The sequence below is a fragment of the Methylomicrobium agile genome, from assembly GCF_000733855.1.
Taxonomy (GTDB): Bacteria; Pseudomonadota; Gammaproteobacteria; order Methylococcales; family Methylomonadaceae; genus Methylomicrobium; species Methylomicrobium agile.
The window spans coordinates 1,944,171-2,059,513 of the sequence record NZ_JPOJ01000001.1 but is presented as its reverse complement, the minus strand read 5'-3'; the positions used below and the strand labels follow the sequence as shown (position 1 = coordinate 2,059,513).

The 115,343-nt window shown below is 58.6% G+C and carries 80 protein-coding genes and 2 pseudogenes (1 of these 82 only partly in view); 27 read left to right on the top strand and 55 right to left on the bottom strand.

Annotation, left to right across the window (positions count from 1 at the left end):
• The first annotated feature begins 7 nt into the window (after positions 1–7).
• From CC94_RS0109680 to CC94_RS0109645, 8 genes are all read left to right on the top strand, one after another.
• Positions 8–661 carry a cytochrome c oxidase assembly protein gene (locus CC94_RS0109680; RefSeq protein WP_031430649.1) on the top strand — a complete coding sequence of 218 codons (654 nt, stop codon included), beginning with the start codon at positions 8–10 and terminating at the stop codon, positions 659–661.
• Positions 658–1,815, top strand: coding sequence for a c-type cytochrome (locus CC94_RS0109675; RefSeq protein ID WP_031430648.1), 1,158 nt, complete (start codon positions 658–660; stop codon positions 1,813–1,815). Before CC94_RS0109680 ends, CC94_RS0109675 begins: the two co-directional genes overlap by 4 nt.
• Positions 1,812–2,804, top strand: a complete 993-nt coding sequence (locus CC94_RS0109670; protein ID WP_031430646.1) for a cytochrome c oxidase subunit II — start codon at positions 1,812–1,814, stop codon at positions 2,802–2,804. The genes CC94_RS0109675 and CC94_RS0109670 overlap by 4 nt, the downstream gene beginning before the upstream one ends.
• A 4-nt stretch (positions 2,805–2,808) precedes the next feature.
• Entirely contained in the window at positions 2,809–3,882 is a 1,074-nt protein-coding gene (locus CC94_RS0109665; protein ID WP_031430644.1) for a sodium:calcium antiporter, read from the top strand.
• The gene (gene ctaD / locus CC94_RS0109660) at positions 3,872–6,415 is read left to right on the top strand and encodes a cytochrome c oxidase subunit I (protein ID WP_031430642.1); all 2,544 of its coding nucleotides are present in this window, start codon (positions 3,872–3,874) and stop codon (positions 6,413–6,415) included. Before CC94_RS0109665 ends, ctaD begins: the two co-directional genes overlap by 11 nt.
• Positions 6,412–6,786 (top strand): hypothetical protein, encoded by a 375-nt coding sequence (locus tag CC94_RS0109655; RefSeq protein ID WP_005369335.1) that lies wholly within the window; start codon positions 6,412–6,414, stop codon positions 6,784–6,786. Before ctaD ends, CC94_RS0109655 begins: the two co-directional genes overlap by 4 nt.
• A 309-nt stretch (positions 6,787–7,095) precedes the next feature.
• Positions 7,096–7,314, top strand: coding sequence for a TraR/DksA C4-type zinc finger protein (locus CC94_RS0109650; RefSeq protein WP_005369332.1), 219 nt, complete (start codon positions 7,096–7,098; stop codon positions 7,312–7,314).
• A gap of 221 nt (positions 7,315–7,535) precedes the next feature.
• Positions 7,536–8,102, top strand: a complete 567-nt coding sequence (locus tag CC94_RS0109645) for a YbhB/YbcL family Raf kinase inhibitor-like protein (RefSeq protein ID WP_005369331.1) — start codon at positions 7,536–7,538, stop codon at positions 8,100–8,102.
• Between the two features lie 41 nt (positions 8,103–8,143).
• Here the strand turns inward: CC94_RS0109645 and yidD are convergent, their stop codons facing one another.
• The 4 genes from yidD to CC94_RS0109625 all read right to left on the bottom strand — a co-directional run bounded on the left by yidD (position 8,144) and on the right by CC94_RS0109625 (position 12,944).
• Positions 8,144–8,518: a membrane protein insertion efficiency factor YidD gene (gene yidD / locus CC94_RS0109640; protein ID WP_005369329.1), complete on the bottom strand. Its 375-nt coding sequence runs from the start codon at positions 8,516–8,518 to the stop codon at positions 8,144–8,146.
• A 203-nt stretch (positions 8,519–8,721) separates the two neighbouring features.
• Positions 8,722–11,298: an ATP-dependent chaperone ClpB gene (gene clpB / locus CC94_RS0109635; RefSeq protein ID WP_005369326.1), complete on the bottom strand. Its 2,577-nt coding sequence runs from the start codon at positions 11,296–11,298 to the stop codon at positions 8,722–8,724.
• Positions 11,299–11,517: 219 nt separating this feature from the next.
• Positions 11,518–11,835, bottom strand: a complete 318-nt coding sequence (locus CC94_RS0109630; protein WP_005369325.1) for a GIY-YIG nuclease family protein — start codon at positions 11,833–11,835, stop codon at positions 11,518–11,520.
• 86 nt (positions 11,836–11,921) lie between these two features.
• Positions 11,922–12,944, bottom strand: a complete 1,023-nt coding sequence (locus CC94_RS0109625; protein WP_005369323.1) for an asparaginase domain-containing protein — start codon at positions 12,942–12,944, stop codon at positions 11,922–11,924.
• A gap of 60 nt (positions 12,945–13,004) precedes the next feature.
• On the opposite strand from CC94_RS0109625, the gene CC94_RS0109620 reads away from it, so the two are divergent.
• Positions 13,005–13,499 (top strand): dihydrofolate reductase, encoded by a 495-nt coding sequence (locus tag CC94_RS0109620; protein WP_005369321.1) that lies wholly within the window; start codon positions 13,005–13,007, stop codon positions 13,497–13,499.
• A 335-nt stretch (positions 13,500–13,834) separates the two neighbouring features.
• Here CC94_RS0109620 and CC94_RS0109615 read toward each other — a convergent pair whose 3' ends face one another.
• Complete coding sequence (locus tag CC94_RS0109615; RefSeq protein ID WP_005369319.1) at positions 13,835–15,415, bottom strand: peptide chain release factor 3; 1,581 nt, start codon at positions 15,413–15,415, stop codon at positions 13,835–13,837.
• 402 nt (positions 15,416–15,817) lie between these two features.
• Here CC94_RS0109615 and glgX point away from each other — a divergent pair, with 402 nt between their 5' ends.
• Positions 15,818–17,971 (top strand): glycogen debranching protein GlgX, encoded by a 2,154-nt coding sequence (glgX, locus tag CC94_RS0109610; RefSeq protein WP_005369314.1) that lies wholly within the window; start codon positions 15,818–15,820, stop codon positions 17,969–17,971.
• A gap of 224 nt (positions 17,972–18,195) precedes the next feature.
• On the opposite strand, the gene CC94_RS24270 is transcribed toward glgX, so the two are convergent.
• The 8 genes from CC94_RS24270 to CC94_RS0109560 all read right to left on the bottom strand — a co-directional run bounded on the left by CC94_RS24270 (position 18,196) and on the right by CC94_RS0109560 (position 25,572).
• Complete coding sequence (locus tag CC94_RS24270; RefSeq protein ID WP_215731672.1) at positions 18,196–18,750, bottom strand: BON domain-containing protein; 555 nt, start codon at positions 18,748–18,750, stop codon at positions 18,196–18,198.
• A gap of 400 nt (positions 18,751–19,150) precedes the next feature.
• The gene (locus tag CC94_RS0109590; protein ID WP_005369309.1) at positions 19,151–19,351 is read right to left on the bottom strand and encodes a CsbD family protein; all 201 of its coding nucleotides are present in this window, start codon (positions 19,349–19,351) and stop codon (positions 19,151–19,153) included.
• 208 nt (positions 19,352–19,559) lie between these two features.
• Complete coding sequence (locus CC94_RS24700; RefSeq protein ID WP_005369308.1) at positions 19,560–20,081, bottom strand: EF-hand domain-containing protein; 522 nt, start codon at positions 20,079–20,081, stop codon at positions 19,560–19,562.
• A gap of 168 nt (positions 20,082–20,249) precedes the next feature.
• Positions 20,250–21,491: a dienelactone hydrolase family protein gene (locus tag CC94_RS0109580; protein ID WP_245619727.1), complete on the bottom strand. Its 1,242-nt coding sequence runs from the start codon at positions 21,489–21,491 to the stop codon at positions 20,250–20,252.
• A 208-nt stretch (positions 21,492–21,699) separates the two neighbouring features.
• Positions 21,700–21,978 carry a hypothetical protein gene (locus CC94_RS0109575; RefSeq protein WP_005369304.1) on the bottom strand — a complete coding sequence of 93 codons (279 nt, stop codon included), beginning with the start codon at positions 21,976–21,978 and terminating at the stop codon, positions 21,700–21,702.
• Between the two features lie 48 nt (positions 21,979–22,026).
• Positions 22,027–22,350, bottom strand: a complete 324-nt coding sequence (locus CC94_RS0109570; protein WP_005369302.1) for a hypothetical protein — start codon at positions 22,348–22,350, stop codon at positions 22,027–22,029.
• 792 nt (positions 22,351–23,142) lie between these two features.
• On the bottom strand, positions 23,143–24,618 hold the full coding sequence (locus tag CC94_RS22290; protein WP_084675323.1) for a PAS domain S-box protein: 1,476 nt from the start codon (positions 24,616–24,618) through the stop codon (positions 23,143–23,145).
• Positions 24,619–24,843: 225 nt separating this feature from the next.
• Complete coding sequence (locus CC94_RS0109560) at positions 24,844–25,572, bottom strand: hypothetical protein (RefSeq protein WP_036303877.1); 729 nt, start codon at positions 25,570–25,572, stop codon at positions 24,844–24,846.
• A 1,164-nt stretch (positions 25,573–26,736) separates the two neighbouring features.
• On the opposite strand from CC94_RS0109560, the gene CC94_RS0109555 reads away from it, so the two are divergent.
• The 5 genes from CC94_RS0109555 to CC94_RS0109535 all read left to right on the top strand — a co-directional run bounded on the left by CC94_RS0109555 (position 26,737) and on the right by CC94_RS0109535 (position 37,101).
• Complete coding sequence (locus CC94_RS0109555; protein ID WP_005369295.1) at positions 26,737–27,426, top strand: DUF5752 family protein; 690 nt, start codon at positions 26,737–26,739, stop codon at positions 27,424–27,426.
• Entirely contained in the window at positions 27,423–28,667 is a 1,245-nt protein-coding gene (locus CC94_RS0109550) for a glycosyltransferase (protein WP_031430632.1), read from the top strand. Before CC94_RS0109555 ends, CC94_RS0109550 begins: the two co-directional genes overlap by 4 nt.
• Positions 28,668–28,673: 6 nt before the next feature.
• On the top strand, positions 28,674–30,560 hold the full coding sequence (treZ, locus tag CC94_RS0109545) for a malto-oligosyltrehalose trehalohydrolase (protein WP_036303876.1): 1,887 nt from the start codon (positions 28,674–28,676) through the stop codon (positions 30,558–30,560).
• The gene (gene treY / locus CC94_RS0109540) at positions 30,514–33,483 is read left to right on the top strand and encodes a malto-oligosyltrehalose synthase (RefSeq protein WP_031430629.1); all 2,970 of its coding nucleotides are present in this window, start codon (positions 30,514–30,516) and stop codon (positions 33,481–33,483) included. Before treZ ends, treY begins: the two co-directional genes overlap by 47 nt.
• A 672-nt stretch (positions 33,484–34,155) precedes the next feature.
• Positions 34,156–37,101: a chemotaxis protein CheB gene (locus CC94_RS0109535; protein WP_005369285.1), complete on the top strand. Its 2,946-nt coding sequence runs from the start codon at positions 34,156–34,158 to the stop codon at positions 37,099–37,101.
• Positions 37,102–37,207: 106 nt separating this feature from the next.
• Here CC94_RS0109535 and CC94_RS0109530 read toward each other — a convergent pair whose 3' ends face one another.
• The 8 genes from CC94_RS0109530 to CC94_RS24695 form a co-directional block, all read right to left on the bottom strand.
• Positions 37,208–37,594, bottom strand: coding sequence for a DUF488 domain-containing protein (locus tag CC94_RS0109530; RefSeq protein ID WP_005369283.1), 387 nt, complete (start codon positions 37,592–37,594; stop codon positions 37,208–37,210).
• Positions 37,595–37,783: 189 nt separating this feature from the next.
• Complete coding sequence (gene dnaE, locus CC94_RS0109525) at positions 37,784–41,266, bottom strand: DNA polymerase III subunit alpha (RefSeq protein ID WP_005369281.1); 3,483 nt, start codon at positions 41,264–41,266, stop codon at positions 37,784–37,786.
• A gap of 159 nt (positions 41,267–41,425) precedes the next feature.
• The gene (locus tag CC94_RS0109520) at positions 41,426–42,088 is read right to left on the bottom strand and encodes an inorganic pyrophosphatase (RefSeq protein ID WP_005369280.1); all 663 of its coding nucleotides are present in this window, start codon (positions 42,086–42,088) and stop codon (positions 41,426–41,428) included.
• Positions 42,089–42,241: 153 nt separating this feature from the next.
• Positions 42,242–43,075, bottom strand: coding sequence for a thymidylate synthase (gene thyA / locus CC94_RS0109515; RefSeq protein ID WP_005369279.1), 834 nt, complete (start codon positions 43,073–43,075; stop codon positions 42,242–42,244).
• 35 nt (positions 43,076–43,110) lie between these two features.
• A complete protein-coding gene (gene lgt, locus CC94_RS0109510; protein ID WP_031430626.1) occupies positions 43,111–43,905 on the bottom strand; it encodes a prolipoprotein diacylglyceryl transferase in 795 nt (264 codons plus the stop codon).
• Positions 43,906–44,184: 279 nt separating this feature from the next.
• Complete coding sequence (locus tag CC94_RS0109500; protein ID WP_005369277.1) at positions 44,185–44,697, bottom strand: hypothetical protein; 513 nt, start codon at positions 44,695–44,697, stop codon at positions 44,185–44,187.
• A gap of 256 nt (positions 44,698–44,953) precedes the next feature.
• Positions 44,954–47,314 (bottom strand): penicillin-binding protein 1C, encoded by a 2,361-nt coding sequence (pbpC, locus tag CC94_RS0109495; RefSeq protein ID WP_005369276.1) that lies wholly within the window; start codon positions 47,312–47,314, stop codon positions 44,954–44,956.
• Positions 47,315–47,430: 116 nt separating this feature from the next.
• Positions 47,431–47,928 carry a hypothetical protein gene (locus tag CC94_RS24695; protein ID WP_245549447.1) on the bottom strand — a complete coding sequence of 166 codons (498 nt, stop codon included), beginning with the start codon at positions 47,926–47,928 and terminating at the stop codon, positions 47,431–47,433.
• A 410-nt stretch (positions 47,929–48,338) separates the two neighbouring features.
• Between CC94_RS24695 and CC94_RS0109485 the strand changes: the two genes are divergently transcribed.
• Positions 48,339–50,351, top strand: coding sequence for a hypothetical protein (locus CC94_RS0109485; RefSeq protein ID WP_031430623.1), 2,013 nt, complete (start codon positions 48,339–48,341; stop codon positions 50,349–50,351).
• A 505-nt stretch (positions 50,352–50,856) separates the two neighbouring features.
• Here CC94_RS0109485 and CC94_RS0109480 read toward each other — a convergent pair.
• The 4 genes and pseudogenes from CC94_RS0109480 to CC94_RS0109465 all read right to left on the bottom strand — a co-directional run bounded on the left by CC94_RS0109480 (position 50,857) and on the right by CC94_RS0109465 (position 62,887).
• Positions 50,857–51,426: an outer membrane beta-barrel protein gene (locus tag CC94_RS0109480; protein WP_051911430.1), complete on the bottom strand. Its 570-nt coding sequence runs from the start codon at positions 51,424–51,426 to the stop codon at positions 50,857–50,859.
• A 17-nt stretch (positions 51,427–51,443) separates the two neighbouring features.
• Positions 51,444–61,661, bottom strand: coding sequence for an Ig-like domain-containing protein (locus tag CC94_RS21410; protein ID WP_169740952.1), 10,218 nt, complete (start codon positions 61,659–61,661; stop codon positions 51,444–51,446).
• A 732-nt stretch (positions 61,662–62,393) separates the two neighbouring features.
• Positions 62,394–62,609 (bottom strand): annotated as a pseudogene (locus CC94_RS25465) (DUF4347 domain-containing protein); the annotation flags it as partial.
• A complete protein-coding gene (locus CC94_RS0109465; protein WP_005369268.1) occupies positions 62,606–62,887 on the bottom strand; it encodes a DUF4347 domain-containing protein in 282 nt (93 codons plus the stop codon). The gene CC94_RS0109465 and the pseudogene CC94_RS25465, both read right to left, overlap by 4 nt.
• Positions 62,888–63,159: 272 nt before the next feature.
• Here CC94_RS0109465 and CC94_RS24685 point away from each other — a divergent pair, with 272 nt between their 5' ends.
• Positions 63,160–63,837 (top strand): hypothetical protein, encoded by a 678-nt coding sequence (locus CC94_RS24685; RefSeq protein WP_245549446.1) that lies wholly within the window; start codon positions 63,160–63,162, stop codon positions 63,835–63,837.
• Positions 63,838–63,982: 145 nt separating this feature from the next.
• Entirely contained in the window at positions 63,983–69,571 is a 5,589-nt protein-coding gene (locus CC94_RS0109460) for an alpha-2-macroglobulin (RefSeq protein ID WP_342666538.1), read from the top strand.
• A gap of 203 nt (positions 69,572–69,774) precedes the next feature.
• Here the strand turns inward: CC94_RS0109460 and CC94_RS0109455 are convergent, their stop codons facing one another.
• The 5 genes from CC94_RS0109455 to CC94_RS0109435 form a co-directional block, all read right to left on the bottom strand.
• Positions 69,775–70,941, bottom strand: a complete 1,167-nt coding sequence (locus tag CC94_RS0109455) for an HlyD/EmrA/EmrK family protein (RefSeq protein WP_005369264.1) — start codon at positions 70,939–70,941, stop codon at positions 69,775–69,777.
• An 8-nt stretch (positions 70,942–70,949) separates the two neighbouring features.
• Positions 70,950–72,392: an efflux transporter outer membrane subunit gene (locus CC94_RS0109450; RefSeq protein ID WP_005369263.1), complete on the bottom strand. Its 1,443-nt coding sequence runs from the start codon at positions 72,390–72,392 to the stop codon at positions 70,950–70,952.
• Entirely contained in the window at positions 72,389–73,957 is a 1,569-nt protein-coding gene (locus CC94_RS0109445; RefSeq protein WP_031430619.1) for a DHA2 family efflux MFS transporter permease subunit, read from the bottom strand. Before CC94_RS0109445 ends, CC94_RS0109450 begins: the two co-directional genes overlap by 4 nt.
• Before the next feature lie 229 nt (positions 73,958–74,186).
• Complete coding sequence (locus CC94_RS22285; protein ID WP_005369258.1) at positions 74,187–74,600, bottom strand: hypothetical protein; 414 nt, start codon at positions 74,598–74,600, stop codon at positions 74,187–74,189.
• Positions 74,601–74,626: 26 nt separating this feature from the next.
• The gene (locus CC94_RS0109435) at positions 74,627–75,472 is read right to left on the bottom strand and encodes a hypothetical protein (RefSeq protein ID WP_005369256.1); all 846 of its coding nucleotides are present in this window, start codon (positions 75,470–75,472) and stop codon (positions 74,627–74,629) included.
• A gap of 189 nt (positions 75,473–75,661) precedes the next feature.
• Between CC94_RS0109435 and CC94_RS0109430 the strand changes: the two genes are divergently transcribed.
• Positions 75,662–76,522: a LysR family transcriptional regulator gene (locus CC94_RS0109430; RefSeq protein WP_005369251.1), complete on the top strand. Its 861-nt coding sequence runs from the start codon at positions 75,662–75,664 to the stop codon at positions 76,520–76,522.
• 317 nt (positions 76,523–76,839) lie between these two features.
• Here the strand turns inward: CC94_RS0109430 and CC94_RS0109425 are convergent, their stop codons facing one another.
• The 3 genes from CC94_RS0109425 to CC94_RS0109415 form a co-directional block, all read right to left on the bottom strand.
• Entirely contained in the window at positions 76,840–77,985 is a 1,146-nt protein-coding gene (locus CC94_RS0109425; RefSeq protein WP_031430616.1) for a glycosyltransferase family 2 protein, read from the bottom strand.
• Positions 77,986–79,029: 1,044 nt separating this feature from the next.
• Entirely contained in the window at positions 79,030–80,439 is a 1,410-nt protein-coding gene (locus tag CC94_RS25040) for a BclA C-terminal domain-containing protein (protein WP_051911424.1), read from the bottom strand.
• Between the two features lie 1,073 nt (positions 80,440–81,512).
• Positions 81,513–82,379 (bottom strand): YicC/YloC family endoribonuclease, encoded by an 867-nt coding sequence (locus CC94_RS0109415; protein WP_031430612.1) that lies wholly within the window; start codon positions 82,377–82,379, stop codon positions 81,513–81,515.
• 42 nt (positions 82,380–82,421) lie between these two features.
• Here CC94_RS0109415 and CC94_RS0109410 point away from each other — a divergent pair, with 42 nt between their 5' ends.
• On the top strand, positions 82,422–83,324 hold the full coding sequence (locus tag CC94_RS0109410) for a serine/threonine protein kinase (protein ID WP_031430611.1): 903 nt from the start codon (positions 82,422–82,424) through the stop codon (positions 83,322–83,324).
• A gap of 266 nt (positions 83,325–83,590) precedes the next feature.
• Here CC94_RS0109410 and CC94_RS0109405 read toward each other — a convergent pair whose 3' ends face one another.
• The 3 genes from CC94_RS0109405 to CC94_RS21405 all read right to left on the bottom strand — a co-directional run bounded on the left by CC94_RS0109405 (position 83,591) and on the right by CC94_RS21405 (position 86,651).
• Positions 83,591–85,063 (bottom strand): RimK family protein, encoded by a 1,473-nt coding sequence (locus tag CC94_RS0109405; protein WP_031430610.1) that lies wholly within the window; start codon positions 85,061–85,063, stop codon positions 83,591–83,593.
• A 274-nt stretch (positions 85,064–85,337) separates the two neighbouring features.
• Positions 85,338–85,886 carry a methylated-DNA--[protein]-cysteine S-methyltransferase gene (locus CC94_RS0109400; protein WP_051040266.1) on the bottom strand — a complete coding sequence of 183 codons (549 nt, stop codon included), beginning with the start codon at positions 85,884–85,886 and terminating at the stop codon, positions 85,338–85,340.
• A 201-nt stretch (positions 85,887–86,087) separates the two neighbouring features.
• Entirely contained in the window at positions 86,088–86,651 is a 564-nt protein-coding gene (locus tag CC94_RS21405; RefSeq protein WP_036303870.1) for a hypothetical protein, read from the bottom strand.
• Between the two features lie 216 nt (positions 86,652–86,867).
• On the opposite strand from CC94_RS21405, the gene purM reads away from it, so the two are divergent.
• Positions 86,868–87,905 carry a phosphoribosylformylglycinamidine cyclo-ligase gene (gene purM / locus CC94_RS0109390; RefSeq protein WP_031430605.1) on the top strand — a complete coding sequence of 346 codons (1,038 nt, stop codon included), beginning with the start codon at positions 86,868–86,870 and terminating at the stop codon, positions 87,903–87,905.
• A 66-nt stretch (positions 87,906–87,971) separates the two neighbouring features.
• Here the strand turns inward: purM and CC94_RS0109385 are convergent, their stop codons facing one another.
• The gene (locus tag CC94_RS0109385; protein ID WP_031430604.1) at positions 87,972–89,027 is read right to left on the bottom strand and encodes an AI-2E family transporter; all 1,056 of its coding nucleotides are present in this window, start codon (positions 89,025–89,027) and stop codon (positions 87,972–87,974) included.
• Between the two features lie 411 nt (positions 89,028–89,438).
• Between CC94_RS0109385 and CC94_RS0109380 the strand changes: the two genes are divergently transcribed.
• Positions 89,439–91,100: an ATP-binding protein gene (locus CC94_RS0109380; RefSeq protein WP_031430602.1), complete on the top strand. Its 1,662-nt coding sequence runs from the start codon at positions 89,439–89,441 to the stop codon at positions 91,098–91,100.
• A gap of 240 nt (positions 91,101–91,340) precedes the next feature.
• Positions 91,341–91,820: an FKBP-type peptidyl-prolyl cis-trans isomerase gene (locus tag CC94_RS0109375; protein ID WP_005369211.1), complete on the top strand. Its 480-nt coding sequence runs from the start codon at positions 91,341–91,343 to the stop codon at positions 91,818–91,820.
• A 339-nt stretch (positions 91,821–92,159) separates the two neighbouring features.
• On the opposite strand, the gene CC94_RS0109370 is transcribed toward CC94_RS0109375, so the two are convergent.
• The 9 genes from CC94_RS0109370 to gyrA all read right to left on the bottom strand — a co-directional run bounded on the left by CC94_RS0109370 (position 92,160) and on the right by gyrA (position 103,162).
• Positions 92,160–92,465, bottom strand: a complete 306-nt coding sequence (locus CC94_RS0109370) for an integration host factor subunit beta (protein WP_031430600.1) — start codon at positions 92,463–92,465, stop codon at positions 92,160–92,162.
• Positions 92,466–92,534: 69 nt separating this feature from the next.
• Positions 92,535–94,193 carry a 30S ribosomal protein S1 gene (gene rpsA / locus CC94_RS0109365; RefSeq protein WP_005369209.1) on the bottom strand — a complete coding sequence of 553 codons (1,659 nt, stop codon included), beginning with the start codon at positions 94,191–94,193 and terminating at the stop codon, positions 92,535–92,537.
• Between the two features lie 89 nt (positions 94,194–94,282).
• Positions 94,283–94,945, bottom strand: coding sequence for a (d)CMP kinase (cmk, locus tag CC94_RS0109360; RefSeq protein ID WP_031430598.1), 663 nt, complete (start codon positions 94,943–94,945; stop codon positions 94,283–94,285).
• Positions 94,945–96,267 (bottom strand): 3-phosphoshikimate 1-carboxyvinyltransferase, encoded by a 1,323-nt coding sequence (gene aroA / locus CC94_RS0109355; protein WP_005369202.1) that lies wholly within the window; start codon positions 96,265–96,267, stop codon positions 94,945–94,947. Before aroA ends, cmk begins: the two co-directional genes overlap by 1 nt.
• Position 96,268: 1 nt before the next feature.
• Positions 96,269–97,144, bottom strand: coding sequence for a prephenate dehydrogenase (locus CC94_RS0109350; RefSeq protein ID WP_031430596.1), 876 nt, complete (start codon positions 97,142–97,144; stop codon positions 96,269–96,271).
• Complete coding sequence (gene hisC, locus CC94_RS0109345) at positions 97,137–98,249, bottom strand: histidinol-phosphate transaminase (protein WP_031430594.1); 1,113 nt, start codon at positions 98,247–98,249, stop codon at positions 97,137–97,139. Before hisC ends, CC94_RS0109350 begins: the two co-directional genes overlap by 8 nt.
• Positions 98,250–98,353: 104 nt before the next feature.
• Positions 98,354–99,439, bottom strand: a complete 1,086-nt coding sequence (gene pheA / locus CC94_RS0109340; protein ID WP_031430593.1) for a prephenate dehydratase — start codon at positions 99,437–99,439, stop codon at positions 98,354–98,356.
• A gap of 34 nt (positions 99,440–99,473) precedes the next feature.
• On the bottom strand, positions 99,474–100,553 hold the full coding sequence (serC, locus tag CC94_RS0109335) for a 3-phosphoserine/phosphohydroxythreonine transaminase (RefSeq protein WP_005369190.1): 1,080 nt from the start codon (positions 100,551–100,553) through the stop codon (positions 99,474–99,476).
• Positions 100,554–100,555: 2 nt separating this feature from the next.
• The gene (gene gyrA, locus CC94_RS0109330) at positions 100,556–103,162 is read right to left on the bottom strand and encodes a DNA gyrase subunit A (RefSeq protein WP_005369189.1); all 2,607 of its coding nucleotides are present in this window, start codon (positions 103,160–103,162) and stop codon (positions 100,556–100,558) included.
• Between the two features lie 572 nt (positions 103,163–103,734).
• Here gyrA and CC94_RS0109325 point away from each other — a divergent pair.
• From CC94_RS0109325 to CC94_RS0109310, 4 genes are all read left to right on the top strand, one after another.
• Positions 103,735–104,541, top strand: coding sequence for a YfiR family protein (locus CC94_RS0109325; RefSeq protein ID WP_031430591.1), 807 nt, complete (start codon positions 103,735–103,737; stop codon positions 104,539–104,541).
• 5 nt (positions 104,542–104,546) lie between these two features.
• Positions 104,547–106,670: a sensor histidine kinase, YfiR-like protein-associated gene (locus CC94_RS22280; protein WP_005369187.1), complete on the top strand. Its 2,124-nt coding sequence runs from the start codon at positions 104,547–104,549 to the stop codon at positions 106,668–106,670.
• Between the two features lie 257 nt (positions 106,671–106,927).
• Positions 106,928–107,707 carry a methyltransferase gene (locus tag CC94_RS0109315; protein WP_005369186.1) on the top strand — a complete coding sequence of 260 codons (780 nt, stop codon included), beginning with the start codon at positions 106,928–106,930 and terminating at the stop codon, positions 107,705–107,707.
• 336 nt (positions 107,708–108,043) lie between these two features.
• Complete coding sequence (locus tag CC94_RS0109310) at positions 108,044–108,907, top strand: hypothetical protein (protein WP_005369185.1); 864 nt, start codon at positions 108,044–108,046, stop codon at positions 108,905–108,907.
• A 68-nt stretch (positions 108,908–108,975) separates the two neighbouring features.
• Here CC94_RS0109310 and CC94_RS0109305 read toward each other — a convergent pair.
• From CC94_RS0109305 to CC94_RS0109255, 9 genes and pseudogenes are all read right to left on the bottom strand, one after another.
• Positions 108,976–109,134, bottom strand: a pseudogene (locus CC94_RS0109305) (transposase); the annotation flags it as partial.
• A 348-nt stretch (positions 109,135–109,482) separates the two neighbouring features.
• Complete coding sequence (locus CC94_RS0109300; RefSeq protein WP_005369183.1) at positions 109,483–110,565, bottom strand: sigma-54 interaction domain-containing protein; 1,083 nt, start codon at positions 110,563–110,565, stop codon at positions 109,483–109,485.
• Positions 110,566–110,802: 237 nt separating this feature from the next.
• Entirely contained in the window at positions 110,803–111,114 is a 312-nt protein-coding gene (gene tatB / locus CC94_RS0109290; protein WP_005369182.1) for a Sec-independent protein translocase protein TatB, read from the bottom strand.
• A gap of 7 nt (positions 111,115–111,121) precedes the next feature.
• Positions 111,122–111,337, bottom strand: a complete 216-nt coding sequence (locus CC94_RS0109285; RefSeq protein WP_005369181.1) for a Sec-independent protein translocase subunit TatA — start codon at positions 111,335–111,337, stop codon at positions 111,122–111,124.
• Between the two features lie 87 nt (positions 111,338–111,424).
• Positions 111,425–113,047, bottom strand: coding sequence for a PepSY domain-containing protein (locus tag CC94_RS0109280; RefSeq protein WP_005369180.1), 1,623 nt, complete (start codon positions 113,045–113,047; stop codon positions 111,425–111,427).
• Positions 113,048–113,077: 30 nt separating this feature from the next.
• Positions 113,078–113,743: a c-type cytochrome gene (locus CC94_RS0109275; protein ID WP_005369179.1), complete on the bottom strand. Its 666-nt coding sequence runs from the start codon at positions 113,741–113,743 to the stop codon at positions 113,078–113,080.
• A gap of 3 nt (positions 113,744–113,746) precedes the next feature.
• Complete coding sequence (locus CC94_RS0109270; RefSeq protein ID WP_031430583.1) at positions 113,747–114,334, bottom strand: peroxiredoxin; 588 nt, start codon at positions 114,332–114,334, stop codon at positions 113,747–113,749.
• Positions 114,335–114,347: 13 nt separating this feature from the next.
• Complete coding sequence (locus tag CC94_RS0109265) at positions 114,348–114,722, bottom strand: hypothetical protein (RefSeq protein ID WP_157203411.1); 375 nt, start codon at positions 114,720–114,722, stop codon at positions 114,348–114,350.
• A gap of 137 nt (positions 114,723–114,859) precedes the next feature.
• Positions 114,860–115,343, bottom strand: the 3' end of a protein-coding gene (locus tag CC94_RS0109255) for a DUF1501 domain-containing protein (protein WP_005369175.1). 989 nt of this gene lie beyond the right edge of the window; the window shows 484 of its 1,473 coding nt (coding positions 990–1,473); its start codon lies beyond the right edge, outside the window; it ends in the stop codon at positions 114,860–114,862.

The following is a 115,343-nucleotide window of genomic DNA, read 5'->3' as shown; positions in this document are numbered from 1 at the left end:
AAAGGCAATGCTCTCGAAGCCCGTTACCGACGTTATGTTTGCGGAACTTGCCGCGGTCGCGGCACTGATATTTTTCGTCATCGGCCATGACGAAATCGCGGGCGCCTTTTCGCATCGCATGATCGCTCATATCGTTTTGATGACGGTCGTGTCGCCGCTTTTGGCAGGCACGTTCGGCGCGCACCTCATGCCGGTTTTCCGGATGGCCGGCCTGAAATCGCTGCCTGCGGCGGCCGTGCTGCAGGCCGTTTCATTTTTCGCGTGGCATGCGCCGCCCGGATTGGCGGCAGGGCAAACCGGCGTTCCCGTATCCGCCATGCTGCTTTTTTCCTCTCTCTGGTTCTGGCTTGCCATATTCGATCAGGCGGGCGCACGATTATGGGGAAAAGTCGCTGCCCTGCTGTTGACCGGCAAGCTGTTTTGCCTTTACGCCATCCTGCTGACCTTGGCGCCGCGCGCGCTTTACAACGAAGCCGCATTCGGCTCGGCCGCGAAGCTCGATCTTGCCGACCAGCAGTTGGCGGGGTTGGTGATGATCACGGCGTGCCCCCTGACCTACCTGCTCGCCGCGACCGTGCTGATTTACCGCTGGTTTTGGGGGCTGTGCGAAGCGCAAAAGGAAACCGCGCCGCCTGTCATGGCTTCGGGAAACGGGTCATGACGGAGTGGCTGGCCGCGCATTGGCGTTCCCTTCTGCTTTGGGCGCTCGGGCTCTTCGCCGGCGGCGTTGCGCTCGCCCTGCTGGTCGCTTATTCCGGCATTTACAACGTGGCGGCGAGCGCGGGCCACCATCCCTGGCTCGAAGCGTTTCTGAAGATGGCCAAGGACCGGTCGGTGATTTTCAACAGCCGATCCGTCAAGGCCCCGGAACTGGAGTTTGCCGAGCAAATGCCGCTGGGAGCGGCGCATTTTCAAGGCACCTGCGCTGTCTGCCACGGCGCGCCGGGACAGGCGGTCAATCCGGTTTACGCGCATATGCTGCCTTATCCTCCCGACCTGCAAGTCCATGCGCCGTACTGGACGCGCCCGCAGTTGTTCTGGATCGCCCGGCACGGCATTCAATTCACGGGCATGCCGGCCTGGAGCGGAGACGAGCGGGAAGATGAAGTCTGGGCGGTCGTGGCCTTTCTGGAAGCCTTGCCGTCGATGACAAGAGAAGACTATCGGCGCTATGCCGGCGGCCATAGCGCCGCCCGAAATTATTCCGCCAAGGAGCTTGTCGGCGCGGGACGGCCGCGGCTCGACCTGACCGCGTGCAGCCGCTGCCACGACACGGCCGAAACGGCGCCGACCAGCCCTTACATCCCGCGTCTGGGCGGCCAGGACCGGGCTTATCTGAAAAGAGCGCTGCAGGAATACCGTGACGATGCGCGGCAAAGCGGCTTTATGGAACCGGTTGCCGACGACCTCGACGACGAACAGATCGACCGGCTGTCGGCCTATTACGCCGTCTTGGCGCCGTCCTTTTCCGCTGTTTCACGTCCCGCTTCACCGGATGAGCGCAAGCTGGGACGCCAATTGGCGGAGCAAGGCGACCGGGCACGCAAAATTCCCGCTTGTTTTTCCTGCCATACCGGGCAAGGCCGGGAGGATTACCCGCGTCTGGCCGGGCAGTCCGAACAGTACCTCAGGCAGCAATTGCAGGTGTTCCGGCGCGGCGTCCGCGATAAAACGCCGCATGGGGCCATGATGTCGGTGGTCGCCGGGCGGATGACCGAGCAGCAGGTCTTGGCCGCGGCCTCGTTCTTTGCGAGCCGGCCGTGGCAGGCTGCCGGCTTTCCGCCGAACGCCGGAGCAAAGGGTTCCCCGCCATGAAACCCATCGGCCACCGCTTGCCGAAACTGTTTTTAGCGATCGCGCTGATCGCGCTTGCCGGCTGCGAAGACAAACAATCGGCATTTGCCGGTTTCGGTCCGGTGTCGTCGCGCATCACGCTGCTGACCTGGATCATGTTTATCGCGGCGGGGATCATCACCCTGCTAATCTGCTTGCTGGCCGCCGTCTCGATTTACGGCCCGGCCGGCTGGCGGCGCGGGTTGACGAGTGAAAAAAGCGTGGTGTGGGGCGGCGTCGTTTTCCCGGTCGCGGCCCTGAGCGTGCTGCTATTTTACGGATTTTCGATTTTGCGGACCGGCGAAAACCTGGCCGGGGCCGAAAACCCGGTGCGCATCGCGGTCGTCGGCGAGCAATGGTGGTGGCGGGTCATCTACCGGCACGGCGACGGCCGGACGACCGAAAGCGCCAACGAGGTGCGCATTCCGACCGGCCGCCCGGTAGAAATCGAGCTGACGACGGCGGACGTGATCCACAGCTTCTGGCTGCCGGCGTATGCGGGCAAGGTCGACATGATTCCCGGCCATGTCAACAGGCTGCATTTCGTTGCCGACCAACCCGGCGTCGTGCGCGGCCAGTGCGCCGAATATTGCGGCGGCGCCCATGCGCTGATGGCTTTTTATGCGGTCGCGATGGCGCCTGCCGACTATGACGCCTGGCTCGCCAAAGAAAGGGCGGACGCGCAGCCGACGGCCCGGAAAGCCGGCGAAAGGCTGTTTTCGGCCAGCGGCTGCGGGGGCTGCCATAGCGTGCGCGGCACCCCGGCCGGCGGCAAGGTGGGGCCGGACCTGACGCATGTGGGCGGCCGGGTGTCGCTCGGCGCGGGCATTTTGCCGAATACGCCGGACAGCTTTGCGCAATGGATCGGCCGCCACCAAAAGCTCAAACCGGACAACCTGATGCTGCCTTTCGATTTTTTTTCCGAAAGCGAACTTCGGGATTTATCGGCTTATTTAAAAGGGCTGGAGTAGCATCATGCCGAATTTTGCCGAATACAGCCTGGCCGTCAATCTTGCGGTTTTCGCGGCGGCCGCCTGCGCGGTCGGAATTGCCGGCACCCGAATCGCGGCCTATGCGGACGAACTGGCCGAGCGGCTTCAGCTTAGCCGGGCGCTGCTCGGGCTGTTTCTGCTGGCCGGCGTGACGTCTTTGTCGGATATTGCCACCAGCCTGAGCGCGGCTTTCAATAACAATGCCACGCTTGCCGTCAATAACATGCTCGGCGGTATCGCGTTCCAGGTCGCGTTGCTGGCCATCGCCGACATTTTTACCGGCGAGCGGGCGCTCACCTCGGTCATCCCCAATCCCGTGGTGATGCTGCAGGGCGCACTGGTGATTTGCCTGCTGGCCTTTGTGACAATGGCCGTTATTGTCGGCGACGTGCCGCTGTTTGGCGCCGGCATCTGGTCGTGGGGATTGTTGGGGGCTTCGCTGTTCAGTTTCGTCAAAATCAGCGAAGCCGAAGGGCGCTATCCCTGGATCGTGAACAATCCCGAGGATGAAGCGTTGGGCAAGGAAGACCGCAGCGGCCGGGACGAAAGCGAATTTCCCTTGCGGCGCGATCCGCTGGCCCGGCTTATCGCCAAAACGGCCGCCGGCGCACTGGTCATCCTGTGCGCCGGCTATGTGCTGGCCACCGTAGGCGACGTGATCGCGCGGCAGAGCGGGCTGGGCTCGTCGTTCGTCGGAATGACCCTGATGTCCTTCGCGACCGCCCTGCCGGAAGCCAGCACGGTATTCGCCAGCATGTACCGGGGCCTTTATACGATGGCCATTTCCGACATTCTGGGTTCCAATATCATCAACGTGATGCTGCTGTTCGGCATCGATGCGCTGACGCCGGGAGATCCGGTTCTGTCGCGGGTCGGCGATTTTTCCGCGGTCGGGGCGCTGCTGGGCCTGGCCGTCACCGGCCTGTTCCTGATGGGGCTCGCCGAACGGGCCGACCGCACCTTTTTCCGCATGGGGCGGGACTCGGCCGCAGTGCTGGCCGTTTACGGCGGCGGCATGATTTTGCTTTATTCGATGAGGGGGTCGGGTGGCGGATAGCATTCAAGAAAGGGGCGTGTTGCCCAACAGCCTGCCGCGGCCGGCCGGCGAGAAGGAACAACTGCTGCGCATCTGGTCAACCCCGCCCGGCTGGCGGTGGATTACGGCGGTCAACAACACGGTGGTGGGGCTGCTTTATCTCGGCGCCGCCTTCGCGTTTTTCGTGCTCGCCGGCCTCCTGGCATTGGTGATGCGCACACAACTGGCCGTACCCGACAACGATCTGGTCGGCCAGGATCTCTATAATCAAATCTTCACCGTGCACGGCACCACGATGATGTTCCTGTTCGCGGTGCCGGCCATGGAGGCCTTGGGCGTACTGCTGCTGCCGCAAATGCTGGCGGCGCGGGACCTGCCGTTTCCGCGCCTCAGCGCGTTCGCGGTCTGGGCCTATATCATCGGCGGCGGGGTGTTTTTCTCGACCGTTTTTTACGGCCTGGCGCCCAAAGGCGGCTGGTTCATGTATCCGCCGTTGACGCTGACCGAATATTCGCCCGGCGACAACGCCGATTTCTGGCTGCTGGGCATCGGTTTTATCGAAATATCCGCGATCGCCGGCGCGATCGAGATTATTGTCGGGATTTTGCGGACCCGGCCTCCCGGCATGTCGCTCGACAAATTGCCCGTGTTCGGCTGGTCGATGCTGGTGTTCGCCGGCATGATCGTGCTGGCATTCCCGGCCGTGATCCTCGCGACGATGTTCCTAGAAATCGAACGTTCTTTCGGCTGGCCTTTTTTCACCGCCGCGCAAGGCGGCGATCCGCTCTTGTGGCAGCACCTGTTCTGGTTTTTCGGCCATCCGGAAGTGTACATCATCTTCCTGCCCGCGGCCGGGCTGGTTTCGATGATCGTACCGACCATGGCGCAAACGCCGCTGGTCGGTTACCGGCTGATCGTGGTGGCCCTGATCGCGGCCGGTTTTTTCAGTTTCGGACTGTGGGTGCACCACATGTTCGCCACCGGCATTCCCGCGCTCAGCATGGCTTTCTTTTCGGCGGCGAGCATGGCGGTCGCGGTACCCTCCGGCATCCAGGTTTTTTCCTGGATCGCGACCATCGCCTCGGCCAAAGAACGGTTCCGGCTGACCACGCCGTCGCTGTTCGTGCTGGGCATGCTGTTCATTTTCACGGTCGGCGGACTGACCGGGGTGATGGTGGCCATGGTGCCGTTCGACTGGCAGGCGCACGATACTTACTTCATCGTCGCGCATCTGCATTACGTCCTGATCGGCGGGATGGTGTTCCCGCTGTTCGCGACGTTTTATTACTGGGCGCCGATGATCGGCACGCGCAGGCTGTCCGAGCGATTGGGCAAATGGTGCTTCTGGCTGTTCTTTATCGGCTTCAACGTTTCGTTCATGCCGATGCATGTTTCCGGGCTGCTGGGCATGCCCCGCCGCGTCTGGACCTATTCGGAGGCATCCGGCTGGGGGGCTTTGAATCTGGTCTCCACGCTGGGGGCTTACCTGATCGGCGCCGGGGTGCTGGTGTTCATTATCGACCTGATCCGCAATTTCCGGGTCGGCGAGAACGGCGAGCCCAATCCCTGGCAGGCCGGTACCCTCGAATGGCTGCCGACCGATCTTTATTCGACGCGCTCGATTCCGCACGTGACCAGCCGCGAACCGCTGTGGATGCAGCCCGGTCTGGCCGAAGAGGTCGACGCCGGCCGGCATTATTTGCCGAATGCGCCGACCGGCGCCCGCGAAACGATCGTGACGTCGGTCATCGACGCCAGGCCGCAATATGTGATCCAGATGCCCGGCAACGGTTGGGGGCATTTGCTCGCGGCGGTTTTTACCGCGGCCTGTTTCCTGCTGCTGACGATTAAAGTGGTCGTTCCGGCGCTGATTTGCGGCGTGTTGGCGATTGCCTGCTGCCTGGCCTGGGTATGGGAGCTCGACAAAGGGCCCGGCAAAGGGCCGGTGCCGATCGGCGCCGGCATTACGCTTCCCGTTTACGTGACCGGGCCGACCGGCCACGGCTGGTGGGCCATGGTGATTCTGATGGGGGTCGCCGGCTCGCTCTATCTGGCTTATTTGTTTTCCTATTTCTATCTCTGGACCGTTTCGCCCAGGGTTTGGCCCGCCAGCGCGCAAAGCCTGCCCGATTTAGAGTGGCCGGCGTTGAGCGCGTCGTTGTTCATTGCCGGCGCGGCATTGTTCGCGCTCGCCCAAAAGACGCTGGCGGCGCCGGGCCGCAAGCCTTTTTGGACACCGCTGCTGATCGGCTCGGGCGCGCTCTCGACGGCCTTCGCGGTAGGCGTGGCGATCGTCTGCCACTGGCAGGCCGGACTCCGCCCCAGCGCATCGAGCTACGCCGCACTGGTCTATATGGATGGCGTATTGACCGGCCAGCTCGTGTTTGCGGTGTTGATCATGTCGCTGTTCGTGATCGCGCGCCACTTCACCGGCAAGCTCGACCGGGTGCGATCGGCCACGCTGGAAAACACCAATCTGCTGGTTTATTACGCGGCGGCGCAAGGCCTGATCGGCCTGCTGCTGGTTCACGGCTTTCCGAGATGGCTTTTATGACGGCATCGAAACCGCCTGTTTCCGAAAAATCGGTCGGTACCGTGGCGATCGCCTTGGTCGGCCCTTCCTTCGTTTGGGGACTGCATTTCGCCGCGGTGTATGCGATCCAATCGCTCTTCTGCGATATCCTCGGCGGCGGCCGCGCCGCTCATGCGGCGCAGACGGCGGTCATTGCCGCGACCGTGGCGGCGCTGCTGATATTGCTGTTGCCGATCGCGAAACCCGATGCGGTGCTGCGCATGAAACGGCCGGAAAAATCCTTGTCTTTTCTTGCCGGCGTGATGCGGCTGCTTGCCCTGCTGTCCTTTTTCGGCGTGTTATGGGCCGGCAGCGCCGCCTTGCTGGTGCCGGCCTGCGCGCCGCTGTCGTGACGCGCGGAGCAGCGTTTTTCGCCCAATAAACGGCCGCGGGGCCGGACCCGCGGCAACGCTTACCGCGACGAGGCGAATGGCGGAGGCAACCGGCCGTTAGTTAAAATCGTCCGTTATTGATAAAATTCAGGATTCGTTCCCTATAAAAATTATCGGGAAGGTCCGTCTCAATTGTGCCTTTTGGCCCATGTTGCCGGCGCCATCACGAACAGAGCCGTTTTTTGCGGAAGCGAAACTTTTACCTGACTCAACATTCAAACATTTACCCATTCCGGAATCCCCGTTTCAGTTTTTTAGAGTAGACCGACAATGTCAACAGCATGGGCAGGCGGAACAGACGCCATACTTGAACGCATGGAGCAAATGACCAATCTTTTTATCGAGGAACAGCGCAAATCGATGTATGCGGGCGAATCGGCCACGCATTGCGAAGAATGCGGCGAGCCGATACCGGAAAGCCGGCGCCAGGCGATTCCCTGCAAATATTGCCTGGCTTGCCAGAGCGAACTGGAAAAACAGTCGCGATAGTTTCCGCACGGCAGGATTTTGGCTGATCGACAAAGCGAGTTTTGTCGATCCAGGTAAAAAGCTTATCCGACGTTTCCTTTATGAGAATGCCGGAGCATTTGAGCGTCGGACTCGCTCCAAGATGAAGTTACGTCGCGGGAAATTCAAACCCGTTATTTTGGGCGGCGAGCGCCTGCATTTCTTCGCTTATTGGCAACTGATCCGAATCCAAGGAGGCAACAATGAAAACGCTGAATCCATCCTTTATTCCCATGGCCGTCATAATGGCTTGCGCTTATTCCGCAAGCGCCTTTTCGGCGGAGGAACCGGGCGCCAAAGTTCAAATGACGCTCACATCCTCCGCCTTTTCTCATCAGGGCTCAATTCCGAAACAGTTTACCTGCGACGGCTCGGACGTCTCGCCCGAACTGGCCTGGTCCAATACTCCGGCGGACGCTAAAAGCCTCGCCTTGATCGTCGACGACCCGGATGCGCCAACGCCCATCACGCCGGTGATGACCTGGGTCCATTGGGTGCTGTACAACATCCCGACCTCAGCTTCCAAATTGTTCCCGAACATCGGCCCGGAAAACCTGCCCCAAGGCACCCTGCAGGGCAAGAACGACTGGAAGAAGACCGGCTACAAAGGTCCTTGCCCGACTTTCGGAACACACCGCTATTTCTTCAAGCTATATGCGCTGGACACGGCGCTGCCCGACCTGGATGAACCGGACAAAGCCGCGCTGATGAAGGCAATGGACGGGCATATTCTCGACCATGCGGAATTGGTCGGAACTTATAAGCACTAAATCACCGGCGCATCCAATCGCTTGATTGTTCTTTTGGCTTATCAAAACGAGCAATCGCAAGGCGCGTCGCAAGACAGATCCGGCAAGTCGCAGCGCGATTGTTCGCAGGCATCGGCTTTTTTGAAGCGGCAGGCCTCGGAACAATCGCAGTCGCAATCCGGACACTCGTCGCAATCGTTCCGGCCGCGCCGGCGTTGTCCGCTTCCGATCAGGGTTTCGTTGGCCTCCTTGCATGCCTGAAAACGGGCGCGGATATCCCGATAACCGCCGAAAGGGCCTTTGTCGCGCACGATTTTTTTGACCGCTTCGGAACAGGAATCGCCGCCGTGCAGCACCGCATAAGCACAGCGGAAGCCCTTGTAGGGCGAGATGAATTTCTGGTAGAAAACGATCAGCAGGACGACAAGGTGTCTCACGGGCGTAGGCTTTTGGAGAAGGATAGCGATAGAGCTGTAGACAGGCTTTAAAGCGGATGGCGGATTGCCTGGAGGCGAATCCGCCCTACAAGAGCCGTAGGATGTGCTGAACGAAGTGAAGCGCATCAAATTGCCTTTTGAGCATCAAGCACAAACGATGCGCCCCTGCGTCGGCACATCCTACGGTTATAGGGGTTAGTCCGTCAGCCTTTCACAAACCGCAGCAGTCCTTCTTCCAGCTCGACCTTGACCGTACCCCCCGACGCGAACCGGCCGGCCAGGATTTCCTGCGCGAGCGGATTTTCAAGCTGATGCTGGATCGCCCGCTTCAACGGCCGCGCACCGTAGACCGGATCGAAGCCGGCCTCGCCCAGCCGGTCGAGCGCGGCCTCGCTGATCTCGAAGCCGATTTCGCGGTCCGCCAGCCGTTTCTGCAGATTGGCGATCTGAATCTTGGCAATCGCCCGGATCTGTTCGCGTTCGAGCGGATGGAACACCACCACTTCATCGATCCGGTTGATGAACTCGGGCCTGAAATGCATTCCGACGATTTCCATCACTTCGTTCTTCATTTCCTGGTAATTCGCTTCGCCGGCCAGTTCCTGAATCCGGCTCGAACCGAGGTTCGAAGTCATCACGACCACCGTGTTTCGGAAGTCGACCGTGCGCCCCTGCCCATCGGTCAGGCGTCCGTCGTCCAGCACCTGCAGCAAGACGTTGAATACGTCCGGATGCGCCTTTTCGACCTCGTCCATCAGGATCACCGAATACGGCTTCCGGCGCACCGCCTCGGTCAGATAGCCGCCTTCCTCGTAGCCGACATAGCCCGGCGGCGCACCGATCAGACGGGCAACCGAATGTTTCTCCATGAACTCGGACATGTCGATCCGGACCAGCGCATCGGCCGTATCGAACAGGAATTCGGCCAGCGCCTTGCACAACTCGGTCTTGCCGACGCCGGTCGGCCCCAGGAACAAGAACGAGCCGTTCGGACGGTTCGGGTCGGACAGCCCCGCCCGCGAGCGGCGAATCGCGTTGCTGACCGCTTTCAGGGCTTCTTCCTGGCCGACTACGCGCTTGCTGATGGCTTCTTCCATACGCAGCAGTTTGTCGCGCTCGCCTTCCATCATCTTCGAGACCGGGATGCCGGTCCATTTGGAAACGACTTCGGCGATTTCCTCTTCGGTCACCTTATTCCGGAGTAGGGTCATCTTCTTGGCTTCGCCGGTGCCTGCCTGCGCCAACTGTTTTTCGAGCTCGGGAATCACCCCGTATTGCAGTTCCGCCATCCGGTTCAAATCGCCCGCGCGCCGCGCCGATTCGAGCTCGACCTTGGCATGGTCGAGTTTTTCCTTGATCGAGGCCGAACCCTGCAGCGACGCCTTTTCGGCCTTCCAGATTTCTTCCAGATCCGAATAGTCCTTTTCGACCTCGGCGATTTCTTCTTCGAGAATTTCGAGCCGCTTTTTGGAGGCCGGATCGGATTCCTTCTTCAACGCGACCTGTTCGATCTTCAGTTGAATCAGGCGGCGGTCCAGCCTGTCCATCTCCTCGGGCTTCGAGTCCTGTTCCATCCGAATCCGGCTCGCGGCCTCATCGATCAGGTCGATCGCCTTGTCCGGTAACTGGCGGTCGGAAATATAGCGGTACGATAATCCGGCCGCCGCGACGATCGCCGGGTCGGTGATTTCGACGCCATGATGCACCTCGTATTTTTCCTTCAGCCCGCGCAGGATCGCGATCGTATCCTCAACCGAGGGCTCGTCGACTAGCACCTTCTGGAACCGGCGTTCCAGCGCCGCATCCTTCTCGACATATTTGCGGTATTCGTCCAGCGTGGTCGCGCCGACGCAGTGCAGTTCGCCGCGCGCGAGCGCCGGTTTCAGCATGTTGCCCGCGTCCATCGCGCCTTCGGCCTTGCCCGCGCCAACCATCGTGTGCAGTTCGTCGATGAACAGGATCACCTGGCCTTCCTGCTTGGCCAGATCGTTCAACACCGCTTTCAGGCGCTCCTCGAATTCGCCGCGGAACTTCGCGCCCGCGATCAGCGCCGCCATGTCCAGCGCCAGTACCCGCTTGCCCTTGATCCCTTCCGGCACTTCGCCGTTCACGATCCTTTGCGCCAGCCCTTCGACGATCGCGGTCTTGCCGACGCCGGGTTCGCCGATCAACACCGGATTGTTCTTGGTGCGGCGCTGCAGCACCTGGATCGTGCGGCGGATTTCGTCGTCGCGGCCGATCACGGGGTCGAGTTTGCCCGCTTCGGCGCGTTCGGTCAGGTCGATCGTATATTTCTTCAGCGCTTGGCGCTGATCTTCCGCGTTCGGGTCGTCGACCTGCTGGCCGCCGCGCATCGCCTCGATCGCTTTTTCGACCGCCTGCCTGCTCGCCCCGGCTTTCTTCAAGAGATCCTGCAACAGGCCTCTTTCCTCGAACGCGGCCAGCAAAAACAGCTCGCTGGCAATGAACTTGTCGCCGCGCTTCTGCGCAAGCTTGTCGGTCAGGTTCAGCAGGCGCGCCAGCTCGCTCGAAATCTGTACGTCGCCGCCGGTGCCCGACACGGTCGGGAACCGGTTCAGCGCTTGTCCGAGTTCGGCGCGCAGACCGGCGGTATTGGCGCCGATCTGGGCGAGCAGCGGTTTGACGGTGCCGCCTTCCTGATCCATCAACGCGATCATCAGGTGCACGGGCTCGATGAACTGGTGATCCTTGCCCAAAGCCAAGCTCTGGGCATCCGACAACGCTTCCTGAAACTTGCCGGTCAATTTATCCATTCGCATGTGGGTTTACCTCTTGATGAGAGAATTTCTGAGTTGCGGGGGATATGGGGAGCGAATGGAGGATTTTCAATAACGGATGGGTAAATTCCCATGTTATCGGGGCGTCATCCCGGCAGGGATTGCCGGGATCCACAACCGCATGGATGCAGGAGGTACGAGCCCAGGAAGGGCGAGGTAGATCGTGTCGGGAACACGCGATCGAGAGTAACGCAGGAGCAGTTACCGAGCCGCCACGGAAGACGATACTAAATCGGGCCACAAGTCTCGCCAAGCTGGGTTATCTAACTCAATCAGACGCTTTTTAAATACACGCGACCATTTCTTAATTTGTTTCTCTCTCATAATAGCGCTTTCCATCTGCTCATGAGTTTCATACCACACCAACTGATCAACCCCATAGCGGGCAGTGAATCCCTGAATCATCTTCTGGCGATGTTGATACACTCGGCCAATTAGGTCAGACGTTACGCCAACATATAGAGTCCCATTACGACCGCTGGCAAGAATATAAACACAAGGTTGTTTTTCCATTAGCATCCTATCACCTCCCTGTGTTCTGGATACCGGCAATCCCTGCCGGTATGACGGCTTCGTTAAGCAGCATCGGACTATTGGAACACACTCTAGTCAACAAACTCCCCCGCCATATCCACCGCCAGAAATGCCGTAATGTCCTGCGGCTCCTGAAAATTCCCATACGCCAGCGCCAGTTTCACGTAAGCCGCCTCAATCGACATGTTCCAGATCATCTCCGCGCCCGCATCGAGCAGAAACCGAGTACTTTCATACGCGTCCGGCGACTTTCGCGCCGGCGCCAGATACACTTTCACGCCCTGCTGCCGGCAGCGTTTGATGAACGCCGGCAGCGAATGATTTTCGCCCCATTGACGGGTGCTGCAGGCGGTGCCGGAATGGTAAAGATCGTGCAGGACCGCTTCGACGCCGTTCAGTGAGAAATGCGTGTAATCGAGCCCCGGATAAGGCCGGATTATCAGAATCCGGTCCGAAAACCGCGCTTTGACGCCAGCCATCTCCGCTCGTGCCGATAATGCCGGCAAGCTCTGGCTCAGGAACCGGCCGTCGCGATATTCCAGATAACTTTGCCCCTGCACGCTGAAAAAATCGCCGCTCAACTGCAATGACGACGCCAGCCGCGCGCCCCGGTGCACCTGCATGGCTTGGCCTCGATTGCGGTAAGGCACGAAGACGCCGGGCTCTTTCACGTCCAGGATAAAATCGACCGCGCAGCGGAAATTGTCCGGCCCGTTCGCCTGCGGATGATCGAGCGGATGGTCGCTCGATACCAGCAGCAGCGGCACCTTCAGCCCACGGAAATAAAAAGCGAGCGCTGCCGCGGTGTAAGCCAGCGTATCGGTGCCGTGGGTCACGATCACGCCGTCGTAGCGTTCCGGCTGCTTGGCTTCGATCGCCTCGATAATGATCGGCCAGGCGGCGGGGGCAAGATTTTCGCTGAGCAGCCGGATCGGTTCGATCGAGTCGAAGCCGATCTCCTTCGCCATCTCGGGAAAACGGCGTCGAAACTCGCCGAGCAGTTTGAAAGGCGCCGCCTCGGACGGCTTGATCGTGCCTTCGCTGGCGGCCGACCCTATCGTACCGCCGGTGAATACAACCAGAATCTGTTTCATAGTGTATGATGTCCGTTTTGTCCTAAACCTGAATCGCCCCAGATTTTAAACCACCCCCGCATGAAAATCTCACTCATCGTCGCGATGGCGAGCAACCGGGCCATCGGCCTGAACAACCAAATGCCCTGGCATCTCTCCGCCGACCTGAAACACTTCAAAAAGATCACGATGGGCTCGCCGATCCTGATGGGCCGCAAGACCTTCGAATCGATCGGCCGGCCTCTGCCCGGCCGCACCAATATCATCCTGACCCGCAATCCGGCCTATGCGCCGGAGGGCTGCGTGGTCGCGCGCGACCTGGAAACCGCGATCCGGACCGGCTGCCGGGATCACGGCGAAATTTTCGTGGCCGGCGGCTCGGACCTTTACGAAGCCCTGCTGCCGCGGGCCGAGACGATTTATCTGACCAAGATCGGCAAGGCATTTCCGGGCGATACTTTTTTTCCGGAGCTGGATATGAGCGAATGGATGGAGACGGAGCGGGAGGATGTCGAGGACGATGCGGCGGCAGGGTTTCGTTACAGTTTTTTGCGGCTGGACAGAATAAAAACGTAGGATGTGCGGAACGAAGGGAAGCGCATCGTTCCTCGGCACATCCTACACATACGGCGCATCTTACGGAGGTTTAGCCCTTGTAGGGCGGATTCGCCGCCAGGCAATCCGCCGCGCTTTGAAGGCTATTGGCGTTTTGCTATCGCGAAAACGCCCTACAGCTTCATTCCCCAAAAGGTACTGCGCCAATTTATTCCATAGGGTACGCTGTGCGTACCTTATGGTTTTTTGTTAAAACTCTTTGAAAATAATACGAATAAGACCGTAGATACTGTTAAGATCCGGAAACCCTGCTCCCGAAAAGGTACGCACAGCGTACCCTACAATAATCACGCTGCCTACAACTCCCGCGTCGCACTGAACTTGATGTCCGGCCAGCGTTCCTCGGTCAATTGGAGATTGACCCGGCTGGTCGCGAGATACACCAGGAACCCGCCGCCGTCTTCGGCCAGGTTGTCGAACACCTTCTTTTTGAACTCTTCCAGTTTGGCCGGCTTGTCCGAAGACACCCAGCGCACGGTCGACACATTCACCGCATCGTAAACGCATTCGACGTTGTATTCGTTCTTGAGCCGGTGCGCGGTCACGTCGAACTGCAGCACCCCGACCGCCCCGAGAATCAGATTGTTGTTCTTCAGCGGCCGGAACAGCTGGGTCGCGCCTTCCTCGGTCAGTTGGACCAAGCCCTTCTGCAGCGCTTTCGCGCGGAGGGGATCTTTCAACACGACCCGGCGGAACAGCTCCGGCGCAAAATACGGAATGCCGCCGAACTTCAGTGTTTCACCCATCGTAAAGGTGTCGCCGACCTGGATCGTGCCGTGGTTGTGCAGGCCGATGATGTCGCCCGGATAAGCCTCCTCGACCGCCTTGCGGGTGTCCGCCTGAAAGGTGATCGCGTTGGCGACCTGGATGGACTTGCCGATCCGCACGTGATGCAGCTTCATGCCCTTGTCGAACTTGCCCGAGCAGATGCGCATGAACGCGACCCGGTCGCGGTGCGCGGGGTCCATGTTCGCCTGGATTTTGAACACGAAGCCGGTGAATTTTTCCTCTTCCGGATGCACGGCGCGCTGCTCGGCCCGTCGCGGCAGGGGCGGCGGCGCGAATTCGGCAAACGCGTCGAGCAGTTCGAGAATCCCGAAATTGTTGATCGCGGAACCGAAGAAGATGGGCGTCTGCGCGCCGGCCAGGTAGGCGTCCAGGCTGAATTCGTGGCTCGCGCCTTTGACCAGGTCGATGTCGACCCTGAGTTCCTCGGCCTGGTCGCCGAGCAGTTCGTCCAGCTTCGGATTGCCCAGCCCCTTGATTACCTCGGCTTCGGCGATCCGGCCGCCGTGCTGCGGGCTGAACAGGTGAATCTCGTCCTTGTAGAGGTGATAGACGCCCTTGAAACGCTTGCCCATGCCGATCGGCCAGGTCATCGGCGCGCATTGGATCTTCAACACATGCTCGACTTCGTCCAGCAGTTCGATCGGCTCGCGCCCTTCACGGTCCAGCTTGTTGATGAAGGTCAGGATCGGCGTCGTGCGCAGGCGGCAGACCTCCATCAGGTTGATCGTCCGTTCCTCGACGCCTTTCGCGGAGTCGATCACCATCAGCGCCGAGTCGACCGCGGTCAGCGTCCGGTAGGTGTCCTCCGAGAAATCCTCGTGACCGGGCGTATCGAGCAGGTTGATGATCGCGTTCTTGTGTTCGAACTGCATCACCGAGGTCGTGACCGAAATCCCCCGCTCCTTTTCCATTTCCATCCAGTCGGAAGTCGCATGCCGGGCGGCCTTGCGCCCTTTCACCGATCCCGCCAGCTGAATCGCGCCGCCAAACAGGAGCAGCTTTTCGGTGATCGTGGTCTTACCCGCGTCCGGGTGCGAAATAATCGCGAAGGTGCGCCGGCGTTTAAGTTCTGAGAGGACTTCGGACATACTCTGGACTGACTGCAAAACCGCGTATTATAACGGAAACTTATCGACAAGAGATAATAGCCATCACCGGATGATGCCTTTGCTCGACATGGACTGAAAAAGCGAAAACCGGCCCCGCTTCAGGATAGGGGCGGGCATTCGGATAAAATCGAATCAAAATACCCGGCCCGCAGGGCCGCTGCTGGCGATTCCGTATGCTACCGTACAGACGGCGCTTTCCCGAGCAATTAATTTTGGAGTGGCTTGTTCCAAATCCGGCCTCCGGTTTGAATGGAGGAAGATTGACCGCCACGCCGAAAAAAGCGAGTATTCGCCCTCGCCCGCTCAGAAGAACGACCAGACTATGCCGGGCGGCGAACGGAAGCGAAAGAACAAGGCATTTTATAGAAGGAGATTGTCTCCATGATCGACAGGAACAGGACTTCAACCGTATGGCTCGGCAAGCCTTATCCTTTGGGCGCCACCTGGGACGGCAAAGGCGTCAATTTCGCCCTGTTTTCCGAACACGCCGAAAAAGTCGAACTGTGCCTGTTCGAGCCCAAAGGGCGCCGCGAATTCCAGCGCATCCCGATGCCGGAACAGACCGGCCAGATCTGGCATTGCTACCTTCCAGAGGCCCGTCCCGGCCTGTTGTACGGTTACCGCGTTTACGGAAAATACGCCCCCTTGGAAGGTGCCCGTTTCAACCACTATAAACTGCTTCTCGATCCTTATGCCAGGGCGATCGTCGGACCGCTGCACTGGAGCGATACCCTGTTCGGCTACAGGATCGGCCATAAAAAAGAAGATTTGTCGTTCGACCGGCGGGACAGCGCTTCGCATATGCCGAGATGCCGGGTCATCGATCCGGCCTTCAGTTGGGGATACGATCAGCCGCCGCAGATTCCCTGGCAGGATACGATCATTTACGAGCTGCACGTCAAAGGCTTCACCAAGCTCCATCCGCTGATTCCCTCCGCTTTACGCGGGACTTATGCCGGGCTTGCCGCCGAACCCGTGATAAACCATCTGAAAAAACTCGGCGTGACGGCCGTGGAGCTGATGCCCGTCCATGCCTTCATCGACGAACGTCATCTGGTGGACAAGGGTCTGCGCAATTACTGGGGCTACAGTTCGATCGGCTATTTTGCTCCGGAAAGCCGCTACGGCTATGTCGATCCGGTCAACGAATTCAAAAGCCTGGTCAAGACCCTGCACCGCAACGATATCGAGGTCATTCTGGACGTGGTCTACAACCATACCGCCGAAGGCAACCAGCTGGGGCCGACCCTGGCGTTCCGGGGCATCGACAACGCCGCGTATTACCGTTTGACCGGCGACCACGGCGCGCGTTATTACAAGGATTACACGGGCTGCGGCAATACGCTCAACATGGGGCATCCGCGCGTGCTGCAAATGGTCATGGACAGCCTGCGCCATTGGGTGACCGAAATGCATGTGGACGGCTTCCGCTTCGACCTGGCTTCCACGCTCGCCCGCGAAACGAACGACGTGGACCGCCGCAGCCCATTCTTCGACATCATTCACCAGGACCCGGTACTTTCGCAAGTCAAGCTGATCGCCGAGCCCTGGGACTTGGCCGAAGGCGGCTACCAGGTCGGCAATTTTCCGGCCGGTTGGGCCGAATGGAACGATAAATACCGGGACGGGGTACGCGCCTACTGGAAAGGCGAAGAAGGGCTGATCGACAATCTGGCCTACCGTCTGACGGGTTCGAGCGATCTTTACGGCCACAGCGGCCGCAAGCCTTATTCCAGCATCAATTATCTGACCGCGCACGACGGCTTCACGCTGCACGACCTGGTCAGCTACGACGGCAAGCATAACGAAGCGAATCTCGACGATAACCGCGACGGCACCGACAACAATAAATCCTGGAATTGCGGCGTCGAAGGCCCGACCCACGATCCCGGCGTGCGCAGTTTGCGCGCCAAACAAAAGCGTAATCTTCTAAGCACCCTGTTTCTTTCCCAGGGCGTTCCGATGCTGCTGGCCGGAGACGAGATGGGCCGCACCCAGCAGGGCAACAATAATGCCTACTGCCAGGATAATGCGCTTAGCTGGCTTGACTGGGATTTACGTCCGGAAGACCGGGAGCTGAGCGATTTCGCCCGGAAATTGATCCATTTGCGCAAACAGCATCCGGTTTTCCGCCGGCGCAATTTCTTTCAGGGGCGTCCGATCTCCGGCGCGGACGACAAGGACATTCTCTGGCTGAATCCGAACGGCCAGGAAATGAACGGCAACGAATGGAATCAGACCTACGTGCGCTGCCTGGGGGTTTATCTGTCAGGCCAGGCGATCGCCGAACGGGACGAACAGGGTCAACCCATTCCGGATAACGATCTTCTGCTGCTGCTGAACAGCTACGACGGCGAAATTCCGTTTCGTCTTCCGGAAGACGAGACGGACGCTTGTTGGTATACCGCTGTGAACACCGCGCAACCGGATGCGCTGGAATGGAAATGCCTCGCCGGCGAGAATTTCGTTTTGCAGGGACGTTCGTTGGCGTTACTGATCAAGATAGGGTCGAAGGATGATCCGGCAGAGCCGTAGGGCGTTTTCGCGACAGCAAAACGCCAATCCCCTTCAAAGCGAGGCGGATTGCCTAACGGCGAATCCGCCCTACAAGAGCTGACGGTACCTGAATCTCCGGTCGCCCGGTAAATCTCGACCCTCCGCCAAGATCGGCTGTCCGGAACTTCGTTATTTTTACATGGCATTACAAACTGAAACTTCCGGTCAGGACAGCAGCTTGCAATGCGATGCATCTTCAATGGTTATTTACTACCGCCTTCCCTGATGGCAAGTTCGCTTTCCACCGCTTTCACATCCGTGACGCTTTGTGCAATGGCCTTGACTCTATCGATACTTTGCTGGGAATCGACGACCCCGGAAAGCTTGACTACGCCATTTTCGGTTTCCACATCGATTTGAGCGGCTTTAAGCAGCGGATCGCTCAGGATGTCCTGCTTGATTTTAGCCGTAATGACCGAATCGTCCATATAATCGCTGGCCTCTTCGAGCCCGGTCCTTGGCTCTTCGGCGCCTGCCTCGCGCTCCTCCATGCCGGTTCCGCTGCCCGACCTTGCCGTCCCGGAGGCACCCGGCCCCGCTCCCGGGCTCTCCGGACTTCCGAAACCCGAGGCTCTTTCGCCTCCCGCTCGGGTCGGATCGGCAACACTCCCTGTTGCCGCATATTCCGATCCCTGCGTCGAGCTCATTCCGGTGTCGGAGCGTCTTGTTTCCGGCGTCGGGGGTTGCCCCGTCCTGTCGCCCGAGCCGTCTTTTTCGCATCCGGCCGCCGACAGAAGGAAACTCAAAAAAATCGTCATAAAAGTTCTGTTTAGGCTCATTTTCATGCCTCTCGTGCAGGTGGGTTAGATTCTCTATCTCGTTCCGGTGCCCGAGCCCGAACCGGTTTCGCCGCCCGGACTGATTCCGCTTGGCTCCGTGCCGGTGCCTGAGCCCGCCGTTCCCGTAGATCCCGAACCCTGGGTCGAGCCCGTACCGGAGCTTTGCGTTCCCTGGCCTGACTTGCTGCCCGAGCCGTCTTTCTGACATCCGGCCAAAGCCAGAAGGAAACTCAAAAAAATCGTCATAAAAATTTTATTCGTGTTCATCTTTCATGCTCCTCGTGTTATTTGCCTTGGAATTTGGCAGAATCATTAACGTCGGCTGCTTTACCGGCGCTAACAATAAGATTCGCCTAAGGTCCTTGAACGGATCATGGCGCTAACTGTAGGCTTTTTCCCAGTCCTTGATTTGTTTGTCGGCTTCCTTTTTGGCGATCTTGTACTTCCGTTGAGTCTTCTTGAGGAGAGTATCCGATTTGCCTGAAAATCGTCCAAGTTCATCATCGGCAAGCCTGCGCCGCCTATCTTTTGACTTACTCTTGAATTGACTCTCGTTGTTGTCTGTTGGGTTATATCTCATAAGGTTTTTCCTTAATTCTGAACCGTTGATCAACCTTCTGAAAAAAACTGAACTTAAATCCGGATAACAACATGAGTCAAGACAGAAACAAATCTACATAAAGGACGGAAATCATTCTGTACATCAACAAACATAAGACTAAAATCCAGCACTGCAGAAGAAATCAATATAATTTTAAAAGATCGGTTTCAATAAACTCTCCGATTCCTTATTGCTCATTCTCGATAATGAGTTTTTTATACTCATTTTCTTCCAGTTGAGCGTCCTTATTGGTATCGGCGCGGTCAAAATGCTTGAGTAAAGAAGGAGAATCGGCCAGCTCGTTTTTGGTTACATAGCCGTCGCCATTCTTGTCCACGCTTTGGAAAGACCGGACTTTGCCCATCCCCTGCGAACTGCCCAGACCGCTCGAACCGCTCTGTTGCGTACCCGAGGTTCCCCCCGACGTTCCTGAAGTGCCCGAACTTCCCGCTGGAGCACCCGGCGTTCCCCGGGAGGTTCCTGAACTTCCTTGCGAACCGCTGCTGCCGCTAGCGCCCGTCGAACTGCCGGAGCCTTCCGTCGAGCCGCTTGTCCCTTCCGGCGAAGTAGCCGAGGGACTGCCCGTACGTTCTTGCGAGCTGATGGAGTCCGCCCCGCCCATCGCGCCTGCTTGAGCGCCTCCCGGCAAACCGACGCAAAAACCGATCAACAGCCAGGACTTTTTATTTAAACCATTGGAAATACGCATATCGATTCTCCCTATTGGATTATCAACCCGATGTTATTCTTCATGTCGCCTCTTTCCGGCTCGATGATCAAGATCGGATAAACCGGAATTCGAGGATTACGCGAAGGCGGTGAAACTATAGAGTTAACTTCAGTATAATGTCGGTACGATATCCAACAGAGAATAGGATCAATTCAATAGCGGCCTGAAAATGCCGAGCATATCTTTCTGGTTCGCCGAATACCAAAGATTGCCCAAATGGCCGCCATGAGGATAAATCATGGCGCGGTCGCCGAACGTTTTTTCCAGAAAGGCGATATCCTGATCGGTAAGCAGAAAATCATCCAGATTGTGCATTAAAAAAAAGTTCTGATTATTTTCCAGCATCGTTTTGATGGCCGGAAGGCTATTCCGGGCATTGAGTTCATCCGGATCAATCCGTGCGTTGCCCATCTGCCGCAGCCGCTCGATAAGAATTTTTTTCAGATACTCCGTCAGCGTATAAGAGTGAGCCTCCCGAAACCGCTGAGTGCGATCCCCCCAACTGATCGGAGTTCTCAAAATGCCCAGATTCAAGGCCAGATCGGCCGCGTAAATGGCATCGCCGACCGCCCGCTGCATCCGCTCCCCGATCAAATACCCGATTTGCCTGTCCGTAAGTCCGATCCTGCGATCCCATCCCAGGAAATAGTCCGGACTACCGGGATCGTTGCGTAATGCCTCGCCCAGCAGCCCGAGCGCATAACTTTCCAGGTAGTCGCGCTGATTTTCGCTATACAGGCCGCCGAGGCTGGCCATGTCGTCGATGCGCCGGACCGATCTCAACAGATCGACGGGAGGATTGATCAAGAGGTAAGTCGCAATGCCGATTTTATGTTGGGCGGTATCCAGTTTGCCGACGTATGCCGCATCCAGCGCCCCAACGCTCAATCCCAATAGGCCGATCTTGCCGATTTTCGCCCGCCATCGCTGCTTGACTTCGTTCAGAATTAATTGCATCGCCCGGTAAAGATCTTCGGCATCTTTCCCGGTCAGGCCGGGCAGGCCGGAACGGCTTGCCGCCAAAGCGAAATTCCAGTGGAACGGAGAAGGCAGAACCAGCACATGAAACCCGTACCCGGCCAAAAACTCCGCCACTTGCCTGGCCGAGCCGGCGTAAGCCGAGCTGCCCACTCCGGGCAGGATGAAAACGAGAGGAGCCGGGGTCTTTTGCTGGTAAAACCGGTAAAGCAATTCCCCCTTCCCTTCCAGATAAGGATGATTGCGGCCCTCCAGAATCTTGATCTGAAGATCGCGGATAGCGCCGCCCGGAATGGTTTCCTTCCCCTGCATCAGGGAAACGGTAGAGGTTGCAATCCAAGGATCCTTGTAGGGATAGCGGTAAGCCTCTTCATCGACCCGTTTCGCCAACGCATCCGAAAGACCGCTCATCAGCAGAAAGAAAACAACCGCCGCACAAACAACCCGTCGGGAATGCATGTCATCCTCCGGAACAACCTGATACGCTAGAATTCGCCGCTTTATTTTCCGCATCGAGGCATCCAAAGAGTTTGGGTTCGATCAGTGCAGGAAATAAGGGCTATATCAACAGAAGACCGAATAATAATGTAGAAAGTTGCAGCCGGACCGCCAGCCTGATTCAGAAATGATCGGTATTGATAACGTATCTCTCCTGGCCTGTAGATGGCTCTATTTTTTTGCCGATTTCAAAAGCTCCGGATTGATATTCGTCAGAACGGTTTCCGGATTTCAACAATACTTCCGCTCCTTCGGCGGAAGCAGGGGGGTAATAATGCACAATCGCTTCGACGATCAGGCTCGGCGGAGAAAGATTATTTTTTCCCGCGTTATTTGCCTGATTATTTATCAAAAATAATACCGCCAGCATGACACCGATCATCATTATTTGAATTTTCATGGCTTCTATATTGTTTTGTTATTATTTGCTTTTTAAAAACCGGAAACGTCAGCCGCCCTTTTCTTTGCGCCGCTTATCGATTTCTTTATGGTGCCGGGCTCGAAATGCGGCCCTCTCCTCCTTCGTCTTCATACCGTCGAGCTTCAGCAGATAGTTGCATCTTTCTTGCTCGGTCATGAAATCGGCGCCGTAAATATGAGAATATACCGAAATATCTCCCGCCCTTCCGGTCAGTTCCTGAACAGGCTCGCTAAACGACTCTTCCTGTTGTTCTTCTTCACTGGCGCCGGCTGCATGCGCGAGCGGTGAAACGAAAAATAAAACCATAATAAAAGCTGCAACAAACGCTATCGATATCTCTTGCTTAGTCATAATTCGCCACCTTCACTCTAATTAATAACAGATGTTCTTTTTATTTTTAATTGGTTAAATTTACAACATGACAGTTAAATGTAAACATTGAAGAACAGGTAATTAATGATAAAGAATAGATAGAATCGATATCCTATTTTTAATAGACCGGGATGAGGTTTTCAATCCGAAATACCACAAAACTTCCATGATTTTTTACATCTTGAATCAGTTGACATAGCGCGAAGCAGGACGCGGCGGCACGAGCGAAGGTTTAGCTCCCGCCGGAGCATTGGCCGAGTCAGGTTCCCCGTTCCCATCAAAACGAGCCGGCCGAACCTAATTCTGAAGAGAGACGAAGAAAAGAGACGAAAGATGGCTAGAGCATTTTCATATCGCGTATAAGGGCGCACTACCGTTAAGTCAAGCCGTCATCTCGGCAGGGATTCATGCCAGGCTTTCCTGCCTGGCCCCCTTCGGGTCAATGCAAATCTGTTCCAGACAGATTTGTGCCGAGATCCAGACTGCAGGGATGCATTAAAGCTTGCCATCCCTGGCTTCTGGATTCGGCAACCGCTCCTTGCGTTGCTCTCGATCGCGTGTTCCCGACGCGATCTACCTCGCCCTTCCTTGGGCTCGTATCTCCCGCATCCATGCAGTCGTCCGGCAATCCCTGCCGGAATGACGCGTTTCCTCTCACTTTGCGGCATGGCTTATGACCGTACACCCAAAACGAAAATGCTCTAAAAAGCCCCGCGCATGATGTTTCCCATCCCGGAAGCATCATGCGCCCGAACCCGCCGGAGCTGGAATTCAATGCTCGGAACAGACACTTTGATCGCCGAGCGGAGCCTCCTCATGCAGGGACATCAAATAGCCGGTCAGATTCAACGAACGGCTGTTCAATCCCAATTTTTTGCGGATGTGCTTCCGGTGAATATTGACCGTTCCCGGCGAGAGCTTCAGCATCGAAGCGATCACTTTTGTCGGCATGGCCTGCCTGATCATCGACGCCACCTGGATTTCGACCGGAGTCAGTTTCATATAGGCGGCCGGCAAGCTTTCCGAAACGCCGTACGATTCCAGCAAATGCTTCAAATTGACTTCCAGAATGCCGATCAAGCGGATTTCGTTTTTATCGCGGGTATGCTCTTTCAACTTTTTCAGAAAAGGCAGCACCGTTCTTTCCGCTTCCTGCGAAAGCGAGAACTGGGCCTTGGAAAGCTCCGCCTGTTGCTGCTTGAGCATCACCTGCAAAGCGGTGTTCATTTCGGAAGTTTCCTTATTGGCTTTCCCGAGGTCCGAATGCATGATCTTGATCTGTTTTTCGAGGAAGGCCTTTTTGTTCAGCAGGACCTTTTCAGCTTCCTTTTGCAAGGTAATGTCCGAAAAACAGATCACATAATGGCTGATGCGTCCATCGGGCCCGATTACCTGGGTGATGCTGAGCGAGACGGGAAAAACCTCGCCGTTCTTGCGCCGCTCGCAGGCTTCGCCTTGCCAATAGCCGTCGCGCACCATGGAGATCCACAAAGATTCCGAAAACAAATCGTCCTGCAGGCCGCATTGAAAAAATGAAGGCGTCTGACCGGCAATTTCTTTCGCGCTGTAACCGGTAATCCGGGTGAAGGCTTTATTGGAGCGGAGAATGGCCTTATCCGCGTCGGTGATCAGGATGGCTTCCTGGGTCTCGAAAGCCGCGGCAGCCACGCGCAGGCATTGTTCGGCCTGCTTGAGGGAAGAAATGTCGCTGAGCGCCAAACGGAAAATCGGCAGTTCGCCGTCAATCTCGATGCGCAGACAGTCGATCTGTACATAAAAAGCGGAACTGTCGGCGCGCCGAATCCGCGCTTCGCAGCTCTGTTTATCCGCATTCTGGCGAGCCTGGCAAAAAAACCGGTGCCACGGGTCTTTTTCTTCTTCGGCAATAAACTGCGCAAACAGCCGATTGATCAACTTTTTGCGGGGCGTGTCGAACAATTTCGCGCCGGTGAGATTGCATTCGAGAATCACGCCGCCCCAGGTAATCGTAAAATAACTGACCGGCGCAAAATCGTAAAGATCGGCGTACCGGTCGCGCGAGGCAGTCAGTTCGCTCTGCGAGCGCCGCAGTTCCTCGTTTTGCATTTCCAGTTCGATCTGGTGGACCCGCAATTCGTGCAACAGTTTGTCAGGGCTTGGAACCTCCCGGTCTTTTATGGCGACATGGGCAATTCGAGCTTCGGCTTTTTCGCGCAACTCCAACTGCCTTTGTAGCTGATCGGAGAGTAGATCGGTCTTCATAGTCATCAGTTGAGCTCCATCGAAATTTGAACTGTCAACAGCATATTGATTTTGGACACGTTTACTACGATTCTGCCTCCTCGAAGATGGGCAGATTCTTACCGCTAAACTCAGGCAACAGCTCTACCTTAGTGGAACGCTGATCCAGCGCATCATCATATTCCGCCTACATAATTATTTTTGGATTTCATGCAGGGCGAATTGTTCATAATGACCAAAATCAGCTTAAATTCAAAAACCTCCCGATAATGACATGGAGTTCGGCAAAACCGAATCGGTCAACGGAAAGCGGCTTTCATCTTCCAGAACCGAAATAATCTCATCGCAATCAATGATAAGCTTGTCGTCAGCCAGAATATGATCCGCCAACCTATTGATGGCGCTCCAGTTCGAGTAATCGCTGACGAAAGCGAATGCGGCCAGGAAGAATTCATTGATCTTTCTTTTTTTCAGGTCTTCGTGATCAAAAAAACATTCAAAGTATTCCCTGACAACATCCAGTTCATACGACCCGTCATAATACTGCAGCGCATTGACGTTAATCCGGCCCGCGTCGACCCGTTCGTCGTTGCGCATGGCGACATCCTTGGCTTCAACCACCGGCCCCGCCAGCAAATTGATGATGTCCGCTTCGAATGCGGTTTCATAGGCGAGTTTCTGGGCGGCGGAAAAATCCTTTGTCGCTGCGGCAAAGGACGTGGGCAGATTCTGAACCAGGCGACCGCCTTCCACTTTGGCAATATAGGTATCGTAGATATCGCCGAGAAGACGTTTTGATTGGCTATCGCTTTGCACTATACCATTGATCGTAATCCGAAAATAGACCGGCGGCAAACCTTTTTGCTTGTTGCCCAGATAAATGGCGGCAGCATGTCCGGCCTCATGGATGGCGTTTCTTCTGCTGAGCTCTTTATGAGCCAGACGCGACGCCTTTATAAAGTTGTGGGTGTACTTGTTCATAAAATGTTCCTGTTTGCCATCGATTTTTCATCCGCATAACACCAAACGAAAACCGGCAAAAATCGACCCCTTTCGTTCGGCGCACCTTAAATACAACATTTTCCATTGCTTTTTATTATCTAAACCGAGTAGAACATCCGACCGGGCATAGCGCTAGCTACACGCAAATGTCCCCGCGCCGATCAATTTACAACGCCTTACAACGCAATACAGATTGACTATTTTACCCGATGGCATAACCGCTATCTCCGCCCTATCCCCGGGTAGGGTGCCCGCGCTTGCCGGAGCCGATCGTGTCCTGTTCCGATCTTCCTGTAGCTCGCCCGGCCGTTCTTCATCGGCACGTCAAACCAATCCGCGCTCACTCGAATCGCTGACGAAGCCGCATTTTTACTCATGATGATTTAATGTCAGGTTTCGGGGAATGCCCCTCTCCACCGATGCCGTTAAAAAACTGCGTCATTCCGGCCGGAAATGCCGGACGACGGCTCAACTTAACGACATGGCCCTCTTCGCCAGCGGATACCAGTTTATATTTATAACCAGAAAACTGTAAATATACAAATAATGAGGGCCTACGGATATTAAATGGATATACGAAATATCAATTCCCGAAAAACGACGGCTCTGGTTCCAACTAAGCCTTTATAATATAAAGAAATAAAGTTCAGCTCCTGGTTCGGCTTCAGTATTGTACCGGCACTGTTTAAGAAATACCGAGGCTTTATTAAAGGTATTTTAAGTTATTTCAAATCCCTTTTCGTAATATCTCTTTCTATACCGTCAGCTCGTCGATTACTCCATTGAATAAACCTAAAAACCAAGAGCGAAACTCTGAAACATCAAACATTCAAGCAATTTAATAATCACTTAACGAATATAACTATTTATATTATCGCAAGTTATCAATATTTGTTAATTGATATGCCTAATTTAACATTCCAATAAAATTGGAACTCGAATAACAGCCCTTGCCTCTAATAAATTACTTAAAACAAAAACCATTTACAACCAATGAGTTATAAATAAAAATCTAGACATTGGACATTATTTTAAAACATAAACAACCCTGTTTGTTAACAAGTTTCAGCAAACGGATAAATCTCATGTTTCGGAAAAACACCGGTGCCCCATTTTGTGCGATTACCGGGGGAGTCAATCCTGATGAATGCGGTAAATGACCCAACTCAAACCGATATTCCGCGGTTTGTCTTTAAAGATTGCGCATTGATCGCGATTGCCACTCACAAACGCGCGGCGACCTTGAAAGAACTCCGCGACCATATCGAAACACTGAGTCCGGACAGTCTTTATTACCATTTCTGGGGCAATCTGTTGTTGCCTCACTTTGAAGAAGCGGAATATATCAACGATTTTGCAAGCTGGGTACGCCACAGCCTGCACGATGCGAAACTGGCCGAGCAATTGGCCGTTCTCGACCCCACCTTTTACAATAATCCCGAAGACCTGCGCTACCGCTTGCTGGAGTACATCGACGACCGTCTCGAAGAAAGCGAATATCTGCAATGGTCGCAAGCCTCGCAACGCTTCCAATTCATCCGCTCGCAGATCGTCGTATTCGAGTCGCGCACCTCTGTGGCCGCGCCGCAAGAGATGGTGGGAGTGATTCCTCTCCTGTCGACCAACAGCATTTTTTATCATTTCATCGACTCGCGCCGCCGTACCGAAAGCAATATCGATGACTTCCGTCAATGGCTGGGCTTTTTCGGAGGGACTTACCAGCCTTTGATCGACCAATTATCGAAGATCGATCCGTATTTCGTCACTTTGACCCAATTACGCCAACAACTGGCCGCCACTTTTCAACACTATTTTACGGAGACCGTGTCATGACCTCGATGCTGGAATCCTATGCCGCGGTGGCCGGCGAGGACGTGATCCGCCATTTGCAGCAGTTGACCAGACCGCTGCGGGGCAAGACGATGGTTCACGTCAACTCCACCCGCGTCGGCGGCGGCGTCGCCGAAATCCTGGAAAAAATGGTGCCGCTGGCCCGGGAACTGGGGATCGACGCGCGCTGGGAAGTCATTACCGGAGACAGCGAGTTTTATCAATGCACCAAGAGCCTGCACAATGCGATCCAGGGCAACCAGATCGGCATACCCGAAACGCAATTGAACCATTTCCGCGAAGTCAACGAACAGAATGCGAATCAATTGCGGCCCATTCTCGAAGAGGCGGATTTCGTGTTTATCCACGACCCGCAACCGGCGGCGCTGCTGCAATATTGCAAGGAACGGAAAGGCAAATGGATCTGGCGCTGCCACATCGATGCCAGCCATCCGTACCGGCGCCCCTGGCGTTTCGTCGAACAGTTCGTGCGCGGCTACGACGCGAGCATCTTTTCCCTGCCGCAGTTCGTCCAGCCGATGCCGCACCCGTCTTACATCATTTCGCCGAGCATCGACCCGTTGAGCGACAAGAATATCGACTTGCCGCAGGAAGAACTGGATTCGGTCCGCGGGTATTTCGGCATCGATCCGGACGCGCCGATGATCGTCCAGGTTTCGCGCTTCGACCGCTTCAAAGACCCGGTCGGGGTGATCGAAGCGTACAAGATGGCCAAGTGCTATATCCCGAACCTGCAAATGGTGCTGGCCGGCGGGAGCGCCACCGACGACCCGGAAGGCGAAGCCGTCCTGAACGAGGTGCGCTTCGCGGCCGGCGATGACCCCGACATCAAGATTCTGCTGCTCCCGCCCGACGCGCACCGGACGATCAATGCGTTGCAGCGGCTCGCCGATATCGTGCTGCAAAAATCCACCAAGGAAGGTTTCGGCCTGACGGTGACCGAGGCGCTTTGGAAAGGCAAACCGGTGATCGGCGGCGATACCGGCGGCATTCGCCTGCAGGTGATCAACTTCCATACCGGGTTTCTGGTCAATACCCCTGAAGGCGCCTCCTTGCGGATCCGCTATCTGTTGAATCAAAGGCAGAAAATGGAAGAAATGGGGATTAAAGGCAAAGCGTTCGTGCGCGAAAACTTTCTCCTGACCCGCCAGTTGCGCGAACACCTGACCTTGATGGTTGCACTGCAGCATCATGCGAACGACCGGATCGAAGTGAGTGGATAACGACGCATGGCGGGAACAAAAAGATCGCATCTGATGCCTTTCGGAACCCGGTTGCTCGACGACGGCCGGGTGAACTTCCGCCTGTGGGCGCCCGGAGCGGATAAAGTCGAGTTATGCCTGCAAGGCGATGCCCCCGAAGTCAGGCTGCACATGGCCGCCGAAGACGAAGGCTGGTACGGCATTACCACCGAACTGGCCGGTACCGGGTTTTATTACCAGTACCTGATCGACGGCAAGCATCATGTGCCGGATCCCGCCTCCCGCTATCAGCCTCAGGACGTGCACGGTTCGAGCCAGGTAATCGATCCCGCGGCTTGGCAATGGCAGGACCACCACTGGCAGGGGCGAACCTGGGAAAGCGCGGTGTTCTACGAGCTGCATGTCGGGGCTTTTTCCGGGGAAGGCAATTTTGCCGGCGTCAGGAAACAGCTGGATTATCTGGCCGATCTGGGCGTCACCGCGATTCAGCTGATGCCGGTCGCCGATTTTTTCGGCCGGCGCAACTGGGGCTATGACGGGGTGCTGCCGTTCGCGCCGGCGGGCTGCTACGGAACGCCCGACGAGCTGAAAGAGCTGGTCGATGCCGCGCACGCGAAAGGCCTGATGATTTTCAACGATGTGGTTTATAACCATTTCGGGCCGGAAGGGAATTATCTCCGCCTTTACGCGCCGGAGTTTTTTACCCCGGACCATGATACCGCCTGGGGCGATGCGATCAATTTCGGGCAAAGCCACTGGGTGCGCCAATACTTTATCCACAATGCCCTATATTGGCTCGAAGAATACCATTTCGACGGCCTGCGTTTCGATGCCGCGCACAACATTTTCGATCACCGGCAACCCCACTTTCTGGAGGAACTGGCCGACGCGGTCCGCCAGGGGCCGGGCTACGACCGCCATGTCTACCTGATCCTGGAAAACGACAACAATGCCGGCCATTATCTAAGGCGTGGCAAGAACAGCCCGCGGCATTATTTCGATGCCCAGTGGAACGACGACCTGCATCATGTCCTGCACGTGCTGTTGACCGGGGAAACCTTCGGATTCTACCGGGACTACCGTGACCGGACGATACATCTGCTGGGCCGGTGCCTGACGCAAGGCTTCGCCTACCAGGGGGAAGCCTCGCCCTACCGGGCCGGGCAACCGCGCGGCGCGCCCAGCCCGGACCTGCCGCTCACCGCCTTCATCTCCTTCCTGCAGAATCATGACCAGATCGGCAACCGGCCGCTAGGCGGGCGGATCACCGAACTCTGCCCGGCCGAAGCCGTGCGCGCGGCAACCGCGATCGTTTTGCTGGCGCCCTCGCTCCCGCTGCTGTTCATGGGCGAGGAATGGGCCTGCACTCGGCCTTTCCCTTATTTTATCGATTTTCCGGAGGAACTCGGCCGGCAAGTGGCGGCAGGGCGGCGGCAGGAGTTTGCCGATTTTCCGGAGTTCGAAGGCGAAACGGCGCCCGGCGCCCTGCCGCCGCCGAATGCGCTGCCAACCTATCAGTCGGCGATTCTGCACTGGGAAGAAATCACGCGGCTGCCGCACCGGCAATGGCTGGATTTTCACCGGGAATTGCTGCGCATCCGCAAGCGCGAAATCATCCCGAGGCTGCACGGCGTCACCGGAAAACAGGCCCGCTACCGGCTGATCGCCGACCGCTCTCTTCAGGTGCAGTGGCAGTTGAACGGCGGCGCGATACTGACGTTGACCGCCAACCTGGGCGCTATCGAGGCAAATGCGGAATGCCCTGCCGCCGGCAGGGTGTTGTACGCCAGTGCCGGCGAGCCGCAGGAAACGTTGCGGCAAGGAAAATTACCGCCGTGGTCGGTCCTGTTCTGCCTGGAGGAACCTGATGATGATCGAGTCGACAGCCGGCTATCCGCTTCCCCGCGAAAGTGAGGAACAACCCAGCGAAACCGCACTCCGGCGCCCAAAAGCGGCGATTCCGGTATCGACTTACCGCCTGCAATTGAATAAAGGCTTCACGTTCGCGAAAGCGACCCGGCTGGTGCCGTATTTACGCCGCCTCGGCATCAGCCATTGTTACGTGTCGCCTTACCTGAAGGCCCGTCCGGGAAGCACACACGGCTACGATATCGTCGACCACGGCGCAATCAACCCGGAAATCGGCAGCACCGAAGCGTTCGACCGTTTCGTCGCCGAACTGCAGCGCCACGGCATGGGCCTGATCGCCGACATCGTGCCGAATCACATGGGCGTGATGGGCAGCGACAATCTCTGGTGGCAGGACGTACTGGAGAACGGCCAGGCTTCCGGCTATGCCGACTTTTTCGACATCGAGTGGCATCCCGTCAACCAGGCGCTGCAGAACAAGCTGCTGATTCCGGTGCTCGGCGGCCTGTACGGCGAGATCCTGGAACAGCGGCAACTGACGCTGGAGTTTGACGCCACCCTCGGCGAATTCGGCATTTACTATTTCCAGCACCGTTTTCCGGTCGATCCGCAGACCTATCCGCTGATCCTGAACTCGCAGCACGCGCAGTTGACGAAGGCTTTCGCGCCGGACGATCCGGTATTTCCGGAATACCAGACCCTCGACAACAGTTTCAGCAAACTGCCGCTGCGCACCGAAACCACGGAAGAAAAAAAAGAAGAACGCCGGCGGGACAAGGAAGTTTTCAAGAAACACCTCGCCCGGCTCTGCGCGGACAATCCGCCGATCCTGCGCTTCATCGCCGACCGCGTGGCGGAAATCAACCGGAGCGGCGGCGAGAACGGCGAAATGCACGCGCTCCTGGAAAAGCAGGTTTACCGCCTGGCTTACTGGCGCGTCGCCGGGGACGAAATCAATTACCGCCGGTTCTTCGATATCAACGACCTGGCCGGGTTGCGCATCGAAGACGAAAAAGTGTTCGACACGACCCATCAATTGATTCTGTCCCAGCTCGGGCAAGGCAAGATTCAGGGACTCCGGATCGATCATGCGGACGGGCTGTACGATCCGGTCGCCTATTACGAACGCCTGAACAAAAAGATGGCGGCCATCCTCTCGAATATCGAAGCCGAACCGAAAGACATGCCCCCGGTTTATGTCGTGGCCGAAAAAATCGTCGCCAATTACGAATACCTGTCCAGCGACTGGCCGATTCACGGCACCACCGGCTACGAGTTCGCCAATATCGTCAACGGCGTTTTCATCGACGGCAATGCGGAAGCCCAACTGACGCGCTGTTACGGCCGTTTCGCCAGGAAACGCCAGGATTTCGGCGAACTGGTCTATCAGTCCAAAAAACGGGTGATGACGACGCTGATGGGGGGCGAATTGAGCGTGCTTGCCAACCAGCTCGGTAAAATCGCCAATGCGAACCCGAAAACCCGCGATTACACGCTGAACGCCCTGCGCGAAGCCTTATCGGAAGTGGTCGCCTGCTTTCCGGTCTACCGGACCTATATCAACGGCAACAGCATCGGCAAAAAAGACAGCCAATACATCAACTGGGCCGTCGAACAGGCCAGGCAGCGCAGCCGCGCCGCCGACAAGACCGTGTTCGAGTTCATCCGGAACATCCTGCTCCTGGAACAGCATTCGCCGGTTTCGGAGAGAGAGCGGCTCAAGTTCGCGATGAAGCTGCAGCAATACACCGCGCCGGTGATGGCGAAAGGCTATGAGGATACCGCCTGCTACCGTTACAACCGGCTCATTTCGGTGAATGAAGTGGGCGGCGATCCCGGCCATCTGGGCTATTCGGTGAATGCCTTCCATTATTTCAACCAGGAACGGCTCAAGAAATGGCCGCACAGCATGCTGTCGCTGTCCACGCACGACAGCAAGCACAGCGCCGACGCGCGCGCCCGGATCAATGTGCTGAGCGAGATACCGCAGCAATGGCAGGAAGTCGTGCTGCGCTGGCGAAAATTGACCAAACGGCCCAAATCGAAGGCGGGCCGGACCGCGATCGTCTGGGACGACGAATATCTGTTCTATCAAGTGCTGATCGGAACCTGGCCGCTGACGCCGATGGACGAGACCACGCTGAAGGATTACCGGGAACGCATCCGGGCCTATATGATCAAGGCGGTCCGCGAAGCGAAACTTTACACGTCCTGGATCGACCCGAACGAGGAGTACGAACAGGCCGTCGACGCGTTCGTCTGCCGCTGCCTGGACACCAACACCAATCCGATGTTTTTACGGGAATTTACCGAATTCGAAAAACGGATTCGAACGCCCGGCCTGTTGAACGCGCTCGCGCAAACGGTGCTGCAGTTGACCTCGCCCGGCATGCCCGACATTTACCAGGGCTGCGAACTCTGGCAATTTACGCTGGTCGATCCCGACAACCGGCGCCCTCCCGACTTCGACCGGCGCCATCAGGCGATGGAGCGACTGGAAGCGATGCTGGCCAAACCCGACCAGAACCGCCTTCAACTGCTGCGTTCCCTGCTCGCTTCGATGGAAGACGGGCGCATCAAGCTGTTTGTCGTAATGCAGACGCTACGTTTCCGGCTGCGCCATGCCGCGCTGTTCCAGACCGGCGACTACTTGAAAATCAATATCCAGGGCAGCGGCGCCGAGCATCTCTTGGCGTTCGCCAGAAAAGACCGGAACCATTTCGTCATTATCGTGGTTCCCCGCCTGATCGCCGCTTTATATATCGACAAGGCCGAGCCGCCGGGCGGTTTCTGGAACGGCACCCGGCTGGAACTGCCGCCGGCGGCGCCCGAAGAATACCGGGATCTGTTCGGCCAATGCCGGGCCAGCACCGTAAGGGCCGAGGATCAGCTTCAACTTTGCCTGCCCTCCTCTTTCGGCCTGTTTCCGTTTGCGATTATGTCGACGCCTCCCGAATCGGCGCCATAAAACCGAACATCGGCCTTGAGCCGAAAGCCATCGGCGCGCTTCGGCAAAAGGAATCGATCACCCCGCAATACCGCTAAGTCTAGAGCATTTTCACTTGGGGTATATGGCCTTCGTAAGGAAAACACGTCATTCCGGCAGAGCCTGCCCCGGTCAGGGACTGCCAGACGACTGCACCCGTAGGGTACGCTGTGCATACCTTTCGACATGAGAGGGTACGCATTCGGCAACTGCTCCATGCGTTGCCCTAACTCCTGCATCCCTACAGTCGAGCGTACCCTACGGGGCTGGCTGGACTTAACGGCATGGCACCCTTCAGAAGGTGAGGGCCTTACTACACGCGACATGAAAATGCTCTGGCTTCGAGGTGTTGCAAAGCTGGCTTTGCAAGTGACGAAACCGAATAACAAAGCCAGCTTTGTATTCCATGAATAACCTTGCCCCCGGCGTATCTTAACGGCATTGGGCCACCCCGCACGGCACCTCATTTTCCCGAAAGATATTTTTTGACAGCCCATAGGCCATGGATCAATATTGATATCTGGTATTCGGGAAAACGGAAAGCTTCCGTCCGGTATAGATCGAGGGAACGATTGATCTGGTTTTTGCTCAATGCCGAAAAACTCACTGCGTCATCCTGCGGGATGAAAACTCAAATACGACCAAAAAGTCATCGTGAAAAAACCTCCATCTTCCTCCAACAATTCCTCGGATTCTCCTTCCCGACCTTCCGAAGATAAAGCCGTTCCTTTCAAAGTTGTCGGGATCGGCGCCTCCGCCGGCGGCCTGGAGGCTTTCGAGGAATTCTTCCAGCACATGCCGGCCGACAGCGGTATCGCCTTTGTGCTAGTGCCGCATCTCGACCCGAGCCACGCCAGCCTGCTGACCGAAATCCTGCAGCGCTCCACCCGCATGCCGGTCGTCGAAGTACAGGACCAAATGCCGGTCGCCTCCGACGAGGTATATGTGATTCCACCCAACCGGGACATGGAAATTTTTCACGGAAAAATCCAGCTCAGCGTCCCCAATGTACCGCGCGGGAAGCGCTTGCCGGTCGACGCCTTTCTGCGTTCGCTGGCCGAAGACCAGAAAGAAAACGCGGTCGGGATCATTTTTTCCGGCACGGGCACCGACGGCACCTTAGGATGCCGCGCGATACTGGGCGCAGGCGGCGTGACCTATGTACAGGAGCCGGCCACGGCGCGTTACGACGGCATGCCGTCCAGCGTGATCCAGGCCGGTTATGCGACGCGGGTATTGCCTGTCGATAAAATGCCCGATGCGCTGATCGCCGAGCCCGGAAAAATCCGGATCGCCGGGACCGAGAAAGCCGCTGCCAAAGGCGAACCGGCCTCGCGTCCCAAAACGGAAAGCGGAATGATGCGTATTCTGCTGCTGCTCCGCTCGATTACCGGCCACGACTTCTCGTTGTACAAGGAAAGCACGATCGGCCGCCGTATCGAGCGCTGCATGCTGCAGAACGACATTAAAGATACCGATACCTATATCCGCTACCTCAAGGAAAAACCGGACGAAGTCCACACTCTGTTCAAGGAACTGTTGATCAATGTGACCAGTTTTTTCCGCGATCCCGAAGCGTTTGCGACGCTGGAAGAAACCATACTTCCGCAGTTGTGCAAGGATAAACCGGAAGGCGCTTTCTTCCGGGTCTGGGTCGCCGGGTGCGCTACCGGCGAGGAAGCCTACTCGATTGCGATTATCTTGCGCGAAATGATGGACAAGCTCCAGAAAGAGCTCAAGGTGCAGATTTACAGCACCGACCTGGACGAGGATGCGATTGCAATCGCCCGCACCGGACTTTATCCACCCAACATCGCGCAGGATGTCACGCCGGAACGGCTGCGCCGCTTCTTCCTAAGAGAAGACAACGGTTACCGTGTCAAAAAGGAGATCCGGGAAATGATCGTGTTCGCGGTGCAAAACGTAATCAAGGATCCGCCGTTCACCAAACTCGACCTGTTGTGCTGCCGCAATCTGTTGATTTATCTGAAACCGGAACTTCAGGACAAGCTGATACCGGCATTTCATTATGCGCTCAAGCCGGATGGCGCACTGTTTCTGTCGCCTTCGGAAAGCATCGGCAATCATCACGAACTCTTCAAAGTACTGAACCGCAAGTGGAAGCTCTATCGCGCCGTGCATTCCATCACCTCCGCCCGGACCATGATGGCGCAAGGGATATCCTGGGGACTGGGAGCCGTTACAAAAACACCCGAAGAAAGCATGAAGACGATCAGGGAACTCAATATTGCCGAGCTGACACGGCGCATACTGGTGCAGTTTTTTGCGCCCGTTTCGGTGATCACCGACCATAAAGGCGACATTCTGTTCATTCACGGCGAAACCGGCAAATATTTACGTCCGGCGCCCGGCCAACCTTCGCACAACATCATCGAAATGGCCCGCGAGGGATTGGGGATGGAGCTGCGCACCGCGCTCCACATAGCCGCCAGCGAGAGAATACAGATTTTGAACCGGCAAATCCAGGTCAGGACCAACGGCGGCTTCTCCCCGATCAACCTGTCGGTTCGCCCTATTGCCAATCCCGACGCCAGCCAGAATCTGCTGCTGATCAGCTTTGAGGATGTCGCCGTCGATCTCGTCAAACCGGTACGCAAACGCGCCGCCAAACCCGGTGAACAGGGGCGCATCGAAGAGCTGGAGCGCGAGCTGGAACAATTGAAGACCAGCTATCGCGCCAGTATCGAAGAACAACAGGCGTCCAACGAGGAACTCAAATCCGCCAACGAAGAAATGCAATCGACCAACGAGGAATTGCAGTCGACCAACGAGGAACTGGAAACCTCGAAGGAAGAATTGCAGTCGGTCAACGAAGAGCTGGTCACCGTCAACTCGGAGCTTCAAGCCAAAATCGAGCAGTTGGCCGGCATGCAGAACGACATGAAAAACCTGCTGGACAACATCAATGTCGGGATTATTTTTCTCGACCGGAATCTGATCATCCGGCGCTTCACCCGCGAAGCGGTGCGGATTTACCGGCTGGTGCCTTCGGACGTGGGACGGCCTTTGAACGACATCAAATCGGTCATCAACGGCGACGACCTCCACCACGCGGCGCAAGCCGTACTCGAGACACTGATCCCTTACGAGCGCGAACTTTACATCGGCGACAATACCTGGATGATGGTGCGAATCCAGCCCTACCGCACGCTGGACAACATCATCGACGGCGTGGTAATGACTTTTACCGACATTACTTCGCGCAAGGCAATAGTGGAACAAGATGCAGTGGTACGCGCCGAAAGCCTCGTCAATACCATACGCAAGCCTCTCGCCGTCCTCAACGAGTCATTCCAGATAATGTCGGCCAGCCAGTCGTTTTATAGCGCATTCGAGATTACCCCGGAAGAAGTGGTAGGCCATCCGATAGATCAATTGAACATTGGCTTCACGGCTCTTCCCGAACTTCGCAAGCTGCTGGAAAATGTTTTACGGAATGATCAGCCGATTGACGGCTATGGGATAATAGCGGACATCCCCGGCGTTGGCCAACGCAGGATAAAAATCAACGCCAGCCGCATAACGGGCAAAATCGCCATGCCGCAGATGATCCTGCTGTCGATGGAAATCAATCCCTGACAAACCGCAGAAGGTTTCGCCCTGTAGTTGATGCCGAGCGGACTTTTATATTTTTCGGTTTACGGTTGAATGAACTGTGCGGTTTCAGGAAACCGTAAATGCCTTCTTATTCAACTTCGGCGCCCCGTTTCAGAAGCAGTTCTTTCAATAGCGAACGATGGCAGCGGCTTTCATCCTCGCAATAACAACCGACCGACAGGTTCGTATGATGGGAAAGCGCGGCGAGCAGGTCCAGGTCCTTGCTCGCTCCCGGCTCCTTCATTTCGGCCAGGAATTTTCGCTTGAAAGTTTTCCAGGACTTTTCGTCGTCCGTCGCGAGAAACTCCTTGAGCACCGCCTCGCTTGGAGACAGATTCGGAAACCACACATCGTAGATATTCTTCGCCGTGTAATCTTCCTTTCTGACGCCTCTGGGCGGATGTCTGACCGTACCGATGCGCAGACCTTCCCGATCTTGGCGGGAACTGCCTAATCTTACGATTTTTATCGCCATTTGTTTCTCCTCGTATCATTGAAAAAACCATCCCTAGGACATTGATATAGAAACGATGTCGTAAATGTAGGGCGGATGCCGGCAGGCGATCCGCCATCTTACGGCGGAACCGCTGTCGCGTTCCGCCTTACCGGCTTGTTGTCCGCATCAAGCGTTAAGTAGCCTCGATATAACAAAGTGAAATCGAGGCTACCGGTATTTAATCTCCACGGCTTCGCTTCCCAACTGCCGCTTCAACCGTAACAATAGCTCTTCGGTCGCAAACACCCGCCACTCATCCCCCAGCCTGACGGTCGCCTGCGCCTGCTCCGAGCGGTATTGAATCAGTACCGGACAGGCGCCGCCTTTGAAGGGCTCCAGCGCCGGGCTCAATTCTTCGGCCAGCGAATTGCCGTTGACGCCGGCGTTCCAGATCAACTGCACGCCGCGCGCGAACGCGTTGCGGGCCTGGTCGATGCTGTAGAGTTTTTCGGCGGTCAGGCGCGGGGCGCCGGTGAAATCGTCCATCGCGAGCGCGCCTTCGGCGACCAAGAGCACGTCGCGAGTGAAGATGTCGCGGTGCCGCTCGTAGATTTCCGGATACACCGCGACTTCCAGCCGGTCGGTGCGGTCGTCCAGCAGCGCAAACCCCATCGTCTTGCCGTTTTTAGACTGGCGGGTGCGGATTTCGACGACAAGTCCCGCGACGCGCGCTTCCATCTTGCCCTTGCTGCGTTCCATGTCCGATTTCAGCTTGTTCAGACTGCCGTGCGTAAACTGGCCGATTTCGGCCTCGTATTGCGCGATCGGATGGCCGGTCAGGAACAGGCCGAGGGTCTGCTTTTCGGCGTTCAGGCGCTCCTGCTCGGGCCAGGGCTCGACGTAAGTCGAATAGGCGGCGATCGAGTCTTCTTCGGGGCCGGCTTCCTGCAGGCCGAACAGGTCGTTCTGGCCGGTTTCGGCCATTTTGCCGTGCTGTTCGGCGACTTTCAGCACGGTCGGGAGTTCGGCCAGATGCGCGGCCCGGTTCGGGTCGAATACGTCGAACGCGCCGGCGCGGATCAGAGCTTCGAGCACGCGCCGGTTGACCTTGCGCAAATCAACGCGCTTGCAGAGATCGTAAAGGTCTTTGTAAGGGCCGTTTTCCTCACGCTCCCGGATCATGTCCTCGATCGCGTTTTCGCCGACACCCTTGAGGGCGCCGAGGCCGTACACGATCTTACCGGTCCTGTTTACCGTAAAATGGAAGTTCGAATCGTTGATCGACGGCGGCGCGATCGGCAGCTTCATCCTTCGGCATTCTTCGATCAGCACGACGACCTTGTCGGTGTTGTCCATATCGGCCGACAACACCGCGGCCATGAATTCGGCCGGATAATGCGCCTTCAGCCAAGCGGTCTGGTAGGCGACCAGCGCGTAGGCTGCCGAGTGCGACTTGTTGAAACCGTAGCCGGCGAACTTCTCCATCAGGTCGAAGATGTAGGTCGCGATGCCTTCGTCGATGTTGTTCGCGACCGCGCCCGTGGTGAATATCTCGCGCTGCTTGGCCATTTCCTCGGGCTTTTTCTTGCCCATCGCGCGGCGCAGCATGTCCGCGCCGCCGAGCGTGTAGCCGCCCATTTCCCGGGCGATCTGCATCACCTGCTCCTGGTACAGAATGACGCCGTTGGTCGGTTTCAAGATCGGAACCAGAATTGGGTGCGCGTATTCGGCCTTCGCACCGTGCTTGACGTTGATGTAATCGTCAACCATGCCCGATTCGAGCGGGCCCGGTCGGAACAGCGCGACCAGCGCGATGATGTCGTCGAAGCAGTCCGGCTTCAGCTTTTTGATCAGCTCCTTCATCCCGCGCGATTCGAGCTGGAACACCGCGGTGGTCTGCGCGGTCTTCAAAATCTCGTAAGAGGCCGGATCGTCGCGCGGAATCGCGGCGATGTCGACCGGGGTTTCCCCACGTTCGGCCTTCTTGCGGTTGATCGTTTGCAGCGCCCAGTCGATGATCGTCAGCGTGCGCAGCCCCAGAAAGTCGAACTTGACCAAACCGACCGCCTCGACGTCGTCCTTGTCGAACTGGGTGACCAGGTTGCCGCCGCCCTGCTCGCAGTACAGCGGCGTGAAATCGGTCAGCTTGGTCGGCGAGATTACCACCCCGCCCGCGTGCTTGCCGGCGTTCCGGGCCATGCCTTCGAGCGCGCGCGCCATGTCGAGCAGCGTGCGGACTTCTTCCTCGTTCTCGTAGCGCTGCCGAAGGTCGTGGCTGTCCTGCAGCGCCTTGTCCAGCGTCATGCCGAGTTCGAACGGAATCAGTTTGGCGAGCTGGTCGACGAAGCCGTACGAGAAGCCAAGCACCCGGCCGACGTCGCGGGTCACCGCTTTCGCGGCCATCGAACCGTAGGTGATGATTTGCGAGACTTGGTCGCGGCCGTAATGCTCGGCTACATAGTCGATCACTTCGTCGCGCCGGTCCATGCAGAAGTCGACGTCGAAGTCGGGCATCGAGATCCGCTCGGGGTTCAGGAATCGTTCGAAGAGCAGGTCGAATTCGATCGGGTCGAGGTCGGTGATCTTCAATACATAGGCGACCAGCGAGCCCGCGCCCGAGCCCCGGCCCGGACCGACCGGAATCCGGTGGTTCTTCGCCCACTGGATGAAGTCCGCGACGATCATGAAATAGCCGGGGAAGCCCATCTGGGTGATCACGCGCAGCTCGGTTTCGAGCCGGTCGTAGTAGACCTTGCGGTTTTCTTCCTCGGCGCCGCTGCCGAACGGCGGATGCTGGCGCAGGCGTTCTTCGAGGCCCTTGCGCGATTCTTCGGCCATCACGTCGCCGATCGTCATCCCTTCCGGCACCGGATAGTCGGGCAGGAAGTTTTTGCCCAGCGTCAGCGTGATGTTGCAGCGTTTGGCGATTTCGACCGTGTTTTCGAGCGCCTCCGGAATGTCCGCGAACAGCTCGCACATTTCTTCGGGACTGCGCAGATACTGCTGATTGGTATAGTCTTTCGGCCGCCGGCTGTCGTCGAGCACGCGGCCCTGGTTGATGCAGACGCGGACCTCGTGCGCGTCGAAGTCTTTCCGATGCAAAAAGCGCACGTCGTTCGTGGCGACGACCGGAAGGCCCGCCTCGGCCGCCAAATCGAGCGCGGCCGCGATGTAGTGCTCTTCGCCGGGCTTGCCGACGCGCTGCAGTTCCAGATAGAAGCTGTCCGGAAACAGGTTTGCCCAATACAGCGCCTGGCGTTTCGCATCCTCCTTGCGTTCGCCGGTCAGCGCGCGGCCGACATCGCCGGCCATCGCGCCGGACAGCGCGATCAGTCCGCTGTGGTTCGCCTCGATCCATTCGTATTTGAGCATCGGCACGCCCTGATGCTGGCCTTCCTGATAGGCCTTCGAAATCAGTTCGGTCAGGGTGGTATAGCCCTGCCGGTTTTTGACCAGCAGCGTCAGGCGATAGGGGTTGGCCGGCTCGTCCGGATTGAAGATCAGCACGTCCGCGCCTGCGACCGGCTTGATGCCCTGGCCCATCGCGGCCTTGTAGAATTTGACCAGCGCGAACAGGTTCACGTGATCGGTCACCGCCGCCGCCGGCATGTTCAATTCGGCGAGGCGCTTGACCAGCGGTTTGATTTTGACGATGCCGTCGACCAGCGAAAACTCGCTGTGCAGTCTGAGATGGATGAATTTGGGTTGCATGGATGCTACTTCTTACCGCTGCGGATAAAAGTAGGGCGGATTCGCCGAAGGCAATCCGCCGGGAATGTGCACAGGCTTCAAAATGGCGGATTGCCTTCGGCGAATCCGCCCTACGGCTATTTTCATAGTGGAAAAGATCGGTTTGGCCGATTCGGAGGGCTATAAGTCTTCGATGCCGTTGAACAGGCTCATGTAATCCTGCATGGCGCGCTTGATCACTTCATGGGCTTCGGCGCGGCCGTACACGTCGGTAATCTCGCAGGTGGATTCCTCGCCGGGCAGGTTTTTGTAGGTCAGAAAATAGTGCATCAGCCGGTTGATGTAGGAACTCGGGCAGTCCGACACGTCGTTCCACTGCCGGTAAAATTCGTCGCCTTTCATCACCGCGATGATCTTGTCGTCCGCGTCGCCGCCGTCGAGCAGGCGGAAGCCGCCGACCGGGATCGCCTGCAGGATGATGTCGCCGTGCGACACGCTACGTTCGCTCAACACGCAGATATCGAGCGGATCGCCGTCGCCCTTGATGCCCATCCGGCCCGACTTCAAGGCGGCGAACTCGGCGACTTTACCCCCGCAATAGGTACGCGGAATGAATCCGTACAAGGTCGGCACCATGTTCGAGAATTTTTGCGGCCGGTCGATTTTCAGGTAGCCGCTTTTCTTGTCGACTTCGTATTTGACCGTATCGGTCGGCACGATCTCGATGAAGGCGTTGACCACCGAAGGCGTATTGTCGCCCGCGCTGATGCCGTGCCAGGGATGGGCTTTGTAATGGTAGTTGTTCATGTAATTGGGATCGATCAATGGGCGGTCTTGTTTCATTGCCATGCTCCGTTTGAAGGCGATGAATCGAACAAATAAACTGTAGCTTCGATGCAGCGTAAAACCGGATCGACGGATAAGCTGCCTCGATCGCACATACGCTATCGAGATGATACATAAAATAGACAGGCCAAAGTCGCGAAACGCCTGGCATCAAACCGAAATGGGCGCCCTGATCGGATCGTGCGCCCGGTAACCTTCGACTTCGAAATCCTCGTGCCGGTAATCGAACAGCGAATCCGGCCGGCGTTTCAACACCAGCCGCGGCAAAGGATAAGGCGTACGGCTCAATTGCAGCCGGGCCTGCTCCAGATGGTTCAGGTACAAGTGTACATCACCGCCGGTCCAGATGAAATCGCCGACGCCGAGACCGGCCTGCCGCGCGACCAGGTGCGTCAGCAGAGCGTAGCTCGCGATATTGAACGGCACGCCCAGAAAGGCGTCGCAGCTGCGCTGGTAAAGCTGGCAGGACAGCCGCCCTTGCGCAACGTAAAACTGGAACAGCGCATGGCACGGCGCCAGCGCCATCCTGCCTTGGGCGACGTTCGCCCGCGGGCTGATCGTTTCGTCCGGCAAATCGGCCACGTTCCAGGCCGAAACAATCAGCCGGCGGCTGTTCGGAGTGGCCTCGATCTGCTCGACGACCTGTTTCAATTGGTCGACGGTACCGCCGCCCGGCAGCGGCCAGGCGCGCCACTGGCGCCCGTAAACCGGGCCGAGATCGCCGTTTTCGTCGGCCCATTCGTCCCAGATGGTGACCTTGTGTTCGTGCAGATAGGCCAGATTCGTATCGCCGCGCAGGAACCAGAGCAGTTCGTGAATAATCGATTTCAGATGGATCTTTTTCGTCGTAACCAAAGGAAACCCTTCGGCCAGCGGGAAACGCATCTGGTGTCCGAAGATCGACAGAGTACCGCTGCCGGTCCGGTCGCCCTTCCGGACGCCTTCGTGAAGGATTTTGTTCAGTAGATCAAGATAAGGTTGCATGCAATTCCGAATTCAGGTCCTGTCGTCATGCCGATTCAAACGTTTTGCGAAATCGGCTTGCGGTAAGCCCAGTAAATCATCCCGGCGCCGATCAGGATCATCGGCATGGACAGGATCTGTCCCATCGTGACCCAGTCGAGCGCCAGATAGCCCAACTGCACGTCGGGCATCCGGAAGAATTCGACGAAGAAGCGGAAGCAGCCGTAAAAAAACAGCGCCATCCCGGTCGGCGCCATCTTCGGGCGGGGCTTGGCGGTATAGATCCAGAGAATGACGAACAGCACCACGCCTTCCAGAAACGCTTCATAAAGCTGGGACGGGTGACGCGGCAAAGGGCCGCCGTTCGGGAACACCATCGCCCAGGGCACGTCGGTCGTCCGTCCCCAGAGTTCCGAATTGATGAAGTTGCCGATCCGGCCGGCAAACAGGCCGATCGGGCACAGCGGCGAAATGATGTCGGTCAGCTGCATCATCGTGCAGTGCTGCTGCTTGCCGAAAAACCACATCGCCACGAACACCCCGAGCATGCCGCCGTGGAACGACATGCCGCCTTTCCAGATCTCGAACAGCACCAGCGGGTTGTGCAGGAATTCGGGCAGATTGTAAAACAGCGTGTAGCCGATGCGCCCGCCCAGGATCACGCCGAGCGCGCCGTAAGTGACCAAGTCTTCGATGGCCTCGGGCTTGATCGGCGACCAAGGTTTTTCGGCCCGTTTCTTGCCTAATATCCAGACGCCGGCGAATCCGACCAAGTACATTAAACCGTACCAGTGGATTTTCAGCGGGCCAATGGCGATGGCGATCGGATCGATTTGCGGATAAGTCAGCATGGTTACCGGGGCGAGTTGAACAATCAAACGAAAGGCCATTATACATGGAATTTCAGGCCGATAACGGCCGAGCCGGCAATACAAAGCGCGGAAAACCTTGCCACGGGCAAACGCCCCGGACGGCTCGGCTCTTGTGCGGGCCGAAGGAAACCGCCCTTCGCAGTAGCCGGATACTTGACTACTTGGCGAACATCGGCGAGGGGCGCCAACGGAAAATAAAATGTCCGGACGGCCTGCGCGCCGGAGAGCCCGGACATTTCACCGCATCGCCGATGCCTTTTATTCCGACATGCCCGAATGATGTTCCGTATGCCCGGGCACCTGGGCATTGCCGTGATCCTTTGCCTGTGCATCCAGCCATTCATGCAGGGCCTGTACATACTGAGGGTATTCGGTGGAAAAATGAATCTGGGCCCCGTTGGGCAGCGGTTTGTATTCGTAGCGGATATCGTCGGCGGGAGCGGTTTTCAATTGCTGAAGGCCCGGCATATCGGGGCCGTGCATCCGCATCGTGCTGGAAAAATCGCCTTTTCTGAATTCTTCGGCCATTTTTTTCAGATGGCTCTGGATCAATTCAACCTGTTCGGGATTGTCCGCTTTGGCCACTACGTGCAGAACTCCGCCGTGAACGGTCTTGGAGAAAGTTTCCAGCGCCTGGGCGGAGTTATAAGGCACCAGTTCCTGGCGGCGCTGCTCGACATCCTCGCGCCGCTGCGGCGCCGCATTTTCCTCGGCGAACGCAGGCGTCGCGAAAAATAAAAGTCCCATCGAAATTAAGGCTGCGTGTTTCATTATCGTTCTCCTCGTGTATTGACCCCCGGCGAACCCATTGCGCGCCGGGCTTTTGAAAACGGGTACTTCAGTCAAAATCCGAATGCCCTGAAAGCCGTGCTTCGGAATATTTACCAAGACCGGCCGGATAGACGCCAGGTTCCGTCATTCGGGTACGATCGGTGCGGATAATTTCGTTCCGGCTGCGCTTCTGTGTTGCGGATGGTACGCGCAGCGTACCCTACTTCTGCATTGCGGGAGCGCCCAAACTGCGGTTTCAGGGCGCCAGTTCGACGCGGATTTCGGTCGATGCGGCATGGCCGTCCGCGTCGACCACGCTGATCAGGTAATGGCCGGGCTGGCCGGGCAGCCAGGAATAGGTTTCGGAAGGAGCCGTTCCGGCAATGAAACTGCGATTGGCGAACCAGTAAATGTTGCCGTTCGCGGCCGTGGTCGCTTTCAGGGCCAGGGTCGACGGTTTGCCGAGACGGAGAGCGTAGATGCCGGATTTCAAAGGCGAGATAATTCGGAGCCCGCCGTCCTCTTCCGCCGGGTTCCGGTAGCACGCGGGCAATGGCGGAGCCGGGCGGCGCGGCATGCCGGCCTGTTCGAAAAGGCGGAGCATTTCGCTGTCCCAGAATTCGACGATTTCGCGCCGGCTTTGGGGGGCGTCCGGGCAGACGATGCGGCCGGTTTGCCGGTCGAAATGGACCGCGCGGTGCAGCGTGCTGGTTCGGATCGGCGATTTGCCCGGAATGAACCAGGTCTTCGCCCGTACCGGACAGTCCGCGTTCGGAAGGTCGCCGCTGGCCGCGCAGACCTCGACCTCTGCAACCGTATCGGGCTTGAACGAGGGAATCGGGTCGGCCAGTCCGGGCAACAGGCTTTGGGCCCGCAGGCCGTCGAGAATCGAAAAGAACAGCGGCGCGGCCGCTTTGCCGCCGACCAGAGCAGGATTTTTAGTGCCGTCGAAATTGCCGACCCAGACGGCCAGCACATAGTGCCCCGCGATGCCGATGCTCCAGGCGTCGCGAAATCCCCAGGAAGTGCCGGTTTTCCAGGCCGTCTCGGGCCGGTCCGGGCGCTTCGAATCGGGCCGCGGATTGTGCTTCAGCATGTCGAGCGTAATGTAGGCCGCGGCGCTGCTCAGCAGCGCCAAGGGCTCGGTAGCTTCCGATTCCGCCCGGCCGGGGCTGCCGCAATAATTCAGCCTGCCGAGCTTTCCCCGGTTGATCAGCAGCGCATAAAGCTCGGCCAGCTCTTCCATCGTCACCTCGCCGCCGCCGAGCGCCAGCGATAGCCCGTAATGCGGTTCATCCCGCAGCCTCGACACGCCGGCGCGCAGCAGGAATTGATAGAAGGTCGGGCGGGAAAGCTTGGCGGCAACCCGGACCGCAGGGACGTTGCGGGAGCGGATCAACGCCTCCTGCACCGTGACCGGCCCGATAAAACGGCCGTCGAAATTTTCCGGACTGTAAGGGCCGAAGGCGGTCGGCAGGTCGGCCAGGATCGTGCGCGGATGCACCAGCCCCTGATCGAGCGCCAGCGCATAGACGAACGGCTTTAAAGTCGAACCCGGCGAGCGTTTCGCCAGCGTGCCGTTGACCTGGCCGTCGATCGCGGCATTCCGGTAATCGGCCGAGCCGACCATCGCCCGCACCTGCATCGAATTTGTATCGACCAAAAGGGCTGCGGCGTTGCGTACGCCTTTGTCGCGGTTGGCCGCCAGGAAATGGCGGATCGAACGTTCGACGCTTTTTTGCACGGTCCGATCCAGACTGCTGAGGATCGCTTCCGCTCCGGCGCAACGCTGCAACAGCAGGTCGGTCAGATGCGGGGCTTCGATCGCCAATTCGGAACGGCCGTATACGGGCAAGGGCAAGGCCAGATCGGCGGCATAGCGGCGGTCTTCCGGAAATTCGTCGAGCCAGTTTTGCCAAAGGCGCTGCCGGGCGGCCAGCAGCGCCTTTGGCAGTTCATGGTGTATCGGGACGCGGCGCGCAGGATTTTGCGGAATCACCGCCAGCGTCACCGCTTCGATCCGGTTCAACTCCACCGCAGGCTTGTGAAAATAAATCCGGCTCGCCGCACCGATCCCGACGATATTGCCGCCGTACGAAACGCCGTTCAGATAGGCTTCCAGTATCTCGTCCTTGCCGTAGCGCAGGTCGAGCCACAGCGCGAACGCAATCTGCCGCAGTTTTCCGAAATAACGGCGGCTGTCGATCCGGTATAACTGCCGGGCGACCTGCATGGTGATCGTGGAGCCGCCTTGCCGGCCGTTGTTAGTCAACGTGGCCCAGGCCGCGCGCGCCAAAGCCCAGGGATTGACGCCGGGGTGCCGGTAGAACCAGCGGTCTTCGTAGAGCAGGACGGCGGCGCGGAGATGGACGGGGATCTGTTCCAGCGGAGTCCACAGCCGGAACTGGCCGTCGCTCGCCAGGGTCAGGCGCAGCAGTTCCCCATGCCGGGCGTAGATCGCGGTTGATTTGGGGTAGGCATCCGAAAGTGACGATTTGGGGAAATACTTAACCGCTCCAAGAACAAGCCAGACTGTCGCTAAACCGAGAACGGCGGCTCGAAACCACCCATGCGCATGCAACGGGTTGCGCGGTAGGCCGGCTTGATTGCGGGTCATTTAATCAACCATCACTGTTTCGGACAATGACAACAGGCTCTGCCGGGAAAAGCGCAGGTCGGGCTTCCTGGCGTCAGCCCAGCCTGAGCAGCCTCTTGTCGGAGATTTCCGCACGGTTATTTTTTGATACTTTTATAGTTTTCCTCGCTTTCGCGCATGATTCTTTCTCCCTCTTCGACGATTCGCCGGCCTTCGTTAATTTTATTTTGACCTTCGGCGATCATGGCATTGCCGCGGTCGACCAACTGCTTGCCTTTTTTCCATCGATCGCCTAAATTCGCGATGCCCTGGCTTTCGCGCAGCATTTCCTCGCCGGAAATAAGCGGTTCCGGGGCCGGGACCGGCGCCGGTTCGGAGGCACAGCCGCCAAGGGCCAGAATGAAGCATGAAATCGCCAGCTTCGCTCGAACAGTAAGATAATTTTGCATAATCAATGACTCTTGAATGTTACGGATTAAATAGGAGACGGTGAATTTTACCAGATGTGGTGAAAAAACCGGGGGTTCGAACATAGGTTCAATCGATGCGCGCAATGTTAAACCCATCGGTTTGAGCAGAGAAACCCTTATCCTATCCCGCTGGGTTTGCGCTAGGCTTAAATCCGGCCGGCGCAAACGGTATTTGGAAGAGAAACGGGTCGGATGGCCTCAACAGCCGAATACGCCACAACCCTTATTGACTGTAGGGGACGGCGTACCTTTTATCCTCCAATAGTACGCACAGCGTACCCTACAGCGGTAACTCCACCCCGCCTGAGGTAACGCTATCGCTCGACAGGGGAACTAGGGAAGAAGTCATTATCGGCCAAACTCTACCCCCTCTCCATAGCGAGAACCCGGCGGAAAAGCGGCTGCCGGACCGTGAGTTTCTTTAAAGCTGTCCGGCTTTGGATACCGATCATGGCGGGATATTGCCTGTTGTACGAAAGCTGTCGCGGCTCCAACTGGAGGCGCGGAGAATAATCTGAGATGAGACAAGCGGATGATATGATTACCGGCTTGAAATTTACTTAATCGGAGTCGATATGATTGGCTATGCCGTTAGCCGTCCTTTTGCCTTGAGCGTTCGCGGCCAGCGCAAAACCCTGAAAGCCGCACCCTCGCTCGAAACGCCTACGGCGGATACGGTCTATATCTCGGCCCAGTGGGAAATCGACATGCTCCAACAGGCATTGACGGAGGCCTGGCCGCAAGCGAACAAGGCGGAATTGTTGCGAATCATTTCGTCGGCAACCCTCGTGCGGACGGCGGGATTTCCCGTCCTGTTGGGCGCCGGAGCGTATGCCGACCCCGAACATCAATCGCCGCCGCAATGCCTTGTCCTTCAATTGCGGTCGCTTAAAGCCGCCCAACCGTTTCGCGAGCACTTCCGGCTGCTCGTCATCAATGGTTTCGTCAGCAATTTGGGCGACACGATGATCGGCCTTACGGCTTTCAGGCAGGTGCTGTCCGTGTTGCGCGCCGAATTGCCGGCGGTGTCGGTGGACCTCATGCTGGGTTGGCATAAGGACGATCGCCTGGAAAGGCTGGTGCGGAATGTGGAGGGTATCGATGCCGTATTGACTCAAGGCTTGAGTCTGGCCGAAATGTCGCGCTATCAGGGTATCTTCGATACCAGCAGATTGCTGTTGCTGCCTCGTTATGGAAAGATGCCGATGGTGGATTGGTATCTGTGGTGGTTCGGCATAGAGCCTTCCCAAGTCGCTGCTGCCGACAAGCGCAACCAAGTAGCCATCCCGGCGGAGGCCGATCGAGCGGTGGCTGATGGCCTGACGCCTAAAGCTGGACCGCGCATCCTGGTGAATCCGCACGCTTCGGTGCTATTGCGGAGTATGCCGGAAAGCGCCTTGCGGCGATTGATCGAGCATCTCCTGTCTGCCTGGCCGGAAGCGGATGTGCTGCTGACTCATCAGCTGAACATCCATTCCCCTCGTTTGCAGTTCGTTTCGAAAATCACGCCAACGGTGGACCATCTGGCGGCGCTGCTCACGCAAGTCGACGGTCTCATTGGCGTTGACACTTATACCCAACACCTCGCCGATGCGACTTCAACGCCGTCCGTTACGATGATGGCCTCGATGGAGCTGGAGGTTTATCCCTACTACCCATTGGGTGAAAGTTTATTATTGCCGGGCGCAAGCCAGCTTTCCGGCTGGGGTAAGGCCAAAGTTGCGCCATCCGACTGGGCCGCCGCATCGAGCCATTACGAAATGGCGTGGGAGACACTGGATTTTGATGCCGTACTTTCCGCCTTACGCCGAATGATGGCTAAAAAGCAGGCGTCCTATCGTGCCTATCCGATACGGTTTCATCCCGAACCCGGCCCGGAACGGAAGCTTTCGACGCGGCAGGCAGTCATCGAAGGCATGGAACTGGACATGCCGATACGGCAGCGGGAAGACCCGTTGGCGCAGTTACTCCACCAGACCGTCATCGGTTTGGGCAAGCAAGTCCTGGCCAGGGGAGATACTGTGGTTTATCTTGGCGCGGGAGCCGGAGCAGCGGCGCTGCCTCTGGCTCGAATGGTCGGCGGACAGGGACGTCTGGTCGCTTTCGAACCGCGCCGGGAATTGTATCAGCTGCTTTGCGCCAATCTGGCGCGGGCGGGAATTCGCCATGCCGAAGCGCATTTTGCGATGCCGGAAGGGGAAGGATACGCCGTACGCGAAATCGCCCATCTCTCGATGGATGATGAATATCTGCCGTTGAGCATGGGCAATTCGGAACAGCTCGAGCCGATCGTCTGCTGGCCGCTGGATGCCAGAAAAATAGAGGCGTGCCGCCTGCTGACCGTCTGCTCGCCTTTACCGCTGCTGTCGGTGCTGCAAGGGGCCGGCAATACGATACGGCGTTGCCAGCCGGTTATCGTCGCGGGCGTATTGTACTGGCGGGATGTGTCGCGATTGACTGAGTTTCTGGCCGGGTTTGGCTACCATGTCAGGACATTGGAAGTCAGTGATTCCGCCCTGCCGGAATCGGGGATTCAATACGCTATCCTGGCGGCGGAACCGCCTGGAGGAACAGCGCATATCAATTAGTGCGTAGGTTGGGTTAGGCGCCAGCCGTAACCCAACACTCGAAGCCGAATCCTGTTGGGTTACGCTTCGCTAACCCAACCTACGGATCTTTCTCGTCGACACGCACCGTGCCTGATCCGGAATGTGCTCGCAAGGTCGGTACATACATCGCCTCGGCATAGACCGGCGGCACGTTGAATAGCCCCGTAGGTTGGGTAGAGCGAAGCGAAACCCATTGTGGAAGCCATATCGTATGATGGGTTTCGCTTCGCTCTACCCGTCCTACCTTGCTATGGCAAACGGCGATTTGCTTACGCGAAACCGCCCTACCACACTGTAGGGCGTTTTCGCGACAGCAAAACGCCAATCCCCTTTAAAGCGCGGCGGATTGCCTGACGGCGAATCCGCCCTACAAGCTGATTAAATCCTTCGACAAGCTCAGGACGAGCGGTAAGCTGTCGATTCCGTTCGTGGTGAGCTTGCCGGGCCATGGACGGAATCAGCTTATTCAGAGCCTCCTCAAGACCTATAATTGGCCTAATTTAAATTCAAAGCCCAAATTCACCACCAAGTCGTTCAACACGCCTTCGCCGCCGACGTTAGACGGAAGGGTATTTATACGATAGCGAACATCGCCGCGTAAACTGAAGTTGTCGGTAATCGTAAAACTGCTGCCGCCGCCGGCTTCAAAAATGAACGAAGTGGCATGGGTGTTGAAATAACGGGAGGTCAACTCGGTACGCATGCCGCCGAGGCTGGCGACCAGATAGGGTGAAAAACGGTCGCGCATGAAGTAAAACTGCCCGTCCAGGCTAGCTCCCAATAAATCGGTTTCGCCGCCGCCGCAACAGGGAATGTCGTTCCTATAGTTATGCCAGAAGCCGCGCGCCTCCACGTTGAAATAGCGATTGATCACCATTCCGACGCCGGCTCCCGCCCCCCAGCCATCGGATGCCTGCGTATCGCCGCCCGGATGCAAATAACTGCCGAACGGCGCGACATAAATATCGCCCGCCTCTCCGCTCGCTTGCGAAACGGCGCTAATGCCCAGCGATGAGACGGCAACCAAAACCGTCGCTAACTTATTTATGTTCATCGATCTCTCTCAAAAAATTACACAAAATTATCCACAGTCAGCGCCTTGACGCCAGTCAGCATGATTTCAAAATCCGCTATGCCGTCGCCCGTGACATCACCTTGCAACAGATGGGTCTTGGCATCGAAATGCAATTCCCCTGCCTGTTCGCTAAATGCCGTGACAAGAACGAACTGCTGCCCGCTTGGCAGCAATTTGTTGGCCAACTCGGTTAAATCGATTTTGTCCTCATTCACCTTAAAGTCGGCGATGACGTCGCGGTTCTTCTTACCGACCAAACTGTCCGACAGCTCCACGTACTTGAACACATCGGCCCCGGCGCCGCCGAACAATTTATCGGAGCCGCCACTGCCCACCAACACATCGTTACCTCCCAATCCTCGCAGAACATTCTTGCCGTCGTTACCCACGAGGATATTGTCCTTGGCATTGCCGGCGCAATTCAAATTGGCAATGCCATGAGTAGACGCATTCGACAGGCCCGCCATTTTAAGCAGCCAATCGGGCAAGCAATTGTAGGCACTGGTGGATGTCGATACGATCTTGTTGAGCAATTGCACATTATCGACGTCCACCGGCGTCTTTTTTAAACTGACATTCGAAGTAATCCACACGGGTGGAGGATTAACCGGCTGCTGGATGAACACCGGCAACCCCGGATCGAACAACGCTTGCATATTGGGATCGTTGTCGCCAAAAGCATTGTCGGTAAGCGTCAACTCGATCGCTTGAATCAGACCGTCCTTAATGATAAAGCGAGCGCCATCGCCCACCGGATTACCCGCCGCGTCGGTGCGTTGCGTAAAATCATACCAACCGGCGCTGGTAATCTCTTTACCGTTCAAATCCAGCAAGACGCCTGGCGCATCTATAGCCGCCTGGGTAACATATTTGAGATAAGCGTTGAAGCCGTTTTCGGGTACTTTAGCGCGTGAAATGTCGATCACCACCCGCACTTGCGTACCATTGTCGGGATTGTTATCAAAATCCTGCAAGACAAGTCCGTCGTCGACAGGCGTAATCGCAAATTGAATCGGATCCCAAGGCGCTTCAATGGTAGTGCCATTGGGAAGATTATTCACGCTGACCGGATGCCCGCCGAACTCGGCGGCATCCTGAGGAATCACGTTGATTTGACTGAGCTGATAGAACTCATCGCCAACTATCGGCGAATCCTCCTCGGCATATCCCGATACCACCGACAACGAAATGATCGGCTTGACTTCGGTCAACGTGCCTTCAATGGCTTTATCGAAATACCCGCTATTGATCCAGGCCAATGTAGCCAGCGCATGTTGTTCGGCATCTTGTTTGCCATCGTTATTCAAGTCGCCATCGGCACCGCCGTTGCCGGTAGATGAGGACATGGTCGCCAAAATCTCTTCCACATTGGGCGCAATACCGTCTTTGTCGAAATCGTCATCCAACAGGACGGTATTGCTGACCGGCCGGCCGTCTATCAGATCGCCCGTGTATTTCAGCCCGGTACCGTCGTCTTTGATGGTAGCGGTGCCGAAGGTTTCGCCCACTACCGGACTGCCGGGCAAACCGGTGGCCGTCAAGCGGAAAGTTTCAGCGCCCTCTTTTAAGAGGTCATTGATCAACGGGACACGAACCAGCAAGTTCGTTACCGCGCCCGGCCCCTCCGGCAAGGTCAAGACATCGTTGGCGGGATACGCCTGCCAAGCGCCATCCATAAACACTTCCAGCGTATCCGCCACATCCAGGCCCAAACTGGCATGGCCTTCGCCTACGCCGGTTGAAGTCAAACGCAACGTCAATTGCTGGCCGCCCAAACCGGTGAGGATAAACACCGCAAACGACGAACCTTCATTCACCTCAAAACTGTCAATCGAAAAGCTGCGGTCATCGTCCTTGATTATCCTCGGGTCGGTCGTCTCCGCGCCGCTTTCGTTATAAAACGCACCGCGCCCGTCATCGCCAATTACCCCGGTGCCATAAGACGTCAAGCTGCCGGTGACCGCTTTCAGTTTGAACGACTCCGGCCCCTCGAACACCTCGTCATCTCGAATAGCGACTCTCACCAACAGTGTGGTGCTGCCGGCCGGATAAGTCACCGGCGACCCCACATAATCAGCCCATTGATCGCCATCGAAATACTGCAGTTGGGTACCCGTATCGTCACCCAAGGCCGCGTGGCCTTCGGGCAAGGTTCCATCCGCCAAGCGCGCCGCGGTTTCTTCCAACGAGAGAGATAACTGTTGTCCTGTAGAGCCGGAAACCCGGAACACCGCATACGGAGACTTCTCGTTGACCGTCACATTATCGATTCTCAGTAACCGGTCATCGTCAAGATGGCTCTGACTGGTCACCGGCGTATCGGCACTGACCGAGCCGGTAAAAATCGTGCCCGTGCCATCGTCGAGCAAAGTCGCCGTTCCGGTAAACGCGCGGCCGCCGCTGCTGGCAATCAATTGGAAGGTTTCCGGGCCTTCATAGATGGGTGGATCGTCATTGACGATACCGGTTCGAACCAGCAACAGACCGCCTGCAGGAAAGTTCGTCACGCTGTCCGGAACATAATCTTGCCAGGCGTTACCGTCGAAAAACTGCAACGCCGAACCGCTGGGGGTATTGGCGGTATCTACGCCCAAGATGGCATGGCCCTCGCCACTACCGGTAGGCGCCAAAGCCAAACTAACCGGCTGGCCGGCAAGACCGCTGACAGTAAAGATGGCAAACGGCGAGGCTTCGTTCACCTCGATGTTGCTCACCTGCAGCGGCAGATCGTTGTCGAGAATGGTTCCGGCGCCAGTCACGCCGCCCACGGTCAGACTCAAAGTTTCCCCATCTTCGATGAGACTGTCATCGGTGGTGCCAATGGTAATGGTAAAACTGGTCACGCCTTCCGGCACGATGACGGCATTGTAATTAGCGTCTTTCCAGGCGACGCCGCCGCTGAAAGTCCAGCCGCTCCGCGCCGCATAGTCGCTGCTGTCGGCCGTACCGCCAAGGGCGACGCTGTGTTCGGTCGGGATGGCGCTCGCGCCGGACAGGGTCACGGCGTAACGCAAGCTCTCGCCTTCAACGACACGGTCGTCGACAGGGTTTTGTCCGGAATTGCCATTGTCTTCGGCAACGACGCTGAGGACCGTTTGCTCGTCGTTATCTTCGATGGTGGCGGTGCCGGTGACGGCTTGGCCGCCCGCCGGGGTGACGGTCAGCGTGAAGGTTTCGCTGCCTTCGGTGACGCCGTCATCGATGATCGGCGTGCGCACCAGCAAGGTGCCATCGGTGTTGATGATCTCGACCGGACTGCCGGTGTAAGTCTGCCAAGTTTCGCCGTCATAGTATTGCAGGTCCGGACCAAAGTCGGGGTTGGCGCCGCTGCCGACGGCCGTGCCGTCGGTCAGGGCCAGAGAGACCGGCTGGCCTTGCGTGCCGGTCACGGTGAACACGGCGTGGCTCGACGCCTCGTTGACGGTGATGTCGTTCACGCTCACGGCGCGGTCGTCGTTCACCGGAACGTGGCCCTCATTGCCTTCGGCCGGGTTCGAACCATGCGGCTTGCTGGGGTCGGCCGGATCCGTCGGCACCAGAATCGTCCCCGTGCCGTCGTCAACGATCGTGGCCAGGCCCGTGTCGCCGTTGTCCGGGTTCGAAACGTAGTTCGCCGTCAGCGTGAAGGTTTCCGCGCCTTCGTAGAGGTCGTCCTGTTCGGAGGTGATGTCCACGCGCACCAGAATCTGGCCGCTGCCGCCGGCCGGCACTTCCGGCCGGCTGCTGCCCGAATAGGTCGTCCAGGAGGTGCCGCCGTTCGTCGAATAGTGGAGCGCGAAGCCGCTGACCGTCGCGTCCCGGTCGGCCGCGTCCGCCGTGTTGCCCAGCGTCAATTCCACCTTGTCGCCGGCCTTGCCGGTCACATCGACCGTGAAGGTCGCGTAGGTCGAAGCTTCGTTGAACGTACCGCCGCCGGTCACCGTGATGCTGCGGTCGTCGTCCTTCGGAGCCGCGCTGTCGGGCGTGCCGTCGTCCTTGAAGATATCGCCGGCGCCGTCGTCCTGGATGGTGGCGGTGCCGATGACGGCTTGGCCACCCGCCGGGGTGACGGTCAGGGTAAAGGTTTCGCTGCCTTCATAGACGTCGTCGTTGACGATCGGCGTGCGTGCCAGCAGGGTGCCGCCGGTCGGAAGGGCAATCGCTCCTGTGTAGTCGGTCCAGGTGGCGCCGCCATCGATGGATACTTGCAGAGGGTTGGCGCTGCCGAAGTCAACGCCGCCGCCCGTGGCCGTGCCCGGCGTCAAACTCAGGGTGATTTCCTGGCCTTGCGTGCCGGTCACGGTGAACACGGCGTGGCTCGACGCTTCATTGACAATAATGTCGTTCACGCTCACGGCGCGGTCGTCGTCCTTCGGAGCCGCGCTGTCGGGCGTGCCGTCGTCCTTGAAGATATCGCCGGCGCCGTCGTCCTGGATGGTGGCGGTGCCGGTGACGGCTTGACCACCCGCCGGGGTGACGGTCAGCGTGAAGGTTTCGCTGCCTTCATAGACGTCGTCGTTGACGATCGGCGTGCGTGCCAGCAGGGTGCCGCCGGTCGGAAGGGCGATCGCTCCTGTGTAGTCGGTCCAGGTGGCGCCGCCATCGATGGATACTTGCAGAGGGTTGCCGCTGCCGAAGTCAACGCCGCCGCCCGTGGCCGTGCCCGGCGTCAAACTCAGGGTGATTTCCTGGCCTTGCGTGCCGGTCACGGTAAACACGGCGTGGCTCGACGCTTCGTTGACAATAATGTCGTTCACGCTCACGGCGCGGTCGTCGTCCTTCGGAGCCGCGCTGTCGGGCGTGCCGTCGTCCTTGAAGATATCGCCGGCGCCGTCGTCCTGGATGGTGGCGGTGCCGGTGACGGCTTGACCACCCGCCGGGGTGACGGTCAGCGTGAAGGTTTCGCTGCCTTCATAGACGTCGTCGTTGACGATCGGCGTGCGTGCCAGCAGGGTGCCGCCGGTCGGAAGGGCGATCGCTCCTGTGTAGTCGGTCCAGGTGGCGCCGCCATCGATGGATACTTGCAGGGGGTTGGCGCTGCCGAAGTCAACGCCGCCGCCCGTGGCCGTGCCCGGCGTCAAACTCAGGGTGATTTCCTGGCCTTGCGTGCCGGTCACGGTAAACACGGCGTGGCTCGACGCTTCGTTGACGGTGATGTCGTTCACGCTCACGGCGCGGTCGTCGTCCTTCGGAGCCGCGCTATCGGGCGTGCCGTCGTCCTTGAAGATATCGCCGGTGCCGTTGTCCTGGATGGTGGCGGTGCCGGTGGCGGCTTGGCCGCCTATGGGCGTTGCCGTGAGGGTGAAGGTTTCGCTGCCTTCATAGGTGTTGTCGTCGATGATCGGCGTGCGTATCAGCAGGGTGCCGTCGGCATTGATGATCTCGACCGGGCTGCCGGTGTAGGTTTGCCAGGTTTCGCCGTCATAGTATTGTAGGCCAGGGCCGTAGTCGGGGTTGGAACCGCTGCTGACGGCCGTACCGTCGGTCAGTGTCAGGGTAATGCTCTGGCCCAGGGTACCGGTCACGGTAAACACGCCGTGGCTCGACGCTTCGTTGACGGTGATGTCGTTCACGCTCACGGCGCGGTCGTCGTCCTTCGGAGCCGCGCTATCGGGCGTGCCGTTGTCCTTGAAGATATCGCCGGTGCCGTCGTCCTTAATGGTGGCCGTACCTTTGACACTAACGCCGCCATTACCCGGCGTCACATTCAGGCTGAAGGTTTCGTTGTTGTCGGAAACTGTATCGTTGGTGATCGGCGTGCGCGCCAGCACCGTGCCGTTGTTGGGCACGGTAACAGTGCCGCCCGTGTAATTGGTCCAGGTCTGGCCGCCGTCAACCGATACTTGCAAGTTGACGCTGCCGGTGCTGCCGAAATCCACACCGCTTCCGTCGGCTGTCTCCGGAGTCAAGGCCAGGGTGATTGCCGTGTTCGGCGTGGCGTGTACTTCAAACACCGCCGTGCCGGACGCCTCGTTGACAACCGGATTAGTAACGGTCAGATCGTTGTCGCGCGGGATATAGCCCGGAGTATTCGAGTCGGCCGGGGTTTTTGCGCCGGTGTCCGGGTCAAAAATATCGCCTGTGCCATCGTCCCTGATGGTGGCCGTGCCGATTGCTGCATGGCCGCCTATGGGTGTTGCGGTGAGGGTAAAGGTTTCACTGCTCTCGCTGAGAGTATCGTTGACGATCGGAGTGCGCACCAGCAGCGTAGCGTCGGCATTGGCGATGGTCACGGCTGTTCCGGCTGCGTAATTCTGCCAGGTTGTGCCATTGAAGTATTGCAGGCCCGGACCAAAGTCGGGATTGGAACCGCTGCTGACGGCCGTGCCATCGGTCAGGGCCAGGACGATCTGTTGGCCTTGCGTGCCGGTCACGGTAAACACGGCGTGGCTCGACGCTTCGTTGACGATGATGTCGTTCACGCTCACGGCGCGGTCGTCGTCCTTCAGAGCCTCGCTATCGGGTGTGCCATTGTCCTTGAAGATAGTGCCGGTACCGTCGTCCTGAATGGTGGCGGTGCCGGTGACGGCTTGGCCACCCGCCGGGGTGACGGTCAGGGTGAAGGTTTCGCTGCTTTCATAAAGATCGTCGTTGACGATCGGCGTGCGTACCAGCAAGGTGCCGCCGACCGGAAGGGCGATCGTACCCGTGTAATTCGACCACGCTTCGCCATCCCAATATTGCAGGTTCGTGGCACCGCCGCTGCCGAAGTCGATGCCGCCGCCGGTGGCCTGACCGGTGGCGGTGCCGCCGGTCAGCGCCAGCGTTACCGTTCTGCCGGCGTCGCCTTCGACGGTGAACACGGCGTGGCTCGACGCTTCGTTGACGGCGATGTCGTTCACGCTCACGGCGCGGTCGTCGTCCTTCAGAGCCTCGCTATCAGGCGTGCCGTTGTCCTTGAAGATAGTGCCGGTACCGTCGTCCTGAATGGTGGCGGTGCCAGTGACGGCTTGGCCGCCCGCCGGGGTGACGGTCAGCGTGAAGGTTTCGCTGCCTTCATAGGTGTTATCGTTGACGAGCGGCGTGCGCACCAGCAGGGTGCCTCCGTCCGGAAGGGCGATCGCCCCCGTGTAATTCGACCACGCTTCGCCATCCCAATATTGCAGGTTCGTGGCACCGCCGCTGCCGAAGTCGATGCCGCCGCCGGTGGCCTGACCGGTGGCGGTGCCGCCGGTCAGCGCCAGCGTTACCGTTCTGCCGGCATCGCCTTCGACGATGAATACGCCGTGGCTCGACGCTTCGTTGACGGTGATGTCGTTTACGCTCACGGCACGGTCGTCGTCGCGTGTAATGTAAGCTTCATCGCTTGGGTCAGTCGGGGTTTCTTCGCCGGTGTCGGGGTCAAAGAGGGTGCCGGTGCCGTCGTCCTGGATGGTGGCGGTGCCGGTAGCGGCTTGGCCACCCACGGGAGTGGCAGTCAGCGTGAAGGTTTCGCTGCCTTCATAGGTGTTGTCGTTGACGAGCGGCGTGCGTACCAGCAAGGTGCCGTCGGCATTGGCGATGGTCACGGCTGTTCCGGCGGTGTAGGTCTGCCAGGTTGTGCCATTGAAGTATTGCAGGCCCGGACCAAAGTCGGGATTGGAACCGTTGCTGACGGCCGTACCATCGGTCAGGGCCAGGACGATCTGCTGGCCTTGCGTGCCGGTCACGGTAAACACGCCGTGGCTCGACGCTTCGTTGACGGTGATGCCGTTCACGCTCACGGCGCGGTCATCGTCGCGTGTAATGTAAGCTTCATCGCTCGGGTCAGTCGGGGTTTCCTCGCCGGTGTCCGGGTCGAAGAGGGTGCCGGTGCCGTCATCCTGGATGGTGGCGGTGCCGGTAGCGGCGTGGCCACCCACGGGAGTGACGGTCAGGGTGAAGGTTTCGCTGCCTTCATAGATGTTATCGTTGACGAGTGGCGTACGCACCAGCAGGGTGCCTCCATCCGGAAGGGCGATCGCCCCCGTGTAATTCGACCACGTTTCGCCATTCCAATATTGCAGGTTCGCTGCACCGCCGCTGCCGAAGTCGATGCCGCCGCCGGTAGCAGTACCCCCGGTCAACGCCAGGACAACATGCTGGCCTTGCGTGCCGGTTACGGTAAACACGGCGTGGCTCGACGCTTCGTTGACGGTGATGTCATTCACGTTTATGCTGCGGTCGTCGTCCGCCGAAACGTGACCCTCATTGCCTTCGGCCGGGTTCGAACCATGCGGCTTGCTGGGATCGGCCGGATCCGTCGGCACCAGAATCGTCCCCGTGCCGTCGTCAATGATCGTGGCCAGGCCCGTGTCGCCGTTGTCCGGGTTCGAAACGTAGTTCGCCGTCAGCGTGAAGGTTTCCGCGCCTTCGTAGAGGTCGTCCTGTTCGGAGGTGATGTCCACGCGCACCAGAATCTGGCCGCTGCCGCCGGCCGGCACTTCCGGTTGGCTGCTGCCCGAATAAGTCGTCCAGGAGGTGCCGCCGTTCGTCGAATATTGGAGCGCGAAGCCGCTGACCGTCGCGTTCTGGTCGTCCGGGTCTTCCGTGTTGCCCAACGTTAATTCCACCTTGTCGCCGGCCTCGCCGGTCACATCGACCGTGAAGGTCGCGTAGGTCGATGCTTCGTTGAACGTGCCGCCGCCGGTCACCGTGATGGCCCGGTCATCGTCGAAGGTTAAACTGCCGCCCGGCGTTCCCGGTCCTTCGCCTTCGTCGGCATCCGTGATGTCGCCATCCCCATTGACGTCGATACGGCCCGTGTTGTCGTCCACGATGGTCGCCGTGTCGGTACTGGTTTTCGCGCTGTTTGTCGCATAGCTCGCCGTTAGCGTGAAGGTTTCCGCGCCTTCGTAGAGATCGTCCTGTTCGGTGCCGATGCCCACGCGCACCAGAATCTGGCCGCCGCTCGGTACCGTCGGACGGTTACCCGATGCCCCATTCCAGGTATAGGTTTCCCAGTCCTCGCCATCGTTCGTCGAATAGTGGATCGCGAAGCCGCTGATCGTCGCGTCCCGGTCGGCCGTGTCCGCCGTGTTGCCTAGCTCCAGCAACACCGCATCGCCCACCTCGCCATCGGCAGTCACGGTAAACGTCGCATACGTTGAGGCTTCGTTGAACGTGCCGCCGCCGGTCACCGTGATGTCGCGGTCGTCGTCGACCGTGACTGTGCTGACCGCCGCGCTGGCGGTGGCATTACCGGCAGCATCCGTCGCGGTGAAGCTGAAGCTGCGATCGCCCTCTGTCGGGGTGGTAGAAGCATTCTTATATTCCAACGCATGAATAATGCTGGCGGTTTCGGCTGCCGTAAGGTGGCCTCCTCCCGACTTGACGATGGTGAACGTGCCGCTCGCCCCGCCAGAGGTTCCATTGGCCGTCACCTGCACCGAGACGCCGCCAACCGTAACCGTGCCCACGGCTGCGCTGCCGTTCGCCCGATAGAAGCTGCCGTCATCGAAGGACAACAACTCGTCATCCCCATCGGACAAGCCCGTCACCGTCAAGACCAAGGAAGCAATTCCATTTCCTTCGATAACACTGGCCGCATCGTCATTGTCATCGATACCGACGGCCACGCCCGGCAACACGTTGGCCGAGTGGTTCAGCGTCGAGGCGTCCGACGGATCGAGGTCTATCACCGGCGGCTTGGTGTCGATCACATAGTTGTCCGACGCTGTCGTGCTGCCGTTGGCCGAATTGCCGGCGAGATCGGTCACGCCGGCGTTGTTCAGCGTAATGACGTTGGAGGTGTCTTCGAGATCGGCCGTCGGCGTAAAAGTTGCCGTCCAGGTGATGCCGCCATCGCTGGAAACGATAGCGGTCAACGTGCCGCCCTCGATCGTCAGATCGTCGTTATCGAAATTCTTGACCGCTTCGCTAAACTGGATCGTGACCAGGGCCGTGTCCCCCGCCTTCAGCGAGGACTTGTCCATTGTAATGATCGCATCGACGACCGTCGGAGGAGTCACGTCGATGATCAGTTCATTCGCCGTTTGGTCGTACAAGACGCCTCCGCGCAGGGCCTTGACTTCGTAGGTTTTATCCTCGTTGGCCAATTCGTCGCCCACGGGAATTTCCAGCGTCCAGACCATGTCATTAATCGTGAGTTCAGGATCTCCCTTCTCATAGGTCTTGCCATTCACGTTCACGCTGAAGGCTTCGCTCTCACCGAGTAGGGTATTGCCGACGGTGCCGGTCAAGATGGGAGTCAGGTCGTTGGTGCGCAGCGCGTCGACGGTGGGCGCCTCGGTCGTCAGCGGGTTGCTAAAAGCCATCGATGCGAAGATGGAGCCGTACTGACGCGCAGTTGAGCCTACGTTTCCTGTTGCCCCCATCTTGATGGTAAACGTGCTGACCGTATCGAATTGCGTCTGAACGCGGCCTATATCGTTGACGACCAAGCCATCATAACTTTTATTATTTCCACTTTCGAAACGCATGCGCCCCGTCCCGACGGCTCCCGCCTTGATTTGCAAATCCGTGGGATTATTGACGGTATAGCTTTTAAAACCGCCGTACTCGACAAATTCTCTGACATTGCCGCTGGCAGCATCAATATCGATGGAATTATTATAAAAGCCGCTCAAGGCGCGCACATTGCCATCGGTGTCCTTGAACGTGATCGAAAAAGTCACGCCGCCATCGGCTGCCGTCGTTTTGATTTCAGGGGCAAAAAAATCCGCAGTCGTCATTCCCGCAGGAGCCGTTGCGTTTGTAGGATTGTTATTATCGATCGAGGTCAACTCCGCGCCCTGAATACTTTCAATCTTTACATAGGCATCAATCTGCACGCCGTCGATCGTAACGACGTTGGTGTATTTGTAAACGGCTTCTTCTTGCTTGTCGGTACCAAAGACAAGTTCGGCGTTATTGAACTTCAGCGGCGTAGCGCCAGGCACGATCAGCGGAACTGTCTCGTCCGCGAGCACATACGACCAGTCGTCCGCCACGAGGCTCGGGGCTTCGATGTTGCCGGTGTGGCTTTCCAGCGTCCAGTCGCCGCCTTTGCCGGCGTCGCCGGTGGCATTGGTGGAGGCGGCAATGTCGGCGCCGGTGAGTTGGGCGAGTTGCCGGATGAAGGCATCGCCTTGTTCGCCCTGGGCAATGTCGCAGCCATAGAGAAGAATGTCGGCATCCGCCGTGAGATGGGCGGCCCAGGTTTGCAGGGCGTCGCCTTGCGTGGCAAGGCTTTGTAGGTCGAGGGTATCGCTGCCGAGCGTCAGGCTGCCGGCGCTGCCGTGGCTGACGATGTGGATGGCGTCGAACTTACCCCCCCCAAATTAGCAAGTTCCATGCCAATAGCGTTCAACCCGGACTCATCGGCTTGGACGATGCGCACGGCGACGTTGGCGGGTAGGTCGGCGAGCAGGCTCTGATAGTCAGGCACGCGGGCGTCGATGACGAGCAGCGTAGCGGGGGCGGCAGAATCTTCATAGACATCACCTGCCGGGGTAGTTGCTGTGTTAATCGATTGCGCGTTAGAAAAACTGAAAATAGCCATTTCAAATTCCTGGATTAAAGTCTGAGCATTATTTTGCGGCCGCCGTTGAAACCAGCGAACCTCATTTCATCTGTGTATCTTTAACTTAACCCGTGCCCAAGTAGACAACCTCATCGACTTAGCCACGGCATATTCCCCTTATATAGAAACATTATAATTAAGGTTTTATCTTTGTCTAGCTTAAGGTTGGGTTACGCTGCACTAACCCAACTTTGGTATTGTCTAATTGTGTTTTTCAAACGGTAATCGTATGGATACGCTTCTACCCGCGATTGTCATGGCATGAAGGAGCGGCTTTAGCCGCGATAGAGGCTTCAATCGCGGCTAAAGCCGCATCCTACTTTGAAGGCCATTGGCGTTTTGCTATCGCGAAAACGCCCTACAATGCCGGTAGGGTGGATTCGCCATCAGGTAATCCGCCGCGCTTTAAAGGGGATTGGCGTTTTGCTATCGCGAAAACGCCCTACAATGCCGGTAGGGTGGATTCGCCGTCAGGCAATCCGCCTTGCTTTGAAGGGAATTGGCGTTTTGCTGTCGCGAAAACGCCCTACAATGCCGGTAGGGTGGATTCGCCGTCAGGCAATCCGCCTTGCTTTGAAGGGAATTGGCGTTTTGCTGTCGCGAAAACGCCCTACAACGCCGGTAGGGTGGATTCGCCGTCAGGCAATCCGCCTTGCTTTGAAGCCTGTTGGCGTTTTGCTGTCGCGAAAACGCCCTACAGCTCTTTCGAGTGCGAGGGCGGGGAAAAATCGGGACGAATAGGGTACAATCGCAACCGCTTCATTGCCCTTGTCTTCCCCGGAGAATCGATCGATGGCCAGGTTGTTTGCGGTGTTGTCCTCATTATGGCGCGCTTTTCTGCTCGGCTGGCGCGGTCTGTTCGGCGTCTGGCGCTGGGACAAGCCGGCCTGGATCGTCCAATTCGGCGGCTGGCTAGCGCCACGGCTTGACTATGTGAAAAGCCATCTCTGGCAAAGCATCCTGGCCCTGATCCTGGCCGCAGGAGTCGGCGCCGCAAGCTGGTACGGTTACCATTTGTGGGAAAACCGCCCCAAGCCGGCGTCGGTCGACTTTTCGGTCGCCGCACCCGAGCGGATGAAAATCGAGGAAAAAAACGCCAAACCGAATCCGCTGGTGATTACGTTCGACGGCTCGGTTGCGCCGCTGGAGCAGGCCGGCAAGGCGATTGCCGAAGGCGTTACGATCGAGCCGGAGGTCAAAGGCCGCTGGCAGTGGCTGGACGACCGGCGCCTGGCGCTGCAACCCGATCACGAATGGCCGGTCGGGCGGACGTTCGAAGTCGCTTTCGAAAAGCATCTGGTCGCGAAACAAATCCGGCTGGCGCGCGACGAGTTTTCGTTCACGGGGCCGGCTTTCACCGCTACGCTCGACAAAGCCGAATTTTATCAGGACCCGCTGGACCCGGCGCTGAAGAAAGCGATTTTCCAAGTCCGCTTCAGCCATCCGGTCGATGCCGCCTCGCTCGAAAAAGCGGTCGAGATGACCCTGGTCGGCGCGCAGGATTCGAAAATCAAACCCGAGCCGATCCCGTTCACGGTCAACTACGACAAACTGGGGCTGAACGCCTTCATCCACAGTCGGCCGCTCGCGATTCCCCAGCATCCTCAGCAGGTCAACTTTTTGTTGAACAAAGGCGTCAAGGCTAAAGGCGCGGAGGCGAAAACCGCGTCCGAATTACGCAGCGAAGCGCGCGTGCCGGGCCTTTACGACGAACGGATGATCGAGAATATGGAACTCACGGTCGCGCCGAATCTCCAGTCCGGCCAGCAGGAACAGGTTCTGATCGTCACTACGTCGGTGCCGGTTCACGAACAGGAAATCGCCAAATCGATTCAAGCTTGGCAACTGCCCGAATTCGATCCGAAGACGCCGGAAGAAGAGCGCGATCACCCGACTTACTGGTCCGTGGACCGGGTCACCGCGGAAATCCTGAAATCCGCCCAACCGGTCGACCTGCACACGGTTCCGGCCGAAAACGAGTACGGCACCTCCCATGCGTTCCGGCTCGAAGCCGATGTCGGCCGCTATCTGTATGTGGCCGTTTCGAAAGAGTTGCGCTCGTTCGGCGGCTACCGATTGCCGAAACCGGTTTACCGGACCCTGCAAGTGCCCGAGTTTCCGAAGGAATTGCACATCATGGGCCAGGGATCGCTGTTGATGCTGAGCGGCGAAAAGAAAATCGCGGTGATGACGCGCGACCTGAAGGGCCTGAAAGTCGAACTGGGCCGGCTGCTGCCGGACCAGTTGCAGCATCTGGTCACCCAGACCTCCGGCGATTTCGCGCATCCGGAATTCAACGGTAATCTCGGGCAGGACAATCTGGCCGAACGCTTCGAACTCAAGCTGCCGCTGCCGGAGGCCGGCCAAGGCAAGCCGCATTATCAACCGGTCGATCTGAAAACCTATCTGGTCGATGCGGAGGGCCAGCCGAAACGCGGCATTTTCCTGCTGACCGCGAAAAGCTACGATCCGGACAAGCCTGAACAAGACCAAACAAACGATGCCGGCGGGCCGGAAGAAAAGCGCTTGGTGCTGGTGACCGATCTCGGGATGATCGTGAAAACCGAACGGGACGGCTCGCAGGTCGTTTTCGTGCAGTCGATCGGGACCGGCGAACCGCAGGCAGGCGTCGAGGTTTCGGTAATCGGCAAGAACGGACTGACGTTGATGAAGGGCTTGACCGATGCGGACGGCATGGCCCGCTTCGCGAAACTGGCAAAACTCGAACGCGAACGTGAGCCGGTCTTGTACCTGGCTACCGATCGCGGCGACATGAGCTTTTTGCCGCTCGGCCGGGACGACCGCAACCTGAACCTTTCGCGTTTCGATATCGGCGGCGCGGCCAATGCGGCCGATCCGGGCGAACTCAGCGCCTATCTGTTCTCGGATCGCGGCATTTACCGGCCGGGCGATACCTTCCATATCGGGATGATCGTGAAGGCAGAAAAATGGGAGATGCCGCTCGCCGGCCTGCCGCTGGAGGCCGAAATCCTCGATCCGCGCGGCCTCGCCATCAAAAAAACGCGGCTGAATCTCGGCCGGGGCGGCTTCAACGAGCTCGCGCACGAAACGCTCGACAGCTCGCCGACCGGCACCTATACGGTCAATCTGTACACGGTCAGGAACGCGAAGTCGGACAAATACCTGGGTTCGGTGTCGGTCAAGGTCGAGGAGTTCCTGCCCGACCGGATGAAGGCGGCGATCGCGTTCTCGAAGCCGATTCCCGAAGGCTGGGCCAATCCGCAAGATTTGCAGGCGGCCGTGAACGTGCGGAATCTTTACGGCGCGCCGGCCGAAAACCGGACCGTCGAGGCCAGTCTGGCCTTGAGCCCCAGGCTGCCGGAATTTCCCCGCTACAAGGATTACCGTTTTTACGATCCGCATTTCGCCGAGCACGGTTACGATGAAGATTTGAGCCCAGCACGGACCGATGCGGGCGGCAAGGCAGTCTTCAGCCTGGACCTGGAAAAATATGCGAAGGCGACCTACAAGCTGCATTTACTGGCGCGCGCGTTCGAAGCGGAAGGCGGGCGCAGCGTTGCCGCCGAAGCGGATATCGTCGTTTCCGACCTGCCGTATCTGGTCGGCTACAAGGCCGACGGCGCGCTCGATTTCGTCGCCCGCGATGCGAAGCGCAATGTCGAGCTGATCGCGGTCGATCCGAATCTGCAAAAGACCGCCGCCGACCCGCTGACGCTCGAACTGATCGAACGCAAGGCGCTGTCGGTGCTGATCCGGCAGGATGACGGTACCTACCGCTACGAGTCGCGGATTAAGGAAAACCCGTTGCACAAGGCGCCGCTGGCCCTGCCGAAGGAAGGCCATACGTTGACGCTCGACAGCAAGACGCCGGGCGATTACGTCTATCAGGTGCGGAATGCGGAAGGTACGGTGCTGGCCAAAATCGCCTACAGCGTCGCCGGCCTCGGCAATGTGTCCCGGACGCTGGACCGCAATGCCGAACTGCAGCTGACGCTCGACAAGCCGAGCTACGCGCCGGGCGAGACGATCAGCGTGAACATCCGGGCGCCTTATACCGGCGCGGGGCTGATTACGGTCGAGCGCGACAAGGTCTACGCGAGCCGCTGGTTCCGTGCCGACACCCAGTCGACCGTGCAGACGATCGAAGTGCCGAAGGAGCTGGCCGGCAACGGCTACGTGTCGGTGCAATTCGTCCGCGATCCGGGCTCCGACGAAATTTTCATGAGCCCGCTGTCTTACGGCATCGCGCCGTTCAAGATCGGCTTGAATGCGCAAACGCAGCCGTTGACGCTCGACGCGCCGGAACGGATTCGGCCCGGCGAGCGCCTGCCGATCAAGCTGGCCAGCGAAGGCCCGGCGCGGGTCGTCGTGTTCGCGGTCGACGAAGGCATCCTGCAGGTCGCGCGCTACAAGAATCCCGACCCGCTCGGCCATTTCTTCCGGAAGCGCATGCTCGAAGTCGGCACGTCGCAGATCCTCGACCTGATTCTGCCCGAATTCACCAAACTGTTGCAGCTCTCCGCGCCCGGCGGCGACGGCGAGGAAGAGGAAGCCGCCTCTTACCTGAACCCGTTCAAGCGCAAACGCGACAAACCAGCCGTGTACTGGTCCGGCATCACCGATATCGACGGCGAGAAAACCTTCAATTACGATGTGCCGGACACGTTCAACGGCGCGCTGAAGATTTTCGCGGTCGCGGTCGGCGATTTGAAGATCGCCAGCGTGATCGGAAAAACCCAGGTGCGCGGCGATCTGATCGTTACGCCGAACGTGCCGTCGATGGTCGCGCCGGGCGACCAATTCACGGTCAGCGCCGGCATCGCGAACCACGCCGAAGGCAGCGGGCCGAAAGCCGAAGTCAAAGTTAGGCTGAATGTGCCGCCGCAGTTGCAGGTCAAGGATGGCGCCGAACGGACGATAAAGATAGCCGAAGGCCACGAAGGCGCCACGACCTTTACCTTGCAGGCTGCCGCCGGCGGCAAAGCCGTATTGGGCGACGCGGAACTGCGCTTCACTGCGGAAAGCGGCGGCAAGTCGGCCGGACTGAGCAGCCATCTGAGCCTGCGTCCCGCCGTGCCGAAAATGGCAAACCTGAGATTTGGCAACTTCAAAGGCAAACAGGAAGTGAAAGAACTGCGCCGGCTGTATCCGGAATACCGGCAGGTCAGCGCCGGCCTGTCGCCGTTGCCGCTGGTCGCGATGCCGGGATTGACGGCTTATCTGGACAATTTCAGCCATTACTGCACCGAGCAGTTGACCAGCAAAGCGATACCGGCGATCGTGCTGCGCAAGCGTCCCGAATTCGGCGACAAGCCCGAACCGGCCAGTGCCGATATGGATTGGTTGAAATTGCTTTCGGTGCTGCGCACCCGCCAGAACGGCGAAGGCGGCTTCGGTTTGTGGACCGCTTCGCCCGAGGCGCATGAATTCGTGTCGGTCTATGCGGCCCATATGCTGCTGGAAGCGTCCGCGAACGGGTTTCCGGTGCCGGCGGACATGCTGCAACAGGCGCTCGACTATCTGAAAAATCTTTCCGCGAGCCCGGCGGAAGACTTGGCCGGCCTGCGCGCGCGCGCTTATGCGGCGTATCTCTTGACCCGGCAGGGCAACGTCGCGACCGCCGCGTTGGCCGGGATTCAAGAAGCGCTACGCGCGAATTACAAGGATGAAGAATGGCGAAACGACCTGGTCGCGGTCTATCTCGCAGCCAGCTACCGCTTGCTGCAGCAGCCTTCGGCCGCCGATGAACTGATCAAAATTCCGGCTGAATCGCTCGGAAGTTCGGCCGGCACCTTCGATTTCAACGACTATTACGATCCCTTGATCCATCAGTCCCAGACCCTGTATGTGCTGGCGAAGCATTTCCCGGCCCAGCTCAAAAAGCTGCCGGCCTCGCTGTTCGAAGCGATCGGCCGGCACTTGCGGGAGGACCGCTTCAACACCCTGTCCTCGGCGTATCTGCTGCTCGCTTTCGACGCCTACCTGGACGCGCTGCCGGCCGGCGTGGCGCCGCATCTTGCGATCACCGCGATCGACGGCAAAGGGCAGCGCCAAGCCCTGGCGCTGCCGCAAAATTTCGCGCCGCGCGCGGCGTTCCCGCTCGACGCCGCCGCGCTCGAATTCGAAGGCGAAAGCGGCATGCCGCTGTATTACGCGGTTTCCGAATCGGGCTTCGATATCGCGCCGCCTTCGGCAGAAGTGCGCGATGGTCTCGAAATCGTCCGAAGCTTCCTGGGCGACGACGGCAAGCCGCTCGATAAAATCCCGCTGGGCGCGGAAGTCACCGTCTCGATCCGCGCGCGGGCGATCGACCGGGACTTTATCGCCAATGTCGCGATCGTCGATCTCTTGCCCGGCGGTTTCGAAGCGGTGCTGCAAAATCCGGCCGAGAAAGAACAAACCGATTCCGAAGAGGATGCGGGAGAAGAAAATGTTCCTCACTGGCAGGACCGGCTGAAAACCGGCGGCAACTGGACGGCCGATTATGTCGACGTGCGCGAAGATCGCGTGCTTCTGTACGGCACGCTAAACAAGGACATGGCCGAATACCGCTACCGTGCCAAAGCCACTGCGGCGGGTACGTTCAACGTGCCGCCGGTCTATGCCGAGGCGATGTACGTACCGACCTTGCGAGCGCATTCCGGATCAGGCGCGGTGCGTGTCGACGAGAAAGATCCGTAGGTTGGGCTAGCGAAGCGTAACCCAACAGGATTCGGCTTCGAGTGTTGGGTTACGGCTGGCGCTTAACCCAACGGCTCTGGTAGGGCGGATTCGCCGCCAGGCAATCCGCCGCGCTTTGAAGGGGATTGGCGTTTTGCTGTCGCGAAAACGCCCTACAGTGTGGTGGGCGGTTTCGCGTAAGCAAACCGCCGTTTGCCATAACGCTATGGCTTTCCGAAGCGGTTCGACAATACGATTTTTTCGATCAACTGTTCCGCATCATCCAGTTCATGCTCATAAATATCGGTCCGATAGGCTTCGCCTTGGGTTTCGGTATGCGAGGCAAGCAGCGCGTCGCCTTTTTCGCTGGTCTTGATCCGGGTCAGGGTCGACAACCCCGGCTGCAGCGGATTTTTGCGCAGTTCCTCCGGATCGAGGCCGATACGGACCGGGACCCGTTCGGCAATATGGATAAAGTTGCCGGTGGCGTTGTCGGTCGGCAGCAGCGCGAACGGACTGCCGGTGCCGGGATTGATGCCCTGCACGCGGCCGTGGTACACGAGGCGGTCGCCGTAAGCGTCGACGCGGATTTCGGCAGGCTGGCCGGGACGGATGCCGGCGATCTGGTTTTCGAGATAATTCGCTTCGATCCAAAGGTCGTCGAGCGGCACGATTACCAGCAGCGGCGCGCCGGGCTTGATCTGGTCGCCAACCTCGGCGCGGCGTTTCGCGACATAGCCGGAAGCCGGCGCGAGAATATGGCGGCGCTTGTATTCCAGGTACGCCAAGCGCAGTTGGCTTTTGGCTTTTTCGACTAAAGGATGTTTGTCGACATCGACGCCTCCCACCTCGGCTTCGATGCCCGTTTTCTCCGCTTCGGCCTCCTTGATCGCGGCCTCCAGTTCCTCGATTTTGTCCCTGGCGTTTTGCACCTGCTGTTCGGAAGCGGCGCCGTCGCTAAAGGCGGCCAGATAGCGATTCAAATCGTGGCGGACCTGGTTCAGGGCCGCCTGCCTGGCCGCGATGCGCTGCCGCAAGGTTTGAATTCCCGCAGTCAGTTTTTCGAGATGGCGGACCGTTTCGCCGAGTTCGGCCTGCGCCTTTTCGAAATCCAGCTGCGCCCGAACGCCGTCGAGGCGCACCAGGACCTGCCCCTGGCGCACTCGTTGCGTGTTTTCGGCCAGTATTTCGACGACGGTGCCTTCGGTTTGCGCTTTCAGCGTAATCAGGTGGCCGGTCACGAAAGCGTCGTCGGTCGCGACCCATTCGCGGTTCGCAAACCACCAGTAAACCAAATAAGCGGCGACGCTCAGCAGTAACGTCAAGGTGACGGCGGCCAGCCGGCGCCTGCGGCGGCGGAGGATTTCCCTGGGGCGTATCGTTTTATGCATGGTTTCCTTTATTCAACGGCCTTGTTCAGATAGCCGCCGCCCAGAACGCGGGTGAGTTGTACGGCGGTTTTGCAATAATCGCCTTCGAGGCCGGCCAGCCGGAGACGTTGGAAGGAAACGGCCGTATTCGCTTCGATCAGGCCGCGGCGGTCGCTCAGCCCGGAACGGTACTCGCTTTCCGCCAGCCGCCGGGCCGTTTCCGCCGCGGCAAGCGTTTGCCGCTGCTCATTCACCTGTTCATCTATCTTTTGCCAGCCGGCCAGCGCGTCGGCGACTTCCTGCACCGCGTGCAGTACCTGGCCGTTGTAATGCTCGACCGCGGCGTCGTAGGCGGCCTCCCGATACTGGAGTTCGGCGCGCAGGCGTCCGCCTTCGAAAATCGGAAAGTCGATCGACGGACCGACCGCATAAGCGAGGCTCGACCCCTGCAAAATCACATCGGTCATGCTGACGCTGTGGAGCCCCGCAAAGGAGACGAGATTCACATCGGGATAAAATGCCGTTTTCGCGACATCAATCAGCTTCGCTTCGGCTTCGGCGCGCAGCCGCGCGGCCTGCACGTCGGGACGATGCGCGAGCAGGCGCAGCGGCAGGTCGTTCGGCAAGGGCAGCAGCCGGGGCAGGACCAGGGGAGCGGACGCGACTTGCCGCCCCCAGTCGGGTCCTTTCCCGGCCAGCGCCGCAAGGCGGTTTTGCAGCAGTTGGATTTCGGCGCGAATCGCCGCCTCCTGTTGCTTCGCATCGTTGAGGTCCATTTTCGCTTTCAACAGCGGCGCGGTGGACGAAAGTCCGGTGGAGAGCCGCGATTCGGCCCATTTGAGCCATTCGCTCCGCTCGGCGGTGAGGCGGGCGGCGGCGTCGAGCCGGGCCGATGCCGAAGCCAGATCGAAATAGGCGCCGGCGACCGCGGCCGAGAGCAGCAGGCGGGCGTCGGCCAGCTCGATCTCCGCAGCCATCGCCTTGCCGATCGCGGCTTCCAGCGCCGCCTTGTCCTCGCCCCACAAATCCAGGTGGTAGCGCAACACGAACGGATTGATCAACAGCTGCCGGAAATGTTCGCCCGCCAGTTTGGCCTGCACGCTGTTGGCGGAAAAACGTTGGGCGCTGAAACCGATATTGGCGTCGACGGTTGGATATTGATTGGCCGCCTCGGCATCGACCAGGGTTTGCGCCTGGCGCAGCCGCGCCTCGACGGTTTTGAGGGTCGGACTGTCGGCCAGCGCGGTTTCGACCAGCCGGTCCAACGCCGGTATCGCGAAGCTTTGCCACCATTTCTCCGAGGGCCAGCGGGGGCTGGCCGGCAATGCCTGTCGAGCCGCCGCCAGCGTCTTATCGACGCGCGGCATGGGGATTTTGCCGGCGCGCGCGCCGGGCTCGGGAAGCCAGGCGCAGGATGGAGCCAGGAGCAGCGCGCCCAGGCATGCGGCAAAGCGCCGCCGTAATGCGTTCATACTTCCCTCGCCAGCAGTTCCAGCGCGCGGCGCACCCACGGGAGGCGCCGCGGCTCCCGGGTCGGCTGCGCCAGCCAGACCAGCAGCGCCATTGCGGTGAAGGCGCAGCCGGCGATCCAGAAGGCATCGTTGACGCTGTGAATGGCCGCCTGCTGCTTGGCGATTTTCGCCAGTTGCACCGTAGCGGCCGGTTCCGCAAAGCCGGCGCCGGTCAGTGTCTCCATTGCCAGGCTGTAAGGCGGATCGAGCGGCGTCAGGGTTTCGGCCAGGCGGGTCATATGGAAAGGCGCGCGCCGGTAGAATACAACCGTTTGCAGCGAAATGCCGATCGCGCCGGCCGCGATCCGCATCAGGCCGGCAATATCCACCGCGCGGGGCTGTTGGGCCGGCGGCAAACCGTGCAGCATCAATGTGGTCAGCGGCCCGAAGAACGTGCCGAGGCAAATGCCTTCGATCAATTTAGGCCAGAACAACCGATCGAAAGACGCGGAATCGTCGAAGCGGCTCAGCCAGAAATAAACGCCCGCGAAGCCGAGCAGGTTGGCGCAGGCCAGCGGGCGGGCGTCGCAGCGTTTGACGACTTCATGAAAGACTCCCGCGACCGGCTTCGCGAAAATCGCCATCGGCAAAAACACAAGGCCCGCGAGGAACGAAGAATAGCCCATCGTTAGTTGCAGCTGCACGATCAGGAGCGACAGCAACCCCTGGAAAAACAGAAAACCGATCGAAAGCAGCAGTACCCCGATCGTGAAATTGCGGTGCGCGAATAAGCGGACGTCCAGGAAGGGCCGGCGTCTGCCGAGTTCCCAGACGATCCAGTACAACAGGGCGGCGATACAGATGACAATCAACGCATTCAGATAGCCCGAATTCGTCCAGTCCCAGTCGTTGCCCTGATTCAGCAGGGTCTGGAAGCTGCCCATCGCGACAGCCAGCAGGCCGAAGCCGATCCAGTCGAAATGGCTGAAGGCGGTTTTTGCGCCGCGCCCGTACAGCAAGGCGCCGACAATGCCGGCGATCGCGAGCGAGACGGGAACATTGAACAGAAACAGCCAGCGCCAGCCCAGATGGTCCGCGATCCAGCCGCCGAGCGGAGGGCCAAATGTGAACGGCGTCAGCGTGAACAGGCTCCAGACGCCAATGCCGACCGACTTTTTGCGGTCGGGATATTCTTTCAGAACCAGCGTCTGGCCCAAAGGCAGGGTTACGCCGCCCGCGAAACCGAGTACGACCCGTGCGGCCAGGTATCCGTAGAGTGAAGTGCTGTAGGCGCAGACGGCCGAAGCGGCCGCAAACAACATGAAGGCCCAGACGAACGGGCGGTATTCGCCCTTCTGCCGCGCAAACCACGAGCCGAGCGGAAAACCGAGCGCCAGGCTGGTCATGTAATCGGTCTGGGTCCAGGTCGCGAAGCTGGGCGGAATGGAAAGCCCGCCCGCCACGCGCGGCAGCATCGCGATATAGGCTCCCGCATTGAAAATCACCACCGCATGACCAAGGCCCAGACACAGGTTGAACAGCACGAAGCGCCAGCCGCGCAGCCGTTTGCTATAAATGAGGCCCATGCTATGAAGATTTCCTGACGGGGAAGGCGGTTGCGAAGCGTGTAGTCATACGGAAAATCCGCAGCATAAGATTTGGCAAACTCTCAAAAAATAGCGAATCGATACTATGATAAAGCAAAAACGGCGCGGCCCGATATTGCCGACGACCTTAAAGGCCGGCCCGTTAACGGCCGCCAGCGCCTCTGTCCGATTAATTAAGCGGGCACCGCTGGCTTTTTTTTTAATCCCGTCAGATCAAAAGTCCCCACATCAGCATACCCACGCCGATTGTGAAGGCCGATCCCCATTTCATTCGATCCGATGCCGATGAGGTATGCCAATAATCCAGCGTCACTGCACCCAACTGATGGCGTGTATCGATCCACTCGGCTTTGAATGCCTCGTACCAGCCCGGCAACCGGCGGCTCAGCCTGTAGAGGGAGGCCGCCGCAATCAGAAACAACAGGTAAAAAGTGACGACCTGCGCCGTATGGCGCGATGTATCGAACAAATGTTCGATGGCCGCATCGAAGACGTATTCGATGCCTTCGAAAGCCAAATCCAGGAGTTCGAGAAACAGTTCGAGCAACGTATCGAACAGCATATACGACAGGATTACGATCGGCAAACCGAAACCGATCTTCTGTTTTAGCGATATGCTCATAACCTTTCTCCACAAGCCGCTTCCGACTACGGAGTTGACAGTGCCGACAAGCGCACCGGCGTCAGGCCGATGTCCTGCATCGCCTCCGCGATCAGCCGGCCGCCGTTCTCGCGGATCGAAGCCTTGAACCTTTCGCCTTGCGGATAGAGCAGTGCGGGTATTGCCGTGTCGCCGACTACTAGCGATTTTTTGCTGGTCTTGGCGAGCACTTGACCCGTGTGCGGATCGATCAATTTGAGCAAGACCTGAAGGGACGTCTGGCCTTCGAAAATACGGTAGCGGCCGATGCCGACTTCGAGCACCGCGTCGGCTGTTTGCGCCCCTTCAAGGGATGCGGGAGCGTTCCGGGCGTACCATCGATCGACCGCTTCCCGCCAGTGTCCGATATACGCGGTGCGTTCTCCGGCGGCGATCGGCAGGCGGGCGGCTTGAGGCTTCAGGTCGGCCGTAATATGCGCGGCCTTCAACTGCGCTTCCGCGGCGGAGGCCAGTTCAAGCGTCGGCATCCAATAACCGGACAAGGCCGAAGCGTCGCCATTCGCCGACAGGTCGGCGATTTCCACGCTGTCGCCCTGCCCGACCTTGCCAGCGATCAGGATACCGCCAGGACTCCGGTACACGGCTTCCTGCGCAGTGCCAGTGCCGGGCAAAGCCAAAACCATATTGTATTCATGCGCGTAATTCGGCATCCGGGTTTCGAGCGGGTCGGGCAACACCTCCAGGGGCGGCGCCTCGACGGCCACTATTCTGACCGTCTTGATCGCCGACGCCGCCGCGCCGGGCAATCTGACCGTGGGAGCCGTCTGGCAGCCGGCCAGCATCAACGCCGGCAACAGCCAATACCAACCCTTTTGTGCGTATTTCTCGAACATCGCAAACCTCCTGCCTGAGCCCTGAAAGCGAAATTTATCTCTGCGCCGAAATGGACCGCCCGACTCGGTAGCGAATGACAATGACCCAGAATAGGGCGATCACTTTTAATTACCAATATAAATTCAATTTACAAATGAAACAAATGATTTATATTTGACTTTAATATCGAAAAAACAAATGGAAACGCGATGGATATCGAACAGATCCGTACTTTTTTGAGCGTAGCGGCGAACGGCAGCTTTCAGGAGGCGGCCAACCGCCTCTACGTGACGCAATCCACCGTCAGCATGCGCATCCAGCGCCTGGAAGAGTATCTGCGGGTGCCTTTGTTCGTGCGCAACCGGTCCGGGGCGCATTTGACCCAGCAGGGCAGGCGGTTCCTGAAGCATGCGAAATCGATGTTGTTGACGCTGGAGCAGGCGAAACACGATATCGGCCTGCCCAGCCGCTTTCGGGCCAGCATTACCGTCGGCGCGCGCATCGCGCTGTGGGAAACGATGCTGCCGCGCTGGATCGGCGAGATTCGCACGTCGTTGCCGGATGTGTCGCTGCGCTGCGACATCGGCTTTGAGGACGATTTGATGCGGCGGCTGATCGAGGGCACCGTGGATATCGGGATGATGTACGCCCCGCAGCACAGCCCGGGGCTGAAAGTCGAACATTTATTCGACGAGACGCTGGTGCTGCTGACTACCCGGCCGAACGACCCCTGGCCGGGAGACGACTATATCTATGTCGATTGGGGGCCCGAGTTTTACGCTCAGCACAGCGGCTTCTATCCCGATATGGAGCGACCCGCGCAAGTGGTCAATATCGGCTGGCTCGGCATTCAGTTGATTTTGTCCAACGGCGGCTCGTGTTTCCTGCCGATCCGGATGGCCGAATCCTTCGTCTGGGCAAGGCGCCTGCACCGCGTCCCCTGCAGTCCGGAATTCAAACTGCCGTCGTATATGGCATATCCGCTCGATACCGATTCGGCGGTACTGACGCAGGTGCTGGGCAATTTGCGCCGGCTGGCGACGGTCGAGCGGCAAACCCGTTACAGTTGAACGCTACCGCTTCCAAAGCCAATGTCTGTTCTGGCGGAACCGCTGGCGCGTTCCGCCTTACGCGGGTTACGCTACGCGAATCGGATCTACGCGGACCAAACAACCCGCGCAGGATGTGAGGGCTGTAGGGCGTTTTCGCGATAGCAAAACGCCAACAGGCTTCAAAGCGGGCGGATTGCCTGGCGGCGAATCCGCCCTACACAAGAGCCGTAGGATGTGTTGAACGCAGCGAAGCGCATCGATCGCGAACGATGGGCTTCGTGCCTCAGCCCATCCTTGTATTGGTAGTAGATTCACCGCCAGGCGAGCCGCCACAGTCAGATTGCCGGAATCAATTTGGCCAATTCGGGCTGGCTTAATTTGCTTATGGCGAACTCGGCATTTTGGCGCAGGCGCGGCCGGTAGTTGGCGGGCGCCCGGTTTTCCTTCAACAATTGCAGACAGATATCGAACGTTTCGCGGTAATGTCCCGTCCAGTAGGCCAGTACGGCATACTCGTCCCGCAAGCCGTAATCGGCTATCCAGGCTTCGACGAACAAGCCGGTGGCGGGGGGCGGCAGACGCAAGGCATGCCGCGCCAGAATGTAGCCTTGCTGGTATAAATTGTGGATCCGGCAGATACGGGCCGCGCCATGCAGCCCTTCCAGGCGGGTGGGCAGACTTTCATGCGCCGCCATGAAGGCCTGTACGATCTCGGCCGCCTCATGCCCTAAACGCTCTTTGAGGCGGGCGGCATTGAGCAGGCTGACAAAGACCTCTTCCCGCCAGAATCCCTGCCCTGCGCGGCGCAGGTAAGCCTGCAGCGCCGGCGCGTGATCGCCGCTGTCGCGATAACTTTGCGCCAGGTAAAAGGTATAGCGGGAAATCAGGAACGGATCGGTTTCCTCGGCCAGGGCGGCTTCCAGCAAACGGGCATCGTCCTGAAATTTTTGGGGGTTATGGCTGCGCGCGCTGTCCTGCAAGGGACGGTTGAAAAAGCCGCTGGCGCGCGCGCGGGACAACGGGGGCGGGCCGTCCAGATATTCATGCAAGACGCCCTTGTAGCAAAAGTCCAGCCGATTGCTGAACAACTGCGGCCTTGTATAACTGATATTGCCGTAGCGGGTTTCGATATCGTAAAGGTCCAGGGTCAGCCCCTGCTTGAAACGCTTCGGCTCGAAGCCGGGCTCATAGACCAGCACCTCGTCGGCATCGATCATCAGGCCATAGTCAATGTCCCGATGCTCCCGGAGCTTTTGCAGCGCAAAGCTGCGATTATAGGCAAAGTCGCGCCACGGCTCCTCGATCACTTCGCCGGGCACGGACCGTTCATGCAAAAACCGGCGAATCGCCGCTTGCGTGCCGTCCGTGGAACCGGTGTCCACGATCAGCACGTAGTCCGCCAAAGGCTGCACGTTTTCCAGACAGCGGCGGATGATCGGCGCTTCGTTTTTGACGATCATACACAGGCCGATACGGGCCATAAAACCTCCTGTAGTACATGCGGCAGGCCGGAAACCGGCCTGCCTCCCGATAAACGCAAGTGGGTTCTTCCCACTCTGGACAGAACCAGAAAAACAATTGTTCAACCGCGTAGGTCGGGCAACGGTTTTATCGTTGCCCGACGTCCATGTGGCGATCATGCTTCGGAATATGGCGCGGGTCTAAAACCCTGTCACTTTTCAAGGCATGGGAAATGTCGGGCACGAAAAGCGCGTGCCCGACCTACGCGACTGGACAGAACCAGAAAAACAATTGTTCAACCGCGTAGGTCGGGCAACGGCTTTATCGTTGCCCGACGTCCATGCGGCGGTCATGCCTCGGAATATGGCGCGGGTCTAAAACCCCGTCGCTTTTCAAGGCATGGGAAATGTCGGGCGCGAAAAGCGCGCGCCCGACCTACGCGACTGGACAGAACCAGAAAAACAATTGTTCAACCGCGTAGGTCGGGCAACGGTTTTATCGTTGCCCGACGTCCATGCGGCGGTCATGCCTCGGAATATGGCGCGGGTCTAAAACCCCGTCGCTTTTCAAGGCATGGGAAATGTCGGGCGCGAAAAGCGCGCGCCCGACCTACGCGACTTCCCACTCTGGACAGAACCAGAAAAACAATTGTTCAACCGCGTAGGTCGGGCAACGGTTTTATCGTTGCCCGACGTCCATGTGGCGATCATGCTTCGGAATATGGCGCGGGTCTAAAACCCTGTCACTTTTCAAGGCATGGGAAATGTCGGGCACGAAAAGCGCGTGCCCGACCTACGCGACTACACGACTCTGGACAGAACCAGAAAAACAATTGTTCAACCGCGTAGCCCGACGTCCATGTGGCGATCATGCTTCGGAATATGGCGCGAGTCTAAAACCCTGTCACTTTTCAAGGCGTGGGAAATGTCGGGCACGAAAAGCGCGTGCCCGACCTACACGACTTGCCGCGACCGGCACAACGTCCGCCGCACGCCGATACGGATATCGACATGGACGGATCGATTTTGTGCCGTTCGGCGCAATCGCCGTTACAGCTCCGGCTCTTAATCCAAGCGCAAGACGCTCAACTGCGCACCGACCCCGGCCTCGTCACTCAAAGTAAATGGTATCAACGAAAAATTACGGAGCGTGATTTTGTCGCCTGCATTCAGCTCCAAAATCGCCGTGCCGGAAACTTGGCCTGGTACAGCCAGGACGGGTACAGACGTTGACGGATTAGCCATGCCGTTGACTGTGATCGCTATTACGGATCCGAGACCGTCCGTGAGATTGACTTTATAATCGATCTTATAGGTGCCGGTCGAGGTTATGGACACAAATGCGTTGCTGGCGGTATGAGTAATTCCCTGCACCGGCCCGTTATCGAAAAGAGGAACGTCAACTCCTTCATCGACAACAACATTTTCTTCATACGCCGACTCATAATAGAAATAACCGAATGCTTCAATACCGGCACCGGTTGGGCCGGTTGGGCCTACGCCGCCTGTTGGGCCAATGTCACCCGCTGGGCCGGTTGGGCCTGTTTCTCCTGTTGGGCCGGCTGGGCCTGTTTCACCGGTCGCGCCCGTTGCTCCGGTAGCGCCCGCGCCCGTGGCACCAGTAGCGCCTGTCGCTCCGGCCGCGCCCGTGGCACCGGTAGCGCCTGCCGCGCCCGTGGCGCCGGCTGGGCCTGCCGCGCCCGTGGCGCCGGTTGCGCCCGCCGCTCCCGTGGCGCCGGCTGGACCTGCCGCGCCCGTGGCGCCCGTGGCGCCGGTTGCGCCTGCCGCGCCCGTGGCGCCGGCTGGACCTGCCGCGCCCGTGGCGCCGGTTGCGCCCGCCGCGCCCGTGGCGCCGGCTGGACCTGCCGCGCCCGTGGCGCCGGTTGCGCCTGCCGCGCCCGTGGCACCGGCCGGGCCCGCTGCGCCCGTGGCGCCGGCCGGACCCGCTTCACCGGTGGCGCCGGTAGCGCCGGCTGGACCCGCTGCGCCCGTGGCACCGGTAGCGCCTACCGCGCCCGTGGCGCCGGCTGGGCCCGCCACGCCCGTGGCACCGGTAGCGCCTGCCGCGCCCGTGGCACCGGCTGGGCCTGCCGCGCCCGTGGCGCCGGCTGGGCCTGCTGCACCCGTGGCACCGGCCGGGCCTTGCAGTCCTATCGGGCCTGCTTCGCCCGTGGCGCCCGTAGCCCCGGTGGCGCCTGTCGCTCCCTCCGTCCCGCCGCTGCCTTGTAAATCGACTAATTGCCAAAATTGGGAATTTTCGGTGGCGTTAGGTGTTTTGTTAACATTTGGGTTACGCGGCGCGTTCAGGACGGAAACGTAAAGTTTGCCGTCATAGCTCACTGCGCGGCCCACTTTGTATTTAATCGTGGAATTCCAGGCGCCCTCATAGGTTTTAATCGGCACGGCTTCCGCCGATGATACGCTCGCAGCCAGAATGGCGGATGCCAAAAGCGACTTGGTAAATTTTGTTTTCATTCATTTCCCTCAATAATTGCGCATTTCGATGATGTGATGCTCATGAAAAATGAGGGCCGCCTGTACTAACATCGGCCATCATTGGCCATCATTGGCCATCATTGGCCATCATTGGCCATCATTGGCCATCATTGGCCATCATTGGCCATCATTGGCCATCATTGGCCATCATTGGCCATCATTGGCCATCATTGGCCATCATTGGCCAAGCTCTTCCACATCCTTAAGTTTAGGTGAAGATACGCCAAAAAGCAAGGTCAGAGTTGTTAGAAAGCTGATGTCTTCCCCACCGGCTAGGGGGATTTATCTACAAGTAGGGAACTGGCGCTCCCTGAGTGGGACGGCGTTTATAATCCATGCCGTTAAGTACCGTAGGGCGTTTTCGCGATAGCAAAACGCCGACAGGCTTCAAAGCCATGGCGGATTGCCTGGCGGCGAATCCGCCCTACCCGGCCTTGCGGGATCTGTTTCCCGATCGGCTCGATCCCTGCCGTAGGGCGTTTTCGCGATAGCAAAACGCCGACAGGCTTCAAAGCCATGGCGGATTGCCTGGCGGCGAATCCGCCCTACCCGGCCTTGCGGGATCTGTTTCCCGATCGGCTCGATCCTTGCCGTAGGGCGTTTTCGCGATAGCAAAACGCCGACAGGCTTCAAAGCGATGGCGGATTGCCTGGCGGCGAATCCGCCCTACCCGGCCTTGCGGGATCTGTTTCCCGATCGGCTCGATCCATGCCGTAGGGCGTTTTCGCGATAGCAAAACGCCGACAGGCTTCAAAGCCATGGCGGATTGCCTGGCGGCGAATCCGCCCTACCCGGCCTTGCGGGATCTGTTTCCCGATCGGCTCGATCCTTGCCGTAGGGCGTTTTCGCGATAGCAAAACGCCGACAGGCTTCAAAGCCATGGCGGATTGCCTGGCGGCGAATCCGCCCTACCCGGCCTTGCGGGATCTGTTTCCCGATCGGCTCGATCCATGCCGTAGGGCGTTTTCGCGATAGCAAAACGCCGACAGGCTTCAAAGCGATGGCGGATTGCCTGGCGGCGAATCCGCCCTACCCATCCTACCTTGCTGGCGCTATTCGATGTTCTGGATCTGTTCCCTGATCTGCTCGATCAGCACTTTCAGTTCGATCGAGATTTTGGTGATTTCCTTGTCGGCCGATTTGGAGCCGAGCGTGTTCGCTTCGCGGTTCATTTCCTGCATCAGAAAATCGAGCCGCCGCCCGACCGGTTCGTTCTGCTCGATTACGCGCAGCACTTCCGTGATATGCGTTTCCAACCGGTCCAGTTCCTCGTCGATGTCGAGCTTTTGCGCCAGGAACACCAGTTCCTGTTCGAGGCGGTCGAAATCGGGCTGCGCGACCAGCTCCGCAATGCGGTCCTTCAGTTTGTTGCGGATCGCCTGCAGCACTTCCGGAATCCGTTTCCTCGCGGCGGCGGCGTGAAGCTGCATTTTCTTGCAGCGGTCGCGGATCAGGCTTTGCAGTTGCCGGCCTTCCCGTTCGCGTACCTCCAGCAGTTTCAGCAGGGTCTGGCCGACCAGTCCGGCGATACCCCGGCTCAGTGTTTCCTTGTCCAGCTCGGGCTCCTGCTGAATGCCCGGAAAGGCCAGCACATCGAGCGCGGAGAAGGACAACGGGCCGGTCATTTGCGCCTCGATTTGCTGGGCGGCGGCCAGCAGCGCGGCGACCGCTTCCCGGTTGACGAACAAACTCGGCGAGTCCTTGGCCAGTTTCTTAAAGGTCAGCGTGCATTCGATTTTGCCGCGGCTGATTTTCGCGGTGATCGCGGAACGGATATCGGCCTCGGCAAAACGCAGGCGCTCCGGCAGCTTGATCGAAATGTCGAGATAGCGGTGATTGACCGACCGCAGTTCACAATTGATCGTCAGCGCGCCGATCTCGGCCTCGCCGCTGGCAAACGCGGTCATACTTTTAGTCATTCATCACCTATAATAAACGGAGCTTTAAAGCGAAGTGGAAAGATGGCGGAATATTACGAACCCGAAACATATCCCAAAGAGTGGAATTATCTGCAAACCGGCACCATTATAGACCAGTATGTGATCGAACGGGAATTGGCGCACGGCGGATTCAGCTCGGTCTATCTGGCCCGGCAGACTTCCGATCAGGTGCAGGTTGCGATCAAGGAATACCTGCCGCGCAAATTGGCGCATCGGACCTGGAACAATGTGGTCGTGTTGAACGACGAGGAATCCCGCGTCATGTTCAGGCGCGGCCGCCGGTTGTTTTTCGAGGAGGCCCGGGTGCTCGCTACGCTGAAGCATCCGAATATCGTCGAGGTGATCAATTTCTTCGAAGCCAATTCGACCGTTTATATGGTGATGGTCTACAATTACGGCGTCACGCTCGAAAAATTACTGGTCAGGAAATCCTGGAATATCACCGAAGCGTTCGTCAAGGCGGTGTTCAATTCCTTATTGGACGGCGTCGGCTATATTCACCAGCACGGCTTTCTGCACCTGGACATCAAACCGGCCAATATTCTGGTGCAGCCCGGCAACGATTCGGTATTGCTCGATTTCGGCGCTTATCAGAGCTTTCCCTGCGCCAATCCCCAGCATAAGACCAAAGTGCTGACGAAAGGCTTTTCGCCGGTCGAGCAATATGATCTTTGCACTCCGCTCGGGCCGTGGACCGACATTTATGCGATAGGCGCCAGCATGCGCGTCTGCCTGGAAATGAAATCGCCGCAACCGGCTCCCGAACGGGCCGAAAAAGACGCCCTGGAGCCTGTGGTAAAATTGTTCAAGCGGAAATACTCCGAGCCGCTGTTGAACGCCATCGATTGGGCGATGGCGGTTTCTCCGCAAGACCGGCCGCAATCGGCCGCCGAACTCCGCGCGGCGCTAAACGCCGAAGCGTAGCCGTTTAGCTATTCACGATGGGTTTCGGCTGACGCCTCTCGGCAACTGCTCCATGCATTGCCCTACCTCCTGCATCCGTACCCATCCTACGGACTTTGACGCAATTGTAGGGTACGCTGTGCGTACCTTTTCACCCCGCCAATGGTACGCACAGCGTACCCTACAGCGGTTTGTATTCTTTGAGGTGTAGTCCAAGCCGGCAAAGGGGAGATCACGATAAGCGCCCGGCGGGGAACGACAGGGGAAAGTGATAATCGACCCAATCCTTAGATTCCCTTGCTGCGATTTTCCATTCGCCGCAGCAATTCCTTCATGATCAGCCGGTAGAGTTCGTCGCCCAGAAATCTGTCTTCGATGCCGCTGTCGATATTCGGGTTGTCGTTCACTTCGATCACGTAGCCCCTGCCGTTTTTTTCCTTCACGTCGACGCCGTAAAAACCGTTCCCGATCGGCTGCGTGGCTTTCAGAGCCGCGTCGATCACGACTCGGGGCACTTCGAAAGTCGGCAGGGTTTCGAAATGGCCGGAATCTGTCCGGCTGCCGCCGTGCCGGTAGATTTGCCAATGATTCTTCACCATATAATAGCGGCAGGCGTAAAGCGGCTGGTTGTTGAATACGCCGATGCGCCAGTCGAAGTCGGTATAAAGAAATTCCTGGGCCAGCAGCAGCGCGGATTTTTGGAACAGCTCCGGCAGCTTTTGCTCAAGTTCCTGACGGTTGTTCATCTTCACGATACCCCGCGAAAACGAGCCGTCCGGGATCTTGATGACGACCGGATAGCCGGCTTCGGCCTCCAGCCGGTCCAGGTGCATCGAATTACCCTTGTGCAGCAGCCAAGCGTTCGGCGAAGGTACCTTATGGGTGCGAAACAGGTCGGCCAGATAAATCTTGTTCGTACAGCGCAGCATCGAAGTCGGATCGTCGATCACGACCAGCCCTTCAGCCTCGGCCTTTTTGGCGAAGCGGTAAGTATGATGATCGATCGCGGTCGTTTCGCGAATGAACAAAGCGTCGAACTCCGGCAGGCGGACATAATGCTGCTGGGTGATCAACTCGACATCGATGCCGAACTGCCGGCCGGCCGCAATGAATTTTTTCAGCGCGCCGGCGTTGCTCGGCGGCAGCTTTTCTTCCGGATTGACCAGAATCGCGAGATCGTAGCGCATCGCTTTGCGGGCGCGTCCCTTGCGCCAGACCTTCTTGCTGAACCGGTCGAGCGCCTCGGCAAACAGCGTCTGTTGCGTATCGTCGAGGCTCCGGTGGGAGACTGCGCGCAACGCGGTGATTTCCCACCGGTCCCGGTAGCTCAGGGTGACTTCCAGCACGGGGCACGAAAAGCGTTCGAAGAGCAGTCGCGCCAGATCCTGAAAATCCGGATCCGGCGTGGTGCCGAAATAGCTGAGCAGCTTGATTTCTCCGTGTTTGTTTTTGGTCTTGAAGGCCTTGTCCAGCGCCTGCGACAAATCCTCGATCTGCAGCCGGTACAGGGCTTTCCTGCCCAGATCGTTCAACGCCTTGACCGAGGGGATCACATGATGGCCGCGCGCTTCGGCCAGCAGCGAACAGTAATAGCCGTCGGACAGGTACTTGTAACTGCCGCACAGATTGATTACCCGTACGCGTTCGTCCGCGCCGCTCTGCTCGGTGGCCAGATAGGTTTCAAAGGTGATCACATGCTCGCTGGGATAATACGGATTCCAGTCGGCCAGATCGTCAACAACCAGTACGGTACGCGCCATAGAAAATTGATTCCCTCAAATGCGGATTAATGTATGGATTTTGAAGAACAGGATCATTTTAGCCGCGATCGGCGGGATTACCGTACTCTGCCGGATATTAACGGGGCATGAATGCCGGGGCCTGCGGGTGCCTGAAAGTAAGGCGGCAATCCCTTAATAAAAAACGAGGACTCGATGCGCTTCGGCAGGAAAACAGCGCGTTTGCGTCGACAAGCGCATATCCATTTCTTTGCTTTTGCGGCAAATTCGGGGCCTGGGCTGCAGGCCGGGCGGCTTATCGGTTGGACCCGCCGACCCCGCTTTCCCGGCGGAGCAGCTCGGCCTTGCGTTCGACGCCCCAGCGGTAGCCCGACAAGCTGCCGTCGGCCCTGATCACGCGATGACAGGGAACCGCCACTGCCAGCGTATTGGCGGCGATGGCGGCGGCGACTGCGCGCACCGACTTCTTCGGAGCCCCGATCCGTTCCGCGATGTCCGTATAGCTGACTTTCGTACCGGCCGGAATTTGTCTTAACGCTTGCCAGACTTTTTGCTGAAACGCGGTGCCCCGGATATCCAGCGGCAGATCCAAACCCGATGCCGGCATTTCGACAAAACGGATCACTTTGACAAGCCAAGCTTCGGCTTCCTTGCCGCTCGCCGGCTCGGCCTCCGGAAAACGCCGTTGAAAGTCGCGCGCCAGTTCATCGGGATCGTCTCCCAGGGCGATTTCGCAAAGGCCGCGCTCGCTCATCGCGGCCAGCACCGCGCCCAAGGCAGATTGGCCGAGCGCATAGCGGATACGGCCGCGTACAGGGCCTTGGCGATTGTCGGACGCGCTCATGGAAGCTTGGGGGTTAGAGGAATGAAACACATGCCGGGAAGCTATCGAAAATATTTTTCCGGATTAGAACGCCCGGCATCGAAAGAGTTCTTGCCGATTTTGCGTAAAAACAGTTTTTGTTACGGAGCGCCGATCTTCCGTTTGCGGAAGATCGGCAGTTGCACCGGGCAAATTCGAAGAATCCGGCGCAGCGAAAAAGCATTACTGCGGTGCGGATGCCCCGGGTTGGGCGGATTCGGCCGCTCCCGCAGGCGCCGGATTCGCCGGTGCGGAAGGCGTGGCAGGGGCTTCGTTTTGTGGCGCCGACTCGGCATTTTCAGGCTTGGCCTCCTCCGCAGGCGTTGCCGGCGCCGGGGCGGCTGGGGCGCTTTCGGCCACTTTGACCAGCCAACCCTCCTTCTCTTCGCAGCCCAACACCGCTTTGACCGCGGCATTGATCCGGACGAATTTGCCGTTCAGGCTGGCAGGCAGCTTGGCTTTGACCCGGTGAAAGCTGCTGTTGCTTTCGACCGTAAAAGGAATTTTTTCGCCTTTGCCGGTCAGGCGGATCGTGCTCGGGTTCGACCAGGCCGAAACTTTGAATTCGAACGCGGTTTCCGGGGAAACTTCAGCCCTTTCCGGTTCGATGTATTCTTTCAACGTGAAGTCGGTGAATTTGGGTTTCTTGCAGGTTTCTTCCACTTTTTCGTCTTTGTAGGCGAACGCGGATTGCGCCGTCAGAAGGATCGCGATGACGGATATAACTTTTATTATTCTTGTTTTCATAGACATACCTACCAGTGACTTTTGAAAAAATCCATCCCTGCCGAGGAACCAATCCGACGCACTTTAATGAGTTTTAGATGTAAATTCAACCGTAAAGTTTTTACTGATTAGAAACCTATCGGCCGTTTCGCCCTAAAAAGCCCTTCGACAGGTTCGCCCAAAATGCGGGTTGTCTTGTACAATAAGCCGATTGCATTTTATTGAGAGAGCACTGCCTTGAGCGAGCAACAGAGCCTGAATTACAAAAGCGCCGGCGTCGATATCGAAGCCGGCAACAGCCTGGTCGAACGGATCAAGCCGATTGCGGCAAGAACGCGGATTCCCGGCGTGATGGCGGGATTGGGCGGTTTCGGTTCGATGTTCGAGCTGCCTTTGGACCGCTTCCGCGAGCCGGTTCTGGTTTCCGGCACCGACGGCGTCGGCACCAAGCTGAAGCTGGCGAATGAGATGAATGTGCACGATACGATCGGCATCGATCTGGTTGCGATGTGCGTGAACGACATTATCGTGCAAGGGGCCGAGCCGCTGTTTTTTCTCGACTATTTCGCGACCGGAAAGCTCGACGTCGACACCGCCGCGGCGGTGATCGAAGGCATCGGCAAGGGCTGCGAGCAAGCCGGCGCGGCGCTGGTCGGCGGCGAAACGGCGGAAATGCCGGGCATGTATCCGGACGGCGAATACGACCTGGCCGGCTTTTGCGTCGGCATCGTCGAGAAAAGCAGGGCGCTGGACGGCAGCAAGGTCAAGGCCGGCGACAAGCTGCTCGGGATTGCCTCTTCGGGTCCGCATTCGAACGGTTATTCGCTGATCCGCAAGATTCTTGCGGTCAGCGGCGCCGCCCTGGACGCCCCGTTCGAAGGCAAAACGCTCGGCAAAACCCTGCTTACGCCGACGAGGATCTATGTGAAGCCGCTGCTGGCGCTGCTCGAAAAAATCGACGTGCATGCGCTGGCGCACATTACCGGCGGCGGCATCACCGAGAACCTGCCCCGCGTCCTGCTGGACGGCACCCATGCGGAGATCGATCTTTCGGCCTGGCAAATGCCGCCGGTTTTCGAGTGGCTGCAGGCGCAGGGCCATATCGCCGAGGCCGATATGCTGACGACTTTCAATTGCGGAATCGGCATGATCGTCTGCGTGGCGCCGGAAGACGAACAGGCGGCATCGGACATTCTGGCCGCTTTGGGCGAAACGGTGTATCCGGTCGGCAAGCTGATCGGCGGCGAAGGCAAGCCGAAGGTCGTTTACGTCTAACGTTCCGAACCCGACTCCCATCCGAAGACCTGCCAGGTTTTTAAAACCTGGCAGGTCTATGCGTTTTCAAGTCAGGCTGTAAAAATCGCTGTCCTTATACCAGTCGTGCGCATGCCTGAGCACGACCATGATCATCGAAGCGATAGGCAATGCCAGCAGGATCCCGATAAACCCGAACAGTTGCCCGCCGGCCAACACCGCGAAAATCACCGCGACCGGATGCAGCCCGATCTTGTCGCCGACCAGCAAAGGGGTCAGCACCGAACCTTCCAACACCTGGCCGACGCCGAATACGGCCAGAACCCAGAGCAGGTGCACCGTATCCTGGAACTGCAGCAATGCCGCCAACGATGCGCTGAAGATCCCGATCGCCGTGCCGAGATACGGCACGAAGCTGAGCAGGCCGGACGTCATGCCGATCAGCAAGGCCAGATCGATTCCGACCAGCGCGAGCCCGACGCTGTAAATCGTGCCCAAAGCCAGCATCACGTAGAATTGCCCGCGCAGGAACGCCGACAGGACCGTATCGAATTCGCCGGTCAGCTCGGCGACGTTCGGCGCGATACGCCGGGGCAAAAGATTGTACAGTTTGGCCATCAGGCTGTCCCAGTCGCGCAGCAGATAAAACGTCACGACCGGGACCAGCAGCAGGTTCATCAGCCAACCCAGGAGCATTCCGCCGGAATGCGACAGCGAACGCAGCAGTGACTGCGCAACGCCGCCCGCGCTCTGCCAATGGCTTTTGATCAGCTCGACCAGGGCCTGAGTGTCGAACGGCCGGACATCGAAATTGAAACGCCGGTTCAGCCACGGAATCGCGCTTTCGTTCAGGAATTGCGCATAGGCCGGCAGGCTGTCGATAAAGTGTCCGATCTGCCGTTCAAGCTGGGGAACCAGCCAGAGCAGAATCAGGACGAAGATCAGGGTCATCGCAAGAAAGACTACGGTAACCGCCAGCGTTCGGGATAGCCGGTACCGCTCCAGCCGGTCGGTCAACGGATCGCCCAGATAAGCTAGCGTCATTGAAACCACGAACGGCGTCAGTATCGGCGCGAGCAGATAAGTCAGCCAGGCCGCGAGACCGGTGATCGAAAACAGCAGCCATTTTTGCGAGTCGGTCATGCAGCGCGTTCCTGGAAAAGATTATCTTGGAAATGAGTATGCCTAGAATTGCAGAACGCGGCAACCGCCGTCTATTCATCATGGCGGCAACATCGCTTGTATGCTTCCGCAGTAGGGTACGCTGTGCGTACCTTTTCAAGCCCAAGAGTACGCGCAGCGTACCCTACAATATTCATTTCGGCCGGGTACCGGTAACTTTCTCAAGCCGCCGGCACGGCTATCCTTGCCGCCATCTTCGCAACGGGTAAAATCCTGCGTGCCCTTGTCCAAACCAATCCGCACCTTGTCCCCCGCCTTACCACTCCGCTTCGGCCCGCTCTCCGTACAGGAGAGATCGAAGCCCGTTTCCTTCAACTCTGGCCGAACTGATCTAATCTTAATGGCAATGCTTCATTTTAGATAGGTTCAAGAATGTCCGAACAACAAGCCCCCATTCATATCGGCTATTTATCCGAAGTCCGCGGCGACGGGATGGAAGCCCGGATCGCCGACGAACACGCCAGCGAACTGCCGATCATCAAGGTCGGCAATGAAGAGATTCTGGCCGGCCATATCGGCTCTTATGTAGTGATCCGCCAAGCGAACATCGGGGTTCTGGCGCTGGTGTTCAAGATCTGGGAAAGGGATCGCTATGACGGTAACGGCGCCCGCAAATCGGATCGCTTCATCTCCCTGATCCCTGTCGGCGAAATTCAGGAGGACGGCCTGTTCGTGCGCGGCGTGCGCCATTATCCGACGCCGGGCGCCAAGGTTTATGCGGTCGGGCTCGACGAGATCAACGCGATTTTTTCGAAATACCGGAGCTACCAGTTTTTCATCGGCCAGTTGTCGGCGCACAAGGATTACCATTTAAGCCTCGACCCGCGCGCGCTGTTCGGCCGGCATTTCGCGATTCTCGGCCAGTCCGGCTCCGGCAAATCCTGGACCGTCACCAGCCTGATCCAGAACACGATCCGGGCGATGCCCAGAACCCATCTGATCATGCTCGACCTGCACGGCGAGTATTGCTGGAAGGACGAAAACGGCGTCGTGCAGTCCGCCTTCGCGGAAAATCAGGTCAATTACATCGACGCGATGGAAATGGAAATGCCGTACTGGATGATGACCTATGCCGAACTGGTCGACCTGTTCATCGACCGCGACGACAAGGGCGCGACGATCCAGATGTCGTACATGCGCGAGATTCTGCAACAGCTCAAACGCAAGGAAGCCAAGCGGATCGGACTGCCGACCGTGTCGATCGATACGCCGATCCATTTCTCGCTCGCCGAGATGTATATGCTGTTCAAGGCCGCGAACGAGGAACGGAAGGATTTCGGCAAATCGCAAGGCGCACTGTTCGGCATGTTCGACGAGTTTCTGATCCGGATGCAAAGCCGCTTCAACGACGTACGCTACGACTTTTTGTTGAAGCCGAAACGCCGGAACAATTCCGAGAGCATGGCCGAACTGCTCGGCGAATTCGTGGGCCTGGGCCACAAAAAAGCCAATATCACGGTGGTCGATTTGAGCTCGGTGCCGACCGACGTCAGGCCGGCCGTCTCGGCGCAGGTCGGCCGGCTGGCCTACGAATTCAATTACTGGAATCCGCACCGGCGCGAATTTCCGATCACGCTGATCTGCGAGGAAGCGCATGCGTATATTCCGCGCGAGAAAGGCGGCCAGTTCGACGGCACCAAGCGGATGATGGAACGAATCGCGAAGGAAGGCCGGAAATACGGCGTCTCGATCGGCGTGGTCAGCCAGCGGCCGACCGAACTGTCCGAAACGATGCTGGCTCAATGCAGTTCGTTCATTTGCCTGCGCACCACCAATCCGGACGACCAGGCTTATATCAGAGGTCTCGTTCCCGAGGCGGAAGGCGACTTGACCGACATCCTGACCTCGCTCGGCCGTGGCGAGGCCCTGGTTGTCGGAGAAGCCGCGCCGCTGCCAACGCGCGTACAGATCTACCGGCCGAATCCGGAACCGAAAAGCAACGACGTCGATTATTTCACCGGCTGGCGCGAAGGCAAGGCCGATCTCGATGTGGCCGATATCGTCAATTTGTGGCGGACGCAGACGCGGAAATAAGGCTATCCCGGTTCGGATAAGGCGCATCGCTTCGAAATTCCCGTAGGGTACGCTGTGCGTACCTTTTCGAAATGTTACATTGCAGAAGCGTTGTTCAAGGTACGCATAGCGTACCCTACGGATTTCGTGCCGGAATATGGGCGCGATCTCCGGCTTTCTTGCTGATATTTCGCAATATTTTTCTGACAAAGCCGGATTAAACCGATATGATAGAGATTTATATCACTATGGGTTTACATCATGCAAGTAGCTAACAATATGGCGGTTTCGATTCACTATACGCTGACCAATGACGAAGGCGAAGTGATCGACAGCTCCATCGGTAGCGATGCGCTCGTTTATCTGCACGGCAAAGGCAACATCATTTCCGGCCTGGAGCAGGAATTGACAGGTAAAGAAATCGGCGATCAATTCACGGTACGCATTCCGGCCGAGGATGCCTACGGCGAATTCATGCCGGAGCGGGTACAGGTCATTCCGCGCTCGATGTTCGAAGGCATCGACCCTCTCGAAGTCGGTATGCAGTTTCATGCCGAAGTCAGCTCGGGACCCGGTATCGTCTCGATCGTCGACATCGACGGCGACAACATCACCATCGACGGCAATCATCCGCTGGCCGGGGTGCCGCTGACCTTCGACGTCGAAATCGTGAACGTCAGGCCGGCCACGCAGGAAGAACTCGATCACGGACATATTCACAGCTCAGGCTGCCATCATTAAGCGGCAACAAGCTAACCTTCAGGGTGCGCCGACCTCTTGCTGGAACAGGCGCCCCTGATTTTCTTTTAAAATACCCCCCGTTCTCACACGGATTTATTCCGATGCCACTTTGACTTCCGATGAAGGAAGGGATATAGGGCTTGACGGAAATTACAAACCCGCGCAATACGCTTCCGCGCACCGTTTCGAAGCCTTCTGGACTGCTCCAATGAGGTACGCAAAGCGTACCCTACGAAAGTGTGTCCGCTCTGGTTTTTGTCAAGCCGCGTTCATTGCCCCGATGCTTTTACAAGGCAATTCAATGGAGATAAAGGAAGGGAGGTCGGCAAACCGTTTCGGTTAGCCGGTGATTTCATATTTATCGGCAGAGCTGTCCACGCGGTCCCGCAATTCCTTGCCGGGTTTGAAGTGCGGAACAAACTTTTTGGCCAGAGCGACCGATTCGCCTGTTTTCGGGTTCCGCCCCATGCGCGGCGGACGCATGTGTAAAGAAAAGCTGCCAAAGCCTCTGATTTCGATCCGATCGCCGGTAGACAAGGCGTGGTTCATTTTTTCGATGATGCATTTGACCGCCAGTTCGACATCCTTGATGGCGAGATGAGGCTGCTGCCGGGCCAATGCTTCGATCAGTTCGGATTTTGTCACATTCAATCCTGCGAAAAATTAAAAGCATGAATGGGACGCGCCGAACGGCGCATCCCGGATCGATGGTGTTTATTTTTCAATTTGCTTGAACAGATCGCCCAGCGTCGGCGTAGCCGATTGTTGCGTGTAGTCCTTGATTGCGCTGGTTTCTTCGTCCTGATCCTTCGCCTTGATCGACAATGAAATCGACTTGCTCTTCTTGTCGACGCCGATGAATTTGGCTTCGACGGTTTCGCCTTCCTTCAGCAGCGTGCGCGCATCTTCGACGCGGTCGCGCTGGATTTCGGAAGCGCGGATATAGCCTTCGACATAGTCGGCCAAGGTGACGGTGGCGCCTTTCGCATCGACTTCCTTGATCACGCCCTTGACCAGGCTGCCTTTTTCATGGGTTGCCAGGAAGTTTTGGAACGGATCCTGTTCCAGCTGCTTGATGCCCAGCGAGATGCGTTCGCGCTCCGGATCGACCGCCAGGATGACCGTTTCGATCTCGTCGCCTTTCTTATAATCGCGTACCGCGGTTTCGCCGTCGTCCGCCCAGGAAATATCGGACATGTGCACCAGACCGTCGATGCCGCCTTCCAGGCCGATGAAGATGCCGAAATCGGTAATCGATTTGATCTTGCCCGAAATCTTGTCGCCCTTGTTGTGGGTCGCCGCAAATTCATCCCACGGATTGATCTTACACTGCTTCATGCCCAGCGAAATACGGCGGCGGTCTTCGTCGATTTCCAGGATCATCACTTCGACTTCGTCGCCCAACTGGACGATCTTGGATGGATTGACGTTCTTGTTGGTCCAGTCCATTTCGGACACGTGAACCAAACCTTCAACGCCTTCTTCGATTTCGACGAAGCAACCGTAGTCGGTCAGATTGTTGACCTTGCCGAATACGCGGTGGCCCGCAGGATAACGGCGGGCGATGTTTTGCCACGGGTCTTCGCCCATTTGCTTCATGCCCAGCGAGACGCGGTTCTTGTCTTTGTCGTATTTCAGTACCCTGACCTTCACTTCCTGGCCGATTTCGACGCACTCGGAAGGATGGCGAACACGGCGCCAGGCCATGTCGGTAATGTGCAGCAGGCCGTCGATGCCGCCGAGGTCGATAAAGGCGCCGTAGTCGGTCAGGTTCTTCACGATACCGGTCACGACCGCGCCCTCTTCGAGCGTCTTCAGCAGTTCTTCGCGCTCCTCGCTGTATTCCTTCTCGACGACGGCGCGGCGGGACAGAACCACGTTGTTGCGTTTCTGGTCGATCTTGATGACCTTGAATTCCAGATCGCGGTTTTCCAGGAACGCGGTGTCGCGAATCGGGCGCACGTCGACCAAGGAACCCGGCAGGAACGCGCGCAATGCGCCGACCGCCACGGTAAAGCCGCCGCGGACCTTGCCGTTGATCCGGCCGACCACGGTGGCGCTTTTTTCGAAAGCGTTTTCGAGTTCGGCCCAGGCCTTGTTCTTCTTCGCTTTGTCGCGCGACAGAAGAGTAGCTCCCAAGCCGTCTTCGAAGAGATCCAATGCGACTTCGACTTCGTCGCCGATCTTGACTTCCAATTCGCCATCGTTGTTCAGGAACTGCCACTTCGGAATCACGCCTTCCGACTTGGCATGGGTGCTGACAATGATCATGTCGTTTTCAATGTCGACAACGGTGCCGATCAGCATGTCGCCTGGCGACATTTTCGTCTTGTTTAAACTTTCTTCAAGTAACGCAGCAAAGCTTTCGCTCATTTTGTTCGTATCCCGCCCGCCGCAGAACGGCCGGCATAATTAATGTTAAAGTGGATGAAAACCGCATATCCGGAGATTGCGGCCGTTTATTAACCCTTGCGGACTAAGTTCAGGATTTCCTCGACGACTGAGTCTATCGTCATATCGGAAGAATCGAGAAAAAGCGCATCGCTCGCCATCGCTAAAGGGGCCGTTGCCCGCTCCCTGTCGCGGCGATCGCGTTCTTCTATCTCATTCGTTATTTGTACTAGACTAGCATCAATTCCTTTTTCTTTCAACTGTTTATATCGCCTCACGGCCCTTTCCGAAGCGCTTGCGGTCAAAAACACCTTGAAAGGCGCTTCGGGAAACACCACCGTACCCATATCGCGGCCGTCCGCGACGAGCCCTGGCAACTGCTTGAAATCCCTTTGTTTTTGCAACAGGACGCGCCTGACTTCCGGGATCGCCGCGACGGTCGAAGCCCTATTTCCGGTACTTTCCAAAGGAATCTCTGCAGTAATGTCTTGACCGTTCAATCTAACGGTTAGTTCCTCGCCGCATTCGAATTCGAGCCGTATCGCCTCTGCCGCCTTGACAATCCCCGCCTCATCGGCCAAATCGATCCCCTGCTTCGACACGGCCAGCGCCAGCGAACGGTAAATCGAACCGCTGTCCAGGTAGTGCCAGCCCAGCATCTTGGCGACCAAACGGCTGACCGTGCCTTTGCCGGCCCCGCTCGGCCCGTCGATCGTCAGCACCGGAACCGCCATCATGCCTCCGCAACACTGATGTCGAGGCCGAGCCGTTTGACCAGATCCTTGAACTCGGGAAAGGAAGTGTTCACGTTCAGGCAATCCAGAATCGTGATCGGCGCATGCGCCTTGAGGCCCGCGATCGAAAACGCCATCGCGATCCGGTGATCGCCGTGCGACTCGACCGTACCGCCGCCGATCGGCTTGCCGCCCTGGATCAGCATCCCGTCCGGCGTCGGCTCGGCATCGACGCCTAAAATCTTTAGGCCGTCGGCCATCACCTGAATCCGGTCGGATTCCTTCACGCGCAGTTCTTCCGCGCCGCTCAGGCGGGTTTGGCCTTCCGCGCAGGCGGCGGCGACGAACAGCACCGGAAACTCGTCGATCGCCAGAGGCACCAGCTCTTCCGGAATGTCGATGCCATTCAACCGGCTGTGAGTCACATGCAAATCGGCGACCGGCTCGCCGCCGACGATGCGCTCGTTCAGCACCTCGATACGGGCACCCATCAGCTTCAGAATGTCGATCACGCCGGTGCGGGTCGGGTTGATCCCGACATGCTTCAAGAGCAGGTCGGAACCGGGCGCGATCGAGGCGCCGACCAGGAAAAACGCGGCCGAAGAAATGTCGCTCGGCACGTCGATTTCACAGGCGGTCAGTTTGCCGTCCGCATTGATCGTGACCTTGTTGCCTTCCTTCTTGACCGGGTAATTAAAGCCGGCCAGCATCCGTTCGGTATGGTCGCGGGTCGGCGCGGGCTCGGTCACCGAAGTGTCTCCTTGCGCGTACATCCCGGCCAGAAGCAGGCAGGATTTGACCTGCGCGCTCGCCATCGGCATCGTGTAATCGATTCCGTTCAGTTGGCCGTCCTTGCCGGTGATACGCAAAGGCGCGGTGCCTTTTTCGGTGGTTTTGATTTCGGCGCCCATCGTTTTCAACGGCTCGGTAACCCGTTTCATCGGCCGGCCCGACAGCGATTTGTCGCCGGTCAACACGGCATCGAACGCCTGCCCCGCCAGAAGGCCGCTCAAAAGCCGCATCGAGGTGCCGGAATTGCCGAGATACAATTCCTTTTCCGGCGCCTTCAAGCCATGCTTGCCGACGCCGTGAATGGTCAGTTCGCCGTTGACCGGGCCTTCGATCTCGACGCCCATGTCGCGGAACGCCTGCAGGGTCGCCAGCGCATCCTCGGCTTCGAGAAAGCCTTTGACGCGGGTGACGCCTTCCGCCAGCGAACCCAGCATGATCGAACGGTGCGAAACCGATTTGTCGCCAGGCACCCGCGCCTCGCCTTTCAAACTGCCGCCCGGATTGACTTTGAAGGTAATGGATTTGCTCATATTAATTTTCTAACTGATCTAAAAAGCGTTGCCTCGCATTCCTGGCATACGAGAAGGTTTCAAAAAGGCGCCGGCCATCGTTATCCGCCAGCAATTGTTCGATCTTGTCCAGTTCGGTTTTGAGTTGATGCAGCAGCGGAATCAGCTGCTCTTTGTTCGCGGCGCAGATGTCCCTCCACATGGTCGGGTCGCTCGACGCGATCCGGGTAAAGTCGCGGAAACCGCCGGCCGCATACTTGAAGATCTCGCACTGCTCGTCCTGCCGTCCGAGCATATCGACCAGCGCGAACGCAAGCAAATGCGGCAGATGGCTGGTCGCCGCCAGCACCGCATCGTGATGGTCCGCACTCATCACCGAAACCTGTGCGCCCATGCGTTCCCAGAAAACTTGGATTTTATTCAGCGCGGAAGGCTCGGTTTGAGGCAGCGGCGTGACAATCAGGCGCCGGCGCTGGAAAAGGTCGGGCAGAGCCGCTTCGACGCCGCTGTTTTCGGCACCCGCAATCGGATGCGCCGGCACCAGATTGGCCGGCACCGTGCCGAATACGCGCCCGGCGGCGGCGATCACATTGCTCTTGGTGCTGCCAACATCGCTGTAGATGCAGTTGTCGGACCAGTAAGGCTTCAACTGCTCAAAAACCGATTCGATCGCCCCGACAGGGACCGCGATCACGACCCCGTCGGCCTCCCGCAGCGCCGGCCCGATATCGAGAAAATACTCATCGATCACGCCCAGCCGCTTTGCGGTTTCGAGGTTCGGTTTTTCCTGCTCGCGGCCATAGCCGACGATGCATCTGGCCAGGCCCTGACTGCGTGCGGCGCGCGCGACCGACCCGCCGATCAGGCCGACGCCAATGATGCAGAGCCGGTCAAACATCATTCAGACATTCGGTCAGCGCCTGCAGGAACAGATTGTTTTCTTCCGGCGTGCCGATGCTGATGCGAAGATGGTTCGGCATTTCGTAATTCGCCACCGGCCGGACGATCACCCCTTTCCGCAGCAGGGCTTCGTAGACCGGATAGGCCGGCTCGCTGAGGTCGACCGAAACGAAATTGCCGGCCGACGTAATCCAGCCAAGCCCCAGATTTTTGAAGCCCTCGACCAATTGCTTCATACCGAGCGTATTGTTCTTGACCGTATTCTGCAAGTGCTCGACGTCGTCCAGCGCCGCCTCGGCGGCGGCCAGCGCCATCGAATTGTTATTGAACGGCTGTCTGACCCGGTTCAGGATATCGGCCATTTCCGGGCTCGAAAAACAATAGCCCACGCGCAGGCCGGCCAGCCCGTAGGCTTTTGAAAAGGTGCGCATAACCACCAGATTGGGGCATTGCCCAAGCCATTCGACCGCATCCTGTTCGCCCTTGCTGTGCACGAATTCGTAATAGGCCTCATCGAGCACGCAGACGCAGCTCGGCGGCAGCGATTTGACGAAATCTTCCAGATGCGGCTGCGACAGCAGCGTACCGGTCGGATTGTTCGGATTCGCGATGAACACCACGCGCGTCTGCGCGTTGACGCGCTCCCGGATCGCCTGCAGATCGTGCGAATAATGCACGGCCGGCGCGACGATCGACGCGGCCCCGGCGGCCTGGGTCACGATCGGATAGACCGCGAAGGCATGCTGGGAAAACACCGCATTCAGGCCGGGCGCCAGAAATGCCCGCGCGACCAGTTCCAGAATCTCGTTCGAACCGTTGCCGAGCGTGATTTGCGCGGGATCGACGAGGAATTTTTTCGCCAATGCCTTTTTCAGGTTGAAACCGCTGCCGTCGGGATACAGCGCCAACTCGGCCATCGCCTTTTGCATCGCCGCCAAGGCTTTCTTGCTGGGCCCCAGCGGATTTTCGTTCGACGCGAGCTTGACCACGCGCTCGAGCCCCAACTCGCGCTGCAATTCCTCGATCGGTTTGCCGGGCACATAGGGCACCAGTTGCTGAACGCCGGCAACGGCATATTGGTAAAGCGATGATGGAGTGTTCATAGATATCTCGTCTTCTGGTCGCAGCAAGGAAATTCAAAAACTCAAGCGGCACGCAGGGCCGGCAGGCGGAGCGGACGCGCTTCGCTCATACCCTCGTCAAATCATCAAAGTACGGCCTTCGGATAGGAGCCGAGCAGCTTGAGCATGTTCACATTCGCTCTCAGCAGACCCAACGCTTCGGCGACTTTCGGGTCCGCGCCATGCCCGTCGATATCGATGAAAAACACATATTCCCACAGCTCCTGCCGCGACGGGCGGGATTCGATATTCACCATTCCGATACCGAATTTCGCGAACGATTCCAGGGCTTTATACAGCGCGCCCGGCTGGTTGCCGGTCGAAAACACCAGCGAGGTCTTGTCCTTGCCGGTCGGGGCGGAATCCTGTTTGCCGATCACGATGAAGCGGGTCGTATTGTTCGCCTGGTCTTCGATACTGGTTTCAAGTACCGGCAATTGGTAAACCTCGGCAGCCGCCACGCCCGCGATCGCGGCGGCATGCTTGTCCAGCGACGCCAGCCGCGCGGCTTCGGCATTGCTGCTGACCGCTGTCACCTTCACCTGCGGCAGGTGCCGGTCGAGCCAAAGCCGGCACTGCGCCAGCGATTGCTGATGAGAAAAAATCTCGCGAATCTCGGACAGGGAGGCGGCATGGCCCATCAAGTTTTGATGAACCCGGACCTCGACCTCACCGCAGATTCTGAGCGGCGACATCAAGAAGCGGTCCAGCGTGTGGTTGATCACGCCTTCGGTCGAGTTTTCGACCGGCACCACGCCGAAATGGCATTTGTCCAGTTCGACCGCATTGAATACGTCACTGATCGCCGCAACCGGCTGGGTATTTACGGAGGAGCCGAAATGCTTGAACACCGCCTGCTGGGAAAAAGTGCCCTCAGGTCCCAAAAAAGCGACTTCAAGCGGCTTTTCGAGCGCGAGACAGGCGGACATCAGCTCGCGAAAGAAGCGCATCGCGGTCGGGTCCGGGAGCGGCCCCCGATTCAAGTCCTTGATCCTTCTCAGCACCATCGCCTCGCGGTCCGGCCGGTAAAAGGTGCCCTGTTCGCCGTCGGCGATCTTGGCTTTCGCGACCTCTTCGGCGCACTGCGCGCGCCGGTTGATCAGGCGCAGGATCTCGGCATCGATCGCGTCGATTTCGGTTCTGATTTCCGCAAGCGGCCTGACGGACGGGATGGACGACATAAACACTTCGCCTCGCAGTGGCGGCTTAATGCGTTCTTTCGAATTCGGCCATGAATTCGCACAGCGCCTTCACGCCGGCTTCCGGCATCGCATTATAAATGCTCGCACGCATGCCGCCGACCGAACGGTGGCCTTTCAGTTCGAACAGGCCGTTCGCTTCCGCCGCGGCCAGGAACGGCTTGTCGAGCGCGTCGTCGACCAGAATGAACGGCACGTTCATCCGCGAACGGTAAGGCACTTCGACCGGATTCCGGTACAGCGACGATTTGTCGACCAGATCGTAAAGCAGCCGGCTCTTCGCGATATTGCGCTGTTCGATCGCGGCGACGCCGCCCTGCGCCTTCAGCCATTTCAAGACCAGGCCGACCAGATACCAGTTGTAGGTCGCCGGCGTATTCAGCATCGAGCCGTTCTTGGCCTGATCCGCATAATTGAAGACCTGCGGCACGGATTTCGGCGCATGTCCGATCAGATCGTCGCGCACGATCACCACGGTGACGCCGGCCGGTCCCATGTTTTTCTGGGTGCCCGCATAGATCAGACCGAATTTGCCGATGTCGACAGGCCGCGACAGGATGTTCGACGACATGTCGGACACCAGAGTCAACCCCTTGCTATCCGGGATCGACTGGAATTCGACGCCGTGGATCGTTTCGTTCGAGGTATAGTGCAGATAAGCCGCATCCGGGTCGACGCGCCAGCCGGCGACATCGGGGATCGTGGTGAATCGGGTATCTTCGGAACTCGCGCTGAGCACCGCCTCGCAGTAGTTGCCCGCGTCCTTGATGGCCTTTTCGGACCAGGCGCCGGTGTTCACGTAACAGGCCTTGGTCTTGCCGCGCAGCAGATTTTGCGGGATCATCGAAAACTGCGCGGTCGCGCCGCCCTGCAGGAAGAGTACCTTGTAGTTTTCCGGGACCGCCATCAGCTCGCGAAGATCCTGTTCCAGTTCATCGGCGATGATTGAGAAAAACTTGCCGCGATGGCTCATTTCCATCACCGACATGCCGCTGTCGCGCCATTCGAGCATTTCTTCCCGCGCCTGGTTCAGCACTTCTTCCGGCAGCGCCGAAGGGCCGGCGCTAAAATTGTAAACTCGTGACATAATCACTCTTCTCCTGATTCCGCTTCGTTGTCCGCACCGTTCTCCGGTGCGCCTTCTTGTTCGATGTCGTCTTCCTCTTCGCCGCCCAACCCCTCGATCCGGTCGACGCCGATCACTTTTTCCTTTTTGTCCAGACGGATGATCGTGACGCCCTGGGTATTCCGGCTGAGCACCGAAATGCCGTCCACCGGCGTGCGCACCAGCGTGCCGCCGTCGGTGATCAGCATGATTTCGTCGTGCGCGTTGACCAGCACCGCGCCTACGACCGCGCCGTTGCGCGCCGAAGTCTGGATCGCGATCACGCCTTGGCCGCCGCGGTTGTGGCAAGGGAACTCTTCGAGCCGGGTCCGCTTGCCATAGCCGTTTTCGGTGATGTTCAGGACCGTGCCCTCGGTGCCGATGATCAGCGAAATGACCTGTTGGCCTTCCGCCAGGCGCATTCCGCGCACACCGGCCGCATTCCTACCCATCGGCCTGACGTCGGTTTCGTTGAAGCAGACGGCTTTGCCGTCGCTGCTGAACAGCAGGACGTTCTGGCTACCGTCGGTGATCGCGCAGCCGACCAGCCTGTCGCCTTCCTGCAGATCGATCGCAATCTTGCCGCCGGTACGCTGGCGCTCGAACTCGATCAGCGGCGTCTTCTTGACCGTGCCCGCCGTGGTCGCCATGAAAATGTATTTGTTCTCGCTGAACTCCCGGACCGGCAGCATCGCGTTGATCTTTTCGCCCTGCTCCAGAGGCAACAGGTTCACGAACGGCTTGCCGCGCGAGGTGCGGCTGGCGATCGGCAGTTGATAGACTTTCAGCCAATAGGCCTTGCCGAGCGAGGAAAAACACAGGATCGTATCGTGGCTGTTGGCGACGATCAGCTTGTCGACAAAATCTTCCTCCTTGGTCGCGGTCGCCAGCTTGCCGCGGCCGCCGCGCCGCTGCGCCTTGTAATCGCTGAGCGGCTGGGCCTTCACGTAGCCTGCGTGCGACATCGTGACGACCATGTCTTCTTCGGTGATCAGATCCTCTTCGGACAGATCCAGGCGGTCGTGAATGATTTCGGTGCGGCGCTCGTCGCGGTAATTGTCCCGGATCTCGACCAGCTCCTCCCTAACGACCTCCATCAGGCGGATATCGCTACCCAGAATTTCCAGGTATTCGTCGATCCGCCGCAGGAGTTCCTTGTATTCATCGATGATCTTGTCCTGTTCGAGCCCGGTCAGGCGGTGCAGCCGCAAGTCGAGAATCGCCTGCGCCTGCGCCTCGGAAAGACGGTACCTGCCGCCCGCGATCCCGAAGCCGGGCGGCAGGTCTTCCGGACGCGACCGGTCGGCATCGGCGCGTTCGAGCAGCGAAGTCACCAAACCGCTGTTCCAGGTTCTGGCCAGCAAGCCTTCCCTCGCCACCGCAGGGCTCGCCGAGTTCTTGATCAGCTCGATCATCTCGTCGATGTTCGCCAGCGCGACCGCGAGACCTTCCAGGATATGCGCCCGCTCCCGCGCCTTGCGCAGGTTGTAGATCGTCCGGCGGGTGACGATTTCGCGGCGGTGGTCGATGAACGCGTTCAGAATCTCTTTCAGATTCAACAGGTGCGGACGGCCGTCGAGCAGCGCGACCATGTTGATTCCGAACACGCTCTGGAACTGGGTCTGTTTGTACAGATTGTTCAGCACGACCTCGGGCATTTCGCCGCGGCGCAGTTCGATGACCAGACGCATGCCGTCCTTGTCGGACTCGTCGCGGATCGCTGAAATGCCTTCGATCCTGCCTTCCTTGACCAGTTCGGCGATCTTCATCTGCAGGGTCGCCTTGTTGACCTGATAAGGCAGCTCGGTGGCGATAATCGCCTGCCGGTTGCTGTCGCCGATGTCCTCGAAATGGCAGCGCGCGCGCAGGTAGATCTTGCCGCGGCCGGTCGTGTAGGCGCTGTAGATGCCGGAGGCGCCGTTGATGATGCCGGCGGTCGGGAAATCGGGGCCCGGCAGGTGCTCCATCAGTTCGAGGATCGTGGCTTCGGGATGGTCGATCAGCGCCAGGCAGGCGCCGACCGTTTCGTTCAGATTGTGCGGCGGAATATTGGTCGCCATCCCGACCGCGATGCCGGACGACCCGTTGATCAGGAGCGCCGGAATCCGGGTCGGCAGCACTTTCGGCTCGGACTCGGATTCGTCGTAGTTCGGAATGAAATCGACCGTTTCCTTGTCGAGGTCGGCGAGCAGTTCGTGCGAGATTTTCGCCATCCGGACTTCGGTGTAACGCATCGCCGCCGGGGAATCGCCGTCAACCGAACCGAAGTTGCCCTGGCCGTCGATCAGCATGTAGCGCATCGAAAACGGCTGCGCCATCCGCACGATCGTGTCGTAAACCGCGGTGTCGCCGTGCGGGTGGTATTTACCGATCACGTCGCCGACCACACGCGCGGACTTTTTATAGGGCTTGTTCCAGTCGTTGCCGAGCTCGCTCATCGCATACAGCACGCGCCGATGCACCGGCTTCAGGCCGTCCCTGACATCCGGCAAGGCGCGCCCGACGATCACGCTCATCGCGTAATCGAGATAGGACTGGCGCATCTCGTCTTCGAGATTGACAGGAATGATTTCTTTCGCGTAGTTCGACATGGCTGTTTTATTCTAAGCAAAGCCGCTACGCTATCAGCGCTGACCGGCCATTGCTGGTTCCTACACTCCTTCCCAGGCACGCCGGCGATGTGCTGCGGAAAGATCAGGTTGAATCGGTGGTTAACTCAGGCATTGTAGCAAATTTCGCTTTCCGAGTCGAAGTTTATGAACGGTTCAGAGGAAGGCAAGCGGCAGGATACGGGAGGGAAAAACGTAATCCGGCAGGCCCCATTTTTCAGATAATTCCCCGCATCACCCGAACTAGACGAAACCGCCAACTTGTTGGAACGGGCGGATGTTTATTACAGAGGTAACCCGTGAATACGAAATAGAGCTGGGCGGATTCGCCGCCAGGCAATCCGCCTCGCTTTGAAGGCCATTGGCGTTTTGCTGTCGCGAAAACGCCCTACAGTTCTACAGCTCTGAGCCAATACCGTGAATACGAAATAGAAAACCAAAGGCGGGCTCTGGGATATAATGAACGCAACGGGATGCGCGGTCCTGGCAGGCGGCACGGTTACCGGCTTCAATCGCCTGATGCGGCGCGCGCATGCGCATTGGAACTCAACTGAATGCATACCGAGGCCATCGATATGGATTTCGAACGTCGCTTTCATTTCAGCAAATGCTTCCTGAATCCTCCCGAAACCGGGCCGCTGTTGGCCGTCCCCAACGTCAGTGGCAAGGATTACGCGGTTTTTAACCATTCGGCTCGGAACGCCGCGGCCGGAAAGTGGGGGTTGCATCACATGGAGTTGCGGCCCTGGATCGGAAGACGGGCAAAAACCGCTAGAGACAGCCTGCAGCCCCTACCCAAACCGGGGTGGATCCGGCGTTACGCAATGACCGGAGCCTTGCTCGCCGCCTTATGGCCTCCGCTCGCAGAAGCGGAAACGGAAACCGACCGCGCCGGGCGAATAAAAGCGTCATTCGTTCTGAACATCGCGCGTTTCGTTTCCTGGCCGAAGGAAGCCCCCGAACAGCAGGTAACCCCGCTGCTGCTGTGCCTGTATCGAAGCAATCCCTTCGGCGAAGCGATCCGGACCATCGAAGGAAAAATCGTAAACGGGCGTCCCTTACAGATCGGCCTGATCCGGTCGCTGGCACAAAGCGATTCCTGCCGCATCCTGCTGGTCGGGCCGGATGAAATGCGGCACTTCAGCGAAGAGTCCCGGCAAGCCCCGAACCGCCCCCTGCTGACGATCGCCGATCTGACGGACACCGATCTCCCTTCCCCGCATCGGCCCGCCCTGATAACGCTGGTGCGCAACGCGGCGAGGATCGGCTTCGAAATCAATCTGGCCAAGGCGCGCAGGACCGGCCTCCGGATGAGCTCCAATCTGCTCAAACTAGCCAAAATCGTCGGCGACGGAACCTGAAGCTTATGATTATCACAGGCAAAACCTCGCTGAGAAAAAAACTGATGCGCCTGCTGCTGCTGACCAGCAGCTGCGCCCTGCTGTTATCGGTCTTCGGCTTCGCCGTAAACGATCTCCTGTCGTTGCGCCATGCAATGTTCGACAGACTCCGCACCCAGGCCGATATCATCGGCTTCAATACCGTGGCGGCCTTGGCATTCGGCGATCCGGACGCGGCGCTCGATACGCTGTCGAGCCTGAAGAAAGAACCGGATATCGTCGGCGCGGCCCTGTTCTCGGCTCAAGGCCGGCTATTTGCGCATTACACGCGAGAAACCGGAAGCGTTCCGGCCATCGTGCCGGAACAGGATTCGGGAATCGTCAACGGCAATCTGTTCGCCGTTTCGCCGATCGTTTTCGACGGCGATCGCATCGGCAGCGTCATGCTGATCTCGGACCTCAGCGGATGGAAACACCGGCAGTTGCGGGAGCTGGCCATCGGCGCCGGCGTGTTTTCGCTGTCGCTCCTGATTGCCGTACTGTTTTCCAGCCGGCTCCAGCGGCTCGTATCCGAGCCGATCCTGAAACTCGCCCGGACGGCCCGGCGCGTGTCCGAGTCACAGGATTACAGCCTGCGTGCCGAAAAACTGTCCGCCGACGAGATCGGCGCGCTGGTCGACGACTTCAACGGCATGCTGAGCCAGATTCAACTGCGCGACATCGAACTGCAGAAGGCGCGCAACGAGCTGGAAGAAAAGGTGCGCGCGCGCACCCGGGAGCTGACCGAATTGACGCGGCAACTGGAGCACCAAGCCTACCATGATACGCTGACCGGCCTGTCCAACCGCGTCACCTTCGACGACCATCTTCGCCTGGCGGCCAGCCAGGCCAAGCGCGAAGGCCGGCGCATCGCGGTGATGTTCCTCGACCTGGACCGCTTCAAGATTATCAACGATACCTTGGGCCACGCCGTCGGAGACAAGCTTCTAATCCAGGTGGCGCAACGGCTGAAAGCCTGCTTGCGAAGCAGCGACACGCTGGCCCGCCTCGGCGGCGACGAATTTGCGGTGCTGTTGCCGCAGCCCCGCCAGGAAACCGATGCGTCCGAGGTGGCGATGAAAATCACCGCCGCGATCGCCGAGCCGATCCAGGTGGACGGCTACAGCCTGCATGTAACGGCCAGCATCGGAGTCAGCCTGTTCCCGGAGGACGGCAGCCGCGCCGAGACGATCGTCAAGAACGCCGACACCGCCATGTACCGTTCCAAGGACCGCGGCGGCAACCAGTACACTTTCTTTTCGGCCGACATGAACGCCCGCGCCGAACGCCGCCTGGCGCTGGAAACCAAATTAAAACAAGCCATCCGCGAAGGCGGATTGAGCATCCTCTATCAATCCCGGCGCGAGACGGTCAGTCTGGAGATTGTCGGCTTCGAAGCCCTGGTGCGCTGGGACGACCCCGAAGAAGGGCCCATTGCGCCCGCGGAATTCATCCCGCTGGCCGAGGAATGCGGCCTGATTGCCTCGATCGACGAGTGGGTTCTCGAAACCGCCTGCCGCGAAATGCGGCCCTGGTGCACTCAGGCCGACAAGGATATCCGCCTGGCCGTGAACCTGTCTCCCGCGCAGTTTATCCGGGAAGACCTGCACTTGGTGATTTCCGGCATCCTCCGGCGCACGGGCTTTCCGGGCGTCAAACTCGAACTGGAGATTACCGAAAGCCTGTTCGGGCCCGGCAACGCCAACGCCCGGAAAGTCCTGGAATGGGTCAGGGAGCTCGGCATCGAGGTCAGCATCGACGATTTCGGCACCGCCTACTCTTCGCTGAGCCGGCTGAAACAGTTGCCGCTGCACACCCTGAAAATCGACCAATCGTTCGTACGCGACCTGGGCCAGGACCCCGACGACGAAACGCTCGTGCGGACCATCATCGCCATGGCTCACAACCTGAATCTGAAAGTCGTGGCCGAAGGCGTCGAGACCCGGCTCCAGTACGATTACGTCAAGCGCTACGGCTGCGACGCCGTGCAGGGGTTCTTGTTCGGACAGCCGGTCCCCTGCGGGCGGATCGCGCAAATGCTGAACAATCGGGATATCGCGCAGCGGCTGCAATCGCCTCCTTTCGGTAAAGAAAGCTCCGAACCGGAGTGACAACGCGCGCTTTGTCGCTCTGCCGGCTTGCTCCCCTGCCCGAGGAACCTCTGTAGGGTACGCTGTGCGTACCTTGCCCCTCAGGTACGCACGGCGTACCTACAAATGAGGAGCGATCAGCGGCATGCCGGGAGATTATTTTTAGCCACATCCTCGATCAAAGCCGCCTGACAGGCGGGTGTGCACCGCGTGCGGATTTGATAAGCTAAAGGCCGCGCTTCGGCAGCCCCGCCGAAGACGGCAAACGGCGAGCGGCCATGAAACTCAAACAGGACAAAAATTTCGATAAACTGATCGAGCGATTCGAGAAGAAAATCTATGCGACCGCAAAGGGCGACTGGCGCCTCAAGCTGCTGAAAGAGGATCTCGATCCCTTCTACCGCTACCCCGAGCCGCTCACCGTTTGGGACGCCGGCTGCGGCTTCGCGCAAATCAGCGCGGAACTGGCCGAAAAAGGGCACCGGCTGACGCTGTGCGATCTGTCCGAAAAAATGCTGGCCCGCGCCGAACAACTTTTCCTGAGCCAGAGGCTGGAAGCCCAGTTCCACCACCGGGCGGCGCAGGCGCTGGCACCCGAACTGCCCCGCTTCGACTTGGTTCTGTGCCATGCGCTGCTGGAATGGCTGGCGGAGCCGATCCCGACGCTGCAGATCATCGCCGACCGGGTCGCAACGGGAGGCTACCTGTCGTTGCTGTTCTACAACCGGAACGCGATGGTTTACACCAATGCGCTGAAAGGCGGCTGGCGTCTCAGGCACCTGTTGGACGACAGCTATCTCGGCAAGGGCGACAAGCTGACCCCGCCCAATCCGCAATATCCGCACAAAATTCTCGAACAGCTCGAAACGTGGGGATTCAAGATCATGGCGCATACCGGCATTCGGGTATTCCACGACTATCTCGACAAAGAGGCCCTGAAAAACAGCGATCCGGCCGAACTGTTCGAGCTGGAATACCGTTATTGCCGGATGCCCACCTACCGGGACATGGGGCGCTACGTTCACCTGGTGGCGCAGCGCACGCACAATCCGGGATGACCTCTTGGATTACGGGCCGGCCCCCTCTTTGCCGACCTTTTTACCGTGAAAGCTCTTGTAGGGCGGATGCCGACAGGCGATCCGCCGTTACACTCAGCGATCCGTCATCCTGCGGCGGAACCCGGCAGAGCCGGTTCCGCCTTACGGATTACGGATTGGCGTTTTGCTATCGCGAAAACGCCCTACCGCTCTCTCTACGCAGTGATCAGGTTATTATCGATTTAGATATGGATTTCTAAAACTATCGTTTCCTTTCGCCCGCCGAATGCCCTAACCTATCGGTTATCGTTAATCATGGGTCATTTTCCCGCGCGTTTTATTTAGGGCTTGCATACCATGCCATTACAGCAGTTAGTCGAACACTTCAACGACCGATTGGGATTTCACGGCAATTCGCGGCCGTTCGTCTTCAATAACGGCGTCGTTCACGGTTTATTCGGCCCGATTCAGATCGGCAGCCGGCTGTCGCCGGTCCGGGCGACCGAAAATCCGTCGCGGATCGCCGGATACTGCGCTGGACAGGTGCTGACCAACAGTCCGGCGGAACCTTTATACGGAGACGACATCGAGCATTTGCTGAAGCACCCGTTGTCTCCCTCGATCGATACGCTGTCGATCCTGAATTTCGACAGGCTGTCGCGGACCGTCCACATGCTGAATTATCTCTTGCTGCCGGCGCAGTCGGAGACCGACGCCTTGTTTCTGGATGTCGATCCGCGGCATATTCTCGGCGTGAGGGAAAATCACGGCGTCTATTTCGAGGAAATCATCGTCCGCTGCGGACTGGAAACCCGCAACGTGGCGATTACGGTGCCGGTCAGTCCCGCCTATGCGCGTTTTCAGCAGCAGTTGAACCAAGGCCTGGAAAATTACCGGAGCCGCGGCTATCGAATCGCGCTGAAATTCGACTATGCCGCGCTCGGCCGGCAAGCCAACCAGCTCATTCAGGCATTGGAACCGAATTTCGTCAGCCTGTCGGCCAATTCGCTGGACCGGATACGCGAAGCCGGAATGATCGAGAAACTGAGCCAATGGAATGCGCTGGTCCGCTCGATCGGCGGGCAAAGCCTGCTGGCGAACGTGACCCAGATCAAAGGCAGTGCGCTGGCGCAGAACACGGGTTTCGAGCTGGTCGAAGGAGACTTTTACGGCACCCCGTATTTAGGCTGGGAAAAAACCGAGGCGCCGTTATACGCATGATGAAGCGTCCGGGATCGTTGTCGTCGGAAACTGAGCGGGACGGGATTTAGAAGCTGTCTTGCAAAACATCACAAGCATTTTGCAAGGATTAATGTGATCATGGCAATCCGTACCCCGCTTTCAGCGGTGGCGGCGAGGACTTCAAAATCCTTGGCGAAAAGCCGAAACTGTCCAAGCCAGGCAAAAGTCCGCTCCACCCCCCAACGTTCAGGCAACACGGCAAAGCCATCTTTGATGTTCACGGAAATATGCCGCGTCATCTGGAGGGTCATAGGATGTGGTGACGATAGGAACCGCATCAATCGCGAACGATGCCAATCGCAAACGATGCGGTTCGTTCCTCACCACATCCTACGGCCCTGTCTTCAAACGTTACGGACGGAATAAATATCCCGTCCGGCATGCGTTGTAGTTGTAGGGTACGCTGTGCGTACCTTTTCATCCCCAATGGTACGCACAGCGTACCCTACACTTGTGTTTAAAAAACGCCTCCGCCCCGTTGCCGCCCTACGAGAACGCGCGCCGCGGTGAAAACGATCGGGGCAGCATGCCGGAAAATGATTTTTAGCCACATCCTAAGCCAGCGCCACCGCGGCTATCCCGCCGTCGGCGGTTTTTTTCTGGCCGTTCGGCAACATGCCGTATACCGCCAGTTTATGCCGCAACACGTTACGGCTGATGTTCAACAGCTTGGCGGTCTGCACCTGGTTTTCCTCGCAGAACTCGAACGCGGTGCGGATCACCGTTTCCTCGATCAGATCGTATAACTGGGGCGGCGCTTGTTCGCAGAGGCGCAGCAGCGCATTCTCCAAAGAAGTGATCGATATCGCGGGTGTAGCATCGACGGCGCGGACGCCGGACAGCTTGAAATCTTCGGGCCGGAGGCGATTGCCGGGGCAGACCAACAGCGAGCGGTGAATCGCGTTTTCCAGCTCGCGGATGTTGCCCGGCCAGTCGTAGTTCAACAATAACTGCTCGGCGGCAGGCAACAGATTGATCTCGCCGTAGCTCAGACGGTCGCCGTAAATTTTCAGAAAGTGCCGGGCCAGCGGCAGAATATCGCCGGGCCGATCGCGCAGCGGCGACAGATGAATCGTGGCGACATTGAACCGGTAATACAAGTCGGCGCGGAAATGCGAGGCCGCCACCGCTTCCTCCAGATTCACGTTGGTGGCGGCGATGATCCTGACATCCACCGGCACGGCCTGGCGGGAACCGACCCTGACCACCTCGCGCTCCTGCAGAACCCTGAGCAGCTTGGCCTGCAGGCCCAGCGGCAAGTCGCCGACCTCGTCGAGGAACAGGGTACCTTTGTCGGCAATCTTGAACCAGCCGTCCTTGCCCGCCAACGCGCCGGTGAAAGCGCCTTTTTCGTGGCCGAACAATTCGCTTTCGATCAGGTTTTCGCTCAATGCCGCGCAGTTCAAGGCGCCGAAAGTGTTCCGGCTGCGCCGGCTGAGGGAGTGAATGTGGCGGGCGACCAGTTCCTTGCCGGTGCCGGTTTCGCCGATGATCAATACGGTGGCGTCGCTGGGCGCAATCCGTTCGATCTGTTCGAGCAGGCGGCGGGAAACGGGGTCTTCGAAAACCATTGCCGTCGCCCGGAGCGAAAGCGACTGCGAGCGCGACTGCAGTTCGTCAAAAGCCAGTAATGTCATCAGAGTCCCTCTTTAGCTGGAATCGGGGCATGCTCCCGAAAAATGCTTTCATCGATAAAATTTTCATAAAGGGCGAAACGAAACCTCCGGTCGTCCAGTCGTCGTTCAAACCCGTTTTGATTGTATGATAGGGTTTCTGTCGTCTGCTTAAAAACGATATTATTCGAATTACAAATGCATTTCCGGCATAAGGCCGTGCCCATGCTTCGCATTGAGCATGCCGCTATTCAAGAGCGCTCAGGATGACGGTGTAGGCGCATCACGTCCGGCCGCCGACTCCGCCAGAGCGTCCATCGCGGCATCGATTTCCATCGCCGCCGCCCTGCCGTCGTCCAGCGCACTTTGCAGCTCTCCGGCGGCCCACTGCCGCCGCAATTCCTCGGCCTGTAATTCGCGCTGCATTTCCGCCTTGACCGCCGCGATCGTCCGCCGGGACTTGCCCAGCCAGAAGCCCGCATGCCGCGCCACCGCGGGCAGTTTTTCCGGGCCGATCACGACCAGCGCGACCAGGCCGACCATCATTAATTCCGATAAGCCGATTTCGAACACGTTCGGATCAAACCTTGGATTTTTGCGGTTCGGCGATCTCGGCCTCCAAGGCTCCACCGCCTCGATGAATCAGGGTCTGAGAGTTCTCGCTTTCTCTGACCGCGTTCCGAAACCCTTTGATCGCCTCGCCCAGGTCGGAACCGGCATGCTTCAGGCGCCGGGTGCCGAAAACCAGAATCGCAATCGCCAATACCATCAACAGATGGGGAATGCTAAAGCCCATGTTTACTCTCCAAATCATTTATATAGTTTCAGTTTTAGACCTGCCGGGTTTTCAAAACCTGGCAGGTTTCACGATAAAGATATGCCGTCAAACCGCGTTCTCCGCCTTCAGCTTCGCGGCTTGCACCGCCCGCGGGACGGCCTGTTTTTTCGGCGCGAAAGACTTTTTCAGCCGCCGCCAGCCGATCACCAGCGAGCTGGCCCCGAGCACCAGACCGAACGAAATCCAGACCAGCATCCAGACGTCCCAGATCGGCCGGTAATACAGCCAGCCGAAATCCCAGTGGTGCAATGCCGAATACAGCCAGCGGAAAACGCGGCGGCTGCGGTCGAATTTGCCGATCAGGCGGCCGTCCTGCGGATCGAGATAGATCAACGTGCCGCTGTCGTCGGCGAGTTTCGCCAAATACACCGGCAAAGGCCTGTCCTTCAGGTCTTGATGATGCCGGGGGTAATAATAACTGTCGTAATCGAGCAACGTTTCGATACTCGTGACTTTCGTTTCGCCGGCCAGGCGCTGTACGGCCGCCTTGACAGCGGCCTCGCCGAAGCCGCCGCCGCTCCCTGTCAGCGGCAGGCGCCCGCCCTCGCGGGTTTCCGCCAGCAATATCGCTTCGCCGCCCAGGCGCCGCCAGTTCAGGCCGACGATTTCGGCGCCGCCCTCTGCCGACGCGAGCGAAGGTCCCGACCGCCAGTCGCGCATTGCCGCCGGCAATTCGCCGCCGCCCAGGAAACGGCTCAATTCCGCCTGACTGTAATTCGCCTCGGTAAACCATTTTCCCGGATTGGTATCGAGAAAACCGCTGAAAGCCCAGCACAGCGCGGCGGTGCCGCCGAGCAGCCCGCTCCAGAAATGCCATTTGGCCCAGAATTCGCGGTAAGGCTGCGTGCGGCCCTGCGAATAGGTCGGCTTGCCGCCGAACCCCGGCCGCCAGCGCAGCCAGCCGATGATCAGCCCGGTCAAGGAGGCGACCGTCGCGAACAGGCCCAGCCCCAACTGGATGGCGTGGCGGTATTCGCCGAGGCCGACCGCTTCCAGGGGCTTGAGAAGATGCAGCCAGTTGCCGCTCCAATAAAACGCCCGCTCCAGACGGGTCGAGGCGTGCAACACCTCGCCGGTGCGCGCGGAAATCAGCAGTTCCCTGCCGTCCTCGGCGGCGATATGATGAAACGGGCGTAAAGTATCCTGATTGCGCAGGATGATCGTTTTCTCGACCGACGCCAGGTAACGCAGCGCGGGCGGCGCCGCGTCCCCGGCTTTAAACCAGTCCCCGGCGATCTGCAAAGCCTGCTCGGCCGAAGTCTCGCGCAGCGAGCCGTCGTTGGCCGACAACGCAAAACGCATCCCTTGCGTATCCTCGACCAGCCAGACCGGCGCGCCGGCTATTCTGAGCAGGCGGGCATCGGCGATCGCCGGAGGCACGGCCGGTTGTTTGTCTGCCGCATCGGCGTCGCCGGGCGCTTCGACCCGACGTTCGGCCGCCGCCGCTCGACGCTGCGCGGCGCTGCGTTCCCAGGTCTCGCCCAGGCTCAGCCAGCCTGGCTGCGGCGCCAAGGCTTCGGCGTGGGCCAATTGCTGGATTCGGCTTTGCGTGGCCGGCGTCGAATACATGATCGCGATGCCGGTCAAAAACCACGCGAACATGAACACGGCCAACGCAATTCCAAGCCAACGGTGAACTTCGTAGAGCAGCCAGTTCAAAAATTTCATTGCTGTGATCCTAAACTTCATTCGTTAAAACTAGGGAGGCCGGAGCCCCGACAGATAATCGACCAACGCCTCGAATTCATCGTCGCTCAAAGACGCGGCGATCCGGTTCATCACGCCGTCGGGGCTGTTTTTGCGTTCGCCCAGCTTCCAGGCAGTCAACTGGGCGCGCAAATACACCTTGCGCTGGCCGCCGATCAGCGGATAAAGCGTGCCGTCCTCGCCCGCCCGGCCCTCCCCGTGCCGGCCGTGGCAGTCGGCGCAGGCCGGAATGCCGCGGCCGGCATCGCCGTGCAGAAACAGGCCGGGCGCGGCGCGCTTGCCGCTGCCGTCGCGGCCCTGCATCGGCTGTTGAGCGGCGAAATAGGCCGCAATGTCGGCCATGTCGGCCGCGTCCAGATCTTCCGCCATCACCGACATCACCGCATGCTGCCGCGCGCCGGTTTGAAAATCATGGAGTTGCTTGACCAGATAGCCGGCATATTGGCCGGCATGATTCGGAATCCTGGAGTCGCCGCTGTTGCCGTCATCGCCGTGGCATTCCAGGCAGCGGCCGGAGTCGGCCTTTTCCCTGCCCGCCACGGGATCGCCGTTACCGGCGCGCGAAGGCAAGCCTTCACCGCCAAGCCCGGCCGCGCTTGCGCCGATTGATGAAAACGCCAAGAGCAACCCCGCGGCCATCCATTGCGAAAACGCCATCCTTCAGATCGCCTTCCGCCCTGCTTTCAGTTGCTGCACGATTTCCAGGGCCTTGGCGACATTTTCTTTCGGTTTCAGGCCGCCGACCGTGGCGGCGATTTTGCCGTCGGGAGTAATGATGAAGGTCGCCCGCTCGGCGAAGCCGTGCGTAATTTCGTCCCCGCGCGTATCGGTCTTGCCGGGCGACGGATCCCGGACCGCCACGTCGAAGGCTTTCGCGATGCTGCCGTCGACATCCGCGACCACCGGAAACTTGCCGGCGCAATATTGAGGATCGGCGGAAAACGAATTCAGCCGTTCGATGCTGTCCAGCGAGACGCCGACGATAGTGGCTCCGGCGGCGGCGAATTTATCGTGATCCACCGCGAAACCGTGCGCCTGAATGTTGCAGCCGCCGGTATAGGCCGAAGGGAAGAAATACACCACCACGAGGCCCTTCTGCAGCGCCTCCTGCAGTGAATAATCGAAGGCTTTGCCGGCCAGCGAGGCTTGCGCCTGCACAGCGGGGGCCGGATGGCCTTCGGGCAGGACCGCAAATGCCGGCAAGGCAAGCAGATGGGAAAGCAGGATTGTTAGAAATAAATGTTTCATCATCATTCCGTTTTTACAAAGGTTTATACTTGTCGTGGCAGGCGCCGCGGCATTGTTTGGAAAAATCGGCGGCGGTATCGGCCGCCTTGGCGGCATCGCCGGCGCTCAGCGCATCCTGAATCGCTTGCGCCTTTTTCTGGTAATCCTGCGCATTGGCGACCGCATCGGCCGCATCGCCGCGGTCGGCGAAGTAGCCTTCGACCAGCTTGAACGCCTGTTTCAGTTCCTCCGCTTCCTTGCCGGCAGTGGCGAAATCCTTCGCCGCTATATTGTTCTGCACTTCCTGCGTCTTGGTTTCGACATCGTTCATCAATTCCTCGAAGTCGAAATCGCTTTCGGCCGACGCGTTGCCGGTCGCCGACGCGAACAAGATCGCGCCTAAAATCATTGCATTTCGCATCTTAAAAAACAGTCCTCATCCCGGTATCCCTGTAATCCTTGCCGCGCTTGCCGGCCGCCGGCTCAACCCGAAGGCCGAACCGGCCTTGATCGACCGGCAGCGCAAGCGCTTTCATGGCAGCATCCTCAGGCGATCAGTTCTTTGACCACCTTGCCGTAAACCACGGTCGGCCGTTCGGAACGGCCCTGGTACTTGTAGATCAGCTTCAGGTGATCGAGCCCCAACTGGTTCAAGACCGTTGCATGCAGGTCGTAGGTATCGACCTCGGTCCCCTTCAGCGCCTGCACGCCGAGTTCGTCGGTGCCGCCATGGGTGTAGCCCGCCTTGATGCCGCCGCCCGCGATCCATTGGGTGTAACCCCAGGGATTGTGGTCGCGGCCGTCGCCCGATTCGCTCCATGGCGTGCGGCCGAACTCGGAGGTCCATACGACCAGCGTCGAGTCCAGCAGGCCCTTCTCCTTCAAATCCTTCAGCAAGCCCGCGATCGGCTTGTCGACGATCTTGGTATGCTTGCCGTGATTGTCTTCGATGTTCTGGTGCGCGTCCCAGTCACGGCTGTCGCCCTTGATGTCGGTCGGGCCGGAAACCACCTGGATGAAGCGCACGCCG

Coding starts and splice junctions, on each gene's coding strand:
- CC94_RS0109680 (WP_031430649.1), top strand. CDS start 8: ATGCTCTCGAAGCCCGTTACCGACGTTATGTTTGCGGAACTTGCCGCG.
- CC94_RS0109675 (WP_031430648.1), top strand. CDS start 658: ATGACGGAGTGGCTGGCCGCGCATTGGCGTTCCCTTCTGCTTTGGGCG.
- CC94_RS0109670 (WP_031430646.1), top strand. CDS start 1,812: ATGAAACCCATCGGCCACCGCTTGCCGAAACTGTTTTTAGCGATCGCG.
- CC94_RS0109665 (WP_031430644.1), top strand. CDS start 2,809: ATGCCGAATTTTGCCGAATACAGCCTGGCCGTCAATCTTGCGGTTTTC.
- CC94_RS0109655 (WP_005369335.1), top strand. CDS start 6,412: ATGACGGCATCGAAACCGCCTGTTTCCGAAAAATCGGTCGGTACCGTG.
- CC94_RS0109650 (WP_005369332.1), top strand. CDS start 7,096: ATGTCAACAGCATGGGCAGGCGGAACAGACGCCATACTTGAACGCATG.
- CC94_RS0109645 (WP_005369331.1), top strand. CDS start 7,536: ATGAAAACGCTGAATCCATCCTTTATTCCCATGGCCGTCATAATGGCT.
- clpB (WP_005369326.1), bottom strand. CDS start 11,298: ATGCGAATGGATAAATTGACCGGCAAGTTTCAGGAAGCGTTGTCGGAT.
- CC94_RS0109630 (WP_005369325.1), bottom strand. CDS start 11,835: ATGCTAATGGAAAAACAACCTTGTGTTTATATTCTTGCCAGCGGTCGT.
- CC94_RS0109625 (WP_005369323.1), bottom strand. CDS start 12,944: ATGAAACAGATTCTGGTTGTATTCACCGGCGGTACGATAGGGTCGGCC.
- CC94_RS0109620 (WP_005369321.1), top strand. CDS start 13,005: ATGAAAATCTCACTCATCGTCGCGATGGCGAGCAACCGGGCCATCGGC.
- CC94_RS0109615 (WP_005369319.1), bottom strand. CDS start 15,415: ATGTCCGAAGTCCTCTCAGAACTTAAACGCCGGCGCACCTTCGCGATT.
- glgX (WP_005369314.1), top strand. CDS start 15,818: ATGATCGACAGGAACAGGACTTCAACCGTATGGCTCGGCAAGCCTTAT.
- CC94_RS24270 (WP_215731672.1), bottom strand. CDS start 18,750: ATGACGATTTTTTTGAGTTTCCTTCTGTCGGCGGCCGGATGCGAAAAA.
- CC94_RS0109590 (WP_005369309.1), bottom strand. CDS start 19,351: ATGAGATATAACCCAACAGACAACAACGAGAGTCAATTCAAGAGTAAG.
- CC94_RS24700 (WP_005369308.1), bottom strand. CDS start 20,081: ATGCGTATTTCCAATGGTTTAAATAAAAAGTCCTGGCTGTTGATCGGT.
- CC94_RS0109580 (WP_245619727.1), bottom strand. CDS start 21,491: ATGAGCGGTCTTTCGGATGCGTTGGCGAAACGGGTCGATGAAGAGGCT.
- CC94_RS0109575 (WP_005369304.1), bottom strand. CDS start 21,978: ATGAAAATTCAAATAATGATGATCGGTGTCATGCTGGCGGTATTATTT.
- CC94_RS0109570 (WP_005369302.1), bottom strand. CDS start 22,350: ATGACTAAGCAAGAGATATCGATAGCGTTTGTTGCAGCTTTTATTATG.
- CC94_RS22290 (WP_084675323.1), bottom strand. CDS start 24,618: ATGACTATGAAGACCGATCTACTCTCCGATCAGCTACAAAGGCAGTTG.
- CC94_RS0109560 (WP_036303877.1), bottom strand. CDS start 25,572: ATGAACAAGTACACCCACAACTTTATAAAGGCGTCGCGTCTGGCTCAT.
- CC94_RS0109555 (WP_005369295.1), top strand. CDS start 26,737: ATGAATGCGGTAAATGACCCAACTCAAACCGATATTCCGCGGTTTGTC.
- CC94_RS0109550 (WP_031430632.1), top strand. CDS start 27,423: ATGACCTCGATGCTGGAATCCTATGCCGCGGTGGCCGGCGAGGACGTG.
- treZ (WP_036303876.1), top strand. CDS start 28,674: ATGGCGGGAACAAAAAGATCGCATCTGATGCCTTTCGGAACCCGGTTG.
- treY (WP_031430629.1), top strand. CDS start 30,514: ATGATGATCGAGTCGACAGCCGGCTATCCGCTTCCCCGCGAAAGTGAG.
- CC94_RS0109530 (WP_005369283.1), bottom strand. CDS start 37,594: ATGGCGATAAAAATCGTAAGATTAGGCAGTTCCCGCCAAGATCGGGAA.
- dnaE (WP_005369281.1), bottom strand. CDS start 41,266: ATGCAACCCAAATTCATCCATCTCAGACTGCACAGCGAGTTTTCGCTG.
- CC94_RS0109520 (WP_005369280.1), bottom strand. CDS start 42,088: ATGAAACAAGACCGCCCATTGATCGATCCCAATTACATGAACAACTAC.
- thyA (WP_005369279.1), bottom strand. CDS start 43,075: ATGCAACCTTATCTTGATCTACTGAACAAAATCCTTCACGAAGGCGTC.
- lgt (WP_031430626.1), bottom strand. CDS start 43,905: ATGCTGACTTATCCGCAAATCGATCCGATCGCCATCGCCATTGGCCCG.
- CC94_RS0109500 (WP_005369277.1), bottom strand. CDS start 44,697: ATGAAACACGCAGCCTTAATTTCGATGGGACTTTTATTTTTCGCGACG.
- pbpC (WP_005369276.1), bottom strand. CDS start 47,314: ATGACCCGCAATCAAGCCGGCCTACCGCGCAACCCGTTGCATGCGCAT.
- CC94_RS0109485 (WP_031430623.1), top strand. CDS start 48,339: ATGATTGGCTATGCCGTTAGCCGTCCTTTTGCCTTGAGCGTTCGCGGC.
- CC94_RS0109480 (WP_051911430.1), bottom strand. CDS start 51,426: ATGAACATAAATAAGTTAGCGACGGTTTTGGTTGCCGTCTCATCGCTG.
- CC94_RS21410 (WP_169740952.1), bottom strand. CDS start 61,661: ATGGCTTTTAGCAACCCGCTGACGACCGAGGCGCCCACCGTCGACGCG.
- CC94_RS0109465 (WP_005369268.1), bottom strand. CDS start 62,887: ATGGCTATTTTCAGTTTTTCTAACGCGCAATCGATTAACACAGCAACT.
- CC94_RS0109460 (WP_342666538.1), top strand. CDS start 63,983: ATGAAAATCGAGGAAAAAAACGCCAAACCGAATCCGCTGGTGATTACG.
- CC94_RS0109455 (WP_005369264.1), bottom strand. CDS start 70,941: ATGCATAAAACGATACGCCCCAGGGAAATCCTCCGCCGCCGCAGGCGC.
- CC94_RS0109450 (WP_005369263.1), bottom strand. CDS start 72,392: ATGAACGCATTACGGCGGCGCTTTGCCGCATGCCTGGGCGCGCTGCTC.
- CC94_RS0109445 (WP_031430619.1), bottom strand. CDS start 73,957: ATGGGCCTCATTTATAGCAAACGGCTGCGCGGCTGGCGCTTCGTGCTG.
- CC94_RS22285 (WP_005369258.1), bottom strand. CDS start 74,600: ATGAGCATATCGCTAAAACAGAAGATCGGTTTCGGTTTGCCGATCGTA.
- CC94_RS0109435 (WP_005369256.1), bottom strand. CDS start 75,472: ATGTTCGAGAAATACGCACAAAAGGGTTGGTATTGGCTGTTGCCGGCG.
- CC94_RS0109430 (WP_005369251.1), top strand. CDS start 75,662: ATGGATATCGAACAGATCCGTACTTTTTTGAGCGTAGCGGCGAACGGC.
- CC94_RS0109425 (WP_031430616.1), bottom strand. CDS start 77,985: ATGGCCCGTATCGGCCTGTGTATGATCGTCAAAAACGAAGCGCCGATC.
- CC94_RS25040 (WP_051911424.1), bottom strand. CDS start 80,439: ATGAAAACAAAATTTACCAAGTCGCTTTTGGCATCCGCCATTCTGGCT.
- CC94_RS0109415 (WP_031430612.1), bottom strand. CDS start 82,379: ATGACTAAAAGTATGACCGCGTTTGCCAGCGGCGAGGCCGAGATCGGC.
- CC94_RS0109410 (WP_031430611.1), top strand. CDS start 82,422: ATGGCGGAATATTACGAACCCGAAACATATCCCAAAGAGTGGAATTAT.
- CC94_RS0109405 (WP_031430610.1), bottom strand. CDS start 85,063: ATGGCGCGTACCGTACTGGTTGTTGACGATCTGGCCGACTGGAATCCG.
- CC94_RS0109400 (WP_051040266.1), bottom strand. CDS start 85,886: ATGAGCGCGTCCGACAATCGCCAAGGCCCTGTACGCGGCCGTATCCGC.
- CC94_RS21405 (WP_036303870.1), bottom strand. CDS start 86,651: ATGAAAACAAGAATAATAAAAGTTATATCCGTCATCGCGATCCTTCTG.
- CC94_RS0109385 (WP_031430604.1), bottom strand. CDS start 89,027: ATGACCGACTCGCAAAAATGGCTGCTGTTTTCGATCACCGGTCTCGCG.
- CC94_RS0109380 (WP_031430602.1), top strand. CDS start 89,439: ATGTCCGAACAACAAGCCCCCATTCATATCGGCTATTTATCCGAAGTC.
- CC94_RS0109375 (WP_005369211.1), top strand. CDS start 91,341: ATGCAAGTAGCTAACAATATGGCGGTTTCGATTCACTATACGCTGACC.
- rpsA (WP_005369209.1), bottom strand. CDS start 94,193: ATGAGCGAAAGCTTTGCTGCGTTACTTGAAGAAAGTTTAAACAAGACG.
- cmk (WP_031430598.1), bottom strand. CDS start 94,945: ATGGCGGTTCCGGTGCTGACGATCGACGGGCCGAGCGGGGCCGGCAAA.
- aroA (WP_005369202.1), bottom strand. CDS start 96,267: ATGAGCAAATCCATTACCTTCAAAGTCAATCCGGGCGGCAGTTTGAAA.
- CC94_RS0109350 (WP_031430596.1), bottom strand. CDS start 97,144: ATGTTTGACCGGCTCTGCATCATTGGCGTCGGCCTGATCGGCGGGTCG.
- hisC (WP_031430594.1), bottom strand. CDS start 98,249: ATGAACACTCCATCATCGCTTTACCAATATGCCGTTGCCGGCGTTCAG.
- serC (WP_005369190.1), bottom strand. CDS start 100,553: ATGTCACGAGTTTACAATTTTAGCGCCGGCCCTTCGGCGCTGCCGGAA.
- gyrA (WP_005369189.1), bottom strand. CDS start 103,162: ATGTCGAACTACGCGAAAGAAATCATTCCTGTCAATCTCGAAGACGAG.
- CC94_RS0109325 (WP_031430591.1), top strand. CDS start 103,735: ATGCATACCGAGGCCATCGATATGGATTTCGAACGTCGCTTTCATTTC.
- CC94_RS22280 (WP_005369187.1), top strand. CDS start 104,547: ATGATTATCACAGGCAAAACCTCGCTGAGAAAAAAACTGATGCGCCTG.
- CC94_RS0109315 (WP_005369186.1), top strand. CDS start 106,928: ATGAAACTCAAACAGGACAAAAATTTCGATAAACTGATCGAGCGATTC.
- CC94_RS0109310 (WP_005369185.1), top strand. CDS start 108,044: ATGCCATTACAGCAGTTAGTCGAACACTTCAACGACCGATTGGGATTT.
- CC94_RS0109300 (WP_005369183.1), bottom strand. CDS start 110,565: ATGACATTACTGGCTTTTGACGAACTGCAGTCGCGCTCGCAGTCGCTT.
- CC94_RS0109285 (WP_005369181.1), bottom strand. CDS start 111,337: ATGGGCTTTAGCATTCCCCATCTGTTGATGGTATTGGCGATTGCGATT.
- CC94_RS0109280 (WP_005369180.1), bottom strand. CDS start 113,047: ATGAAATTTTTGAACTGGCTGCTCTACGAAGTTCACCGTTGGCTTGGA.
- CC94_RS0109275 (WP_005369179.1), bottom strand. CDS start 113,743: ATGGCGTTTTCGCAATGGATGGCCGCGGGGTTGCTCTTGGCGTTTTCA.
- CC94_RS0109270 (WP_031430583.1), bottom strand. CDS start 114,334: ATGAAACATTTATTTCTAACAATCCTGCTTTCCCATCTGCTTGCCTTG.
- CC94_RS0109265 (WP_157203411.1), bottom strand. CDS start 114,722: ATGATTTTAGGCGCGATCTTGTTCGCGTCGGCGACCGGCAACGCGTCG.